This is a genomic window from Arthrobacter sp. D3-18 (genome assembly GCF_054408525.1).
Genome location: NZ_CP096440.1, coordinates 4,515,297 through 4,627,323 on the forward strand (window position 1 = coordinate 4,515,297; position 112,027 = coordinate 4,627,323).

A 112,027-nucleotide genomic window follows, 5' to 3' on the forward strand; every position below is an offset into this window, starting at 1 on the left:
CGTCCAAAGGCTCGTCCAAGCGGGCCTTCTTGGCCTCTTCCTGGGCTTCGCGTTCCGCTTTTTCGGCGCGGGATTCCACCGGCGGGATGGACTGGACCGGACGGGATTCCTTGGACAGCCAGATCTCGCGGAAATCGCGCTTCCGGATGTCGTGGAAGATTTCGGCAATCTCCGTCTGGTTCAGTGTTTCCCGCTCCAGAAGTTCCAGCGCCAAGCGGTCCAAAACGTCCCGGTTTTCCGTGAGGATGGCGTAGGCCTCATCGTGAGCCTGGTCGATCAGACGGCGTACTTCCTCATCCACAACGTAGGCGATCTGGTCGGAGAAGTTGCGCTCCTGAGCCGCGTCGCGGCCGAGGAACGGCTCGCCACCGCCCTGGCCCAGCTTCACGGCACCAACACGTTCACTCATGCCGTACTGAGTGACCATCTTCCGGGCCGTAGAGGTGGCCTTTTCGATGTCGTTGGAAGCACCCGTGGAGGGATCGTGGAACACGATTTCCTCGGCAACACGCCCGCCCATGGCGTAGGCCATCTGGTCGAGCAGTTCGTTGCGGGTGACCGAGTACTTGTCGTCTTCCGGGATCACCATGGTGTAGCCGAGCGCACGGCCGCGGGGAAGGATGGTGATCTTGGTGACCGGGGCGGAGTTGCGAAGGGCAGCAGCAACCAGTGCGTGGCCACCTTCGTGGTACGCGGTGATCTTGCGTTCGAGTTCCTTCATGACGCGGCTGCGCTTCTGGGGACCTGCCATGACGCGGTCGATTGCTTCGTCCAATGCGCGGTCATCGATCAGATTGGCATTTGAACGCGCAGTCAGCAGGGCAGCTTCGTTCAAGACGTTGGCCAGGTCCGCACCCGTGTAGCCGGGAGTCTTCTTGGCAACACCCCTGAGGTCGATGCCCGGGGCCATCGGCTTGCCCTTGGCATGGACGTTCAGGATCTGTTCACGGCCGATCATATCCGGGGCTTCAACGGTGATCTGGCGGTCGAAACGGCCCGGGCGCAGCAGAGCGGGGTCCAGGACGTCGGGACGGTTGGTGGCCGCGATGAGGATGACGTTGGTCTTGACGTCGAAACCGTCCATCTCAACGAGGAGCTGGTTCAACGTCTGCTCGCGCTCGTCGTTACCGCCACCGATACCGGCACCACGGTGACGACCAACGGCGTCGATTTCATCCACGAAGATGATGGCCGGGGAGCTTGCTTTGGCCTGTTCGAAAAGGTCGCGAACACGGGAAGCGCCAACGCCGACGAACATTTCAACGAAGTCCGAGCCGGAGATGGAGAAGAAGGGAACACCGGCTTCACCGGCGACAGCGCGGGCGAGCAGCGTCTTGCCAGTACCTGGAGGGCCGTAGAGCAGCACACCCTTGGGGATCTTGGCACCAACGGCCTGGAACTTGGCCGGCTCCTGGAGGAATTCCTTGATTTCCTGGAGCTCTTCCACGGCTTCGTCAGCACCGGCGACGTCGGAGAAAGTCACCTGCGGCATGTCCTTGTTGACCAGCTTGGCCTTGGACTTGCCGAACTGCATCACCTTGGAGCCGCCACCCTGCATACGGGAAAGCAGGAACCAGAACAGGACGCCGAGCAGCAGCACGGGGATGAGCAGGGAGAACAGCCCGGAGAACCAGTTGTTCTCGACCGGCTGGTCAGTGAAACCCTTGTCCGGGTTGGCGTTGGTGACAGCCTTCACCACATCCGGACCGCGATCCGTAACGTAGAAGAACTGAACGTTCTTGCCCTTGTCCTGGCCGTCCAGGTTCAGGTTGTCCTTAAGAACCAGATCAACGCGGTTCTCGGCGTCGAAAATCTTGGCCTGCTCAACCTTCCCGCTTTGGGAAAGGAGTTCGAGGCCGTCCTGGGTGTCAATGCGCGTGGAACCGCCCGGAGCCAGTGTTGCGAATGCCACCAGGAGCAAGCCAACGACGACAACAATCCAGATGCCCGGGCCCTTGAAGAAACTCTTAGCTTTCATCTGATCGGGGTTTTGCCCCGTCCCTCCTGGTAGTGCTGCAAGGCGCAACTTCTGCGCGCGAGTGGTGCTGCTTCAGTTTCAAGCTATACACCGTTCCCAGTAACTCACGCATCGGAAAGTGCAAAAGTTCCCTCTGGGCGTACACAGGATACTCGCGTTGTACGTCTTGGAACAGGTTTTTTCCCGCTTTCCGGGCTTGGCTGCCTTGTCCACTGGCTGGGCGGCGCACCCCTTCACGCCAATCGCCCCCGTAACCACTGGTGCGAACGACGGCAAAGGGTGCGGGTGTGGCCACTACCGGGCGCGAACGGCGGCAAAGAGTGCGGGCGTGCATCTTTTGGTCTAAGCTCCCACTCCCCCGGCTAACCACCATCAACCATCCACGGCGCACCCCTTCACGCCAATCGCCCCCGTAACCACTGGTGCGAACGGCGGCAAAGGGTGCGGGCGTGGCCACTACCGGGCGCGAACGGCGGCAAAGGGAGCGGGCATGCATCTGAGCATGGGCCCCAACTGCGCTGATTGGAATTCTGCGCTGATCGGAATTGGCACTTTGGCTTGTTCTCCTGGTGCCGATGCTGTTTTCCACATAGCTCAGGCTGGAGCTTTCGGCTTCTCCCGGGACCGGGGAGTGTAGAACTCATGGCCTTTCAAGAACTGATACTCGCCTCTGACGCGACACGGATTGGACAGGATGCGCGCCAGCTCGCTAAGCAGGCCAAACGGGGCGAATTGGTCCGAGTCCGACGGGGCACTTACGCCCGCCCTGCTTATTGGGCGGAATTGAACGAGCGCCAACGGCACGGACTCCAAGCAGCTGCCTTGGTCAATACCACCAGGACCCCTCCCGTCTTTAATTTGCAGACGGCGGCACTCCTCTGGGGGCTCGGCGTCGTGGGCGTGCCGAAGCATCTGTGCACTGTGACTGCGGACCCAACCGGTGGTCGATCGAAACATGGGATCCGGAGAAGTTTCGGTGCCTGTGACAGCGGGGTAGCCCAACTCGGTGAATTCCGAGTCACGGACAAGGTTCGCACGACAATAGAGCTGGCCGCTTCCCTGAACTTTGCTGAGGCCTTGGCGGTTCTTGACTCCGGCCGTCGCGACCAAGGGTGGGGGGACGCTCTTGAAGCTGACAATTGGAACAAGGACAAGCCATGGGGTCCTCCGTTGGGCGTGGACGACCTGGCTGGAGGTGTCGCCGATCTCATCAGCCAATCAAGAAGACGACGTGCTGGCGCGATTCTCGAATTGTCGACGGACAAGTCCGAGTCGGTGGGGGAATCCATGAGTCGCGCGCAAATGATTCTGCTCAACTTCCCCGTTCCCAGCCTTCAAGGTTCTTTTACCTTGAAGACCGGACGTACCGCTCGAACAGATTTTTGGTGGCCCGAACTCGATCTGGTGGGGGAATTTGATGGTTATGGGAAGTATCTGAGAAAAGAACTGCTGGGAAACCAGACCATCCAGCAGGCAGTCATGGCCGAGAAAGCCCGGGAAAACGGATTGCGGGCACTGGGCCTCACCGTTGTTCGCTGGGACTGGTCCGACATGATGAATCCAAGGGCGTTCGCACGGATTCTGAGCGATGGAGGGCTGCGCTCCCTGCGTGGGGGCTGACGGGCTTGGGCAGTTCAGGCCCCGGCGACTGCTTGGGCAGTTCAGGCCCCGGCGACTGGGAGGACCAGCAGGTAACCCGTGGGCAGGTCAGTGCTCCAGCGCCGCGGTTCCCTGACCACGAACTGTGTGGCCAGCTGCTCCGGGGAGAGCAGACTGTTCGGCTCTGGGGATGGACCCCATTGTCCGCTGCCGTAGGGGTAGAGCGGATCCAGGACGTGCACTCCGGTGACTTGGAACTCCGGGAACTGCGCGGGATCACCTATCGACTCAAAACCGCTCATTACCCAGGCATGGCGACCACTCCACATGACCAACCCCACTGGTCGGCCAGTCTCGGCAATGGCGCGGGCCGCTGTCTGCAGCGTGTCCTCATAGGAGGCGATGCTAACCACTGTGTATGGCCCCATTCCAACTTCGGTCAGCACCTGTGCCCAACCCCGCGGGTTGGCACCGTTGAAGGAGTTGGATGACCGCGCGCGGGCCATCTCCCAGAGTTCGCTTTGCTGCGCGGAGGATGCCCACGAACCGCCCCCGGTATCGTCGATGAGGTTGTGCGCCATCTGAATGCTCGCAGCAACACACCAGTCAAAGGTGTACTGCGGAACGAAGTCTCCCTCTTGGTAGAGGTTAATGGCGAAAGCCTGGGGTACGGCAGGTGGTGCGGGCGGAGGCTGTGTTGCCGGCGGTGACGGAACCCCAGACTGCGTGGCAGTCGTTGACGGGATGGCGGCGACGTCACCCGGGGTTGGCGCGGCGGAAGAGGTCGCGATTGGTTGACCGGCATCGGTCTCGGTGAGATCGACCGCAGGGGTACAGGCTGTGAGGAGCGTCGCCATGACGGCGAGCCACGTCAAAAGACGGGCAGGAGCACCGGTCATGGTCCAGTTTAGCGCGAGGGCTTAGCGCATGGGCAGGTGCAGGCATTCAAGTTCCCGCTACTGCACCCACTCCCGCCGGGCGCACCCCTTCAGCACCAACGCCGCACCCACTCCCGCCAAACGCACCAGAGGTTACAGGTGCAAACGGCGGAAAAGGGCGCGGCGCAGGGAACGAGCACCGAAAACTACAGGCAGGTTCAGGCATTCAAGTTCCCGCTACCGCACCCACTCCCGCCAAATGCACCCCTTCCGCACCAACGCCGCACCCACTCCCGCAAAACGCACCAGAGGTTACGGGTGCAAACGGCGGAAAGGGGCGCGGCGCGGTAAACGTAAAGAGTGGGGGTTACTCGTAAACGTGCGGGGCCAAGGTGCCCACGAAGTCCAGGTTGCGGTACTTCTCGGCGTAGTCGAGACCGTAACCGACCACGAATTCGTTGGGGATGTCGTAGCCGACGTACTTGACGTCGATTTCCACCTTGGCGGCGGTCGGCTTGCGGAAAGCCGTGCAGATTTCGACGCTGGCCGTGCCGCGGGATTCAAGGTTGGACTTGAGCCAGGACAAGGTGAGGCCGGAGTCAATGATGTCCTCGACGATCAGGACGTCCTTGCCCATGAGGTCGGTATCGAGGTCCTTGAGGATCCGGACAACACCGGAGGACTGGGTGCCCGAGCCGTAGGACGAGACAGCCATCCAGTCCATGCTGACGTGGCTGTGCAGTGCACGGGCGAGGTCGGCCATGACCATGACCGCGCCCTTGAGAACACCGACGATGAGGATGTCGCGGCCTTCGTAATCCTTGTCGATCTGCGCCGCGAGTTCCGCGATACGCGTTTGGATCTGCTCTTTGGTGTAAAGAACGTGCTTGAGATCTGCCTGGACGTCGTTTGAATCCACCAATGGCTCCTGTTTTGATGCTCGGGTGCGGCTACTGTTGGGACGGTTTCTGATGCCGGAATACTAGCTTCCCACAGCGCGCGGCTTCGCGGGGACCGCCCTTGGCCGGATCACCAGTCGCATCTGCCGTTGAAACACCTGATGAAACAGACCATTCCTGCTCCAAATCGCTGAGGGACAAACGGTACACGCTTACGTGGCCGGGAAGCTCAACAGGTCCGGCCGATCCTTGCCGGCGAAGCAGTGCTTCCGCAGCTTGGAGGCGCCCGTAGCCGGGTTGTTGACCCCCGACGGCGGCCGCCGCCTTGGCGATGACACGGAACCTGAGCGCTGCGGGCAGTTCACGAACGGCGTCCTCGGGAAGCCATGCGTCGCCGCCCTCCCACTGGACTAGTGAGAGATAGGTCTCGTCGGCAAGATCTTCAAGGAAATCGGCATCTTGCTGCAGGATGGCGGCGGTCCGAGCCAGGGACTCGGCCACGCCCGGGCCCAGCTTCTCTTCCAACACGGGCATCACTTCAACACGCGTCCGGGATCTCGCAAACGCGGGATCGGAGTTGCTCGGATCATGCCAGGGAGACAACTCTTCTACCCGGCAGATTTCCAGCGTCTCCTCGCGGCGAAGGCCAAGGAACGGCCGGAGCAGGCGTCCGCGAATGGGCCGCATCCCAGCGAGGGACCGCGTACCTGAACCGCGGGCCAAGCCGAGGAGTACTTGTTCGGCTTGGTCGTCCAAGGTGTGGCCGAGCAGGATCGCGTCACAACCCAACTGGTCGGCGGCGGACTCCAAGGCAGCATGACGGGCATCCCGGGCCGCAGCCTCGGGCCCAAATCCAGTGGCGGAAACTTCTACAGTGCGCACTTCCACCGGTGATAATCCCAGTTCACGCAACACGGCAGCTGTCCGGGAAGCGACTTCCCCGGAACCAGGCTGCAGTTGATGATCCACCACTACGCCTGCGACAGACACTGGGTGTCCGTCCACATGGCCTCGTCTGGCGAAGTAGGCTGCGATGGCTGCCAAAGCCAAGGAATCCGGGCCTCCGCTGCAGGCTACAAGCACCTGTGATGGGTGACCCGCAGAAGCCAACGCGTTCTGTAACTGCTTGCGTGCCTTGCCGACGACCGGGGCCAAACGCCCGGGCCGCCGTCGACCTTTACCTGAAGAACCAACGGCGGAACCGGCAGGTACGCTCAAAGCCCCATCCGCTCAAGCCACAGCTTGGAGTTGTGGATCTCTTCCTCGGTGGGTAGGTAGTCGGCGGATTCCCACACCCGGTTGAAGCCTTCCATGCCGGCCACGGCAACAACTTCGCGGACGAACTTGGCGCCATCGGTGTACTGGCGCATCTTGGCGTCCAAGCCGAGAAGGTTGCGGATGAACTTCTCCACCACGCCGCGATCCTTGCCACGTTCGTTGAAGCGCTGGCGGATGGTCTTCACGGAGGGAACGATGCTCGAATCCACGGCATCCATCACCACGTTGGCGTGCCCCTCAAGGAGACTCATGACCGCCGTAATGTGGGACAGGGATGCCTTTTCCTCCGGGTTCTGGAGCAGGTCCAGGATGGCGCCACGGCCGGGCGTTTTCTCAGAGGGATTACGGTCGCGCAGGGACTTAGCTACGGCGCCGGCGCGTTCAACCAAAGTATCCATATTGCCCAAGAGATTGCCGCTGAGCTTCTCGATTTCATCCAGCATGTGGTGACGGAGCCACGGTGCTGCGGCGAACTGGACCCGATGGGTTTGTTCGTGCAGGCAAACCCAGAGACGGAAGTCGTCCGGGTGAACGTTGAGTTCGCGCTCCACGGAGATGATGTTGGGCGCCACCAGCAGGAGTCGGCCGCCCGGGGGAACGTTGGATTCCGGGGCCAGCGCAGCAAAGGGATCATACTGGCCGAGGACCTTGCTGGAAAGGAACGCGAGCACAGCGCCAAGCTGGGTGCCAGTGATGGCACCGCTGGTAGCGGCCGCCGCCGGGGTCATCGCCACTCCACTCCGGCTCTCCAGCATCTTCTTCAGAGCAGGTTGGAGCATCACCGAGAAGCTCTGGGTATTGGCCTTGGACCACGACGCCCGATCCACTACTAGAACGTGCGAATCCCGCAGGTCCCTCGCGGCATCCAAGCCGGTGATGTCGTGCACGTGCGGGACGGAGATATCCGCGTTGAAGCGCAGATTGTCCACGGCTTTGCCAATCTCACCGGCGCTAAGCTCCGGACCAGGCGGGGCAAGCCGGGCAGCCGTAGAGGCGGCCAGGTCCCAGTTGATCAGGGACGGGGCCCCTGCTGACGATTCTCGGGCAGATGACACCATACGGTCCATCACACCACACGAGGCTGACAGTGTGCCTTAAGTTCGCTCCGCGCGGAGGACTAGCCCCGGCACCCGCAGGAGGCCAACACTGACGCCGAACGGTCCATGGCCACCTTGTTGCCCGCGGCTCCCGGGTCCAAACCGTTGCCGATAAAGGAGAACACGAGCAGCCGGCCATCGGAGTCCACTACGTAGCCGCTCAATGCGATCACGGTATTCAACGTCCCGGTCTTGGCGCGCACCAGTCCGGCGCCCTCGGACGTACCAGCCTCGCCGTACCTGTCATTCAGGGTCCCGGTTAGCCCAGCCACGGGGAAACCATCGAGGGCGCTCCGCAAGGCAAGATCCGAACCGCTGGTGATGGCACGGACAACCTCGGCAAATTGCCGGGCTGTGACCTGGTTCTCCAAGGCAAGGCCCGAGACGTCGGCCAGCTGCATCGAATCCGTGGCGATCCCCAGCTCCCCCAGCCTTTGCCGCACGGCCGCAGTAGCGCCGTCGTACGTCCCCCCGAGACCAGACGCCAAGGCGGTCATCCGGCCCAGCGCTTCTGCGAGGAAGTTGTCCGAGGATTCGAGCATGAGGTCCACTTGCTCGCTCACGGTTGCGGACTCAGCAGCTGCCAACTCTTTGGCGGGAAGACCCTTACCACGTTCGACGCCGGGACTCACCGTTACGCCAGCCGCCCCCAACTGCTCGGCGAACGCCTGCGCGGTGGTGATGGCGGAATCCTGGGGTCTGGGACCGGTTAGAACGTCCGGGGCGTAACGGCCGGAGTTCAACGCCAAGGAGAACAACGGCGCGGTTTCCCCGGCGGCCACATCGTCCAAACTCCATGCGGGGTTAAGGGGCGCGCCACTGAAAAGTGAGTCGTCAACTTGCACGGTAATTGGCCCCTTCACCCCAGCCGACGCTAAAGCGGCAGCCGTGTCCGCAGCCAGGGAAGCTAGTCCGGCCCGGCCAAGTACAGCAGTGGGCTCGGAAGCGGAAGCGCCCAGCAGAACGTCCCCTCCCCCGGTCAGCACCACTGTGGAGGGATTGTCAGATGCGAGCACGCGGGTGGTGAACCTTGAGTCGGGACCGAGCGCTTTCAAGGCGGCCACAGCGGTCAACAGCTTCATGTTCGAGGCCGGGATGCGGTTGACGTTGGCCTCGCGGTCGAAAAGAACCTGGCCAGTGGACGCATCCATCACCACGCCGCTGATACTGCCCGCGCCGTCCGGCTTGAGGGTAGTGTCCAGGAGCTTCGTGACCTCGCTAGCAACCGGGATAGGCGCTGAGGCATCCAACGGCAGCACACTGTTGGCGCCCGAAAGGCGGTCCGGCACCTGCTGCCAGGAGGGAATGGAGGGCGGGGGCTTGGGGAAAGTGAGCAAGTTCGGAAACATCCCCACAGCCACCACGGCACCAAGGCACATCAAAACGGTGGTCAGTAGCACCGGCCAGGTAAAGCGCCCCCACGCCGCAGGCACCCGCTTGCGGGCACCCCCGTTTTTAACGCCCATCATGGAAGTTGCTTGGTCCTGTCAGTCCTGAAATGTCCCCGCCGGTTCAAGAAACCCGGGCCTCTCGCTATATCCTCAATAGTAGTCGGCGGCGCCGGCTGCGCTTTTGCCTGCCGCGCCCCACCCACACCCGTCAAGGAGCATTCCATGAAGCACGACGTGACCATCGAGATCCCCAAGGGATCGCGCGTCAAGTACGAAGTTGACCACGAAACCGGCCGTGTCCGCCTGGACCGCGTCCTGTTCACCTCCATGCAGTACCCCACGCACTACGGTTTCTTCGAGAACACCCTGGGCGAAGACGGCGACCCGCTGGACGCATTGGTGCTCCTGCAGGACTTCGATCTGCACCCGGGCGTCATCGTCGAATCCCGCCCCATCGGCGTCTTCAACATGACGGACGACGGCGGCGGAGACGCCAAGGTCCTCTGCGTCCCCGTTGACGCACGTTTCGACCACATCCAGGAAGTCAGCGACGTCAGCGAATTCCTGGTCAAGGAAATCGAGCACTTCTTCACGCGCTACAAGGACCTGGAGCCCGGCAAGTGGGTCAAGGCTGAGGGCTGGGGCGACCGCGCCGCTGCCGAAGCCGAGCTGGAAGCTTCCATCAAGCGCTTCTCGGCCGAAGGCCACTGATTTCAAGGCTCTAAACGCCTGACGCTCGACGGCGGCTGGTGCGGTTCCCCCGGGACCCACCTGCCGCCGTCGTTCTTTAACGGTTTATGCACATGGGCATGTCTCCCCATCGCGGCAGCTTGCGGGTCCGCCTACGCTGGGACCAGACTTTTCGATGCATTGTTCACAGGGGGTTCCATATGGCTGGGTTCTACGGCGCGGACATAGCGCAGCTTCGCAGTCTGGCGGGTGTGATGGGCAAAGCTGCCGACGCCATCAGCCTGCAAAGCACGCAGTTGTCCAACGCAATCAACTCCACCACTGCGTGGCAGGGCCGGGATGCCACGGTATTCAAGGGCGACTGGAACAGCCAGCACCGCCAGAGCCTTGTGAAGGCCGCCAACATGCTGCGCGAAAATGCGAGCCAGCTGAAGAAACACGCGAATCAGCAGGAGTTCGCCAGTCACAATGATGGTTCAGGCACCTCGGTTGGTGTCCTGAAGGACGTGTACGACACCGCCATGGGCGTCAAGGGTGTGGCTGCTCCGCTGTGGACGGCATACAAGTACCTCAAGCTCGGCAACGCAGAATGGGTGAAGACCCGCGAGGTCCTGACCAACTGGCGTGCAGGTGGCACTGTGGTCCGCGACGCCATGACCGCGCTGCGTAACGGTGAGAAGGTCACTGATGTCCTCAGCGACCTCAAGGCCAACATCCCCTACAGCCAGGCCTTCCAGGAGGCCAGCAAGTTCTCCAAGGGCCTCCGCATTGCCGGAGCCCTGGCGGCGCCACTCAACATCGTTGGTGGAATCAGCGACATGATCAACCCCGAGCACGACGGCTGGCGCGGTACTGGTGACCGGGTCGCAGGCGGCTTGTCCGTGGTTGGCGGCGTTGGCAGCATCATGCTTATGACAGCCGGCGGCGCAGCCCTGCTGGGGCCGATCGGTGCTCCCATCGTCATCGGCGCCGGCATTGTCGCGGGCGCGTGGGCGTTGGGTAACCTCGTAGCCGACAACTGGGACTCCATCAGCAACTTCGCCCGCAACCCTGGCAGCTACATCGCTGACGGGGCCAAGGAGGTGGCAGGCTTCGCCAAGGACGTAGGCAGTAAGGTGGCAGACGGGGTCAGTGACGCCGCCAAGTCAGTCGGAAACTTTGTCGGAGGGATATTCGGATGACCACCAGCACCATGAAATGGACCCAGCGGGACATTGAGGCCGCGGCCAAAGTTCTGGCCTCGGCCAGCGCGATCGGCGCGTCTTTGCCCACGCTGACCGATGAAGAAGTCGTGGCCCTGGACGGTGTTCAGCACGAACAGCTTGTTGCCCTGCCCTGGCTTTCTGCCCAGGACGCAAGCAAGGAACTAATGTGCGCCATCGCGTTGCGCGGCCTGCTCGCCAAGGAACTTGTTTACCCGGTGGTCTTCGAGGGTGAAACCGAGCCGTCGCGCTTGCACGCCACCGAAGAAATCACCGGCGCCCTGACCCTGCGCCGCAGCGGCAGCAGCGTAGTTTCAGTGGAACGCACCGTATCCACGGGCAAGCGCTGGCTCTACGGCTACCTTCACGATGAAGGCGTCCTGCTGGAAGAAGTGGACGAAAGTGGGCTACACGGCTTCACCGTTGTCACCCGCGATCAGCTGGTTCCACGTCTGGCCGAGTTCGTAGACCCCCAGCAGGCCGCAGCCCGCGACACGGAACCTACCCTCTACACGGAAGCCCAGTTCGAGGCGCACGCCGCCACGGCCTTGGCCGACACCCAGGCCGCGAGCAATGTGGTGGCCTTCAATTCCAATACCAACGAGTTCCCCACGGTCACCGTGTACACCGGCCCCTCCAGCGTTCACGTGCTGACCCCGCGCGTGGAGGGTTCCCCGGAATCCGGCCCGGAGCAGACTGAATCGGTGTCGTTCGAGCTGCAGGAAACGTCCGCACCATCGCTGGCCCGCGTCCTCGCTGGGCTTGCAGGACTGGCCTGACGCTAAGAACCCAAGCTGTACACCGCCGTCGAACTGAAAGCCCCTTATGAGCACTTCGAAGTCCACCACCCTCACCGGGCTGCTTGATGCTGTCAACGGCCGCCCCGTTCGCCGACACCCTGAGACCGGCGCATACTTCGTCAAGGCCTCAGCGGGCGCCCACTTCTGGGGCCGAGTGCTGGACGCCTTGGTGTTCCTGGTTGGCTACATCATTCTGGCCGTGATCCTTGCGGTAGTCAGGGAATCCATGATGAACAGCGGCTCGGCACTCGGGTACAACGACGGTTTGTGGCTGACGCTCTATGTTGTCCTGTGGTTCGTGGGTCTATTCGTCTACGGGATGATCTGGGGATCCGTGGGCAGTGTTGGCGACGCCGCGGCCGGCATGCGCTCAGTTCGGATCAAGAACGGCACGACGGCTGGAGCATGGTTGGGCGGTTGGCGCGCCATCTGCTGGTCTTTCTTCCCGTTCTTCGTGGTGATGCTCATTGCCTCCGCAATTAGCGGCGGCGGGGATGACACCTGGGACCCGAAGTTTGCCGCTATTGATCGGCGCTCGGGAATCGCCCAAGGTCAGCCCCCAGTCCCGGACCCCAAGGTAGTGGCTGCAGAACAGGCCTCCGAAGCGGAACGCCGGAACATGCCCAACCTCTACGGCCAGCGTCCGGATGCGCGGCCGTAACTGGCTGGTTCGCCGGGCGGAGCGCAGGCTCGGTCTGAGCTCGGGCGGCTTCGTTATGTAGCATCCTCACGCAGGATCTTCTGGAAGGCGCTGTTCCCCTGGAGCGACATCGCGCCCCGTACTGACCGGACGTACGGCGCTTGACTGAACAGCAGGCAAATTTTGCCCTTGCAGAGCTGCTACCAGCCGGTAGCATGTGATCAACTATGTTCACTCTCACCATCAACCAACGCGACAGCCGCCGTGACGGCGACCTTGTGCCGCAGCTGCTCAAGGACCTGCGGCACATTCCCGCGCGGCTCGACTTTGACCGCTCGGTTGAGGATGAGGTGCAGGGAATCGTCGAATGCAGCCACCAAGCCGTGGAGACGGCCCTGATCGCCCTCCGAACAGGCCAGTGGTACGTGGGAATCGGCGTGGGACCCATCAATGAGCCGTTGCCCAATCTGGTCAAGGACGCCTCGGGGCATGGTCTTGTTTACGCCCGACGGGCAGTCGATCGGCTGCGCAACGGCAAAGAACGTGTCCCCGTGGCAGTTGATGGCCCCGTGACAGCCCTGGCTTCGGAAGCTGAAGCTGTACTGAGGCTCCTCGGCCACATCGTGCTGCACAGGAGCCCGGCCGAATGGCGGGTGCTGGATCTGCTCACGCCTGGCGTCCGGGGCCAACAGAAAACCGTGGCCCAGGAGCTCGGCATCACTACCCAGGCCGTGAGCAAAGCGTTGGCACGCGCGCAGTGGGCAGAGGAGCACGCTGCCCGCCCAGCCGCCGCCCGCTTGCTGCAGCTCATCCTCGAAGTGCGGTAGGCACTCACCCCCCACGCGCAGCAAACCCAACTGAGTCGCAGTTAACGCCGTTTTGAGGGCTCAAAAGGGCATCTGCTGCGACTCAGTTGGGTCAGCGCGTCAACTTACTGGTTGCTGACGTTGTCCTTGGCCGTCTGTGCGCGGTCCTGAACGTCGGCGGCGGCTACCTGGCCTTCATCCTTGACGTTGGCTGCGGCTTCCGTGGCGCTGTCCTTGACGTTCTGCATTGCGTCCTGAGCGGGCTCGCGCAGGTGCTCGGCAACTTCCTGGGCAGCGTGGCTGAGCTCATCCGTGAGCGGCTGGGCCGCTTCCTTCAAAGCCTGGGCCGCCTCGCGTTCCTTGTCCGACGGCGGAATCAGCGCAGAGACCAGCAAACCTGCACCGAAGGCGATGAGGCCGGCGGCAATCGGGCTGCCCTGGGCCTTGCGGGTGATCACCTGAGGGGCGTCGCCGATGTCCGAAACCACGCCGGAAACGGCGTCTCCAGCTTGGTGAGCCGCGTTGCCGGCCCGGTACTGGACGTCATCCCGGGCACCGAAAACAGCCGTCTTGATCTTGTCCACCCGGCGGTTGACGATGTGCGAAGGCGTAACTTTGTCAGCCACGGCATCAACATTGGTGCTCAGCCGCCGGCGGGTTTCTTCGATATCGGCGCGCAGGGCGTCGGGGTTCTGCGTCATCGTGTCTCCTCAGTGTTTGGTTTCAAAGCGGGAGGTATTTCCTTGACCGTCTCAGCGGTCCGGGGCATGCCCTTGATCGCATTCAGCTCCTTGCGGCCCTTCGCGGCCAGGACAGCCGCGACAATTCCCCAGATGACCGCAACAATCAGTGCGGACCATCCCAGGCCAACGAGCTGACCCAACGCCCACCAGAGGGCGATGGACAGAAACAGCACAGTGATGTGGCCGGCGTAGGCAGCACCGCCCAACATTCCCGCGCCCTTGCCGGCCTTGGTGGCGGAATCCTTAATCTCCGCTTTCGCCAGCTCCACTTCCTGGCGCATCAACGTGGAGACGTCGCGCGTCAGGTCGCTCAGCAGCTCACCAAGGGGAAGGTTTTCCGCTTTCTCATGGGCTGTTGTGTGAGGCAGGTCGGCGGGACTGCTCATCGGGGACCTCCGTACTGGGGGTCATCCGGATCAAGCGGGCTCTCAGGATCAATTGCTCCAGCAAGCGGGTCCCCTTGTGCCTTGACTCCACCGGCGGTTGTCTCCGGGTAAGGGAGCGTCGATCCGTCGTAGCCGCCCGTGGTGCCAGCGTCGTATCCCGTTGCTGCACCACCGGTTGCTGCGCCCGTGGTGGTTGCTGAACCGTAACCGGCGGTGGTGGTCGTCGGGCCCGGAAGGTCCACAGCTGGAGGCGTTACCGCGCCACCCTGCGTCGGGTAGTAGACGGCACGAGGTGTCTGCTCGGTGGTGGTGCCAGTGGTTCCTCCGGATGCTCCGCCCATGGGCGAGTTGTCGGCCATGCCCCTGCCGAGGCGGCCTGCAAGGACACCGGCTCCGGCAGCGAGCAGGAGGAAGGCTCCTGGCTTGCGGCGTGCGAAACCCTTGACTTCATCCAGCAGTGAACCGGGATCCCGGCCCTCCAACCACTGGGCGATGGAGGAAGAACGCTGGGCTGCCTGCTGGACCAGGTCCGTGGCCACACCACCGTTCTGGCTTGAGTTGGCCATGGTGGACAGTTCGTCAGAAATGGACCGCAAGCCTTCGGCAACACGCTGCTGCTGGACCTGGGCCTGGTCTGTCAGTTCACCCTTGGTCTGCGTGAGCAGCTGACGCGCGTTCACCTTGACTTCGTGGGCTACGTTGCCGGCTTCGGACTTGGCAGTGTCAACTACACCACCGGCAGCATCCGATACGGCTCCAGCCACTCCCGCAGCTTCCTCCTTGGCGGTATCTACCTTGCCGGAACTGGCAGAACCGGTTCCCGAACCAGTGGGAGTTCCGCTGATTCCGGTGGTTCCGGCAGTTTGCGTTTCAACGTCCGGCGAGTCGAGGTAGCTTCCGGAAAATGGCTCGGTCCCTGCATGGGCTCCGGTCCGTGGCGCCGCGAAGCTTCCGTCCTGCGGCGATTGGCTCTCAGTCATTGTCGCTCTCTTTCCACAGTTGGCAGGCTGCGGACAGCAGCCGGGATAGTAAGTATCGTTACTATCAATGGGTGTGTACCCGCTTGCTACGGTTCTAATCACCCCAATTTCCAAAAGATGGCGTGCCCCACTTTCAGGGCTTCCCGCTCGACACGGGAGGACATACCTGCCAACGTGGGTTTAATGAGCCAACTGCCTGCGAGGCGACGGCTGATTCCCGCGCTTCGAAAAACCGTCACCCGCCACCGACTCCTGTTCGCTGCCAAAACGGCCGTTGCAGCAGGCCTCGCCTGGTACCTTGCACCCTTTATGCCCGGCCCTGCCGCCGCCTACCCGTACTATGCACCGCTGGGTGCCTTGGTGAGCATGCACCCCACAGTGGCCGACTCCGCCAAACACGGCCTCCAAAGCTTGGCAGGGCTGGTGCTGGGCATCGGCATGGCCTTCGCGATTACCACCGTGGCCGCGCCTACCGCACTGGCTGTTGCAGTGGTGGTGGGGCTCGGCGTGCTCATCGGAGGCCTTCCCCGGCTGGGCACTGCGTCTGAATGGATTCCCATGGCAGCGCTGTTCGTGCTGGTGCTGGGCGACTCGAACGCCGAAGGTTTCTCCTTCGCCTACGTCCTTCAAATGGGCTTGGGCGTCACCGTTGGATTTGCGGTGAACTGGCTGATCTTCCCGCCCCTGCACTTGGACGACATTGATCCCGCCATCGCCGGGCATCAGGGTGCCTTATCCCGCCAGCTCAAAGACATGGCCCGGGCCATGGAGGAGTCCTGGCCGCCTGACCATAAGGCTTGGGCAAGCCGCAGCGACGAACTCTCGCTCACCGCGGCAGCTGTGCGAACGGCGGTCCACCAAGCTGAGCTGAGCGCCAAAGCAAACCCCAGGTCCCGTCGTCGTGCGACCCGCCTGCCCAGCGACCTCGCCGGCCTACGAACCCTTGAACGGCTCACTTTCCACGTCCAGGACATCACCGATGTCCTGGCCAGCGCCATCTGGGAGGAGGGCGCGGGGACGATCATTCCGGATGCCGTGGTGGGTCCGCTTTCCGAAGCCTTGGAGTCTGTGGCCGGCGTGGTGGATCACTGGCGGGACGCGGAGTCCGGCGAACTCGCCAACCGTCTGGCAAGGGCGAAGGACAGCATCAGCGCCCTCAGCGATGCCGTGGCCGAGGCCGCGGCTGACCAAGCACCGGTGAACGCTCCGGCGTCAGTGGCCATGAGCCTGCGCCGGATTCTCACCGTTGTCCTGTCCTCCGAGTAGGCTAGCGCGGTCTCAGCGGCGGCGACCCCTTCCGGCCCCTACCTGCACCGATCCCGTCCAGCATTTCGGCCAGTGATTCCAGCGAGGAATGCTTGGGCGACCAGCCCAACAGTGCGTGCGCCCGGGCCGTGTCCATGATGGGCGCGTTGGCCGCCATGTCCACCCAGCCGCCGTCGGTCACCTGCAGGCGGAGTCGCCAACTAACCTCGACGACGGCGCGCAGCACCGGCAGCGGAAACGGCATCACCCGCCGGGCGTTGAAAATCCACGCCAAGGCGTTCGGGTCTATGACCGGCTCGGCGGCGATGTTGAAAGCACCTTCCGCCTTGCGCTCCAACACACGCCAGTAAGCATCAGCGACGTCGGCCGTGTGAGCGGCTTGGAACACCATCTCCTTGGGGATTGCAAGCAGCGGCAGCCAGGGCTTACGCGGAACCAGCCGAGGCAGGACCCGTCCCAGGAAGTAGCGGCCAACCTCGCTCCCACCACCTGCGCTGAACATCAGCGCAGGTCGGAGACGCGACACCACAATGTCCGGATTCTCCTTGGCGAAACCGTCCAGGAGCCTTTCCTGTGCCGCCTTGTCCACACTGTAGTGCGAGCTGCGGATGCCATCCGTCGGCCAGTCTTCCTTGGTCCGTTGGTCCTTGGGAGCCGGCGAGTACGCCCCCACGGATGACGCGCACACGACGTGCCCCACTCCGGCTTTGCGCGCGGCGGCCAACACGTGGGCTGTTCCTGCCACATTGGTCCGGCGCAGCATCTCCCGGTCATGGTTCGGTTGGATCAGCCACGCCAGATGAACCACGGCATCGGCTCCCGCCAAAGCTGCTTCCAGCGCGGGTTGATCCTCGGTGGCGCTGATGTCCAGGGTGTGCCATTCCACGCCGTGATACGGGGCGGCGTCCGGATCCGGTTGCCGGCGGACGACGCCCACCAGTTCCAGATCCGCGCCTTCTTCAGAGCGTGCTTTCTGGAGCCGTTTCAGCAGTTCCGTGCCGCCGTGTCCTGTTGCACCGATGATCGCAATACGCATGGCCGCTTCCTCAGGTCTGCGGGGCTTCGCCCGTGGAACGGATGCGTTCCAGGACCGCTGTGGTGGAGTGCTCGGGCACGTAATCCAGGATGGTCACTGTGCCGCCGTAACGTTCCACCGCTTCGGTTTCCTGGAGCATCTCCGGCGTGTAATCGCCGCCTTTTGCGTAGACGTCGGGCCGGAGCAGCTCGATGAGCGGGATGGGGGTTGGAGTATCAAACACGGTTACATGGTCCACGCAGCTCAATGCGGCGATGACTGCCGCACGATCGGCCTCATGGTTGACCGGCCGGTCCGGACCTTTGAGCTTCCGCACGGAAGAATCACTGTTCAGCGCCACGACTAATACGTCGCCCAATTGCTTGGCCTGGTTGAGGTAGCGGGTGTGACCGCGGTGGAGGACATCGAAGCACCCGTTGGTCAGCACAATCCGCTTGCCCTCACTTCGGTGCTCTTCCACGTGCCGGGCCAACTCAGAATCCGTCAGTGCTGTATCGGCGAAACCTCGGAGGTGCTTTGCCAGTTCGTCAGTGGTGCAGACGGAGGTACCCGGCCGATGCACAACAACATCCGCGGCCGCTTGAGCCAGGTCCACGCTGGTGGTCAGTGGCAGTCCGGCCGCACGGGCAATGGTCAAGGCCGCAACGAAAGTATCGCCGGCGCCTGAGGCCTGCTTTTCCGCTTGGGGCCGCGCCCAGGTCCGGTGGGTTGCCGGCTTTTGGGAGTCGCCGTTGGGCCGGATCGTCAGGGTTCCTTCCCGGTCCAAAGTCACGACGACGGCGGCAGCACCTGAGGTGCGGAGGAGCTGGTCCGCGTGGGCTTCCACGAAGGGACACCTGGCAGCACCCCCGGGGAACTCGATCCCAAGCAACCTGGCCGCTTCCTGCGCATTCGGGGTAGCGAGGTCAGGCTTGAGTTGGGCCCAACGTCCTGGATAGTGGGCGTCCACTACTACCAGCGTGTCCTGCCGGGCATTGGCGGAGCCGGCTTCCGAGCCCTCACCTTGCGGTCCTAGATTTTCGAATATTGCGTCCCGCACAGCACCTTCCAAGGCGCCGGCCCCGTAGTCACAAAGGACCACGGCTGACGAGCCGGGGAGTGCTTGCGGGATAGCGGCGGCCATCTCGCGTAGGCCATCTTCGGGGACCTCTTCGGCGGCATCGTCCAAGCGAAGCATCACCTGCCCGCCGCTGCTCACGCGGAATTTTGTGGTGGTGGTCATTCCAACATGGGACACGACATACGACACGTCCACTCCTGCCGATCTGAGCTGCTCAAGGAGCGTGTGGCCGCCGGGGTCCTCTCCCACCAGTGAAATGAAACGAACGTCCGCCCCCATCGCGGCGAGGTTCATCGCCGTGTTGGCGGCACCGCCCGGGGCAAAGTCCCGGCGCTGGACCTGGACCACGGGGGCTGGGGCTTCGCGGCAGAACCGCTCAATGGTTCCGTCCCACCAGCCGTCGAGGATGGAATCGCCGATGACCGTCACAACAGGGCGTTCCTCGGCCAAGCGGCCGGGCAACCAGTCAGCCAGACCTTCTTGATTGGATAGGCGTGCCATGGGGTACCTTCCGGTTGGGCAACAGTTTCCTGTTCCCCTCAGGTACCCCGCGGCACGCGCTTCACACGCCGTGCCCGGGAGTTTCACGGGGAAGGGTTGCAGGCCCTGAACAGCGCGCAGCAGCGTAAGCATCGAAAGGAAGCATCCCATGGAGAATCCGCTGATGAACGTGAACCTCGGAGTTGGACCAGTACTGGAAAAGTTCAGCGACGTGAAGCGGATAGCGGTCCTCCGGGGTGGCGGATTGGGTGACCTGATCTACACCTATCCCGCCCTAAGCGCGTTGAAAAATGCTTACCCTGATGCCACAGTCACATTGCTGGGCACCCCGATCCACGCCGCAGTGGTGGCTGCTACGGAAGGTCCCGTGGACGACGTCGAACTGCTCCCCGTTGCGCGCGGCGTTCACGACGGACCCCGCAACGGCGAGCGCTTTGAGGATGATGCTGAGGACGTGGCGGCACAGGAGGCCTTCTTCGGGAGCATGCGGGCCAGGGAGTTCGATATTGCGTGCCAGATGCACGGTGGCGGCCGGTTTTCCAACCCTTTCCTGCTCCAACTGGGTGCGCGGCACACTGTGGGTACCCGCACCAAGGATGCGGAGCCGCTGGAACGCAACCTGGACTACGTCTACTACCAGAACGAGCCGGACCGTTGGCTGGAGGTGGCGGGCCTTGCGGGAGCTCCCACCATCATTTCCCCTCCCCTGCTGCCCAGGCCCGAGCATCGGCAGAACGTCGTTGGGCTAAGGGATCCACAGCGGGCATCGCTGGTGGTGGTCCACCCGGGTGCCACCGATCCGAGGAGGCGGTGGCCGGCGTCGAACTTTGCTCAAGCCGCCGCGGGCGTTGCAGCGGAAGGTGCCCAAGTATTGATCGTGGGTGACCGTTCGGAGAAGGCACTGGCCCAGGAGGTGGCGGAACTCGCGGTCCGGCACCTCCCGGAGGCGGACCGCCATGCTGTTCGTTCCGTGGCGGGCGAGTTGGAGGTTGGAGACCTGGCCGCGCTCCTGGCGGATGCAACAGTAATGCTGGCCAGTGACAGCGGTCCACGGCACCTGGCCCAGGCATTGGGGACTCCCACAGTGGGTATTTTCTGGGTGGGGAACGTCTTCAATGCAGGACCGCGCGGCCGGAGCATGCACCGCATCCATATGTCGTGGGCGACGCAGTGCCCGCGATGCGGAGTGGATATCACGCAGGTGGGATGGACTGCACCGCACTGCGGCCACGACGATACCGTGGTGAGCGGCATCGCCGTGGCCGACGTTGTTCAGGACGTGCTGGACCTTACGGCCACGAGCCTTCTTCTGCGGGGCAGATAAGGAGTTCCCGGACCTCGCTGCCGAATGGCTGGGACAGGGCGAACACCACAGCCTGTGCCACGTTGGCGGGATCGTTGAGCTTGGAATCGTCCTGCGGCTTGTATTGCTCGTCCCGGTCGTCGAAGAAGTGGGTCTTCATGCCGCCCGGGATGATGGTGGTCACGCCGATGACGCCGCCGGTTTCTGCGGCCAGCGCACGGCTGAAGCCGATCACTCCGAACTTCGAGGCGCAGTACGCCGTTGCGTCCGGCAGCGCCCTGAGGCCCAGCGTGGAGGCGATGGTGATGGCCCGGCCGCGGGATCCCTTCAGGTACGGCAGCGCGGCACGGACTACGGATACGGTGCCCAGGAGGTTCACTCCGATCACCTTTTCCCATTCCTCTGCCGGGACGTCGCCCAACTTGCCGCAGCGGTCGATGCCTGCCGCCGTCACCACACCGTCCAGTCCGCCAAGAGTTTCGGCTGCCTCTTTGACGGCAGCTTCCACGGCTTCACGGTTGGAGACGTCCACTTCCAAGGCTTTGGCCCCGGACACGTTGCTGACGTCGCGGTCGAAGACGAAGGGTGTGCCGCCGGCGTCGCGGATGGCTTCCACGATCGCAGCGCCAAGGCCGGAGCCGCCTCCAGTGACGATGACGCGGCCGGGTGTTTGCGTGTTCATGCGGTTCCTCTCGGTTGATCGGTCTTGTTGTCAGCTGACCTTGGCCAGTGCTGCAGCCAGGCCGCTGGTGGAGCGTGCCGGGTGGAAGGGCACAGTGACGCACCGCCCTCCCCAACCCGCAACCAGGCGGGCTTCCGGCAATTCTTCGGGGGTGTAGTCGCCACCCTTGACCCAGATATCGGGCTGTATTCGGGTAAGGCAAGCTTCGGGAGTGTCCTCGCCGAAGATCACTACCGCGTCAACGCATTCGAGTGCCAGCAGCAACTCCGCACGGTCCTCTACGCTGACGATTGGCCGATGTGCACCCTTGAGCCGCCTCACCGATTCGTCGGAATTCAGGCACACGATGAGGCAGTCGCCCATGCTGCGGGCGGCAGCCAAGGTCCGGGCGTGGCCCGCGTGGAGGAGGTCGAAGCATCCGCCTGTGGCCACCACCGTGCCTCCCTTGGTCCGCACGGCATGAGCTAACTGGATGCCGTCCGGGTGCAGGTCTCCGGCGTCAACCAGTTCCAAGCCCTTAAGTTCGACGACGGGGCTTGCGTCAGGCGCGGGCCTGGCCTCCGGCGCTTCGGTCACCGCCGCGAGCGCCGCCGCTCCCCCCGCAGCGAGGAAAGCGGATGCGTCTTCCACTGCCCGGGTGGCTGCCTGTGCCAGGTCCAGTCCGAGCCCCAGGTGCACGGCAAGGCTTCCGGCCAGTCGGTCGCCGGCTCCGCAAGGATCGCTGACATTGGTCTTGGGCGCGGGAATGCCCTGTGCCGCATCATCGGCTGACATCAGGAGCGCTCCGTCTTCGCCCCTGGTCACCAGAACTGCGGCACTTCCCCATTTTTCGAGCAGGTACCGGCCGGCTTCCTCGGCACCTGTGCGGGACGGTTCCAGCCCACCCGCCTTCGCGGAAGCCAGCGCCTCTGCGAGATTGGGCGTCACGACGGCGACCCCTTCCACCGGTTCGGCACCGGCAGGATGCGGATCCCACACCACCGGGACGCGTTGGGCGGCTTCGCTTAGCGCGGCCCGGATGTCAGTGTTTGCGGTGATTCCGCGGCCGTAGTCGGCCACCACAATGGCGTCCGCCGTAGCAATGGCACTGAGCATTTCCTGCGTACTGGACGGCACAGGGGCCGGCGCGCATCCTTCATCGAACCTGACCATCGGATGCGTGCCGATCCGCACGCGGGTCTTGGTAGGCGTCGGGGCGAGTGGGACTCCGGCGAGCACAGACACACCGGCCAGTGCGCGCCTGATGTGGCTGGCGCCGTCGTCGTCCGACACCGCGGTGACCAGTGCGACGTCGTGACCGTCCTGCGCGAGCACGGTAGCCACCAGCCCAGCGCCACCTGCACGACGCCGGACATCGGCGACGTCGACTACCGGCACAGGCGCATCGGGGCTGAGCCGGGTGGCGGCCCCGTTGATGTCGACGTCAAGGAGAACGTCACCCACCACCGTAATCCTCATGGTTGACCCCCTCCGGAGGTAGCTGCGCCGTACGATCCCGCCCGCCTGGCGACCTCGGCATCAAAGGCCCGGCACACGGCATGGATGGCGATGAGGTGACCTTCCTGGGCGTTTGCCGAGATGGCGTCAACGGTGATGGCCTGATCGCAGGCATCAGCCAACGGGTTGGGGCCAGCGCCGGTGAGCGCCCAGGTGGTGATGCCGCGTTCCCTTGCTGCGCGAACGGCTTTGAGCAGGTTTGGGCTGCGGCCACTGGTGGACAGAAGAATGAGCACGTCACCCGCTCGACCGTGGGCCCGCACTTGGCGGGCAAAGACTTCGTCGTATCCGTAGTCGTTGGAAAGGGCGGTAACGGCGGAGGATTCTGCGTGCAGTGAGATCGCGGAGAACGGTGCGCGTTCCTCGTCGAACCTTCCCACCAGCTCCGCAGTCAGGTGCTGCGCCTCAGCCGCCGAACCGCCGTTGCCGGCTGCCAGCAGGCGTTGTCCGGACAGCAGGCGCTTGGCCAGTTCAGTTCCCCACTCGGACAAGCGGACAGCCTGCGAGCGCAGGGACTCCAGTGCGGGAAGGACGTTGTCCAGATGCTTGTTGACCTCGGCGGTGTGGTTTGAGTCGCTAACGTCGGGAGCCCACCGCCTCGGCAGGGTATCCGGCACAGCAGTGGATTCGGTTGCCGCAAGGCCTTTAGCAGTTACCGGGCCTTTGATGGTCATGGGGCCGTTGATAGTCACAGTGCCGTTCCTTCCAATGGTTCCAAGCGTTCTTGCTGCCGGGACAGGCCGGCCGCCAGAACTGACCGGTAGGCCTTCTCGGTGTCCGCAGCGATGCGTTCCCACGAGTAGCGGGAGCGTGCCCGGCGTGCTCCGGCACGGCCCATATCGGTGCGGAGTTCCGCATCTCCGAGCAGCTTTCCGAGCGCCTCAGCGAGCGCTTCAGGATCACGGGGAGGGACGTGCAGCCCCGTTTTCTGGTCCACCACTGTCTCCCGGAGCCCGCCCACAGCCGCCGCCACCACAGGCACTCCGCAAGCCATGGCCTCAAGGGGCACGATTCCAAAGGGCTCATACCAAGGCGTGCAAACCACGGCGTCAGCGCTCCGGAAGATGCCGGGCATGGCATCCCGCGGGACTTGCCCGCGCATGGTCACTTTGTCCTCGACGCCGAGCTCCTTCGCCATGGCCCGGAGCCGCTGCGCCTCAGGATCTTCTTCGAGGTTGAGGGCGTCGCCGGAACCGCCAACAATCAGGAGTTCGACGTCATTGAAGCCCGCCTCCGCCAGGAGGGGCAGAGCCTGGATGATCAGGTCCACACCCTTGCGTTGCACGAGGCGTCCCACGCTCAGAATCCGATGCGTGCGGGACTTGGGTTCGGCGTCGGACGTTCCAGGGAACAAGGTGAGGTCCACGCCGCAGGGTGCGATGGAAATCTTTGACCGGCTAATGCCCAAGGCTTTGAGTTCAAAGACCTCGTCCGGGCAGGTGGCAATGACCCAGTCGGCGGTGCGACCTACCCACGGTTCCAACCATTCCCTAGCTGGCGGGCTGGTATCGGCAGCGCCCTGGTGCCTGCGTTTTACGGAGCCGAGGGCGTGGAAAGTCTGCACCACAGGAACAGGATCGGCAGCTCCTGCCCGCCGGGATGCTTGGATTGCAGCGAGGCCGGACATCCAGAAATGCGCATGCACCACGTCCGGGAAGTCGCCCGCCCAGTCGGCGCAGATGCCGTCGGCCAGATCTCCCATGAACGGCAGGAGATCGTCCTTGGGGATGCGTCGGGCCGGCCCGGCATCCAGATGAACCACCGTAAGCCCCGCCCCCACACTCACCCGCCCTGGTAGCTCGGGGTCATCCCGCCGCGTGTACACCGTGACGTGATGGCCGCGATCTGCCAGAGCTGATGAAAGCGCCGCCACGTGGACGTTCTGTCCGCCGGCGTCAACGCCTCCCAAGGCGGCCAGCGGACTGGCGTGTTCGGAGACCATGGAGATTTTCATGGGTGCGTCCTCTCTGTGTCATGGCTGGCGGCGGGGTCATGGCTGGCGGAAGCTGTACCGGGTTGCGGTCGGCTGCCCCGGCGCGTGCCCTTGGGGAGTTCGGCCAGGAGTTCGTCCCAGGCCTTGAGAAACTTGTCCAGTCCGTAGCGTTGCAGCGCAGCCTCGCGCGCAACGATGCCCATGGCGTAGGCGTCGTCGGGGTCGTCCAGCAGTCGCCGGGCGAACTTCTGGAGATCGTCGACGTCGTTGGAGACCAGGCCTGCGCCGTGCGGAATGGCCCGGCTCGCCTCCGTGGTGGCCAGCGCGAGTACGGGCATGCCAAGGTGCATGGCTTCCAGCAGGGCCAGCCCCAGTGAGGTCCAGCGGAGTGGGTGGAGGTACAGGCGGCAACGGGCCAGTTCCTGGTGGAGTTTGGCGGCGGATACATCGCCGGCGATGCGGAGCCGTTCCTCGCTGAGGCCAAAGCCTTTCAGGTTCAGTGCCTCCGGCAGGGCCTCGGTACCCATGCCGAACACCCGCAGCGGTCCTACACCCGCAAACCCCGGGAGCAGGTCCGTCCCCGTGACCCGGCCGCGACGGACAGGCTCGTTGACCACCACCCCCATCTCTTCCCGCTCACCGGTGTACAGGTGCCCCGGGTCCGGAATGCCGTGCTCGATCACCGCGGTGGTCGCCGTGCCCGTGTCCCAGAACAGCTGGTTGAAGTGAGTCACGTGCACCACCGGAATGGTGCTCTGATCCGCTAACGGGTGGAGCGTGAACGGGACGTCGCCCTTGGGGGTGTTGTGCTCGAGGTACACGGCGGGAAGGTCCACGCCCGGGCGGCGGCCGAGTGTTCGGGCCACCGCTGCGATTTCCTCCGGCCGCTGCAGGACCACGGCGTCCACACTGTCCGGATCGAGGCTTTCCAGGTTCACTTCCTGGGCGGCGGCAGGCCACTCACGGCCGCCTCGCCCCAAACCCCACGCGCCGCCGTCGGACGATTTCGGAAGCAGGTACTCATGCTGGCCGCGGACAAATGCCTCCATCCATCCGCCGTGGACGTGCCACACCAGGATCCTCATGGTTTCCAAACCTTTCGTCGAGTGGACAGGGAGGACACGCCTCCCAGGAGCCTTTCAACAGCTTCGACAACCTGCTCCGGGGTTACCGAGCTCAGGCAGGGATGCCCGGGGACCGGACAAACGCGGGCGCGGCTGTTCTTGCAGGCCGCTTCCTGGTCACCCAGCAGTTCCAGGGGGACGCCGTAGGGTGCCCATCGGATGGCCGGAACCACCGGGGCGAACAGGCACACCACTGGCGTGCCCACCGCTGCCGCCAGGTGGGCGGGACCGGTATTTCCGGTAACCACGACGGCGGCTCCCGCCAGCACTGCTGCGAGCGTCCTGAGGTTGGTTCCTCCGCCGAGGTTCCTGGCGGAAGGGCCAGCCACTGTTGCCGTGAGTGACGTTTCGCCCGGGCCGCCTGTGACCACCACCCGGTGCCCGTACGCTTCAAGAAGTTCCACCGTGGCAGCATGGTGCAGTGCGGGCCACGCCCTGGCTGGGGCAGCGGCTCCCGGGTGAACCACAATGTAGGGGCCTTCGTCAGCCAACTCGTCGGCTACCCCCTCAGGATCGGTGCCTGAGGTGATGCGCAGCTTCCCATCGTCGCCGTTCGGCAGAACGTAGCCGCCGGCCTCTGCGATGGTGAGCGCGCGGACCGCTTCCGGCTGGTCCTCCGGAAAGTCTTCGCCCGGTTTGAGCCGGACGTCCAGGAGTGAGCCTGCGTAGTCCGTTGATGCTCCCGTGATCTTTTTGACGCCGGCCAGGCGCAAGAGCATCGCCAGTGGAAGCGGGGACTGGTGGAAGGACGTGAGAATCACGGCCTCCTGAATTCGTGAACTGCGCACAAACTCGATCAGGCCGCTGGTCATCTCATCGGTGACCGGAGGCGCCGGGTTCACGATCCACGGACATGCCCACGTGTGCACTTGGGTCACTCCCGGCAGCATTTCCGCAGCGCTGGCTCCTTCAGGGCCGCAGAGCAGGACAACATCGTTGGGTCGGCTGCCATCGGCCCGGCTTCCGTTTGCGACGGCGCGCAGGGCCGGTCCTGACAGGAGGACGTCTCCCATGCTGTCCAAGCGGGCTACCAGGATGCGGCTCATACACGGGCATCCTGTTCTTCCAGTGCCCCGGAGAGCAGGAGCTCCACAGCCTGTCCCAAGTCCTCCGCAACAAATCCGGCGGCCTCGATTTCCTGCTGCCGGGTTACTTTAGTGGGCACCAGGACAGCTCTCGCACCCGCCGCGGCGGCCGCCTCCATGTCAGCCCCGATATCGCCGACGAAAGCGACCTCCGCTGGCGTGACACCCAAGGTGCTGCACGCTCCCAGAATCATGCCGGGAGCCGGCTTGCGGCAGTTGCAGCCATCCCCCGGTCCGTGGGGACAAATTTCCCATACATCGAACGGACCCAACATCTGCTCCACCCGCTGATTAACGGAGTGCATTTGCTCCAACGTCAACAGCCCACGCGCCACGCCCGACTGGTTGGTCACCACTCCAGTGGCCAGTCCCGCCCGGCGTACTCTCTGAAGCGCTTCAAGGGCACCATCCATGGGCCGCACCAGCTGCGGATCGCCGTTGTATGGCACGTCAACAACGAGTGTTCCATCGCGGTCAAACAGGACCGCCTTCAACGTTCCGGTTCCTCCCATACTCGCAACGTTCCCCAGTTCTCCGGACGCTAAACAGTGCGGCCGTGAGAAGTTTCCTGCAGCTAGACTCCTAGCGGGAGGCCACAATGGACACAGCTTTGGACAGTCACGAGAGCAACGATCAACCCCTGCTGCTTGCCCTGCGCGCTTTGAAACTCGGCGACCTCCTGGTCGCGGTTCCGGCGCTCCGTGGGTTGCGGCGGGCGTTCCCCGAACACCGTATTTTGTATGCTGCGCCGGCTTGGATCGCCGAGGCTTTAGAACTTGTGGGCGGCATTCATCATTTGCCGACACCTGGGCTCGATGACCCCCTGACAATCCCCCGGGGCGCCGTGGATATCGCCGTGAACCTCCATGGCAATGGCGCTGAAAGCCGTTTGCGGATTGAAGAACTGCAGGCCAACCGGGTGGTGGCGCACGCTTCCACCGGCACCGACGGACCTGAGTGGACCACCGGCATCCCGGAGCGCGAGCGCTGGACCAGGCTGCTCAACTGGCACGGTATTGATGCCGATCCCCTGGACTATCGGCTGAATCGCCCCGCCGTTCCTTCGCCGCGTCCGGGGGCAACCGTGATACATGTGGGCGCGGCGTATGGCAGCCGGTTATGGCCGGTGGAACGGTTCGCGGATGTCGCCGTGGAACTCGCTGCCGCGGGGCACGAGGTAGTTCTCACCGGTGGCTCGTCCGAGCGTGCCCGGGCAGAGGAGACGGCTGCCTTGGCAAAGCTCAAGGGAGCAGATCTCGACGGCGGGCTGCTGGCCGGGCGTCAAGGTCTCGCCGAGTTTGCGGCCACCATCGCCGAAGCGCGGTTGGTGATCTCAGCCGATACCGGCGCCGCACATCTGGCGTCCGCGTATGAACGCCCCTCCGTTGTCCTGTTCGGGCCGGCGCCCGCGGAAGAGTGGGGACCTCCGCCTGGACCGCACGTGGTGCTCACCGCCGTCGAACTCCGCCGTGGTGATGTGTTCTCCGCAGACCCTGATCCGGCACTGTTGGCCGTCAGCGTTCGCGACGTTCTGGAAGCAGTGGAGCGGCTGCGCGCCTAAGGCACTATTGCGGCGGCGCCTTGTTACGGGGCCGTCCCGTCTTGGAGTTGGGCTTCTTCGTCCAGCAGCTGCGTTTGGAGTGACACGAGGATTTTCGAAAGCTTGCGCGACACCTGCATCTGCGACATCCCCAGAGCTTCGGCAATGGTGGACTGTGTTTCCTCGCGGTAGTAGCGGCGGTAGAGCAGGTGGCGGTCCTCGGCGGTCAGGCCCCGGATGGCGTTGCGTAGGGCCAGCACATCTTCGAGCCGGTCTGTGGGGCAACCGAAAGCCGACAGCGAGCCCTGCAGCCCGTCGCGTCCCTCGGAGGCGGGAGCATCCAGGGAATCGGGACGCTTGCTGGTGCCGGCCATCAGCGCTTCGCGCACCTGGCATGGCTCCAGGTTCAGATCTTCGGCCACCTCCTCCGGAGAAGGCGTGCGTTGCAGCGTTTGGGTCATCTCCTCGGTCCGGGCCAGCACTTGGCGGCGAACATCCTGGATGGTGCGGGGCGGACGAACAACCCAGCAATGGTCGCGGAGATACCGCTTGACCTCTCCGGCAATAGTGGGGGCGGCGTAGGCGGGGAAACTGACGCCCTTTGACTCGTCATAGCCGCGCGAGGCCTTGATGAGGCCCATGAAAGCGACCTGCCGGACGTCGTCGAGATCGTGGGTATGGGCAGAGTATCTGGCGGCAATGGACTTGGCCAGGTTGAGGTGGTCCAGGACCAGGCTGTCCTGGAAGCTCTGCCGGATGCTGCCTTCCGGTTTGCAGGCAGGGGGCCTGGTCTGAGCGGTGAAAGGTCGGGTTTGACGCATGGGGCTTCAATCCTTAACCAGCTAAGTGGGGGTGAGCCCACGGCAAGACTCCTTAAAAAGAGAAGCACACTTACTATTAGCTTTCAACGGGTCCACGGGGTTAGTCTCGAAAGGTAGCCACAATCAGGGATCGGAGTTCCTCATGGAAGACCCCCAGCTCGCCGAGCCGACTACAGTGGTGGCCGATATCCAAGACCTGCTGCTCGACACCCCGGATGTTGAAGCGTTCCTTGAAGAGTTGGCCCGGCATTCGGCAGGAATGTTCAGCACGCCCGGAAACGAGATTTACTGCGGCATCACGCTGATGCGTCATCGCTCGGCAGGAACGGTAGCAAGCAGCGGAGAGCGCGCCCAAATGCTCGATGAATTGCAGTACAACTTCTCCGACGGGCCGTGCCTCCACGCCTGCCGCGAAGTCACGCAAGTGCACATTCCCGATTTCGCCAAAGACAACACTTGGCCGGAGTACAACAAGCTCGTCACCGAACACGGCATCCGCTCCGTCCTGGCCGTGCCGTTCCCCCTTAGCGACGACGCTGCCCGGGCGGGACTCAACCTCTATTCCGAACACGCCAACGCCTTCGATCAAGCCGTTGTGCAACGCGCCAACGACTACGTACAGCAGGCATCCAAAGGCCTGCGCCTGGCGGTTCTGATCGCGGAGCACAGTCAGACCGCAAACAACCTCCGGGCAGCCATGGAATCCCGCACCGTGATAGACGTGGCAACTGGAATCATCATCGCCCAGAACCGTTGCACCCAGCAGGAGGCAATGGACCTCATCAAGAAGGCGTCCAGCAACCGGAACGTAAAGCTCCGGGTGGTGGCGCAGGCCATTGTTGAATCCGCAGGCGGCGGGCCTGTTCAGACGTACTTCAAGTGAGGTTTTAGCATTGTGGCGGGCGGCTTACCGACTGTCAGCCCTGCATGGCGGGCGGCTTACCGACTGTCAGCCCTGCATGGCGCCGATGATGGCGCCCATGGCCGTGAAGGTGACTACGTTGTAGCTGGCGTTGATGGCGAACAGTTTCAGGCTACGGCGTTCGAAAAGGTAGTTCACGCCCAGCGCTGTTGCGACCCATCCAAGTCCCGCGGCCAACCCGGCAAGGGTTCCGAATGCGAAACCTCCGCGACCAATGAATGCTGCCAGGAAGACAGCCATTATCAACGCAAGGATGAACGAGCCCACAAAGACCCGAGCCGTTCCAGACTTCAGTCGCTCATCGCTGACACCTGCGGCCTTTTGCCATGGCTTGGCGAACAGCAGCGAGTACCACAGCCCACCCACCACGAACGTGGCGAGTGCGGCCAGAAGCACGGCGAGCCAATTGATCTGAATGTCCATCGGTGTCCTCTCAAGGGCGGGCAGTTCCTGAATGGACAGTACGTCTGTGAGCCTCCGCGGTCTTGTAAAAACCCCGCACGCTACCCGATTACGTCCTCAAGCGGGACAAAAGTGGCGTACTCCGCCCCATAGTTCTGCACCACCTGCAGGTACTCCGACGGCGTGAATCCGCTGAACCGCCTGAAGGTCCGGATGAGGTGTGGCTGATCGTAGTAATCGGCCAGATGGAGGAGCTCACGGCCTGGGACTGACCCTTTCGGGAGGGCTGCCGCCTGCTTCACGATCCTGTTGAAGCGGCACACGTCCGAGTACGCCTTGGCCGTGGTTCCACAATCCCGCATCATGATGCGTTCCAGCGTGGACGTGCTGATCCCCAGATCCCTGGCAAGCACGCTGATTTCCACATCCTGTTGCGCGAGGATCTGCGTCGCCTTTTCTGTCCGGGAATCTGCTTGGTATCCCGGCCTGAGATGGTGTTTGAGGAAGGCTCCCAAGGCCGCGAACGCCTGCCCCGGTTCCGCGTTGGCGAGGGTCTCACGCAAGTTCGAAAAGCCCGGCAAGACACTTTCGGCGTCCACAACCCGGTTCTGAAAACCCGACGGCGGCAAGCTGGTGAACGCCGCCAGACCGTAAGGAGTGAGGCGGGCGCCGACGTTGAAAAGCTGGTCCGGGTTTTCGCTGATCAGATAGCTGCGCTGCAGGCCGGCATAGAAACCGGTGGAAACTTCCGTCCCCCTTCTGGTTTCCTCCCCCGAACCGTTCAGGTCGCCGGAACCGTCGGGCGGGCTGATGAGGCGGTACGGGTCAGACAGGTTCAGAATCAGGTGGGCTTCGGGCCCGGGAAGAATCTTCTCGTACCTTGCCTGCGGCTCAGCACGGACCAGCCAGAATTGGCTGACGAACGGCTGCAGCACTGACGGTGGCGGGCACTCTTGATAGAACACAGGCTCAGTCTAGGCAGCCCACCCCGCCACCACAGATCCCGCCCTTGTTCGGAACCCCCGGCGCTTAGCGGCGAGGATAACGAACAAGAGCCGGTCCGACCGCAGCGATGCGCCCGGCTAAGACGAGTAGCAGTTACAGCAGGCTACGCAAGACCTGTGCCGCGCCGTCGTCGAGCACTGAAGCGGTGACTTCATCCGCAACGGCGATTACCTCGTCGGGAGCCTGACCCATGGCAACGCCGCGGCCAGCCCAGGTGAGCATCTCGATGTCGTTGCGGCCATCGCCAACGGCAACTGTGTTGGCCAGGTCCGTACCGAGCTTATGGCGCAAGGCCTCCAAGGCACTTGCCTTGGTGACCCCCTCGGCCGCGATGTCCAGCCAGGCAGTCCACCCCACCGAGTACGTCACGCCGGAAAGTCCGATGTGCCTGATGGCCTCGTTGAACTCGTCTGAAGTGTTCTCACTGCTGAAGACCACTACGCGGACCGCCGTGGAATCCAACATGGTCTGGAAGTCGACGCCGATGGACTCCACGCCGAAGCTGGCGTCCTGGAAGCGCTCCGTGGAGAGGAAGTTTCCATCCTCATCTTCCAGCGCATACTTGGCGTTCGGCAGCCGTTCCCGCAAGGCCTTCAAAGCCGGAGCGGGATCGAAAGTTGCCTTGTGGATGATCTCGTAGCCCTTCTCCAACGACGGATCCAGGCGGAGGGTCACGCCGCCGTTGCAGCACACGGCGTAGCCTCGCTCGAGGCCGATCTGCTGGATGATGGGAAGCGTCGCATTGAGTGACCGGCCGGTGGCGATCATGACGTCGTGGCCGCGTGCCACCACCGCCTGCGCGGCGGAGCGAACAGCCGACGACATGTGGCCGTCGTGGTCCACGAGTGTACCGTCGACGTCCAATGCGATCATGAGCTTGTTGTTGTTATTTGGCTGGTCATCGATGCCAGCAACTGGAGTGTCAGTCAAAATAGTCATGCCTACAGTAGAGCAGAAACCTCCGACACTGAACTAGGACCGGCGCCACAGCTGTGGATTAACGGACGGTGAATAGTGACCCCACCCTTGGACTTTTCACCGTGCACTGGACTTTTCACCCCCGCATGCGCTGGTGATTTGTCCACATATGGGTGCATGACCCGGGCGCTATGCACATAGCACGTTTGGCTCGCGCCACGTGGTCCCCATCTGGCCCACAGTGGTTCATGGACTATCGAAACGAATTCATCTTGGCTGCCCGGTATGGGCTGGAATCAGGAACTGCGCGGCAGCTTAGCCGCCGGTACAAGAAGGGCGAACTCATCAGGGTACGCAAGGGGATTTACATCAACAAGGAGACTTGGCTCGCACTCAAGCCTTGGCAACGATACGCGGCAACCGCCCAGGCCGTTGCCGCGGAGAACCCGGCCGCGGAGTTCTGCTTTGAAACGGCGGCATTGTTCTGGGGCCTCCAAGTCGTGGGCGTCCCATCGCACATCCACCTTGCCACCACTTCACGCGGCCATGCCGGATCCCGAAGCCCGAGCACCAGCGCAGCCCTTATCGGACCCTCCGGCACCACCGGACTTGAGCGGGTTCGGGGGTATGGCATTTACCGGCATTCCTATTCCACTGCTACCGTCTCCCACCTCGGGCTGCAGCTCACGGATCTGCTGCCGACGGTGGTGGATGTCTTGGCCAGAGGGTGCTTCACCAAGGGAATCGTCTTGGCCGATCACGCAATCAGTAAATCCAGGTTTCCTAAGCTTTTCACCAGCAAAGCGGCACTCGGGGAAGCGGCCCAGGGACTGGCTTCAGAGGCCAAGAGACAGCGGGTGAACTATCTTCTTCGGTTCGCTGACAAGAATTCCGGATCTGCGGGTGAGTCACTTAGTCGTGCGCAGATGCACCTGTTGGGCTTCCCCGCTCCGGAGTTGCAGTGCGAATTCCATGACGACATGGGCTTCGTGGCCCGCACGGACTTCTTCTGGCGGGACCAGGGACTCATCGGGGAGTTCGACGGCGACGCTAAATACCTGCAAGACGAGTACCTGGCTGGCCGAAGTGCACGGGAAGTGGTGCTGGCCGAGAAAAGACGCGAGGACAGGTTGCGTGCAATGGGGTTCACAGTCGTGCGCTGGGACTGGGCCACTGCCAACGATCCCGCAAAGCTCGCTGCAAAACTCCTCGCGGCCGGACTAGCGCCTCGAAAGAACCCCGTCAAGCGGACAATGCACCAGCGCATGCGCGGGTGAATGGTCCGCTGGACGGTGATTCGCTAAAACTAGAGAACCGGCAGAACCTCGAGCCCGCCAAGGTACTTCTGCAGTGCCTTGGGAACGTTGACGGAACCGTCCGGGTTCTGGTGGTGCTCAAGGATGGCAACGATCCAGCGTGTAGTTGCCAGCGTGCCGTTCAGTGTGGCTACGGCACGGGTGCCCTTGGCAACACCTTCGTCATTGACCACGCGCTCACGGATGTTGAGGCGGCGCGCCTGGAACGTGGTGCAGTTGGACGTCGAGGTGAGCTCGCGGTAAGCGTTTTGGGTGGGAACCCAGGCTTCACAGTCGAACTTGCGGGCCGCGGACATGCCAAGATCGCCGGCGGCAGTGTCGATGACGCGATAGGGAAGCTCGCACTTGGCCAACATTTCCTCTTCCCAGGCGAGCAGGCGCTCGTGCTCGGCAGCTGCTTCCTCAACCGTGGTGTAGATGAACATCTCCACCTTGTTGAACTGGTGCACGCGGATGATGCCGCGGGTGTCCTTGCCGTGGGAACCGGCCTCACGGCGGTAGCAGGAGCTCTGGCCCGCGTAGCGGATGGGGCCCGCGGAAAGGTCCAGGATCTCGTCTGCATGGTAGCCGGCGAGGGCCACCTCCGAGGTGCCCACCAGGTAAAGGTCGTCTTCAGCGAGACGGTAGATCTCGGCGTCGTGCTTTACATCAAAACCGGTGCCCTGCATGGTCTCGGGACGCACCAAAGTGGGAGTGATCATGGGGACGAAGCCGGCGTCGATGGCCTGCTCCATGGCCATCTGCAGGAGTGCCATTTCCAGCCGGGCACCGACGCCGCGGAGGAAGTAGAAGCGTGAGCCGGAAACCTTGGCTCCACGTTCCATGTCGATCGCGCCGATCAGTTCACCGATTTCCAGGTGGTCCTTCGGTTCGAAGTCCGTGAATTCGCGCGGAGTACCAACGGTTTTGACCACAACGAAGTCATCCTCGCCGCCCTCGGGCACGCCGTCCACAATGAGGTTGGGGATGACGCGGAGCAACTCTTCCTGCTTGGCCTGGGCGGCAGAGGCCTCTGTGGAAGCGGCCTTCACGGAGTTGGCCAGTTCCTTGACCTCGGCCAGCAATGCCTGCTTTTCCTCGCCCTTGGCCTGCGCTACCTTCTTGCCGAAAGCGTTCTGCTCGGCGCGGAGGGTTTCGTGGCGGATCAGGGCAGCGCGGCGATCGGAGTCAGCAGAGATGATCGCGTCCACAACGGACTCGTCGGCGCCGCGGGCGCGCTGGCTGGCACGGAACTTGTCCGGATTTTCGCTGAGGTCTTTTACGTCGATCACCAGACAAGAGTATCGAATCCACCGCGGATTTCCGGCCCGCAGCGGGCAAAGGTCACCCGTCCCGGATGCGCGGCCAAGAGGGCACTGCCCAGGAGGATAGTGTTGGAGCACCATGAGCGACTGGATCCTGTACCTGATTCTCGCTGGGGGCGTGGCGTTTGCCGTCTCCAGTTGGTGGGGTGTGCGCCGATTGAAAGCCCGGCACATCAGGAGTGCGGTCCGGGAGGACTCCCACAAGCCCGGCCCCGGGGACCAGCGCGTCGCGGTCATCCTCAATCCCGTGAAAAACAACGCGGAAGACGCCCGGCAGGCCATCATTGACGCTTGTGATCTGGCCGGATGGGACGCACCGAAGTTTTTTGAAACCACCGTGGACGACCCCGGCTACGGTCAGTCGCGCCAGGCGCTGGCCTACGGAGCCGACGTCGTTCTTGCGTGCGGCGGCGACGGTACCGTGCGCGTGGTGGCCGAGTCGCTGGCGCACACGAATGTGGCCATGGGCCTCATTCCGCTAGGCACCGGTAACCTTTTGGCGCGCAACGTGGACCTGGACGTCACTGACATTGCCGACTGCATACAGATTGCGTTGTTCGGCCATCAGCGCTTCATCGATACCGCCACCATGGGCATAGACAATGACATCACCGGCGAGTCCGCCCAGCACACCTTCCTGGTCATCGCCGGCATGGGCTTGGATGCCGAGGTAGTTGGCGACACCAAGGAAGATCTCAAGAAGAGCGTTGGCTGGCTCGCCTACACGGAAGCCGGTGTCCGCCATCTTCCTGGCCGCCGTAAACGCGTGACCATCACCATGGATGATCAGCCCGAACAGGCACGGAAAATCCGCAGCGTGCTGTTCGCCAACTGCGGCTTGATACCCGGCGGGATCGACTTCATTCCCCAGGCCATGATCGACGACGGAATGCTGGACATCGTGGTGATGAGCCCGCGCAGCGCCTTCGGCTGGATCGCCATGTACACAAAAGTACTGTTCAAGCACAAGGCCAACTTGCCGATGATGAGCTTCTACCGCTCCGGGAAAGTCATCATCCGCAGCCAGGAACCCATGGCTACCCAGCTCGACGGCGACCCCTCGGGTGAGGCGACAACGGTCACCGTGCAAGTGGAGCCAGGGTCCCTGCTGATTCGCGTACCGAAGGCCAAGATCGCCTAAATTGCGCCGACGTCCGGCTGGGCGGCGTTCTTGTCGGCTTCCTCGGTTGCAGCCTTGGCAGCGGCGCGGGCCTCGGCCTGCTCCTTGATCATGGCTTGTTCTTCTTCAAAGCGGAGCCGGTCTGCACGATCGGCTTCATCGCCATTCCAGTCGTCCTGGTTCTCGCCGGTGGGCTTCGGATTGACGATCATGCCCTGGCCGTCTTTGTCATCCCGGTGGACAGACATGACCGCTCCTTTCGTTGGTACATTCATCCATCGTTTATGGATCAGGCAAGCATACGCACAGAAGCATCCTTACGAAAGGGGCTGCCGTCCCGGCTGTGGACAGCGGCTAGGAGCCCTTCAGGATCGATTCAACCCAGGCATGCGCCGAGGCAAAGGCAGCGTCGGAAGTGTGCGGGGCAACCACAGCGGGCTGCTTGTCCGCACGTGCGTAGGAGCCCAGGAACCGGGTTGCGGGGCTGATTCGGTGGAGGCCCGCAAGAGCGTCGGCCACCCGCGAATCGGTGGCGTGGCCGTCGGCGTCGATGCTGAAGAAGTAGTGACCTAAGTACTGTCCGGTGGGTCGCGATTCGATGCGGCTCAGGTTCACTCCGCGGGAGGCGAACTGGTCCAAAATCTCCATAAGCGCTCCGGGGTGATCCTCAGGCAAAGGCACCACAACGGTGGTTTTGTCCGCGCCTGTGCGGTCGGGAAGAAGACCTGGTTTGCTCACCAAAATGAACCTGGTTACCGCCTCGGGGTTGTCGCCGATGTCCTCGGCCAGAACATTCAGGCCGGGTTGTCCTGCAGCAACCAACGGGCCACAAATGGCGGCTTCATAGGGGGCGTCGTCCTCCAGCAATCCCATGGCGGCGGCCGCCGTGGATGATCCCGGAACGTAGTCGGCGTTCGGGAGGTGCTCATCCACCCACAAGCGGCACTGCGCCCAGGCGTGGCCGTGCGTGGAGATCCGTTTGATGTCGGAAAGCCCGACGCCGGGCCTCGCCACCAGGACAAAGGTGATAGGAACAAGGGCCTCACGGATGATTCGGAGTTCTTGGCCTGTGGCAATCGCGTCCAAGGTGGCCGTGACTCCGCCCTCCACCGAGTTCTCGATGGGGACCATAGCCGCGTCGGCCTCCCCCGCACGAACACGATCCAGCGCCATGTTGACGTTGGTGCAGGGAATTCGCGTGGCGTCAGCAGCACCAGGTACCTGCAGAAGAGCAGCCTCGGTGAAGGTGCCCTCAGGGCCCAGGAATGTGTAGCTAACTGCCGACATCAAATATTCCTTGCTGGTTATATAACTGGGTTAGAGAACAACCGGCTTCAGCCCGTTATCCGAAACCATGGGCTTTCCGGCCTCAAACCACATGTCCATGCCGCCAGCCACGTTCACCGCGGAGTAGCCCTGCCCCACGAGCCACTGAACGGCGCGGAAGGAGCGGCCCCCGGTGCGGCAGATAACGAACAGGTCGTCGTCCGGATCGAGTTCGTCCAGGCGTGCCGGCAGTTGATCCATGGGGATGTGGCGTGCACCTTCGGCATGCCCGGCCATCCACTCATAGTCTTCGCGGACGTCCAGGATGCTGGCGTCGGCCGGAATGTCGCCCACAGGCACGGTATCGAAGTCGCTCATGGCGTTCCCTTCCCATCGATTAAGTCCAGCATCCAGCCTAGTCCCCGAGTCGTGACACCGTAACTTGAGGAGCGGACCGCCCTTGCTTCCCGGACACGGGACGTTAAGACTGGGACAGAAGCGCGCCCCAAATCATCGGACCGTTAGGAGTACCCCATGCCGGCTGGGCATCCAACCATTCTGGCGACATCCGGCGGCTACAAGCCCGGCGATCGCACCAGGATCGAGTTCAACCACTTGATGCATTACGCCGTGGAACTGTCCGGCATAACCGGCCGCGCGCCGCGTGTGACCCATATCGGCACGGCATCCGGTGATCAGCGTTGGTGGGCCGCCGAGATGGACCAGGCAGCACGCATGGCAGGGTTCGACTTCAGCCACCTCAACCTCTTCACCATGCCCAACATCGAGGACCCGGAAGCGCACCTCCTGGAGCAGGATGTGGTGTGGGTGAACGGCGGTTCGGTGGTGAACCTGCTGGCCGTCTGGCGTGCCCACGGACTGGACGGAATCCTACGGAAGGCTTGGGAAAGCGGGGTGGTGCTGGCCGGCGTCTCGGCCGGCTCCATCTGTTGGTATCAGGGTGGTGCGACCGATTCCTTTGGCCCTGAGCTGCAGCCTGTCACCAACGCGCTGGGCTTCCTCCCCTACGGTAACGGCGTCCACTACGACTCTGAATTGCGGCGTGCACCGGCCATCCACAAGCTGGTGGCAAACGGCACGCTCGGAGAGACGCACTGCACGGACGACGGCGTCGGGCTCGTTTACCGGGGAACGGAACTTGTGGAGGTGGTGTCCGAGGTCAAGAACAAGGCGGCCTTCCGTGTGACCGCCGGTGCTGGCGAGAGCGTTGACGCTGTTGCTGTGGAGGAACGGTTGGAGTCGCGCTTCCTTGGTTGATCCTGACGTACATGACCTTTCGCAAACGTCGGCTGTTGAGCTCCGCGATGCCTTAGCTTCCGGCGAACTCTCTGCCCGTGAGGCCGCTGGCTTTTTCCTGTCCGGGATCGAATCCCGGAACAAGCAACTGGGAGCATTCGTTACCGTCACGGCCGAACAGGCCTTGAAGGACGCGGCGGCCGCGGATCGCCTCCATGCTCGGCTATTCCGCGAACACCGACAAGACGAGCTCAGCCTCCTTCACGGCATGCCCACGGCATTCAAGGACCTCACCGATGTTGCCGGCGTTCCCACAACGCACGGCAGCGCAGCCCTCGAGCACAAGCCGGCACCCGAGGACGGGGCTCTCGCGGCAACCCTGAAGGCCCAAGGTGTCATCTCGCTGGGCAAGACGCAGGTTCCAGAGTTCGGACTCACGGCCTACAGCGAAAACCGCGTGGCACCGCCGTCGCGTAATCCGCACGCCTTGGGACGCAGCTCGGGTGGGTCATCGGGCGGCAGCGCCGCCGCTGTAGCTGCAGGGCTTGTTCCCTTCGCTCCAGGGACCGACGGCGGCGGCTCCATCCGGATCCCGGCCGGTGCCTGCGGACTGGTGGGGCTGAAGCCGGGACGCGGCGTGGTGCCGTCGGGTGCCAGCGCGGGCGACGCCGCCAAGCTCGTTGTGGCCGGACCACTCGCCCGGACCGCGCAGGACGCGGCACTGCTAATGGACGCGCTCGTCCCCCGTGATCAAGCGCCCGACGGCGGCTACCTCGCCAAGGTGGGGCTGATGCCGGAACCCCTGAGAATCGGCGTGAGCTTGGACAGCCCGTGGGCGGGCGTGTATCCATTCGAGGTGGAACCGGAAGCGATGGACGCCCTGGAGCTGGGGATCAAACTGCTGGAGAACGCCGGCCATAACATCACTGAAGCCGAAATCCGCTACGACAACCGCTATCCCGAAGCGTTCACAACAGCCTGGACTGCCGGCGTCGGGAGTGCTCGAATAGCACCCAGCGCGAGGCGTTGCTGACCCCGCTGACCCGGACGTTCCGGCGTCGGGCGCAACAGCGGAGCGCTTTAAAGGTCAATGAAGCCCTGAGCTTCCTGCGGCAATTCGAGCACGACACCGTCACGCAGTACTCCAGGTGGGACGTGATGCTCATGCCGACCCTGGCGCAGACACCGCGGCCGGTCGGCTGGTTCACGGGCGGCGGACACAGCGGTGAGCAGTGGCCGAGCGAGTGGGCCGGCGATGCTGATGAGGACTACAAAAGGCAGTGCCAGTACGCGCCATGGTCCTCCATGGTGAACGTGTGCGGACTCCCGGCAATCAGCATTCCGGTGCACACTACGCCGGGTGGCCTGCCGATGGGGATTCAGCTGATTGGGCGGTCCGGGTCTGAACTATTGCTCCTGCAGCTAGCGACCGCCCTCGAGACCCGCTGAGGCTCACCGAGGTTCGAGCTGACGCTCATCGCAGACGCGCGTCTAGCATATGGAAAGTGGTTGCCCCGAGCATTCATCGATGTGACAATGCCCGCAGTCAGTGCCAGCATTGAGAAAATGAGCACACCTCAAACCACGGCTGAGTCCGCAAAGCCAGCGGGCGATACGTCATTCTTCGGCCACCCAAAGATGTTGGCCAGCCTCTTCTCCGTGGAAATGTGGGAGCGATTCTCCTTCTACGGCATGCAGGGAATCCTGCTTTACTACATGTACTTCACCGCCGAGCAGGGCGGTCTTTCCATTGACCAGGGGCTCGCCGCTGGCCTGGTGGGCGCGTACGGTGGTGGCGTTTACCTGTCGACGATCCTCGGCGCATGGCTCGCCGACCGTCTCTTCGGCTCCGAAAAGGTCCTCTTCGGCTCGGCAATCATGATCATGGCCGGCCACGTCGCACTGGCACTCCTGCCGGGCATTCCGGGCCTGATCGCAGGTTTGGTTTTGGTTGGCATCGGCTCGGGCGGCTTGAAAGCCAACGCGACAGCCTTGGTCGGCAGCCTCTACGGCGAGAAGGACGAGCGCCGCGATGCCGGATTCTCCATCTTCTACATGGGCATCAACATCGGCGGCCTCATTGGCCCGCTGGTCACCGGGTGGCTGCAGACAAGCTACGGCTTCCACGTTGGCTTTGGTGCCGCAGCCGTGGGTATGGCGATCGGCCTCATCATCTACTCGCTGGGCCGCAAACGCCTTCCAGAGGAAGCACACCGGGTTCCCAACCCCCTCCCGGTCAAGGACCGCACCAAGTACGGCCTGATCTTCCTGGCCATCCTGATCGTCATTGGCGTCCTGCTCGGCACAGGGATTGTCAACGCCAACAACCTTGCCCGGAGCATGGCCTACGCCGCAATCGGCGCCGCGGTGATCTACCTGTTCCTGATCTTCCGCAGCCCGCTGGTCACCGGCGTGGAGCGCAAGCGCGTGATCGCGTTCATCCCTCTGTTCATCGCCTCTGCAGGGTTCTGGGCACTGTTCCAGCAGCAGTTCACGTTCATTGCTGTGTACTCGCAGGAGAAACTGGACCGCAACTTGTTCGGCTGGGAAATGCCTGCCGCCTGGGTGCAGTCCATTAACCCGGTATTCATCATCATCTTTGCCGGCGTCATGGCTGCCCTCTGGACCAAGTTGGGCTCCAAGCAGCCGAGTTCACCGCTGAAGTTCTCCGCCGGCCTGTTCATCATGGGCCTGGCATTCCTTGCGTTCATCCCGCTGGCCGGCGAGGGCAAGACTCCCCTGCTGGCTCTTGTGGGCATTCTGTTCATGTTCACCCTGGCGGAACTGTTCCTCTCCCCCATCGGCCTGTCCGTGAGCACCAAACTCGCCCCGCAGGCATTCCACACCCAGATGGTGGCGCTGTTCTTCCTGTCCGTCTCGCTCGGCACCACGCTGGCCGGCATCCTCGCGGGCCTCTACAACCCCGAGGACGAGCTCCCGTACTTCCTTGGCATCGGAAGCGTGGCAGTGGTCCTGGCCATTGGCCTGGCGGCAGCATCGCCCGCGATAAAGAAGCTGATGGGCGGCGTGCGGTAGCAGCCGACCCTCCCGACATAACGGCGGCGACCCTTGCGTCAGGTGGTATTCCCACCTGACGCAAGGGTCGCCGTCGTACGCGGTTTAGAAGCTGTTGTTATAACTGCTGCTTGAAGCGCCGATGGCGATGAAGAAGATGATGCCAAAGATCAGCGTCAACGCCACGCCGATGTAGCCCATCACGAGGCCGGCGATTGCCATACCCTTGCCCGCAGGCTCGCGCTTCAAGGCGAGGTGGCCCAGGATCACCGCTGCGATCTGCGGCAGGATGAAGAACCCGAAGCCTACGTAGATGGCGATGCCGCAGCACATGCTGGCGATGCTCAAGCCCTTGGGCTCAGCCTGCATGGCGTAATACGCGGGCTGGCCGTACGGTGACTGCGGCTGGCCGTAGGGCTGCTGGCCATAGGGCTGCTGATTGAACGCCTGCTGCTGGTACGGGCTCGGTGGCTGACCGTAGGGCGACGGGGGCTGCTGGCTGTAGTCCCCCGGCGTGTATGCGCTGGCGGGTGGCTGCGGCTGCGTGTAGAAGTCGTTCTGACCCTGGGCATCCTGCGTGTATGGGTTCTGCCCGTGCGCGCTCTGCTCGTAGGGCGGGAGCGGCTGGGTGGCATTGTGCTCAGACGCACTCGCGGCGGACGCGCCATGACCCGGCGTGCTTTCTGCTTGCGTGCTCGACTCGGGCGCGCTGAACTGTGCGGGCGGGACGTACTGCGGCGGTTCGTAGCCCGCGGGCTTGTCCTCGTTGCCTTTGGATGGCTGGTCTGACATAGGAATCCCCCTGGATTTGGTCTTTGATCCCAACACTACCGCCGCCGGGGGCACCACATAAGGCAACGCGGGTTCCCTGTATGTGGCCATGACAAATGCGAGGAATGTCATATTGATGCATACGCATGGAATATTTCCTAGTCAGACTCGGTTTTGATGAGTAGCGCTCAAGCAGCGCCCACCATCGAAACTGCGGGAGCTGTCCCGCGAAGGAGGAATCATGGGTAACTTCGAAGGCAAAACCGCGCTCGTCACCGGCGGAGGCTCCGGTCTCGGGGAAGCGATCAGCAAGGACCTCGCGAAGAACGGCGTCAACGTTGTAGTAGTGGACGTTAACCTCGAAGCTGCCACGCGCGTGGCCGAACAAATTACAGCCGACGGCGGCAAGGCAGTCCCGTTCCAAGGCAACACTGCTGTGGCCGAGGACAGCAAGAAAGCAGTCGACTTCGCCGTGGAGAGCTACGGTGCGCTTAATTACGCCGTCAATAATGCCGGTATCGGCGGGGCCAGCGCTCCTGTAGGAGAAATCGACGTCGAGGACTGGGACCGGGTCATCGCCATCAACTTGAGCGGAGTCCTCTATGGCATGCGCTACCAAATCCCGGCCATCCTTGCCGCAGGCGCGTCCGAGGGCGCCATCGTGAACATGGCCTCAATCCATGGTGCTGTCGCAGCTCCCGGCAACGCCGCGTACACCGCGGCCAAGCACGGCGTGGTGGGCATGACCAAGAATGCTGCGGCGGAATACGGCGGCCAAGGACTTCGCGTCAATGCAATCGGCCCCGGCTACATCGATACTCCCTTACTGGCCGCCGCACCGAAGGAAGTAGTCAGCGGGCTCGAAGCGAAGCACCCGCTGGGCCGTTTGGGGCAGGCTGAGGAGATCGCAAACGTCACCACGTTCCTCCTTTCGGACAAGGCCAGCTTCATGACCGGTTCGTACGTACTCGTCGATGGCGGCTACACCGCCGTCTAGCGTCATCCATTGTCGCTTCGCCCGGTTTCGTGGGTCCTCTTCGGGTCCCTCGGCCGGGGCGGGGCGATTTTTGGCTAGCAGCCGCTCGTGAACGTGAAGTGAATCTTTGCCGCTTCGCCCTCGGCACGGGTGCAGTAGCGGCGCCATTCGGCGTCACAGGGGCCGGATCCCGGACATTTCGTGTCAGCGGGCCCCATGGTCTGGCATGCTGGACCCCATGGCTAGCCGAGCGGGCACAGTTGCCCTTCCCCAGGACCTTGTTGACATCACAGCCCTGCTGGACGCGTATTTCGACGTAACTCCGGATTTGGGCGACCCTGCGCAGCGCGTGGCGTTTGGAACGTCCGGGCACCGCGGATCCAGTTTGAAGGCGTCTTTCAACGAGCCGCACATCCTCGCGATCACCCAGGCAATCGTTGAATATCGCGGCCGTCAGGGCATCACCGGACCGCTATTCATCGGCCGCGACACCCATGCCCTCAGCGAGCCTGCACAGAACTCCGCGCTGGAAGTGCTGGCTGCCAACGGCGTGACCGTCCTGGTGGACGCCCGCCACGGTTACACCCCGACGCCGGCACTGAGCCACGCGATCCTCAAATACAACCGCGAAGCCGCGCCGGGAACACCCCAAGCTGACGGCATCGTGGTCACCCCCAGCCACAACCCGCCCGGCGACGGCGGCTTCAAGTACAACCCGCCCCACGGCGGCCCGGCCGACACCGACGCCACCGGATGGATCGCCGACCGCGCCAACCAACTCCTCGAGAACGGCCTCCGCGGCGTCAAGCGCATGCCGCTCAACGATGCTCTGGCCGCCGACACCACCGGCAAGTTCGACTTCCTCTCCAGCTACGTGGACGATCTCCCGTCCGTGCTGAACCTTGAGGCGATCCGCAACGCCGGCGTGCGCATCGGTGCTGATCCCATGGGCGGCGCCTCCGTTGACTACTGGGGCGAGATCGGCGAGCGCCACCAGCTCAACCTCACGGTTGTGAACCCCACCGTAGATCCGCAGTGGGCCTTCATGACCCTCGACTGGGACGAGAAGATCCGCATGGACTGCTCATCGCCGTCGGCCATGGCGTCCCTCATTAAGCGGATGGCCCCTGGCGCCGATGGCACTGCCGCCTATGACGTCGCCACGGGTAACGACGCCGACGCTGACCGCCACGGCATCGTCACACCTCTTGTTGATGGGGTGGGTGGGCTGATGAACCCGAACCACTACCTCGCCGTCGCCATCGACTACCTGTACCGGAACCGCAGCGGCTGGAACCCGGAGTCCGTGGTGGGCAAGACCCTGGTGTCGTCGTCGATTATTGACCGTGTTGCGGGCGGGCTCGGCCGCAAGCTGGTTGAGGTTCCCGTTGGCTTCAAGTGGTTTGTTCCGGGTCTGCTGTCCGGTGAAGGCGCCTTCGGTGGCGAAGAGTCAGCCGGCGCGTCCTTCAACAAGCTCGACGGCAGCGTGTGGACCACGGACAAGGACGGCATTCTGCTGGCACTGCTGGCGTCCGAGATCACGGCTGTTACGGGCCAGTCTCCATCGCAGCTGTACAAGGGCCTGACTGACCAGTTCGGTGCTCCCGTTTACGCCCGCATCGACGCCGCGGCCTCCCGCGAGCAGAAATCCAAGCTGAGCAAGCTCTCCGCCGCTGATGTCACCGCTACATCCCTTGCCGGCGAAGAGATCACGGCCAAGCTCACCGAGGCTCCCGGCAACGGCGCCTCGATCGGCGGTCTCAAGGTGGTCACCGAGAATGCCTGGTTCGCGGCCCGCCCCTCCGGCACCGAAGACGTGTACAAGATCTACGCCGAGTCCTTCAAGGGCGCGGACCACCTCGCGCAGGTTCAGCAAGAGGCCAAGGCGCTGGTGGACGGGGTTATCGCGTAGCTTCCTCAGTGGCTCTGGGCGTCCTGCGTCCAGAGCCTGAGGATGCGCCTGATGGTGTGGTCGCCTTCCGGGGCCATGTCCACCAGCGCTACCTGATCAAGCACGACGACGTCTCCGGGCTTGGGACGCTTGCCGTCGTGATGCGAGATGTGCGGCCGATAGCGTTCCAAGACGTAGTTGGGAGTAGCAATGCGCCCGCCTACGGTGTTCGCTGCCTCGACGATCTCCTCATGAAGGCCCTGAAGCAGCGGGTTGTGCTCGATCAGGCTCACCGGGATGGACCCCATATGCCCGAAATCCGCCTCTTCGCCCACTCTCAGGTGGGTTCCCAGCGCACCCTTGACGGGCGCTTCGGCCAGGTCCGCAAGGACATTGGCGACGTCGGCGCTCACGTCGGAGCCGACGTCGAACCTTAGCAGCGTGATGTGAAGCGGCCAATCGCTGCGCGGAAAAACCAGCCCTGGCGAGACGGGCTCCGTGAACGCCACCCAGATGAGGTTCCGCATAGGCATAGTTTGCCACCCGTCCAGCGGGAAGTGGGAAGCACAAACCATCTCTCACATCCCTGCCCTAAATCCCCGATCCTCTCTCACATCCCGCGGGTTTCAGCGAGTCGCTCTATCACCTACATCTGAAGTCGAACAAGCAGGGAGTGCCGGATAAACGGGATCGGAGTAATGGAACCCGACAGGAGTGAAAGAGCGTCGGCCGTAAGCCCCAGAGATGTGAAAGAGCGTCGGGCTCAAGCCCTAGGGATGTGCGAGAGCGATGGGCTCAAACCCTAGGGATGTGCGAGAGCAATGGACTGGGGGGGTCAGGGAAGCAACAGGGAAGCAAAACGCCCGCACACAAGGACCGTGAGCGGGCGTTTCTGCTATCGAAAAAACTTAGACGGTGCGAACAACATCGTCGTAAGCGAACTTCGGCTTGGCTTCGCCCCAGGCGTCCGGGCCCGGCTGGCCGATGTTGACCACGAGGAAGCTCTTCTGGTCGCCAGCCGGGAAGAACTCGGCGTCGATGGCGGCGAAGTCGGCACCGGTCATCGGGCCGGCAGCGAAACCGAGCGAGCGCACGGCGAGGATGAAGTAGCCGGCCTGCAGGTGGGCGTTGTTGTTGCCCGTAGCAGCGGCGAAAGCGGGATCGGCGTCGTACATGGCCTTGGGCGCGCCGTAGGCGGGGAGGAACTTGTCCCACTGACCCTGCCAGTCGGTGTCGTAGGACAGGATGGCGACCAGCGGAGCTGAGGCGGTCTTGGCCTTGTTGCCGTTGGAGAGGGTGTCGACGAGCTTGGCCCGGGCCTCGTCCGAGCGGACGTAGGTCACGCGGAGCGGCTGGGAATTGAAGGCAGTGGGGCCGAACTTGGTGAGCTCGTAGATGGCGCGGGCTTGCTCGTCGGTGACCTCACCGGCGAAGCTGTTGGCGGTACGGGCTTCGGCAAAAATGGCGTCGACTGCTGCGGCGTCAATGACTGCTTCTTCGTGGGCGATCGTCATTTCTTGAACCTTTCGCTGGGCCTGACCCTGAGCAGGCCAGGCACTTCTGCTTTCCATGGTTGCAACTTCAACTTCCGTTGTCCTCTTCCCATGACGGCCCGTGACGTTGGGCACAGCGCGAAAGTCGGTAGCATCATGCATACGAGCTGCCGCCCGCTTGGGGGACGTTCAGCCGTGGGAATGACGACACCAGAAGGGGCCTGATGCCAACCTTTCCCCTAGCTGCCCGTCAGCGGGCGCTGGCTGTTCTTGCCATGCTTCTGGTGATGTTCCTGATGCCAACCGCGCAGGCTTGGGGCTCCGTTCAGAATTCCAACTCCGTTCAACAGCCCGGCGTCGAGGATCCCGGAACACGGTTCTTTGGTGCATTGCTCGACTGGGACAAGGATTCAGCGGCCGATTACGCGCAGAGACTTGGTGCGCCCGCGGCACTCTACGGTCAGAACGTGTCCATGCCCGTGGACGAAGGCGGCGGCGAATACCTGAAGGGCTATTTCTCCCAGATCGCCGACCAGGGCTCGCACGCGCTGCTCACGGTCCGCCCCGGGATCGACCTGAAGGACATCAACAACGACGTTGCGTCCATTTTTGCCAGTCACATCACGACGGCGGCAGCTGGCTTCCGGGGGAAAGTTTTCGTCCGCTTCGCACCGGAAATGAACGCACCGTGGGTCAGCTGGGGACAAGAGCCGGAAGCTTACCGGGCTGCTTTCGACAAGGTCGCTGCCGCGCTGAGGGCCACCCTGCCGGATCCCGTGATGGTGTGGTCTCCGACAGCGGAGAAGGACTATCCCTTCCAGGCCGCCACGTCCACCCCTCCCAAGGAGGTGCCCCTGGCATCCTTGGACACCAGCGGGAACGGTATCTGGGATCAGGACGATTCCGCATTTGAGCCGTACTATCCGGGTGATGACGTGGTGGACTGGGTTGGCTTGTCCGTTTATCACGACACAACCGGCGCCGGCGTGGCCAGCAATACCCTGCCCGCGGCGGGCGAGTTCAATGACGCTCTCCATGCTTCCAGCGGCGGAACCTCCAGCGGCGAGGGCGGAACCGACAACTTTTACAGCACCTTCGTCCAAGCCCGCACCAAGCCCCTGGTGGTTGAAACCGGAGCTTTCTACTCGCCCGGGGCCGGTGGCGCCGCTGAGCTCGATGTTAAGGAAACGTGGTGGCACCAGGTTTTCGCCTCTGTTGCGGAGCCGGGGAATGGGTCCGTCCGGGCTGTGGTCTGGAACGAAACCACGGATGTGCGCGAACCGGGTGGGGTGCCCATCGATTGGAGGGCCACGGCCGAGACCTCACTTGCCGACCCCTTCCGAACCTCGTTGGACACCTCAGGCCTCACCATTGGACCTGTCACTGAGCGGGGCTTGGAGAACGTGCCTGGTGTCGAGGCACCGCAGCCGAAGACAGGCACGGTCATCCAGGGCTGGGCTGCGTGGGCTTCGGCCGGATCAGTCCTGGTAGCGGTCGCGGCGTTATGGCTGCTGTCCTCCCGGGCTTTCGCCAACAAGTGGTCCTACACCGGCACGGGTAAGCGTGATGCACGGATTGACATGCTCCGCGGACTGGCGATCGTGTTTGTGGTGGTAAACCATGTAGGCATCAACTCCGTCTTCCAACTGCTGAGCCAGGAAACCCTCGGAGTAGTTTCCGGAGCGGAGCTGTTCGTCATGCTCTCCGGAGTGGTTTTAGGCATGGTCTACGGGCCCCGGATTGCTACAGAACTCGGGGACGTGGTGGATGGAACCACAAAGCGCGCCTGGAAGTTGTATTTCACAGCCCTTGCCGTGGTCCTGATGGTGTACGGATTGAGCCTGCTGCCCTTCATCAACGCCGCAGCGGTGACCACTTTCACCGACCAAGGAACCGGCGGGGCAGGACGCGCGGCTGCGGGCACTACGTACGACCTCTACGCCGGCATGGAGGGGTTGCTGCAGTTCCCCGTCCCGCAAGGGCTCATCCCGGCGCTCCTAATGCTGCAGGTTGGGCCGTGGCAGTTCAACATCATGGGCCTCTACGTCGTTCTGTTGCTCATCAGCCCCCTAATCCTCGTGGCGCTATCCCGCGGGTTTACCTGGCTTGTCCTCACGCTCAGCGTCGGCCTCTACATCGCGGGGTCGATCTTTCGCTTCCGCCTGCTGCCTTCGCAGTTCGAGGATTCATTCCCGCTTCTCGTGTGGCAGCTCCTGTTCGTTGTGGGAATGACCGCCGGGTTCTATCGACATCAAATCATCCAGTGGTTTGCCGAACCGCGACGGCGCCTACTGCTTGGCATGTGCATTTTCCTGGCGGCTGCCTGTGCCGTCTTCTCCTGGAGCGGTCCCTATATGACCAACCAGCTGGACTTCCGGCTCGCGCTTATCCCAGAAACGACGTTCAGGTACGTCTACGACACCTTCTTCAGCCGGACTTATCTTGGGCCGGGACGGGTGCTCAACGTCTTCCTTATAACCATCGCCTTGTATGCATTGCTCAGTGTCTTTTGGAAGCCGCTGGCACGCGCCGTTGGCTGGTTCTTCATACCTCTGGGCCAAGCCACCCTGTACGTGTTCATCATGCACGTGTTCTTCATTGTGGCCATCGCCAACATCCCTGTGCTGCGGGACGGTAACCTCTGGCTGAACACCGCCGTGTATATCGCCTTGCTCGCCATACTTTGGGTGATGGTGAAAACCAGGTTCCTGTTCAGGCTGGTTCCTCGCTAAAGCGCCTCATGTGGGTGCGCATTTGGCGGTAATGTTGCACCGAATCCCAATACTCTTCTGAGGAAGGCCCCGCCATGAGCATGCTCGGCATCAAATGGAAGCTCCACGGCAACGGCAAGTCCATTCGCCCCGGCCACGTGGTGGCTCCCGACGAGCGGCTTGCGTGGCCCTTGACCATCGGCATCGGAATGCAGCACGTAGCAGCCATGTTCGGCGCCACGTTCCTGGTCCCCATCATCACGGGCATGCCGCCGGCAACCACACTGCTTTTCTCCGGTATCGGTACCCTGCTCTTCCTGGTGATCACCAAGGGCCGCGTGCCCAGCTACCTGGGTTCAAGCTTCGCGTTCATCGCCCCGATCATGGCGTCACAGCAGCAGTACGGCGTCAGTGGCGCCTTGGGCGGCGTGGTGCTTGCCGGCGTCGTACTGGCGCTTATTGGTGCGATCGTGCAGAAGTTTGGCGCCGAATGGATCAATCGGCTCATGCCGCCGATTGTCACCGGCGCGATTGTGGCGCTGATCGGCCTGAACCTCGCGCCAGCCGCGAAGAACAACTTCGACGCCGCTCCCGTCACGGCGCTGATCACACTGGTGACGATCATCCTGGTCAGTGTGCTCTTCCGCGGAATTCTGGGGCGCCTGAGCATTCTGGTGGGCGTCGTGGTTGGCTATGTCGTTGCCATGATGCGCGGCGAGGTCAGCTACGAAAAGATGGACGCCGCTGCTTGGATTGGCCTCCCACTATTCCAGACCCCGGAATTCCACCTTGGCGTGGTGGGGCTGTTCGTGCCGGTTGTGCTGGTGCTCGTGGCTGAAAACGTGGGACACGTGAAGTCGGTGGCCGCGATGACCGGCCAAAACCTCGACGGCGTCTCCGGCCGCGCGCTGATGGCCGACGGCGCCGCTACCGTACTTGCCGGCTTTGGCGGCGGTTCCGGTACCACGACTTACGCGGAGAACATCGGCGTCATGGCCGCCACCAAGGTCTACTCGACGGCGGCCTATTGGGTAGCCGGTATCTTCGCCATCCTGCTGAGCTTCTCCCCGAAATTCGGCGAACTAATCGCTACCGTTCCGGCCGGCGTTCTGGGCGGTGCCGCAACCATGCTGTACGGCATGATTGGCGTGCTCGGCGTAAAGATCTGGGTGCAGAACAAGGTCAACTTCTCCAACCCGATCAACCTGACCACGGCTGCTGTGGCCCTGATCATCGGCATCGCGGACTACACGTGGACCATCGGCGAACTGAAGTTCACCGGCATTGCCCTAGGATCAGCCGCTGCACTGGTGATTTATCACGGCATGAAGGGGCTGGCTCGGTGGCGCGGGACCGTCGCTGAGCCTGAGACCGAGACGGCAGGGCTGCCGCCTGCGGTGAAGTCGGCGATAAATGCTGCTTCTAAGCGGGGTGCGAAGAAGGGGAAGTAGGGCTTCCTTCCGGCAAATTGCGGATGAGGCACCAAGGCGGGAGCCGCCCTTACTGGTCCCCGAATTTGTCGTCGAAACGGCTCATGAACGCGGCCATGGCGTCGCGGGCCACCGGTTCAAAGGGCCTGTAGGTCTTGGTCCCATTGGTTTCGGTCCATCCGGAACTGATGCCGCTGCTGGCGAGCCACGTGATCTGCTTGTAGAACGGGTTGTTGGTAGCAACATCGGCAAACGGCGACTCTGCGGGGGCGGTGAACTCCGGCGAACCGGCCAGCCTGTACATGAATGCGGCCATGGCGTCGCGGGCTACCGGTTCAAGCGGGCGATACGTCTTGGTCCCATCCGCCTCGATCCATCCGGTACTGATGCCCTTGCTGGCAAGCCAGGTGATCTGCTTGTAGAACGGGTTGGTAGTGGCTACGTCGGTAAAAGGCGACTTGGTGGGGGCGTTGAACTCCGGGCTACCTTCCAGTCGATACAGGAAAGCAGCCATAGCGTCACGGGCTACGGGGGCCAAGGGTCGGTAGGTCCTGGCTCCGTTGGCCTCGGTCCATCCTGTTGAAATGCCGCGGGATCCGAGCCAATTGACTTCGGTGGTGAACTGCCCGCCGGATATGTCGGAGAAAATGGGGCCTGGGTTGCTGGCGAAGGCCGTCAACTGCCCGACGGTACCGTTGAAGACATTCTGATCACCCGGGAACACGCCGGAATCGGCGTGCTGCCACAAGGTGTAGGCATTCCAACCAGCTGGCAGCGCCCCGGGTGTCGATGCCCAGCTGGCGATGTGCAGAGGGTGGTTCCCGAAGCCATTGGCCCTACCCGTGCAGGTATTCCACCAGTCGGTGGTGGTGTAGATGGCAGGAAGGCGGCCGGTTCGCGACAGGATGGTGGTGGCGAAATCGGAAACCCACGACACCATCTCGCCAGGGCTCATTCCATAACATGCGCTGCCGTAGGGGTTGTATTCGAGGTCCAGCAGCGCAGGCAGTGTTTCTCCATCCGGAGTCCAGGCTGCACCGCTCTGGAGGAAATAGCTGGCTTGAGCGGCGCCCGAAGACGCGTTGGGAAGCGCGAAATGGTAAGCGCCGCGCAGCATCCCGGCGGAAGCAGCTCCGGCGTACTGGTCGGCGAAGTACGGATTGCTGTATTCGGTCCCCTCGCTGGCTTTGACGTACGCAAACTTGGCCCCGTTTGCTGCAGCCTTGGTCCAGTCCACCACCCCTTGGTGGCTACTGACATCCATACCGGGCACACCCGGCACTGCTGAAGCGGACTCTGTGGCCTGAATGGAGAACAATTGGCCTGCACTTTCATGACCACGAATGGTCGATCCCATGGCGTGGTCGTTTTGGGCGGCTGGCGCTTCTTCGGAGGCGGTGGCCACCGTTGCACCAGACGCGGCGACAAGCATGGTGGCGAGCAGGACAGCGGCCGCTTTAGCGCCGGTAAACCCCCGTGTCGGCGGTTTGGCTGAACTCTTCGGGAGACCTGAGTGGCTGGACATGGAGAACTTCATTCGACGATTCCTTCGGCATGCGGGAGGAACCGGCGCCCCCACGTGGTTCAGCCCAGCCTACTATCCAAACTCACACTCCCACTTCCGCCAACAACGCCGCGCACCGCTCCAGTGAGCGCGGCATCCACAACTTGCATGCTGTTCATTGCCGGGAGAATTTTGATTCAGCAGCAATAACCAACCTTGAAGCCCACTCAATGCACTTGCTGGACTTGGCCCGGGTGAGACTCGAAACGTTGTATCCGGCTTTTGTCTTTTCACCCAACAGGCGGGCAAGAATCGCATTCTCACCCCCGGCTTCTTTTAGCACTTTTATCGCATCTGCATGATTGTCGGACTTGGAGTGACGGCCCAGCTCCAGCAAACAAAAAGCATCCGCCGCTGCTATGCCTGCGTGGACCGCCAAGGTAGCAATGACGTCTGCATAAGCTTCTCCGGAATTCAGGGTGTTGATTGTATCGGCTGCTTCAAGGAAAGCCCTTGAATCCTCAAGCCGCGCACTGGCGTCCGACCGCGCCGCCACTAGGCAGCCACCGAATCACGGAGTCGGCGCGACAACCAATTGCGGTCACCGCAAACGTGAATGCCCTCCCTCATAATCGACTCGAATATCGGTGCCTGTCGAATTTCGGACGCTTCGTAGGTCATAGGGCGAACGTCGTTACCGGTGAGATGGTAGACATCAACGGCCAAATTACCAATCTGCTCGTGAAGCCCGTCGCTGGCGCCGTCGTGAATGATGAACAGCAAGTCGATATCGGAGTCATTACGCATGTCCCCGCGTGCCGCTGAACCAAAAAGGGTGACCTGCAGGGGGCGGTCCGGCCATCGGTTTATTGCTTGAGAAACAAAACGCGTCAAGCGATCCCTGCCTCGGGACGCTTCAGCAATGACACTGGCGAGCATATGGGACGAATTCAGAACATACTCGGTTCGGTTTCCGACCTGAGATCCCACCACAATGCCGCTTTCTTGAAGACGCTCCAAGCATCGCCGGGTGCCGGACACGGAGGCCTGGATGCCTCGCTCCCGAATCAGATGCCCAGGCGTGCTTGGACGACCGTCCGCCAATGCCATGAGGACATCAGCTTCGAGCGTGGGACAAATCGCCCTCAATGGGTTCTGCAGCTGCATAGGACCTCCCAATCGCTTCTTATAGTACGCAATTCAGCATTAGTTGCACCACCTCCGCCCGAGCGGCTGCCATGGACTTCCGGAGACGCAGAGCAATCTTGAGAGAGCGCTCTCTTGACGTACGTGACTTGCAGCACATACATTGGTCCCACATCCCAGAGAGCGCTCTCTCGCCCTAGGCGTACGGCCGCTCGAACACACAAAGGAGTGATCGTGGAGTTTTCGCGACTAAGGAAATTCACTGCCCTGGCCGGCGTAGCCTCTCTGGCCCTCGTGGCGGCAGGCTGCAGCGGCGGAGGCGATAAGGCGGCGAGCGCCGACAACCCCGTCACATTGACCGTGACCACCTTCGGCACTTTCGGATACGACGACCTGTACGCCGAATACGAGAAGCAGAACCCCGGCGTTACCATCGAGGCCACCAACATTGACCGTGGTTCCAACGCCCGGACCGATGCATTCACCAAGCTCGCCGCGGGCTCCGGACTTAGCGATGTGACGGCAATCGAGGAAGGCTGGCTGGGCTCCATCATGGAGGTTTCGGACCAGTTCGTGGACCTCAAGGAGCACGGTGCTGAGGACATCAAGGGCAACTGGGTGGACTGGAAGTACAAGCAAGGCACTGACCCCAACGGCCGCGTGATCGGCTATGGCACGGACATCGGACCGCAGGCCTTGTGCTTCAACGGCAAGCTTTTCGAAGCTGCCGGCCTGCCGAGCGATCGCGAAAAGGTGGCCGAACTCTTCGGCGGCAAGGACGCAACCTGGGATACGTACTTCAAGCTCGGCCGCCAGTACAAAGAGGCCACCGGCAAGGCCTGGTATGACCAGTCCGGATTCGTCTGGAACTCCATGGTCAACCAGATGGACGAGGGCTACTACACCAAAGACGGCAAGCTGAACGTTGAGGGCAACAAGGAGATGCGGGCAAAGTTCGACATGCTCGCTGCTGGCACCGCGGATGGCCTGTCCTCCAACCAGACCCAATTCGACTGGGGTAACGGCAAGGCTTTCGTGGACGGTTCCTTCGCCACGCACGTTTGCCCGGCGTGGATGCTCGGAACCATCAAGGGTCAGCTCGAGTCGGCAGGTGGCGGGGCGGCCAGCGGCTGGGATGTAGCCGATGTCTTCCCCGGCGGCGCTTCCAACTGGGGCGGTGCTTTCCTCTCGGTTCCCAAGAGCTCCAAGCACCCCGCCGAAGCAGCCAAACTGGCAGCATGGCTGACCGCACCTGAGCAGCAAATCAAGCAGTCCGCTGCAGCGAACAACTTCCCCAGCACCCTCGAAGCCCAGGCAAAGATCGTCGAGGCAGCAAAGCCGAACGAACTGTTCAACAATGCCCCGTATGGCGCAATCTTTGAGTCCCGCGCCGAGGGTGTCATCGCCCAGTTCAAGGGTCCGGATGACTCTGTGATCCAGGAGAACGTCTTCGGTCCTGCCCTCAAGATGCTCGATTCGGGCAAGGGTACGGCCGATGAGGCCTGGAATGAAGCCGTCAAGCTCCTCAACGACCTCGTGGTCAACAACTAGCAGAACCCGGCCGTGGGGCCTCCGGGATAACCGGAGGCCCCCTCACAGAGTCTGAGACCCGTCCATGACCACCACATTGAACCGCCCGGCAGCCAGCAGATCGGCCGCCAACAAACCGAAACCGACGTTCCGCCAACGCCTGAACGTCTTCGACATGAAGGCGTCACCCTACTTCTACATCGCCCCGTTCTTCATCCTGTTTGCCTTGGTGGGCCTCTTTCCCCTGGGCTACACGTTCTTCGTCTCGCTCTTCGACTGGCATCTGCTCAAAGGCCAGGGAGAGTTTGTGGGATTCCAAAACTTCGCTGAGGTGCTGCAGGATAGGTTCTTCTGGAACTCCCTCTTTAACACCGTCAGCATCTTCCTGATTTCCACCATCCCCCAGCTGATCATGGCCACCATCATTGCCGCGGTCCTGGACCAGAACCTGCGAGCCAAGACCTTCTGGCGCATGAGCATCCTGCTCCCCTACGTCGTCACTCCCGTGGCCGTCGCCATGATCTTCACCAACATGTTCGGGGAGCAGTACGGGCTCATCAACAACATCCTGTCGAGCTTCGGCATCGATCCCATCATGTGGAAGAACGACACCCTTCCCAGCCACATCGCCATCGCCACCATGGTGAACTGGCGTTGGACGGGCTACAACGCGCTGATCCTCCTGGCCGCCATGCAGTCAGTACCGCGCGATATCTACGAGTCTGCAGCCATCGACGGCGCCGGCTCCGTCCGCCGCTTCTTCAGCATCACCCTGCCCAGCATTCGACCCACCATGGTGTTCGTCATTGTCACGGCCACCATCGGCGGGCTGCAGATCTTCACAGAGCCCCGACTGTTCGATCCCGTGGCTGCCGGCGGAACGGCACGGCAGTTCCAGACCACCGTTCTGTACCTGTGGGAGATGGCCTTCCAGCGTCAGAACTTCGGCAAGGCCTCCACCATCGCGTGGCTCCTGTTCCTGATCATCCTGCTCTTCGGCATTGTGAACTGGTTGATCTCACGCCGTATCGCCACAAATGGCGACGATCGCGGTGCTGCCAGCCGCCGCCGTCGTAAGCGTTCTTCCGCCGCGAACGTAAAAGCGGACGACGTCGGCCTCCCGGCCCAGGCGGCAGCGGCAGAACCGGCCACCGGACCAGAACCAACCCCGAGGAGCGGGCAATGACCCTCACGCAAAACCGGCCACAAGCACCGGCCCTTCAGCGAACCTCCCGTTCCCTGGCCACACGGAAGGCACTCTTTGGCAACGGCCGACGGCCCGGCTTCCTCACTTATGGGTTGCTGCTCGCATTCTTCCTGGCATCGGCCTACCCGCTCTGGTGGTCCGTGATCATCGGCAGCCGCTCCAACGAAGCCCTCGGGGAAACCTGGCCGCCGCTGCTCCCGGGCGGCAACTTCTGGACCAACGTTGGCGAAGTCTTCGACACCATCCCGTTCTGGCTCGCGCTCGGCAACAGCGTCCTGATCTCGGGCATCATCACCGTCTCGGTGGTGGGATTCTCCACCCTGGCCGGGTACGCGTTCGCCAAACTGCGCTTCCGCGGCCGCAACTGGCTGATGGTGGCAGTGATCGCCACTATGGCCATTCCGACGCAGCTCGGCATCATCCCGTTGTTCATGCTGATGCGCACGCTGGGCTGGACCGGTGAGATCGGCGCCGTCGTCATCCCTACCCTTGTCACGGCGTTCGGTGTCTTCTTCATGCGGCAGTATCTGGTGGACGTCATTCCGGATGAGCTCATCGAGTCGGCACGCATGGACGGCGCATCCATGATCTCCACCTTCTGGCACGTGGCGCTCCCGGCCGCACGCCCGGCCATGGCAATCCTCGGCCTGTTTACGTTCATGACGGCATGGACTGATTTCCTGTGGCCCCTGCTGGTGCTCGACGCCGGCAACCCCACCTTGCAGACGGCACTCAGCCAACTGCAGTCGGCGCGGTACGTGGACTACTCGATCGTCCTGGCCGGCGCCGTCATGGCAACTCTTCCGCTGCTGGCACTCTTCGTCATAGCGGGACGTCAACTTATATCCGGAATCATGCAAGGAGCAGTGAAGGGCTAATGCCATTCGAAGCAACAAACCACCCAGCGACCACTCCTTTTAACAGGGTGTGGCCCAAGGGCTTCATCTGGGGCTCGGCTACCGCCGCAGCCCAGGTGGAAGGCGCCAGCCACGAGGGCGGCAAGGAAGATTCCGTGTGGGATGCTTTCGCCCGCGTTCCGGGTGCCATTGCCAACGGCGAGACGCTGAAGGACGCGGTGCAGCACTACCACCGAATGCCCCAGGACGTCAGGATCATGAAAGAGCTGGGCCTGGATTCCTACCGGTTCTCCACCAGCTGGTCCCGCGTCCGGCCAGGTGGCCGTACAGTGAACGCCGAAGGCTTGGACTTCTACTCCCGCCTTGTGGATGAACTGCTCGACGCCGGTATCCTCCCTTGGTTGACGCTTTACCACTGGGACCTGCCGCAGGCGCTGGAGGAAAAGGGCGGCTGGGCCAACCGCGATACCGCCTACCGTTTCGTCGACTACGCAAACGCTGTCTACTCGGCGTTGGGGGATCGCGTCCAGCACTGGACGACATTCAACGAACCGTTCTGCTCGTCACTCCTTGGTTATGCGGCGGGCGTGCACGCTCCGGGTCGTCAGGAACCGGACGCGGCCGTAGCGGCGATCCACCACCAGCATCTGGCCCACGGCCTGGTGGTCAACGAACTGCGGAGTCGCGGCGCGCAGCAATTGGGGATCACACTGAATCTCAGCAACTCCATTCCGCGCGATCCTTCCGATCCCGTGGACCTCGATGCGGCGCGCCGGTTCGACTCGCTGCAGAACCGGATCTTCCTCGATCCAATCCTCCGTGGCGCTTACCCGGAGGACACCCTCAACGACCTTAAGCAGTTCGGCATTCGGGACGTCATCAAGCCCGGCGACCTGGAAATTATCGGTGCACCCATCGATTTCCTGGGCGTCAACCACTACCACGATGACCTCATCAGCGGACACCCCACTGCTGAACACGGAGACGGCCACTCGGGCGGCGCAACGCGCTCGACGTCGTCGTGCTGGATCGGTTCGGAAGATATCGCCTTCCCGAGCCGCGGCCTGCCACGCACGGCCATGAATTGGGAGGTCAACCCTGATGGACTGCGGAAGCTCCTGGTGCGCCTTGGCGAGGAGTACTCGACGCTGCCGCCGCTGTACATCACGGAAAACGGCGCCGCGTACGACGACATCGTCAGTCCTGACGGAGCAGTCCACGACGCCGAGCGGACCCAGTTCGTCCTCGACCACATCACAGCTGTTGGTGAGGCACTCGACCAAGGCGCCGACGTGCGCGGCTACTTCGTTTGGTCGCTCCTGGACAACTTCGAGTGGTCCTGGGGTTACGGCAAGCGCTTCGGGGTTGTTCGTGTGGACTACGACACCTTTGAACGGACGGTGAAGGACAGCGGACTCGCTTACTCCCGCGTTATCGAGGCAGCCAAGGCATCTGCGACCGCTACCGTGAACGCCTAAAGTAGCCTTCAGAGGCTTACTTTTCGACGTTCCGGAGATGACGATGACGCAGGACACCAGCGGCCCCCGGCCGGTACCCACCCTTGAGATGGTGGCTGCCTTGGCCGGGGTGTCGAGGGCCACCGTGTCCCGCGTCGTCAATGACAGCCCTAGTGTTGACCCCGAACTGGCACAGTCCGTGAGAAAAGCGATCCTTGCACTCGACTACACGCCAAACCGTGCCGCACGTTCCCTCGCCAAACGCCGGGCGAATGCGGTCACCCTGATCGTCCCGGAGTCGACATCCAAGGTCTTTGCGGACCCCTTCTTCGCATCGGTGGTCCAAGGCATTGCTCTGTTCCTGACCGATACCGAGTACACGCTGAACATGGTGATCTCTTCTGAGTCGAAGCCGGAAAAAACCCGCAGCTTCCTGCTCGGAGGCAACGTGGACGGTGTCCTGGTGGTGTCGCACCACAGTGGTGACAACTCCTGGACGCACCTTTCGGGATCACTTCCCATGGTGTTCGCCGGGCGCCCCTTAGTAGGCGGCAAGGAGAGCTACTACGTGGATGTGGCCAACGAGCAAGCTGCCTACGAGGTCACCCGGCTTCTGACCGAGAGCGGCCGAAAGAGCGTTGCCACGATTGCGGGTCCCCAAGACATGCCCCCGGGCATTGACCGTCTCGCCGGGTGGAGGACTGCCGTGCGGGAGGCAGGTCTTGGGGAGGGCTTGATGGAGGAAGGCGACTTCACTTTGGCATCCGGCGCCAGAGCAATGCATCGTTTGCTGGATCGGGGCGTGCCGATTGACGCTGTTTTCGCGGCGAACGACCAAATGGCCGCCGGCGCCTACACCGCCATCCAGGGGCGGGGCCTGCGCATCCCGGAGGACATCGCCGTCGTCGGTTTTGACGACGATTCCTTCGCTACCTCAGTGACCCCCGCCCTCACCACCGTGCATCACCCGATTGTTGAACTCGGCAAGAAGATGGCCGAGACCCTGGTGAACCTGATCGAGGGCAAACCAGCGGAACGCGTCACCAGAATGCCAACGTCGATCGTCATCCGCGATTCCGTTTAGCGCCATGCCTTGAAAGGCTTCCATGCTTCCTGCTCCCGTCAGCACCACCGCCCCTTCCCTCGCGACAGGCCGCCCCATCCGTTGGGGAGTAGTGGCCACGGGATCCATAGCCCTGCGCGTGGTGCAGGATCTTGCGCTCCTTGAGGACGCCGTCCTGCAAGCTGTCAGTTCCCGCTCGGAGGCTTCGGCCCGGAGCTTTGCTGAAAAGTTCGGGTTTGCCACGGCCTACTCGGACGCAGGAGAGACGCCGGGCTACGAGCGGCTGCTGGCTGACCCCGCCGTCGACGTCGTGTATATCGCCACGCCGCACGCTCAGCATCACGCCGTCGCGTTGGCTGCGCTTAATGCGGGAAAGCACGTCCTGTGCGAAAAGCCCATCGCCATGGATGCCGTGCAGGCAGGCGAGCTGTCTGATCTCGCCCGGGCTCGTGGGCTTTTCCTCATGGAGGCGGTGTGGACCCGGTTCCTGCCGAGCTTCTGCCGCGCCGTCGAAATTTTGCGGTCAGGGGAGATCGGGGAGCCGCGCTGGCTCCAAGCTGACCTCGGCTTCGTGCCTGCTTACGACCCCGCGTCCCGGATCTGGGATCCGGCCGCCGGCGGTGGAGCATTGCTGGACCTCGCCGTCTATCCACTGACATGGGCGCTCGAAGTTTTTGGTGAGCCCCGCAGCATGCTTGCCAGCGGGGTCCTGACTCCTGAGGGTGTGGACCTGCAGAATTCCCTTGCCCTGGATTATGAGAGCGGAGCCCATGCGCAGCTCATCACGTCGATCGGCGCGGAATGCCCCAGCGTGGTGACTGTCGGAGGGACGGAAGGTTGGTTGCGATCCTCCGCTCCCCTGTTCAACCCGGCCGAGCTCATCATCCAGCCACGCAGCGGCACGCCGCGGACGGAAAGGTTCGAGGTGACCGGGCACGGATTCAGCTATGAACTGCGCGAGGTGACGCGGTGCCTTCAGGCTGGGCTGACCGAGAGCCCGTTCATGACTCCTGGGGAGTCGGTTGCGATGATGGAACTGCTGGACGAGGCTCGCCGGCAGATGGGTCTGCGCTATCCCAGCGATCCTCAGTTTCCCACCGCAGCAGATCCCCTGGTTGGCAGTCCAGTACCTCGCACAGCGCTTCGAGCGTTGTAAACCTCACGGCCTTCGCCCTCCCATTCTTGAGTACAGCCAAGTTGGCTGGCGTGATCCCAACTTTCTCGGCCAGCACTCCAACGGGCATTTTGCGCTTGGCCAGCATGACGTCGATATCCACGATGATCGGCATCAGATCACCTCGTCGAGCTCGGAACGGAGCTGTGCGGCTTCGACGTCCCGCGCTACGGCTTGGATCAGCAGGGTTCGCATCACCAACACAACCAGTGCCACGCCCCCGATCATCAACGCCGCCCCGCAGATCAGCAACACAATGCCAGGGGCCGTCTCGCCGGGCGCCAGAATCACCGCGATGCCAAACACCAGCACCGCTGCGAAAGCGATGGCTCCAAAGATGATGTCCACGAAGCGGAAAGCCCGGTGGGAGAACACCGTTCCGCGGCGCACCATGGTCAGCAATCGCCACACGCAGACCGCAACCACCTGGACGCACAGAATCCCCAGGACCACGATGGCCAGCAGCGCGATGCGGGGACCATCGGGGGCTCCGGCCTCAATCAGGTCGGTAGAGAGCAGCGGCACCATCCGTACCTGGACAAACAACGAACCCGCCAGCACCATCGCAATTACTATCCGTAATGCGAGGATCGTCAGCTTTCCCATGGAAACTCCTTTATCGAACAACAGTCTGATTCTATCGATATTCGATAGTTAAGCAACGGGTCTCCGCACTTTGCAGTTAGTCAGCTTGCTTACTAAAGCGACCTTCCCTAGGCTTGAACAGGTCAGACAAACAACTCTCACAGCGGCGGCCCACGCTCAAAAAGCACTCCGCCGCGCAACGGAGGAGGAACAATGTCAGAACACAACATCACAGGCAAGAAGGTCGCATTCCTGCTGACGGACGGTGTGGAGCAGGTGGAACTCACCAGCCCATGGCAGGCGGTCAAGGATGCGGGCGGCGAGCCCACTCTCGTGGCTCCCTCCAAGGGAAAGCTCCAAGGTTTCAACGGCGTGGAGAAGGGTGACACCTTCGACGTCGACCTCGCGGTAGCCGAGGCCAACGCCTCCGATTTCGACGCGCTGGTTCTCCCCGGCGGCGTCGTGAACGCTGATCATCTCCGCGTAGATAAGGACGCGCAGAACTTCACGCGCGCCTTCTTTGAGCAGCACAAGCCCGTTGCCTCGATCTGCCACGGACCGTGGATTCTCATCGAGGCCGGCGTGATCAAGGGCCGCAACGTCACCTCGTATCACACCCTCCAGACGGACCTGAAGAACGCGGGCGCCAACTGGACCGACGAGGAAGTGGTGGTGGACCAGGGCCTGGTCACCAGCCGCAACCCTGACGACCTCCCCGCCTTCAACAGCAAGGTGGTTGAGGAGATCTCCGAGGGCCAACACGCTGGCCAGACCGCCTAGCGGCCATTAACCCACAGACGGCAAGTGCCGCCGTCGTACTTTCACAAGAAGTACGACGACGGCACTTGGCGTTTCGCTGTCTGCAGGCTTTGCGAGGAGCAACGGAAGGTTCTTGGGAGCGCTAAATGAGCGAAGTGAAGATATCCCAGCCGTTGCCTATTTGTTGGGTGCCGAATCGTCCGCCGTATTTGAGGAGATCGCCGTCCTGGTTGATGGCGATGACATTGTTGCCCGGTTGGGGGTGCCCTCCGTTTACCGCGACGTCCAGGTTGTGCTCGTAGCTGCCTGCCCCGCTGATTTCGGACGTCACTGCCCACCCGGGTCCCCACACTGAGGGTTGCTTCCAGTTCCCTTGACCGTCCGTGGGGTATTCGTGGAGGTAGCCGCTGCGATCACGGCCGTAGATGTCCACGCCGCCGTCGCCGGCTACGTCCCCTGGGGCAACGATTTTGTCGAAGATCTGCCATCCCGAGCCAACTTGGGCGGGAGCGAGCCAGCCGCCTTCGCCGTTACCGGGATACAGGTGCAGGTTTCCCTGACGATCCCGGGCGAGGACATCATTTATGCCGTCCCCGTCAAAATCCCCTGGGCCAACGATTGAGTCGAAGATGTTCCAGCCCGTGCCGACGACCGATCTCTCCAGCCATCCGCCCTCTCCGTCCCCTGGGTAGAGGTAGAGGTCGCCCACCGAATCCCGGGCAAGGATGTCGTTGTTGCCGTCCCCGTCGAAATCCCCTGGCGAGAACACAACGTTAAAGACGTACCAGCCTGTCCCTACAACTCGCGGTTCATCCCAGCTTGAAGGTTCGAAGCCTGGGCAGTTTCCTTCAAAGCACCAACCGTTCTTCCTGAAGGGGTAGGTCCTCGGGTAAAGGACCAGTTCCCCATCGTCCGTGCGGCCAAGCAATTCGAAATTTCCGCGGCCGGTCCAACCCATGGCCCGGTTGGACGCAGAAACGGGAGAAGTTTCAGCGCTGTGCAGCTGAATCCCCTGAGATTCGTCCTCAGGTGTTTTGGGGCACCCACTGTTACGTCAACATCCGTTGGATGCAACTCGAATCCGGTCGTGCGCGCAAGGCATACGCAACAATTCTCAGAGCATACGCGCTCGGCACTGGTACGAGGGGCATAACCGACGCGCAGAACCCGGCGAAGGTGCTCTGAACGCTACACACGTTTCATGTCCCACTTCCTTGCGAGTGGACGTTGGCAGTTTCGGTGTCTCCGAGTGCTGCCCCGTGGGCTCGCCGCATCCGATTACCGCGCAAACGACCGTTGAGAAGTAGCGGCTGCGGCAGCTCCGCCGTCGTAATGTTGCGCAGGTCACACTCGACGCATACGCTGGGGGACGCTGCAGCGTGGCAGCAAGGATGAAAGGCAGTACATTGGCCAGCGACAAGCTCTCCGTAGTTGTTCGCGTCGACGTTGACGGCGAACAGATCCAGATCGCAGCGACCGGTCGAGTGACCACCTCAAGCCTCCAAGGGCTCTACCCGGTAGTCCAACGCACCAAGAGCCTTGGCGGCGGACTCGGCGTCGAGATGGATCTTTCCCAAGCCACCATTGATCAGGACGCGCTGTATCAACTGCAGGGCTACGCCGCACTCCATGCCGTTCCCGTTCGCCTTGCCCCGGACTTCGGCAACGTGACGGCTCTTTCGCCGTGCGCTACCCGGACCACTAGCCGCGCCGCCTAACACCGCCGCTCAACATCAATCGTCCACACACCGCCGTCCATCAGGAGAAACAATTGCGCAAAGTCACCGCTGGGCTGTTCCACTCCGTAGACGGCGTAGTCCAGGATCCCTTCAAGTTCCAGTTCGATAGCTTCGACGACGAACTCGGCACTGGCCTCTCCACGATGATTGACAGCGTGGACGCCGTGGTTCTGGGTCGAGTCGGTTACCAGGAGTGGGCGGGATATTGGCCGACGGCGCCGCGGGACGAAGATTTTGCCGCCTTCATCAACCCTGTGGAGAAGTTTGTTGCCTCCCGCACCTTGTCCGCACCCCTTGAATGGGAAAATTCCCACCTGATTGAGGGCGACGTTGAGCAGTTCGTCAAGGAGCTGAAATCGCGGGACGGCGGCGAAATCGCAGTTTGCGGCAGCATCTCCCTGGTCCGCCAGCTGTTCTTCGCGGGCATCCTCGATGAACTCACCCTCATGACGCACCCAGTAGTGGCCGGCAGCGGGCGACGACTCTTCGAAGACGGCGATCCGCTGCACCGGCTCGTGTTGGAGAACCAGTTCGCCACCAGCAAGGGCAACGTGGTCAGCACGTACAGCCTGCGCAAGGACTAAGCGAACGACGGCGGCAGTCACGCGCCGCCGTCGGCCTGCCTGAGCGGTCACCCCAGTAGCAGCGCCGCGCCCAGTTCGCTCCTGAAGTAGAGCACGCTGCGGCCGTATCGTGTTGATGTCACGAGTCCCGCATCATGGAGGGCCCTGAGATGCTGGTTTACAGCGGACGTTGTGACCCCGAAGCGAAGGCCCAGCTCGGTGGACGAGGCCGGGGCAGCCAGCGCTGTGAGCAGGCTGGTCCGAACCTCTCCCAACACAGCCACAATCGCAGCCGGATTCGTAACGCGCTCCGCTTCCCACATGGCACCCTGGCCCCGGACTGGATACATCAGTAGCGGCGGGTAGCCGTGGTTCACGGGCGCAGAGGCCCTACGGGTAAACATGGTGGGAACAAGAGTCAGCCCCAGCCCGTCAGTCTTCTCGGTCCGCGACGCCGGGTTCTTCAACTTCACGGAGATCACGCGCCCGTCGAACTCGACAGCACCGGACAGGTCGTTGAGCATCGTGAACAGCCCGCCTTGCGCAATCTGCCGGCCGCGGTAGACGATATCCGCTTCCAGGATGGTGCGCATACGCAACCAGTGCGGCGCGAAGCAACTGTCCCAGAAGTCTTCGAGGTACCCGACCATTCGCCGGATCGCCGGACGGGCGGGTCCGGAATAGACAGCAGGCACCGAACCGTGAACGCTCATCAAATCTGAATGGAACTGCTCTGCAGAGACCCCGGATAGTGCAGCGAATTCGTCGTCGATGCGGGTCAGAGGCGACTTCGGGCGGGGATTCAGAAAGTCCGGGGTCCAGTGCCGTTCATTCACCAGGGCCAGCAGGCCCTCAAGGTTCAGGCGGGAGCGGGCCTCCTCAGTCCGACGTAACCACGGCAATTGGAGCGGGTAGCGGCTGGGATCACGAATAGCCCTCAGGGAAAGTCCGAGTTCGCACAAGGGCGAGATGCCGAAACGCACACCCCCTAGGTCTGCATCGGACAACTCGTACTTCAACATGAAGCATAACGCTACATCAATTCCAACCGTTCCTAGGGGATGACAGAACTAGGGATGTGATTAGATTCCCCGCGAATACCGCTCCGGTTGCGCAGCACGGTCTCCGTGCCGCACTCTCTGACCCCACCCTCAAAATCCTCGCTTCTGCCATCCTCGTTGCCACAGTGGGCCGCGGCATCTTCCTCACGTTGACAGTCCTGTACTTCAGTCGCTTCGTTGGACTGAGTGCCGTGGAAATTGCCGTGATCCTTTCAGTTTCCAGCGGGGTGGGCGTCGCGACGTCCTATATTGGGGGCCGACTCGCCGACCGCTTTTCCGCACGTCGACTCCTTGTGGGCATGGTCGCCATCGAAGGTCTGGCGATCGGAACCTATACGTTCGCCGGGAACTTCAGCACCGCCGTCGTCATTGCCTGTATCGCAGTGGGCATGAACCGTGGCGCGAATGCCACGCGCTCCGCGATCATCGCCCGGGCCTTCGTCGGTCCCAACCGCGTGAATGCGCGTGCGGTCCTCCGCACCATCACAAACCTCGGCATCGCTATAGGAGGCATGATTGCCGGACTCGCGCTGCTGGCCGGCACCGCCGACGCATTCCGGGGAATGATGATGGGTGCTGGCATGGTCTACATCCTGAGCGCGCTGCACCTCCGCCGCTTACCCACCCGTGTAGACGCACCGCGTCAAGATCCCGCCCGCCCTGCCCCGAAGCGCGGTATCTCCCCATTTAGGGACCGCCGCTATGTACTGCTGACAGTGCTGTCCGGCATTTTCGGCATGCAGTTCGGGCTGGCCGAGATGGGCGTCCCGTTGTGGATTTCGCAGGACACCAGTGCACCGGACGTCCTGATCTCCGTCATCCTGGTCATCAACACTTTGTGTGTGGTTCTGCTGCAGGTGCCGCTCTCCCGTGGCACCGACAACCCTCGACGCGCAGGAAGAATCGTGATGGCGGGTGGCGTCCTCATGGCCGTAGCCTGCGCAGTTTACGCAACTGCGGGCGGGGTGCCGGTGATCGCAGCCATCACCCTCCTGTGCGGCGCGGCTCTCCTTCACTCGTTCGCGGAAATCCTCTCGCAAGCCGGCGCCTGGGGACTCAGCTTCGAACTCGCCAACCCCCTCCAAGCAGGCGCCTACCAGGGGATGTTCGGCATGGGATCTGCCTTGGGGGCCATGCTGGCGCCGCTTGTGGTGACCGCCACCGTCGTCGAACATGGCGCGCTGGGCTGGGTCATCCTAGGCGTCGTCTTCCTCGCGTCGGCGACGGGAATCGCCCTGATAGCTCGGAAGGCGTCGACGACGGCGGCACTCGCCCCAGCGGCCCGCCTACCTGCGTAGGCTTGTGGCGTCCGGAGATAATTCATTACGCGGAAACGCGCCCTACGTTTGGGAGCGAGCCTTCCGGTGCAGGCGCACCAGTCATTCATGACTCCCTAGTTCGAGCAGATCCACATCCACGTAACCGGTGCCCGGTTTGGGAGAACCGCGTTCCTTGCGAAGCCGTGCGGCCTTGTACTCGTCCCTGGCCAGCTTGAACCCGTACCAGGCAATAAATCCTGCGAGCCCCATAACCCACAGAGCACCCCAAGAGAGTCCCTCCCCAATCCAAAGTGGGGACAGGAACATGGCTACAGCGGCGATGAATCCAGCGCATCCGAGGGCCGACAGAATGGCCATCCCCCACCAAGTGCTGACCTGGGCTTGGCCCCGACCCGGCGAAAACCCAATCTCATCGCCCGGATAACTGTGGAGTTCACCGGTGGCGGTCCTGCGGAGCACTCGCTTCTCGCCATTGGCGATTGCCGTCTTGTGTTCGGCGTACACGGCATCCTCATGCCGATAACGCTCCCGGTCATAAACCACGGCCACCCCCTAAAGATTCAAAACTCCAGCCTAGTGGCCGTTGCACGACGGCGGGGTCGGCTCAGAATCACTCAAACTGCGCCAGGTGTGGCCGGCCCGGGTGGTCAAAGTCCTGGCCGGCCACACTGTCCGCCTGGGCGAGCGGACAAGTGCGCGGCCGGCCAGCCGACGGTGGGGGCCTTGCTCGCGCACGGTGACCAGCCGACAAGAGGGTCTCTTCGCCTCATCGACTGTGGCTGTTGTTCTGCATCCGAAATGCGCTCCACAGCCCGTCACTACTTGGTAGTGGGATCAACCGGATGAATATGACGTGATTCAGGTCACCTTTAATTCCGAGGCTCTTGAGAATCCAGCACCGACACCCTTGTTCGAAAATACTAAGCATGCTTATGGTAGTGATTGCACCGGCCCATCTGACCGAACCAGAAAGCGGAGCAACCATGGCAATGACCGAGGTGGCAGACGGTGTCCATCGCTTCTCGGACGCCTACGTGAATTTCTACGTGGTGGAAGGCCGCGACGGTCTCACCCTGATCGATTCCGGGCTTCCGGCTATGTGGACACCGCTGGACCAGTCACTCAGGATCCTCGGTCATTCCCTCCAGGACATTCGCGCTTTGGTCCTGACGCATGCTCACTTCGATCACTTGGGACTGGCCAAACGGCTCCACCAGGAGTTGGGTATTCCCGTGTGGGTGCACACCGAAGACTCCTACATCGCCAAACACCCCTACCGCTACCGGCACGAACGCTCGCGGTTCATCTTTGCCCTCACCCACCCGCAAGGACTTCCGGTAATGGCGAGCATGACCAAGGCCGGAGCTCTCAACGTGAAAGGAGTCGAGGACGTCAGGCACTTTCCCGGCACCGGGGCTCTTCCCGTCCCTGGCAGCCCGGAAATCATCTTCTCCCCTGGGCACACCAGCGGCCACTGCGGACTGTTTCTCCGCGAGCGCGGAATCCTTTTCAGCGGGGACGCCCTCGTCACCATGGATCCGTACACCCAAAGAACCGGGCCGCGAATCGTTGCCGGCGCAGCCACTGCCGATAGCGCCCTTAACCTTGCATCACTCAAGCAACTGGCACTGACCCGGGCAGGCCTTGTGCTCCCGGGACACGGTGAACCATGGACCAAGGGCATCGAGGAAGCCGTTGCCATCGCCAGGGCGAACGGTCCGGCCTAGATGCTATTTCTTGCCCGCCTTCAAATCCGCAACGACCTTAGCTATCCGCCGGGCGCGCGTCTCATCGGTCTTGGCATCACCGATCGGCTCGACATAGCGGCGTTGGCTGCTGTAGTTCAATGTGCCGTAGAACGCCTGCGCCTCCGGTTCCGCATCCAGGGCGGCGGCCAGATCCGCAGGCACCTCTACAACCCGGGGTTCGGTGTCTATTTCGAGATCAACGTCCACGGTGTCCCCCGCCGCAGTCCCGGTCAGTTCACGATTGGCCGAGCTGACACCCACCATGTAACTCCCGCCCATCACGGCAATGCTGCTGCGGTAACTCCGGCCGTTGATGGTCACCACCACCGGGGGCCGCTTTCCCGCGCCGAGCCCATCAACGATCTCGTCCGGAACCTCGATGCCCGCTTTGTTGCCATCGCCAACGATGGTCGTAGTGAATTTCATGACCCAAGTATGCCGTTGGCCACCAGTAGACGCACCCCATCAGCAGGACTACGTTCGAAGTAACCACGCAATCCCGCTACCCAAGGAGAAAGAACATGGACGAGCAGGACCTTCTGGAGCGCATCCAATCGTTGGTTGAAGAGGAGCACCGACTCCGCGACACCACATCTGGCGGCGGCGGAACCGAGGACAACGTCGACGGCGATGTCGGCCGGGCACGATTGGCTCAACTCGAAGCCCAGCTCGACCAGTGCTGGGACCTGCTGCGCCAACGCCGGGCCAAGAGAGACGCCGGGGAGAACCCTGACGAGGCCGAGCCGCGCCCCATCAGTGAAGTGGAGGGCTACCGACAGTAGCCACACATTCCGCTATGCCCCTTCAAGCACCTGACTCGTCGCCCAGGCCAGGTATTTAGCGGCGTTGGCAACAGCATCAGCGACGTCCGGGACGCCATCCTTGCGCTGCGCGACATCCAACAGCTGGGCGGCGGCAACGATGCCGTGCTTCGCCAGGTCTTCAGGCGTGACGGTGATGCGCCCGGCCACGGCGATCACGGGAATTCCGTGCACGCTTGCGGCGTCAGCCAACGCGATGGGCGCCTTGCCGGTGAGCGATTGCTCATCCATGGAACCCTCGCCGGTGATGACGAGGTCTGCCTCACCGAGGTGCTTGGCGAGGCCTGTCAGCCCGGCGACCAGCGCGAAGCCGCCTTCCAGCGTGGCATCGGTGAATGCGAGGAACGACGCCGGGAACCCGCCTGCCGCTCCAGCTCCAGGAACGTTTACATCGCGACCCGTGGCCTCCCGAAGGAGCGACGCCCAGTTGCGGAGACCGGCGTCGAGCTTTTCAACAGCGTCCTCATCGGCACCCTTCTGGGGACCAAAAACGTGCGCAGCGCCTTCCGGCCCGTACAGCGGGTTTTGGACGTCGACGGCGATGCGGAACTTCACGGCGGACAGCCGCGGATCCAGTCCGGAGACATCCAAAGCAACGACGTCGGCAAGGGAACCTCCTCCGAGTGGCACCACATTGCCGACCGCATCAAGGGGTTTGAGCCCCAACGCACGCAAGGCGCCGCTGCCGCCGTCGGACATGGCAGAGCCTCCCAAGCCGAGCACGATCTCTGTGGCACCGGCGTCGAGGGCCGCTGCCACTAACTGGCCGCAACCGTAGCTGTGGGCACGCAGGGAATTCTCCGGCGTCGGTTCCATATGAGCCAGGCCGGAAGCCATCGCGGTCTCGATAACGGCGCTGGCCCCGCCGAAGGAGTCCTTGCGGATGGCCCATGAGGCTCCAACAGGCTTGAGGATCGGGCCAACAACGGCGTTGTTCCGTTCCTCGTAACCAGCAGCAATAGCGGCGTCAAGAGTACCTTCGCCCCCGTCGGCGACGGGAAACTGGGTGGTCACGGCGTCCGGATAAACGCGCAGGGCACCTTCGGCCATGGCTGACGCGGCTTCGGCGGCGGTCAGGGATCCCTTGAACTTGTCAGGGGCTATGAGGATACGCATGGGTCCATCTTGCCAGCTTCGCTCGGAAAGCGCTTGCCCAGTGCGTAACTTAAGTGTTTGCTTCCGGGGATCGCACCCGCTGCCGCCAACCGCCCCCGTAACCTCTGGTGCGATACGCGTTAGCGGGTGCGACAACTACGGCCAGTAGGTGCGAGCGGCGCTAACGGGTTCAAGCGGCGCCGCGGCAAGAGCCGGGAATTACCCGCTAATAACCCTCACAGGAGCCCCATCAAGCCACGCCTTCACATCCTCAAACGCGCCGCCATAGAACTGCCGGTAGCTCTCGTGCGTCACGTAGCCGATATGCGGCGAGAGAACGGTCCTCGGAGAATGCAACAGCGCATGCCCCGCCGGAAGGGGTTCCTCATCGAAGACATCCAGGGCAGCGCCACGGATCCAACCCTCCTCCAAGGCTCGGATCAGCGCCGCCTCATCCACCAAGGGGCCACGCGCAGTGTTGACCAACACGCCGTCGGGGCCGAGAAGCCGCAGTTCGTCCGGGCCAACGATGCCCTCTGTCCTCTCTGATAACCGCAGGTGCAGCGTCACGACGTCGGACTCCCGGAACAACTCCTCCTTGCTGACCTTGCGGGCACCGGCGGCTTCAGCAGTTTCCGCCGTGAGGTTCTGACTCCAAGCGAGGACGTCCATCCCGAATGCCTTGGCATACCCCGCCATCCGCTTGCCGATCTTGCCCAAGCCAACAATTCCAAGGGTTTTGCCCTCGAGTTCAAACCCGACGCCGGTCTGCCAGTCGCCAGCACGCAGTGAGTTCTCCTCCACAGTCAGGTTCCGGGCAAAAGCCAGCAGCAAAGCCCACGTCAGTTCAGGGGCCGCGGCCGGTGAGCCACCCGTTCCGCAGACCACAATGCCGCGTTCCACCGCCGCTTCAAGGTCGATCGCCGCATTCGCCATGCCAGTGGTTACCAGCAGCTTCAGGTTCGGCAGCGAATCAAGGACGTCCTGTGGAAAACGGGTTCGCTCGCGCATCGCCACAATGATGTCGAACGGCGCCAACGCGGCCACGGCCTGCTCTTCCGAAAGGAAAGGCGCGCTGAAGACGCTGACCTTCACGTCGTCGTCGAGCAGTGAATCCCACGGCGCGTAATCGCCGGAGACCTGCTGGTAATCATCAAGGATTGCTAAACGGAATCGGGTCACGGTATTCATCCTTGCGCGACGGCTGGTGGTACTCAACCCCATGGCACGTTAGGTTTTTGATTGTGAGCCAAAATGTGACCCCCGCCATGCCCAAGCCCGAGCACCCCTGCCCGCAATTAGTCCGCGACAAGTGGCTGAATCTCAACGGCACTTGGGAATTTGAGATCGACGCCGGTGACTCCGGTTTGGAGCGCGGACTCACCACGCGCAAACTCAACAGCGAGATTTTGGTTCCTTTCGCACCGGAATCCGCGCTTTCGGGGATCGAGCACGTCGATTTCATGGAAGCCGTCTGGTACCGGCGAACGGTGACCATCCCTCAGGAATGGGCGGGCCAGAACGTTCTGCTGCACTTTGGCGCCGTGGACCACGACGCCACCGTATGGGTGAATGGGGTTGAAGTTGCCAGACACCGGGGCGGCTTCACGCCTTTCACAGCGGACCTCGGAGGAGTCGCCGACCCCGGAACGGATGCAGTGATTGTGGTGCGGGCCAGGGATTCACGGCATGAGATGCAGGCCCGCGGCAAGCAGGCAACTTGGTACAACAACACCCACTGCCAGTACACCCGGACCACCGGAATTTGGCAGACGGTGTGGATGGAAGCGGTCCCGGCGGTTCATATCAAACGCCTCCGCATGACTCCCAACCTTGCGGACTCCAGCATCACACTTGAGGTGCCCGTCAGCCAGAACCGGAGCGGGCATACGGTCACCGCCATCCTCAGCGACAATGACGTGCGTGTTGAGGCAACAGCCAAAGCAGACCTGGACCTGACGCCATCACTCCGCCTCACCATCCCCGCCGAATCCCTGCGCCCATGGTCCATCGAAGATCCCTTCCTCTATGACCTCGATGTCAGCATTCACGATGACTCGGGCAATGTTGTTGACCAGGTCAGCAGCTACGCGGCAGTGCGGTCAGTTGCCTTGGACGGCAAGGTGGTTCGCATCAACGGCAAGGCTGTCTTCCAGCGACTGATCCTGGATCAGGGCTACTGGCCCGACTCCCTGATGACCTCGCCGGATGACGCTGCCTTGATCAAGGACATCGAATTGTCCATGGCTGCAGGTTTCAACGGCGCCCGTCTACACCAGAAGGTCTTCGAAGAACGCTTCCTCTATCACGCTGACCGCCTCGGTTACCTCGTGTGGGGCGAATTCGGCGATTGGGGTGTCTCCGGCGGAGGAACTGTGGGGCACAACCAAAAGCCCACGACCAGCTTCGTGGCCCAATGGCTGGAAGTGCTGAAGCGCGATTTCAACCACCCCTCCATCATCGGCTGGTGCCCCCTCAACGAGACGCACCAAGTTCTCCATGACCGCCTGACAGTGCTGGACGACGTCACCGAGGCCATGTTCCTGGCCACCAAGCTCGCCGACCCTACCCGGCCGGTGATCGACGCTTCCGGCTACGCTCACCGGATCCGCGACACAGACATTTACGATTCCCACTCCTATGAGCAGGACCCGGACCGATTCCGCATCGAGCAGCAGGGGTTGGCGGAGGGAAAGCCATACATCAACCGCAAAGCCGACGGCGAGGAGTACTCCGTGCCATACGCGGGGCAGCCCTACTTTGTCTCGGAGTTCGGCGGGATCTGGTGGAACGAAATGGAGGCCCGTCAGGCTGTGGACGGAAGCGACGTCGCCACCTCATGGGGCTACGGCCAGCGCGTCAGCAGCGAGGAAGAGTTCTACACCCGCTTTGATGGCCTCTGCTCAGTACTGCTGGATAACCCGGACATGTTTGGTTACTGCTACACCCAGCTAACGGACGTTTTCCAGGAGAAGAACGGCATCTTCAACTTCGACCGCAGCAACAAGTTCGATCTGGAGAGAATCCGCGCCAGCCAAGTTCGGCCTGCCGAGATCGAAACCCGGAACAGCTAGCACTGCGCTTCACATGAAAGGGCCGAGGCATCCGCCCCGGCCCTTTCGCTCGCACTTATAAAGGCAGGCGCCCTCTCAAGCAGATGCCTATGTAGCCCCGGGTACTTCCGGCCCCGTCGGCCAGCGAAGCAGGGCTGCAATCTCGACGCCGTCGGGCAGTGCTGCTGAAGGGACCAGTTCCACCCTCGCATCGGTCAGAGCAGCGGCCCTGAGCAGCGCGGCGGCAGCAGGAACCTTGCCCAGCACTTCCGCGCCAAGCGATTCCTCCTCCGAGGTGGCCAGCCATGGTTCGGCATTCAGGGCCAACACCCTACGCTCGGTGAGCGACCCGTCGTCGAACATCAACACCTCAACCTGGGCCTGCTGGAGGGCGTGGACCACGGCACCAAAGCCGGTGGCCGACTCCGGATTGGCCTGCCCTTCCTGTTCGGCGAGACGGTCAACGAGCTGCCCCTGCTCGGTGGCCCATTGTTGCGCGACCAAGGAGTTGACCTCGTCCTCGAACTTTTCGCGGTCTGAGCCTGCGGCAAGGGTATGGGAATCCACGGTGGAGAGAATGGCTTTACTGGCTTCCGACAGTTGATCGGCTACGAGCTGCCGCGCCCGAATGTCTCCTGCGAGGACCAGCAGACGAGCGTTATTCTCACGAACCACCCTGTCGATCTGCTCCACCACCTGGTCAGCGTTGCGGCGCCAGATTTCCTCTGTATGCCGTTGATACCGGCCTTGTGACCAGCCGCCCACCGGAACCTTCTTCAGATTCTCGTCCGAGCCTCGGATGTGCTGGCTTTCCTCCGCCGCCTGCCGGCCGGCACGGTGCAGCCGAATTTCACCTTCCTCCCGGCTGACCTCGGCCACCACATAGGCGAAGCCGTCCGGATGATGCTTGAGCAACGGAAGCAGATCCGGCACAACATCCGTGGAGATCTGCTCCGGCCCGAGCAGCGCACCGGGAAGCAACTCGTTGATCACCACCTCGCCCTGTCGCACCAGCACGTAGCGACTGATAGGTGAGGGCTCACCCGTCGCGGGCTGGATGGCTCCGGCAACGGCTTCCAAATCGTCCTCGGAAGCACCAAGTCCAGCGAGTGCATTCCTCACGTTGTCGGGTTGGACATCAGCGGCTTCCAGACCATCCACGGTGCCGGCGCTGGCATCTACATAGGCCATGCACCAAGGACCTGGTTTACGGAAGATCTCGGAATACTTGGCGAGCCGATCACTCATCTGATGCCCCTCCTCCACCTGCTTCTCCCTTACCGGTGTTGGGGTTCAGCGCTTCCCTGACTTCCGCCGGATCGGTTTCATCAGGAAAGGGTTCAGTCTCGCGAGCTTCTTCAACATGGGCGGGTTTGGTTCCCCTGACCATGCCTTCGGCTTCGTGTTGCATCTGTTCATCCAGATGCGCACCGTGCTTGGTATTTCCTCGTTCAGCCACGGTAACCTCCCTTTCGAACTAGTTGATTCACACGTACTTGTGCTGAGGTATCAGCGACTGACCAGCTTGAAGAACGTGCTGTCCTCACCGCTGGCCTTCTTCGCCTGATAGAGGAAAGCGAGCTTGCTCTCCTCGAACTTTTCGAACCATTCATCCCAGCTGATGTGGTCCAGTGAGTCCTCCCCGGCACCTCCCGGGAAGTCGATACGCAGGATACCCACGTCATTCTTGTCGCCGGTCTTCTTGACGCTGGCCGGCTTACCGTCATTGCTTTCCACCCATTTGCGGATTTCGTCGTGATCCGTGGTGGTGTGAGATTCCGAAGCCATCTTCAGGTTCCTTTCTTCCTGTGCCGGCGCAGAGAGCGTCATGCTGCCGACGAAGAGTACGGACACTTCGACACTAGCGCCGATCCGCCTTAAATAGAAAGGGTACTGAGTAATTCCTTCCGCCGAGTTGGCACTTAACACCCATGTTGGAGCGTGGGATGGGTGTTAAGTGCCAACTCGGCGAGGGGATTAAACCCACTCGCCCCTGCGCACCAGGACTTCCTTGAGGAGGTCCAGCCTGTCGGACACGATGCCGTCCACACCAAGGTCCAGCAGTCGTTCCATTTCCACAGGATCGTTGACCGTCCACACATGAACCTGCCTGTCGCACCGGTGCGCTCGTCGGATAAAGCCGGGCGTCACCACGGGTAACCGCCCGTAGCGGACAGGAACTTGGAAAACGTCGACGCCGGCGAGCAGCTTGCGTGCCAACGGAACTGGAATCACGGGGCCGAGAAGAACGAACAGCGCGGTCAGGGAACTGCCTGCAGAGGATGCAACTCGACGCGAGAGCTTGGAAAGGACTGCCCGACGGCGCCTGTCCGAGAAGCTGGTTACCAGAACCCGGTCATGGACGCCATGCTTCTCAATGGCCGCTGCCATGGAGCCAACAGAATTCCAATCCTTGACGTCCAGGTTCAGCCGAGCGTGGGGCAGGGCTGTAACCAGCTCATCGAAGGTGGGAACCGGCTCCACTCCGCCAATCCGGGCAGCAGCAACCTGGGCTGCCGTGAGCTCAGAAACTTTGCCCGTGGAATCGGTCACACGGTCCAAAGAAGAATCATGGAATACCAGCAGTACGCCGTCGGACGTCGTGTGGACGTCCGTTTCAAGGTGCACCGTACCAAGATCAACTGCCGCCAAGAATGCGGCCATGGAATTTTCCAGGCCATCCAACGAGAATCCTCGATGGGCGAAGGCCAAAGGGCCCACCGAACCGTCCTTGCGAAGGAAATAGGGCAGCGTCACTCCCGTAGCGTAGCCCATCGCAAAGGTGCGGCTAGCTCTCCTGCCGGACCGCCGCCGTCGTCGATTGCGGAACAATCGTCACGCCGTCGCTGACGTGCACCAATGTCCGGCCGCGACCGCCGTCGAGCTCCACCCAAACCGCGGTGGCATCGCCGGTAACGGCGTCCACCACGCCGGCCGACTCGAAACCCGGCGTCAGCATGACGTTGACCCGGTCGCCCTGGCGAAGCGAACGCCAGTGATGATCCGGTTCGATGCGCCGCAATGGCGCGGTATTGACGTTGTTGATCCGACGCTTAGCCATGGTTCCCCCTACAAATTCAATGAGACAGATAAACCGTGCGAACGGGTCTTGGCTGGAAGCCTACGGCCGCAAGTTGAACGCCGGTTGTATGGAAGCTGGGAACCAGGTGACACAGCGGGACTGACAAACTAGGGGCATGACTGTGTTGATTGCCGGCTGCGGCGACCTCGGAACGGAAGTTGGGCTGCGCTTTGCAGCTGCGGGCCATGAAGTGGTTGGCCTGCGTCGGTCCCCTGAAAAGCTACCCGGGGAGATCCGCGGCGTGTTCGCGGACCTCTCCCAGGCAGTGCCGGAACTGCCCGAGGACGTGGACATTGTTGTAGTGGCTATCGCCGCTGACACGTCCACAGAGGAGGCTTACCGTGCGGCGTACTTGAACGGCGTGAAGAACGTGCTGGACGGACTGGAAAGGCAGTCCATCGAGCCGCGGCGGATCCTGTTCGTCTCCTCAACGGCCGTCTACAAGGATTCCGGCGGAGCTGTTGTGGATGAGTCCACACCCACGGAGCCCACACGGTTCAGCGGCAGGGTACTCGTGGAAGCCGAAGAGCTGTTGTTCAGCCGGACGCGCGGGACCCAGACCCAGTCCATCTCCCTGCGGCTTGGGGGCATTTACGGGCCGGGGCGCACGCGGCTGATTGACCAGGTCCGCAGCGGAAAGGCCGTCATCCCGGCTCAACCCCGGCACACCAACCGCGTCCACCGGGACGATGCGGCAGCCATGATCGTGCACCTCACCACCATGGAAGCGGCTCCGGATTCCGTCTACGTAGGCGTCGATGATCTCGCAGCGGAAATGGGAGACGTCATGAGGTTCCTCGCCTCTGAAATGGGATGCCCGGAACCCCCGACGGCGGCACCTGGCAACGCGTCCGACGCCGGCCCAGGCGACAAGCGCTGTTCCAACAAACGCCTGCGGGCGACCGGTTTCCAGCTCACCTTCCCCACCTACAAGGAGGGCTACCGCGCTTTGCTGGCCGGTGAGGGCGTGCGGCACCCGTGACGCTTGACGCGCCGCCGGCTGCGCGGGTGCAAAGGTGGGGGCGGGCCTATTTCGCCGTGCAAGCTGCAGCTGGGCTCGTGTGGTGGATTGCCGTTTTCCTGTCACCAGCCATCCGGACAGCCACCTTGGGCAGCCTCAACCCCGTCGTTGTGGCCGCACTTGATGTTCCGCTGTTCGTCATCGGCTCGGCCCTCGCGGCGCTCGGCATCAAGGCTGCGGCCGTGGTTAGCGTCGGTTGGACGGGACTGGTTGCCGTTGGCTTGGCGGGGTATGCCACCATCACAACCGAAGCTGGCTGGGGGGTGGTGGTCATGGTCGCTGCGACGGCTTGTTCGGTGGTTGCGCTGTTCTTTGTTGTGCAGGGTCGCGTCCCAACGGAGTTGATCGTGCGGGGACCGTTCGCATTCCGACCGGCGTCCATCCGTCGCGGCACTGCAGCGCACGTGACGGCAACCTTTACCCAACTGATCCTCTTCTGGGGGTTCTTCCTCGTGGTAGTTCCCTCAGCGCTGACCTTCCTCGAGCAGCGCTGGATGGTATCCATGGTATTTCCTTCTATGGTGGAACCTGCCGGGCTCGTGCTTCTGGTCCTCGCCAGCTGCCTCGGTATTGCTTCCGCGGTGACCATGTCCTCCACAGGAAAGGGCACCCCACTGCCGTCTGCCATGCCTAATCGCCTGGTCATCGCCGGGCCGTACCGGTGGGTTCGGAACCCGATGGCTGTGGCGGGCATCGCCCAAGGTGTAGCCGTGGGAATGATTCTTGGTTCGTGGCTGGTGGTCGCCTACGCGGTTCTAGGTTCGCTGCTGTGGAACTATGCTGTGAGGCCGCTTGAGGAAGCCGACCTGGCGAAGCGGTTCGGCGCCGAGTTCCTGATGTATCGCGAAAGAGTCCGCTGCTGGGTTCCTCGGATCGGGCGGGACTAGACCCGCTGCTCCGTGAGCTTCGCCTCGAGAATCTGGGCCACGCCGTCGTCGTCGAAGTGCGGTGCCTGCTGCCCGGCAGCGAGGATGGCCTCCGGGTGTCCGCTGGCCATCGCGTAACCGTGACCGGCCCAGCGGAGCATTTCGATGTCGTTGGGCATGTCCCCGAACGCCACGACGTCAGAAGCTTCAATACCCAGCGACTCGGCGTACTTGGCCAGCGTGACAGCCTTATTGATGCCAGGAACGGACATCTCCAGCATCGCCGTCCGTGGCGCCGAATGCGTGGTGCTCACCAGGTGCGCGACGGCGGGCTGGACTTCAGCCAGGAACTCGTCCGGCGTACCTTTGCGGGTGATCGCCAGGAACTTGACGACGGCGTCATCCGCCGTGAGCGTCTCGGCCAGAGGCGCGGGGGTAAACTCGGCGAGCAGCTCGCTTGTTTCGTTCTCGATGAAGCCCGGCTCAAGCTGGAACCCCGTGAGAGTCTCCACAGCGAACAGAGCGTCAGGCCGGATGGACTTGATGATGCGGCGGGCTTCAAACACGGATTCGGCATCCAGAACGCACGAGGACAGGGCCTTCTCGGTTTCCAGATCCCATACCACTGCACCGTTGGAACAGATCACGATTCCGCTGTGACCCAGTTGCTCCTGGAGCGGGTACAACCAGCGCGGCGGACGACCCGTTACGAAGACGAGTTCAACCCCTGCGTCGCGGCACGCCTGGAATGCCTTGATGGTCCGGTCACTGATTTTGCCGTCGTGACCGAGGATGGTGCCGTCAATATCGCTTGCTACGAGCCGCATCATGCCAGTCTACGTGGGCGCAAAGCCCTCAAGGTCGCGCGTCCTTGGGAGCGCGGCATAGTGTGAAGCCATGAGTGAGAAGACCAGCGAAGTCGAAGAACACAGCACCCGCGGGGCGTACGTCACTGGCGGCGAGTTTACCCGGGACACCAACTACATCGAGGACCGCATCACCCGTGACGGTGCCGCCGGACCGAATGGTGAGCCCGGCTGGCCCGTGGAGCCGGGGCGCTACCGCTTGATTGCAGCCAGGGCTTGCCCTTGGGCCAACCGCGCCGTGATCGTGCGCCGGCTTCTTGGCCTGGAGGACGTCATCAGCCTCGGCCAGCCTGGCCCCACCCACGACGCCAGGTCCTGGACGTTCGACCTGGATCCGGATGGCAAGGATCCCGTGCTGGGCATCGAGCGCCTGCAGGAAGCATTCTTCCGCCGCTTCCCGGATTATCCTCGCGGCATCACCGTTCCGGCCCTGGTGGACATCCCCAGCGGCGCAGTGGTGACCAACAACTTCCCCCAAATAACGCTCGACTTCTCCACGGAATGGACAGAGTTCCACCGCCCGGACGCACCGCAGCTGTACCCGGAGCACCTGCGCGAAGAAATCGATCAGGTCAACAAGCGCGTCTTCACCGAGGTCAACAACGGCGTTTACAGGTGCGGCTTCGCCGGATCCCAAGAAGCATACGAGGCCGCCTACACACGGCTTTGGAATGCCTTGGACTGGCTGGAGGAGCGCCTAGCGAGCCAGCGGTACCTCGTGGGTGATTCGATCACCGAGGCAGACGTCCGGTTCTTCACCACCTTGGCGCGCTTCGATGCCGTCTATCACGGCCACTTCAAGTGCAACCGCAACAAGCTGAGCGAAATGCCGGCGCTGTGGGCGTACGCCCGGGACCTGTTCCAGACACCGGGGTTCGGCGACACCATCGATTTCGTGCAGATCAAGCAGCACTACTACATGGTGCACGAGGATATTAACCCCACCAGGATTGTCCCCGTGGGCCCGGACCTATCCGGATGGCTTACTGCCCACGGACGGGAATCCCTCGGCGGAAACCCCTTTGGCGACGGCACTCCGCCGGGCCCGGTGAAGGCCGGTGAAGAAGTGGCCGCGGGGCACGGGGCCGGCTAATCAGCTGTACTCAGGCTGCTCCGTGGTTGAGTTCGGCCCGGGTGGGCGGGTTCGCGCCAGCCCGTGACACCGTCACAGCAGCCGCACGTGTTGCGTGATCCATGATGGCTGCCAGGGTTTCTGCAGGCATCGCCCTCAAAGCGCCACGGTTCTGGGCGCCATCCAAGCCGTGATCCACAATGGCGGACAGGAGCCCCGCCATGAACGAATCACCCGCGCCCACTGTGTCCACAACGTTCACGGATGGTGCGGGAACCTGAGTTTCACCGGCCCTCGTTACGCCCCACGGGCCACGTGAACCTCGCGTCACAACTACCAGGGCCGGACCCTCGGTGCCGCCCAAAGTCAGCCAGCGACGCGCGGATTCCACTGGATCAATACCGGGATAGAGCCATTCAAGGTCTTCATCCGAGGCCTTCACGACGTCGGAAAGCACCACAAAGCGCTCGGCTTGGGTTCGCGCATAGTCGACGTCCGTGATGATGCTGGGCCGGCAATTGGGGTCGAAGCTGATAGTGCTGCTCGGGTGGGCATGCTCGACGGCGGCAAGCACGTCCGCGGCGCCCGGTTCCAGGAAGGTGGCGATGGACCCCGTGTGCAGCAGGGTGGAGCCTTGCAGCATGAGCGGCAAGCGTCCGGCGAGCCCTGGCAAGTCCCAGGCGAGGTCGAAAACGTAGGTGGCGGCGCCGTCGTCGTCAATCTGAGCGGTGGCTACGCTGGTTGGTTTCTCATCCGGTGGAAGCGGGACCATCACGGAGCTCGAGCGCAAGTGCGCGGCAATTGAATCGCCGTACGCGTCCCGGCCGTAGCGACCGATGAACTGCACGGGATGATCCAAGCGGGCCAAGCCCACAGCAACATTGAGCGGGCTGCCTCCGACGTGCGCCTCGATCCCGGAGGAGCGTTGAACGACGTCGACCAGGGCCTCACCAATGACTGTCAGCATGGGACCACTCTGCCAGAGGACGGCGGCCCGGGACCAACAATTACGAGAGCAGTCGTTGCACCAATTCGCGACACTTCTTGTAGGCCACGGCCTTGGGGTCGATCAGGTCGAAGTGGTCGCCGGGGACGCGCAGCAACTGGGCCGCACTGCCTGCCGCCGTTGCCGCCGCGACGTATGCTTCGGACTGGCTCGCAGGAACGTCCTCGTCATCTGTGGCATGCACGGCGTAGACGGGGACGTTGATGGGCAGCGAACTCATGGGATCGGCGTATTTATGCCGTTTGGGGTATCTAGCGGAATCCCCGCCCATGAGGTTGCAGACAGCGCCGTTACTGAGGTTCAACTTTTCCGCTGCCGCAAGGTTGAGGAGGCCCGATTGGCTGACGACGCCTGTCAGGTGAACAGCGTTGTCCTCCGGTCCGCGCTGAAGTTGGCGATCGGCGTCGGGCGTTCCAATGGCGGAAAGCCGCTGCCGGCCGGCCGCCCACACGGCGAGGTGGCCGCCGGCTGAATGACCGAGTGCCACTACTTTGCCGAGTTTCAGGTCGTGATCACCGGCGATATGGGACAAATGGTCGATGCCGGCCAGGATGTCCTCAAAAGTATGGGGCCAACCACCGCCATTGCCGGCGCGCCGGTACTCAAGATTCCAGGCGGTTATGCCGTGCGCTGCGAGGTCGCGCGCCAGGGGCTCGCCGAGCTCAGCGCCGTACTGTGAGCGCCAGTATCCGCCATGGATCACAACGGCGATTCCACCGGCGACGCTGGATGCGCCGCGATGGTTTCCGTTGGACGGTTCAGGTATGAAGAGTTCGCCCCACTGACTGGGGTGTTCGCCGTAGCTGTACTTGTGCCGCAACATTGCGCCCTCCTTTGTACTGAGCCTATCGTGACGGTTCGGAAGTTTGGCTAGAGGCACCCCGACGGCGGGTGGCTCAGTTGAGTGTCGGACCCGCCCCGTAAGCTGGGGGCATGGCAAGCAATTGGGACAGCCTGGACCAGGACCAGCGTGACGCAGTGGATGCGAATGTGGCGCTCTATGAGCGCGTTCGCCCTGCCCTGAAGCGGGTCACACGCGATGTTCTGCTCACGCTGCGTGACATGCTGAACGACGCTGAGGTCACTCCTTTGTTTGTCACGGGACGGACCAAAACGGTTGAGTCGTTTCGCGAAAAGATTTCCCGCACGGATGATCCTTTGGAGCCCGGCGGGCCGCGTGTGCTCAAGTTCCCGGATCCGTTCCGCACCTTGAACGACATGGTGGGCATCCGCGTCATCACCAAGCTGCCCGCGGAAAACGCGGCCGTGGCCAACATCATCAAGCGCCAGCGGCAACTTTTCGATTGCCGTGGCGACCGCGAGAAGGACATCGGTTCCATTGAATCCGGAACCTACGGCTATTCCAGCCGCCACCTCATTCTGCGCACCATCCAGAACGAGGCCGTGAAGGAGTACCAGCACGTCTTCAACCCGGACATGCCCGCAAATGGAAGCTACTTCTTCGAGTGCCAGATCCGAACCGTGTTTGCCCACGCCTGGAGCGAGATCGAGCATGACATCCGGTTCAAGGCCGAGGACCCACGCGCTTGGACGCCACATTTCGACCGCCAGTTCACGGCCACCGCCGCCATGTTGGAAACGGTGGAGAGCGCCTTCGCTGATCTTCACGAGCGCTACGAGGAAGTCCGCGGCTATTGGGATCTCGAGGGCGACGGCGGCATGCCCCTGACCCCCAACAGGGTCCGGGACGTATGGCGAACGCTTTTGCCGCACGTTGACCGTAAAGTTGATGACGACTGGGGATGGGCTGCCGAACTACTCGCCGCCCACGGACTCACCAAGACCGTGGAGCTTGCGGGTCTGCTCAGCGCCAACCGGATCACAGAGGTCCGCAAGGCCTTGGACCACCGCTACTCCCCCGGTCCGGACCGCCTGCTGGATGACCTCCTGCTGTGGCAGTACGGAACTGAACACATTGATCTCACCGCTGAGGCGCCCGACGTCGTCCCGCACCCGCGGCGCGACAGCCTCCAGCGGCGCCTTAAGCAGATTGAGCGCTACCGCCAGACTGCGCTCTAGGACAACTGCACTCTAAGGACCCATGACTCCCGAGCAACTCATGTCACTGCGGGCGACCTTCCGATCGCCCCGCCGCCTGCTGACGGAATCCCTTGCGGGGCTCGTAGTGGCGTTGGCTTTGATCCCTGAGGCCATCGCGTTCTCGGTGATCGCCGGGGTGGATCCGCGCATTGGTCTCTTCGCGTCCTTCACCATGGGCGTGGTCACTGCCATTGTGGGCGGGCGGCCCGCCATGATCTCCGCTGCCACAGGTGCCGTGGCCTTGGTAATCGCACCGGTGATGAAAGAACACGGGCTGGATTATCTGATTGCCACGATCATCCTGGCGGGTGTTTTCCAGATCATCCTGGCAGTCCTGGGCGTCACCAAGCTGATGCGTTTCATCCCAAGGTCCGTCATGATCGGTTTCGTAAACGCCCTGGCCATCCTGGTGTTCATGTCCCAGATGCCAGAGCTCTTCAACGTGCCGTGGATGGTTTATCCGATTGTCGTTGTGGGCTTGGTGATTGTGTTCGGACTGCCACGCATCACCACAGCCATTCCTGCGCCGTTGGTCGCGATCGTGGCCATCACCCTGGTTACCGCGCTTGGCAATATCGATGTTCCAACCGTCAGCGACAAGGGAGAACTCCCCGACAGCCTGCCCGGATTCTTCCTGCCGAACGTGCCCCTGAACCTGGAGACGTTCCAGATCATTGCTCCGTTCGCTCTCTCCATGGCGCTGGTGGGCCTGCTCGAATCGCTGATGACAGCCAAGCTGGTGGACGACATTACAGACACGCGTTCCAACAAGACGCGCGTTTCCTGGGGCCAAGGTGCGGCGAACATCGTCACGGGCTTCCTTGGTGGTCTGGGTGGATGCGCAGTAATCGGCCAAACCATGATCAACGTCAAAGGCTCGGGGGCTCGAAGCCGGCTCTCCACCTTCCTGGCCGGCGTGTTTCTGCTGGTGCTGGTGGTTGTCCTGGGCGACGTTGTAGGCCAGATCCCCATGGCCGCTCTGGTGGCCGTGATGATCTTCGTTTCGCTGATCACCTTCGACTGGCACTCCGTCCGTATCTCAACACTCAAGCGTCTACCAAAGTCCGAGACCGCGGTCATGCTCATCACAGTTGCCGCCGTTGTGGCTACGCACAACCTCGCGGTGGGTGTCGGCGTCGGCGTCTTGACCGCCATGGTGCTGTTCGCGCGTCGGGTGGCCCACTTCGCAACAGTTGAGCGGACGGAACTCGAGCTGAACGGTGAAGTTGTTGCGACCTACACCGTGGACGGTGAGTTGTTCTTTGCTTCGTCGAATGACCTGTACACGCAGTTCGATTATGCGAAAGATTCCTCAGACGTCATAGATCGAGTGATCATCGATCTGCATGGCTCGCATATTTGGGACGCCTCCACGGTGGCAGTGCTTGATTCGGTGACCGAGAAGTACCGGAATCACGGCCGTGAAGTGGAGTTCATCGGGCTCAACGAGGCCAGCGTCCGTATGCGCGAGCGGCTGGCAGGAAAGCTTAACTCCTAACCCAAGTAGGTCGCAGTTAAGGCCGTTTTGAGCGGGTGGTTTCTAGCGGTTATCGCAACAGGAAGGTTCTGATCATCTCATTGGGGGTGCAGAAGTCGAATCGTTGGCGGGGTCTGTCGTTGAGTTCGTGGGCGACGTAGTCGAGGTCGGTTTGGCTGTAGATGCTTAGGTCTGCGCCTTTGGGGAAGTACTGGCGCAGGAGCCCGTTGGTGTTCTCGTTCGAGCCGCGTTGCCAAGGTGAGTGGGGATCGCAGAAGTAGATGTCGATGTCGGCTGCGATCTTCACTTCCTTGTGCCTGCGCATTTCGGTGCCTTGGTCCCAGGTCAGTGAGAGCCTCAGTTCGTCGGGAAGGGCGCCCATTTTGCGGATCAGCCCATCCCGAACAGACTCGGCACGGTTTTGACCGGTCGGGACATGGAGGAGCATCACGAACCCGGTTGTGCGCTCCACGATGGTGCCGATGGCGGTTTTTCCGTCCTTGCCTACGATCAGGTCCCCTTCCCAATGCCCTGGCACGGCACGGTCTTCGACCTCGGCGGGACGGTCGGCGATCATGACCTTGTCCTGGATTCTGCCGCGGCGTTCGTCGGGGCGGCGTTGGGGTTTGCGCAGGGTCCGGCCGGTGCGCAGGTTCTTGACCAGTTCCCGCTTTAGCCCGCCCCGGGACTCGAGATAGAGGGACTGGTAGATGGTCTCGTGTGACACCCACATCTCCGGGTTGTTCGGGAAGTCCTTGCGGAGTCTGCCAGCGATCTGGACCGGTGAGTCTTTCTTTTCGAGCCGCTTTTCGACTTCCAGGCGCAAGGGCTTGTTGCTGTTGAGCTTAGCGGTCTTGGGCCTGGCTGCCCGGGCGTGGGCGCGGGCATGGGCGGTGGTAGCCCGGTAGAAAAAGACCTTGTCAGCGTTCCGCCGGAGCTCCCGGGAGATCGTTGACGGGGAACGACCCAAACGTCTGGCGATCTCACGGACCGATTCCTTGCCCCGCCATAACGAGATCAACTCCCGCTCCTGGAACGATAGGGAACGGCCGGTCAGGGTCCGGCCCCGACGGGGCCGGACCCCTCCTGAGGACCTCAGCTCACGGCGGACCGTCGTTACGGACCACCCGACGAACGCACCAGCATCTTCAAAACGGGCACCGTCCGCAACCTGCTGCCAGAACGACTGGACAACCTCAGCAACCAAACGATTCGTGAACTTCACCATGGCAATCGACACCCTTCAATAATCAGGTGTTGCGATCACCGCATGATTCAGCGGGCTCATAACGGCCTTAACTGCGACCTACTTGGGTACAAGCAGCAGTCATCTGACATATACGCCCACGCGGATGTAACGAAGTCGTTCGGTTCGGGGGCTAAGTGTGAGCATGGATGAATGCTTGAGGCAACCAATTCACCATCGAAAACCCAAGACCCCACCGCGCCCGTCAACGCTGCGCTTGCCGCTGAAGCCAAAATTGCGCGCATAGCCGTCACGGTGTTCCCGCTGCTGGTGGTGGTTGCCGGCATCCTGGGATTCCTGATTCCGGACCTCTTCAAGCCCATGGGCGTCGCGGTTCCCTACCTTCTGGGCGTCATCATGTTCTGCATGGGGCTCACGCTGACCCCGCCGGATTTCGCCTCCGTGGCCCGGCGTCCGTGGGCGGTAGCACTGGGCATCGTGGCGCACTATGTGATCATGCCCGGTGCGGGGTGGCTCATTGCCGTGCTCCTGCAGTTGCCGCCTGAGCTGGCCGTGGGTCTGATCCTGGTCGGCTGCGCCCCTTCCGGCACCGCCTCCAACGTTATGGCCTTCCTGGCCAAGGGCGACGTTGCTCTCTCTGTAGCTGTTGCCTCGGTCTCCACCTTGATCGCGCCAATCGTGACCCCCGCGCTGACTCTTTTCCTGGCCGGGTCCTTCCTTCACATTGATGCCGGCGCCATGGTGATGGACATCGTCAAGACCGTCCTGCTACCCGTGATCGCAGGCCTGTTGGCTCGACTCTTCTTGTCGAAGCTCGTCGCAAAGGTTCTTCCGGCACTTCCATGGGCGTCCGCCGTCGTGATTTCACTGATCGTGGCGATCGTCGTGGCCGGTAGCGCCAGCAAGATCGTTGCCGCAGGCGCGATCGTGTTCCTGGCGGTAGTCCTCCACAACGGTTTCGGGCTGAGCCTCGGATACTTGGCAGGCAAGCTCGGCCGTCTGGACGACAAAGCACGCCGTGCATTGGCGTTCGAGGTGGGAATGCAAAACTCTGGCCTGGCAGCGACGTTGGCCACCGCACACTTCAGCCCCCTGGCAGCGCTGCCGTCGGCGGTGTTCTCGCTGTGGCACAACATCTCGGGGGCGATCGTGGCCGCTTGGCTGGCACGGCGTCCCCTGAAGGACTAGCTAGCCCTCCGTCGTGCCGCGGCGGTGCAACTTCCACGGAGACGCAACCCGGATGCCCTCGGCCGGCGTAGTTCCCGCCAACCGGTCCAGCAACATCCGGACAACCTGCTCGAAGATCGGGTCCGGCCCCACGGTAGTCAGCGGCGGATCGTACTCCTGGCCTTCCGTGGAATTGCCGACGCCGACGATCTGGACGTCCTCGGGGACGCGGAGGCCAAGGCGGTAGGCGGCACGGATCGTCTGCAGCGCTTCCATGTCGTCTGTGCAGAGGATGGCCGTTGGTCGGTCCGAAAGCTGGAGCAGCTCGAGGGCGGACTGATACGCAGCGGCCGGGCGGTGATGTGAGGTCCTGACCAAAGATTCGTCCAGGGGAATGCCCCCTTTTTCCAGCCCGGCTGCATAGGCGGCAAAGCGGCTCTTGGGTCGGCCCGACGGATCAGCCCTCCGGATGCATGCGATTCTGCGGTGCGACGCAGTGAGGAAGTCCATGCACTCTGCGAGTCCGGCCTCGGTCTCCGGAGCAAGTACGTCAAACCCTGCCGGTTTCATGGTTCCCGAGATAACCACTTGGGCAACGCCGCGGCGAGCGAGCTCTGTGACGGTTTCATCCTCGGACTTTGCTTCGGGGAAGTAGCCAATGATGACGCCGTCGGCGCCCCCGGACATGGTGAACTTCCGCCAGTCGTCGCCCAGCAGGATCACCGGTTGATAGCCGTGCTGCGGCAGAATATTTGCAGCGGCCGTGGCAAGTGCGCGATCCCAAGGCCATTCAAGGTTTCCGATTGCCACGGCAACCACGTCGGTTTTGCCGCGACGCATTCCCCGCGCGGCCTGATTGGGCACATAACCCAGTTCTTTGACCGCTGCCAGAACCCGATCCTGCGTGGGCTGGCTGATCCGCGTTGTGCCACCATGACGACCGGAGAGCACATAGGAGACGGTGGTCAGCGATACGTCCGCTGCTAGTGCCACATCCCGGATGGTGGGCTTGGATCCCTTGCTCACGTTGCAACTCCTGGTAGACAGCGGATTTCTTGAACTCTATCCGCAACCGCGGTGGACTCCCCTTGACGCAATTAGTTGTGAACGTTAACAATTGCGGGAGTCTACAAATACAAGCGGGAGATATTCGATGAAGAACTGGGCAGGAAATCTTGAGTACTCGTCAGCGGACGTCCAGCGGCCCACCACTGTGGAGCAGCTGCGCGAGCTAGTAGCTCAGGCGACGCGGATCAAAGCCCTGGGTTCCCGGCACTCCTTCAACACCGTTGCCGACACCGACGGCACCCACCTCCTGCTCGACGCCCTTCCCCAGGAAGTTGTGCTGGACGCCGCGCGGGGCACCGTTAAAGTCAGCGGTGGCATCAGCTACGGGGCCCTGGGCCGCGCGCTTGAGGAACAGGGCTATGCCATCCACAACCTCGCTTCCCTTCCGCACATCTCCGTTGCGGGTGCCATCCAAACCGGCACGCACGGCAGCGGCGTCAACAACCCCTCCCTGGCTTCCGCCGTCGTTAGTGTTGACCTGGTGCGCGCCTCCGGCGAGCTGGTGACCCTCACGGCGGACGACGACGAATTCCTCGCCAGCGTGGTGGGAATGGGCGCGCTTGGCATTGTCACAGGGCTGGAGCTCGCGGTCCGGCCAAGCTACGAGGTACGGCAGCGAGTACTCATCAACTTGTCCTGGGAGCGCGCATTGGCGAATTTCCAGGACATCGCTTCGAGTGCTTACAGCGTCAGCTTCTTCACCGATTACACCGGCGACACCATTCCCCAGGTCTGGCTGAAGGCACTGGACACTGAAGCTCCATTGCCTGACTTGTTTGGGGCAACCGCTGCGGCGGCCGCCATGCATCCCCTGCCGGACATGTCTGCGGAGAACTGCACCGAGCAACTGGATGTGGCTGGCAAGTGGCTTGACCGTTTGCCGCACTTCCGCCATGAATTTACGCCAAGCAACGGCGAGGAGCTGCAAAGCGAGTTCCTCCTGCCCCTGGGGCAGGCGCCGGCCGCGCTGCAGGCTGTCCGGGGACTGGCCGACAAGCTCGCACCGCTCCTGTTCGTCTCCGAAATCCGCACCGTGGCCGCTGATGAGTTCTGGCTTAGCCCGTTCTACCAGCAGCAAAGCGTGGCACTCCACTTCACGTGGAAGCCGCTGCAGGCCGAGGTAGAAGCTGTGCTCCCGGAGCTCGAGGACGCCCTACGGCTCTTCGGCGCGCGCCCACACTGGGGCAAACTGTTCACGCTCGGCCATTACGACTTCGCGGCACTCTACCCGCGGTTCGAGGACTTCCGAGCCTTGGTTCAAGCCAATGATCCAACAGGCAAGTTCCGTAATGAGCTGCTGGACAGCGTGCTGGGCATCTCTGCGGCAACGCACGCCTAGCTCCACTCCTCCGTTGCTGCCCCGCTATCCCGTTGCTGCCCAGCGACGGAATAGCGGGTTGGCCACGGGCTACTGCTGCTACTCGATATGAGCCAGCACAGCGCCGGCAGTGACCACACCGCCGGGCTCTGACAACACCTCGGAGAGAGTGCCTGTACGGTGTGCCGAGACCTGGGTTTCCATCTTCATGGCCTCCAGGACCACCAAAGGATCCCCGGCTGCTACGTCAGCGCCGGGTTCCACCAGCCACTTCACTACGGTCCCGGCCATGCTGGAGACGAGGGCGGATTCTGCGGGAGAGTCGCCGGAGTCGATGAGAGAACCCGTCGTTTCGGTCGGCGTAGTAAAAGCAGGAATGCCCTGCCCCGAACGAGCCCAACCGTCTAGAAGGGCCGCGGGAAGTCCTACTGCGAGCCGCTTGCCGTCGACGTCAATGGTGATGGTTCGTCGCTCCCCTTCCGGGGCAACCACGTTGTATTCGGGATCCACGGGGATCTGGTCTGCGAAGTCGGTCTCGATCCACCGGGTGTGAACCCGCATTCCGGCAACGGACGTGAAATCCTCGGACTCGAGGACCGCGCGGTGGAACGGCAGGACTGTCGCGAGGCCGGTGATATTGATTTCAGCCAGCGCACGCCGCGCGCGACGAAGAGCCTGCTGCCGGTCAGCTCCTGTGACGATCAACTTGGCCAGCAGGGAGTCGAACTGCGGCGCCACAAACGAGCCGGACCGGACTCCGGTATCCACGCGGATTCCCGGACCCGTAGGTGCCTCGAACAAGGCCACGGTCCCCGGCGAGGGCAGGAAGCCGCGGCCCACGTCCTCGGCATTGATGCGGAACTCGAAGGAGTGTCCACGAGCCAAGGGATCTTCAGTGATGCTCAGCGGAAGGCCGGCAGCAATTCGGAACTGCTCTTGGACGAGGTCGATCCCGGAAGTCTCCTCAGTGATGGGGTGCTCAACCTGCAGGCGGGTGTTGACCTCAAGGAACGCCACGGCTCCGTCGGCGGAGACCAGAAACTCCACGGTTCCGGCACCGTAGTAGCCGGCTTCACGCACAATGGACTTGGCGCCGTCGTAAATTTGCTGGCATTGCGTGTCACTGAGGAAGGGTGCGGGAGCCTCTTCCACGAGCTTCTGGTGGCGGCGTTGGAGAGAGCAGTCGCGGGTGCCCACCACAACGACGTTGCCGAGCTTGTCCGCGATGATCTGAGCCTCCACATGCCGAGGCCGGTCAAGGTACTGCTCCACGAAGCACTCGCCACGACCAAAGGCAGCCACAGCTTCCCGGACTGCAGAATCGAAGGCCTCTTCCACCTCTGCGAGCTCGCGTACTACCTTCAGGCCGCGGCCACCTCCACCAAACGCAGCCTTGATGGCCAGCGGAAGTCCATGTTCCTCAGCGAAGGCCCGAGCTTCCACAGCAGAAGAGACAGGACCGTCGCTGCCGGCAACCAACGGTGCTCCGGCGCGGACGGCGATTTCGCGGGCGGTGATCTTGTTGCCCAACTGACGTATCGACTCCGGTGATGGACCGATCCACTCAAGTCCGGCGTCGAGCACTGCTTGCGCAAAGTCCGCGTTCTCGGAAAGGAATCCATACCCGGGGTGGACAGCGTCTGCCCCGGACTCCATGGCAACGGCAAGCAGCTTCCCGATGTTTAAGTAGGTGTCAGCCGGCGAATTTCCGCCCAGGCTGAAGGCTTCATCAGCAGCACCAACGTGCATTGCGTCGGCATCGATGTCTGCGTAAACGGCGACAGACAGGATTCCGGCGTCGTCGCAGGCTCGGGCGACGCGGACAGCAATTTCGCCACGGTTCGCTATCAGGACCTTGCGCATCAAATACTCACTTCTCTGGGGTCTTCGTATAAGTCGTGGTGAAGTCTGAGGAATCCGGCACGAGCCGGAAGCGGATCTTTCCGCCGATGGGGACCTGCGCGGCGAGATCAAGGTGTTCGTCGCGCACTACGCCGATCACCGGATAACCACCTGTGATGGGGTGATCCGCCAGGAAGAGGACGGGCAGTCCCGCAGGTGGAATCTGGAGCGCTCCGGCCATGGTGCCCTCGCTGGGAAGTTCGCCTTCCCGCGTGCGCTTCAGCGGGGTGCCGTCCAGCCGCATGCCTACACGGTTGGATTGGGGAGTGACCAGCCATTCCTGGCCGCAGAGGGAATCGAGCGCTTTCTGATCAAACCAGTCAGCACGGGGTCCGGGGATGACATCCAGCACCGCGACTCCCCCACCCGGGAAGTCAGGTTGCAATTCGGGGCTACCAACCGCTGTGGACTCTGTAGCGCCACCCACTGGGAGGACCTGCCTGATTACCAAGGGGGCCGGCCCGATTCCGGACATCGTGTCCGCCGAGCGACTACCCAGCACCTCCGGGACATCCACTCCGCCACGGATTGCCACATAGTTCCGGAACCCCGACTCCGGAGCACCCAAGGTGAGTACTTCGCCGTCGAGCAATGCGAAAGGTGCGGCCATCGGGGCGGTTCGCGTAGCGCCCGGCTGGATGTCGCCATCGTCGGACTCGCCGTCGGAATCAAACCACGACGGCGACTCGATGGTCAGCGTCGTCGGCGCCCCTGTCACAGCAACTACCTGGTCGCCCAAGGCTTCCACCGTGAGCCCGCCATTGACGGATTCGATCGCCGCAGCCGAAGACGCGTTTCCGACCAGCCGATTGGCCCGCCGCAGCGATGCCCTGTCCAGCGCACCGGCAGCAGAGACTCCCAGTGGCCCGTAGCCTCGGCGGCCGAGATCCTGGATCAGGCTCTGCGCGCCCGGGTTGAGAATCCGAAAACCGGACTCAACGTGATGCTCCTTTTCCGGTTCACGCGCCGGGGCGTCACCGCTCGATGGTGATTGAGCCGTCACAACCTCGCGGACTGCGCGGTACTGCACCCGGTCCCCTGGACGAACCAAGGAAGGCTGGGGCCGGTCCAAGTCCCACATTCGGGCCCCGGTCCGGCCGATCAGCTGCCAACCGCCCGGGGAGCGCCGAGGGTAGACGGCGGAGTATTGTCCACCGAGAGCTACGGATCCCGCGGGAACAGCTGTACGTGGGGAGGAGCGTCGTGGAACCGTAAGGGCCTCATTCTCGCCCACCATGTAGCCAAAGCCGGGTGCGAAGCCGGCAAAGGCCACTGTCCAAACCTGTCCGGTGTGGGCCGCTACGACGCCGTCCACGCTCAGTCCGGTCAGCTCAGCAACATCGGCGAGGTCGTCACCGTCGTACACCGTATCGATGACCACAAGACCGGAGTCGCTGGCGATCAGTGGAGCAAGCTCCAACTCCAGGAGCCGTGCGCCAATGGCACGGGTTGCAGCCGCCGACTCGCCGACCACCATGACAGTTTCCGCGGCGGCCAGAACGTCCACCTGGCCGGGGAGCGGGGCTTTGTTGAGCATGTCCTGCAGGGCGAGGACATCCTGCAGGCTGTCCAGTTCGGCCAGGACTGCACGGGTGCCAACGGGCCTGACCGAGCGAACCCTTTTCGCGGTGGTGGTTTGCATCACGGTTTCCATCTTTCGCTACGCCGCCGGCTGAGCGTGCGTCCCCTGCATCAAACGGACGTCTTCTTCCGGCTTGGGGTCGCGACCGAGGAGCATGCCCACGATCGTGACAACAGCTGCTATGAGGATGTAAACGGCGATCAGGGACCAGCCGCCGCCAGCGGCACCGTAGAGCGCTGTGAAGATGATGGGAGCAACGGCTCCACCGATAACACCGGCCAGGGTATATGCCAAGGAGCTGCCGGCGTAGCGAAGGCGGGCCGGGAACTGCTCGGTGATAAAGGCGGCCTGCGGGCCATACATGAAGGCGTGGAGTGCCAAGCCAATGACGGTACCGATGGTCAGCATGGCGACGGACTTGCCCTGAATCATCAGGAAGAACAGGGGGATATAGGCGGCGGTAGCTGCTGCCGCGATGCCGTAGACCCAGCGACGGTTGAAGCGGTCCGTCAGTGCACCTGCCGCCGGGATCAGGAACAGCTGGAAAGCCGAGCCGATCAGGATGGCGGACAGGACGTTGCCGGTGGTCATGCCCAGTTCCTTGGTGGCATAAACAGCGACGAACACTGTGAACAGGGCGTAGAGGATATCCGGGCAAACACGTGACAGCGCTGCTGCCACCAAGGCCTTGGGCTGGGTGGTGAAGACTTCTTTGATGGGAGCTTTGGGACGATCTCCGTGGGCCTGAATGGCCTTGAATACAGGAGTTTCTTCGAGCTTGAGCCGGATGATCAGGCCGAAGACCACCAAAAGTGCGGAGGCCAGGAAGGCTACGCGCCAGCCCCATGAGAGGAAGGCCTCTTCGCTGAGGGAAGCGGCAAGAATGGCAAGAACACCGTTGGCCATGAGGTTGCCGGCGGGCGGGCCGATCTGGGCTGCAGAGGACCAGAAGCCGCGCTTGTTCGGGTCACCGAATTCGCTGGAAAGCAGCACCGCGCCACCCCATTCGCCGCCCACGCCGATGCCCTGTGCCAATCGCAGCAGCACAAGAATGGTGGGGGCCGCGACGCCGATCACTGAGTAGTCAGGCAGCGCCCCAATGAGGACCGTCGCGACGCCGATCAGCACGAGGGTGAAGACCAGCACGTACTTACGGCCGATCTTGTCGCCCAGGCGGCCGAAGATGACGCCACCAATCGGTCGGGCCAGGTAACCAACCGCAAAGGCTGAGAAGGAGAGCAGCAACGCGACGAATTCGTCATTGCCCGGGAAGAAGATTTTGGGGAACACGAGGGCCGAGGCCACCGAATATATGGCGAAGTCGTAGTACTCAAGCGACGTGCCGGTGAGGCTGGCGACGTACGCCTTGATGGCACCGGGCGGCGGCTTCCTTGTCGCTGCCTTGGGTGCATTGTTGGTGCTGGTCATGATGTCCTCCGGGGGGATGAGGGATGGTGCGGGGAGCCCAGGCGGGCTAGAGGAACGAGCCGACTCCAACGCCGGCGTCGCTCAGAGCAGACTTCACAGCGGTGGCCATCGCGACGGCCCCGGGTGAGTCACCATGCACGCAGATACTCTCTGCGCGGATTTTTAGGACGGAACCGTCAATGGTTCTGACGGCTTGTTCGGTGGCCATTCGCAGGACGTGCTCTGCTACTTCGGCTGGATCGTGCAATACGGCGCCCGCTTTGGAGCGCGGGACGAGCGTTCCATCCGGGTTGTAAGCGCGATCCGCGAATGCTTCGGAAACGCCCCGAAGGCCGGCTTCCTCCGCGAGGCGCAGGACTTCGGAGCCGGGAAGGCCAAGAATCGGAAGGTTGGGGTCAACCGATTTCACAGCATCAACCACAGCACGAGCCTGGGCTGTGTGCTTGACGATCGCGTTGTAGAGGCCGCCGTGGGGTTTTACGTACTGGACGCTGCCACCCGTAATGCCCGCCAACGCCTGCAGCGCGCCGATCTGATAAACCACGTCATCAGCCAGTTCGAGGGGGTCAATGTCCATGAAGCGGCGGCCGAATCCAGCGAGGTCGCGGTAACCAACATGGGCGCCTATAACGACGCCGGCCTTGGCCGCCTTTTCGCAGGTGCTGCGGATGACGCTGGGGTCGCCAGCATGGAATCCGCAAGCAACGTTTGCACTGGAGACGGACTCGAACATGGCAGTGTCATCGCCGAGCGTCCAGCGCCCGAAGGACTCGCCGACGTCGCTGTTCAAATCGATGATTGCCATGATGTGATCCCTACCTCGTGATGCGCGTTACATCCAGCATGCACCCTTTCGCTGGATTGTTCAACGATCCAGCGATCCTAGTTTTCGGCAATCGTGTATTTTTGGTGTCATGGCCAGTGCAGATCAAGGAAAAGACGAACATGCAGGCCTTAATAGCGCACGGGCCCGGGTACGGATGAAAGTTCCCTCCGTTGCCGAGAGGGTGGCCGAAGAGCTGCGTTACCAACTTGCCGAAGGTTTCCTGGTCCCGGGCGCCAAACTGACCGAAGCCACCATTGCTGAGGACCTGGGCGTCTCCCGGAACACGGTCCGCGAAGCATTCGCCGAGCTGGCCGGGGAGCGGCTGCTTCTCCGCCAGCCCAATAAGGGCGTTTTTGTAGCCACCCTCGAAGCAGGCGACATTCACGACGTTTATACGGTTCGTCGGGCCATCGAGGTCAGCTCTATCCGGGCGGGCGGTTCTTCGGAGCGTATCGCCGCCGTCAGGGCCGCCGTCGAAGAAGGTAAGCGGGCAGCTGCGGCCAACGACAATGAAGGCCTGGGCAGCGCTAACCAACATTTCCACGGTGCCATCGTCGCCCTCGCCGAGAGCAACCGGTTGAACACGATCATGGCGCAGATCCTGGCCGAGATGCGGCTCTACTTCCACAAAGCCACCATGAACGCCCACTTCTACAGCGACTGGCTGAAGGAGAATGAGCAGATCTGCTCGGCTTTGGAAGTCGGCGAGCTGGAGAGGGCCGGCGACTTGCTCCTTGCCTACCTCAACCGGTCAGAGCAGCAGCAAACCGCTATCCACGGCGAGTAATCAGCGTTTGCCCTTCTTGCGAGAACCCTTGCCCCGGCCCTTGTCTGGATTCGGGGCGTAGCGCTGCGCAACTGCGGGCTTCTTTGGGCCACCGCCACGACGATCAGGCTTCGGTGCCTTCTTGGGCTTTTCCTGCTGGGCTGAAGGCTGGCGGGAGCTCTGAGCTGTCCGCCCACGCACGATCCCAATGAATTCTTCGATCACCGGGCTGTCGGTTCCAACCAGCCAAGCCAGGCCGATCTGCGTCCCCGGAGCCCCTGTCAGACGACGCATGACCGTGTCGTTCACGTTCAGGTGCCGCGCAACGGACATCGGCAGGATCGCCAACCCGGCGCCGGATGCGACCACCTGGAGGGCCATGTCCGGCCCGCCCATTTCGTCAATATCTAGGAAGTTCTCCTCGGCGAGGTCGTCCAGTGCAACTTCCTCAAACACCGAAATCTCGTGTCCTTTGGGAGCGACCACCACGGGTTGCTCTTCATACAAAGGGATAACGTTCAGGCCTTCGCGGTCCACGGGCAACCGAACGAAGCTGAGGTCAGCGGAACCGTCACGCAACACCGAAACCTGAGCGGCGTCGTCGGACATGAATGAGTGCAACGGGAAGTTGGGCATCCGTTCTTCCCACCGCCGGATCCATTTCCCAGGAGTCACACCGGCAACATAGGCGAAGCGGAGGCCTGCAAGGGGTTCGGTTGTTTCGGCGGAATCTTCAGCGTCTGGCACACACTCACAGTACCGGCCAGATACCCTTGAAGCATGACGTCCTCGAACTCCCAGTCCATGAAGCCGGCAACAGTTGCCAAGAAACTCGGCATCTACCTGCCCGCAACACCCCAGGAGTTCCAGGATTCGTCCATCTCCCGCGAGGAATTCGCCGAACTTCAGGCCAACCCGCCGGAGTGGCTCGCCGAACTGCGCCGCAACGGCCCCCACCCGCGCCCGGTAGTCGCGCACAAGCTCAACATCTCCATCAGCGGCCTCGCCCGCGGCGGCGTAGAGGATGCGCTCACGACGGCGGAAATCACCGAGCTGCTGCAGGCACCGCCGCAGTGGCTGGTCACCGAACGCGCCACACACGCTGCTGTCCGCTCCGAAGCGCAGCGCGTCAAGGACGAAGCTGCCAAGAAGGCCGCCACGAAGGAAGCCCGGGACAACGCCGCTGCGAAGCGTGATGCTCCGAAGACCTCCAAGCGCGATCACGCGTAGGTTTCACTAACTGTGGCCGGGACCAGTGTCCCGGCCACAGCTGTTTAAGCGCGGCTAATCCTGGTGAATCTGAATGAAGTTGCCGCAACCGTCGTCAAAAACTGCGCTGACGCCTGAAGGATCCTCGGAGGGTTCACCTTGGAACGTCACACCCGCGGCAAGCAAACGCTCGTACTCGGCCTGGACATCGGGCACGCCGAAGGTGATGGCTGCCAGGCCGGACTCATGCAGGGCGTTCATGTAGTTCGAGGCGATGGGGTTGTCGCTGGGCTCTAGCAGCAGCCCAGGCGAATTGCTGTTGTCCGCGCCGGGATCCTTGATGATGAACAGGTTGTACTCCGGCATGGCCATCAAGGTCTCGAAGCCCAGTGTCTCCGTGTAGAAGACATGGGCTGCTGCGGGGTCCTTGACGTGGATGCTGCACATTTTCAGTCTCATGCTGCCAAGGCTACGCCCCGGCTCCGACAGTGTCCCGGGCAGAGGACACCCGCATCCGGACAATTCACCTGCGCGCGCGGTGATGAATTGTCCCGTGGAAGGTGTCGCCCAAGCAGACACTGCCGCATACTGAATTCAAAGCAGCGAATTCGCCTGGAGGTGGTCCGATGCCCGCCATGATGCTCCTGTGGGGCGTAGCTCTGGTTCTCGCAACCGCAGCAACCACATATGTCCTACACAGGAAACTGACGCACGGCCGCGGCCCGGAGCCGGACGGGCTCTTTTGGGACTTGTTCGGGGGCCTCGTTGTCATAGCGCCCGCCATTCTCGTCCCTGCAGTGCAATGGGCCCCGGCCGGGCTCATCATGGTTTTCGTCGGCATCGCCACAGCGGCAGGAACACTGGCAAGCATCCGCAAAGTGGAGCGGATCCACGCAGCTGAGCCGCGCCGTCGTGCTGGTTTCCCGGACGACGCAGCCCGCCACAGAAACATTCTGGAACAGTGGAGCCAATACGAGCTCGATCCTGCGCGGGCCATCGATTTTCCGGCGATGACGGACGTCAGGACTGCCGAAACAGCAGCACTCACGCGGGCCATGCGCGAGGCCGAGTACTGCAAGGTGACAGCAGGAACTGACTACCGTGCCGCCGTCGAGCGACTCGCGGAAGCTTTGGCAGCCGCCGAACGGGCAGCAGGCGTCCCAACGGCCGCCCTGCCCTCGCCCAGATGACGCTTAACGCCAATCTCACTCAACAACATGGGCATTAAATGCCACCTCGGCAGGGAGGAAACTACAAAACCTTGCCCTTGAAGAACTCGGGACGCAACCGGTACATGACCAACATGACCACCACGCCGAGCAGGATCACGCCCATTCCCAGCACGAACACCAAGCCCACGCCGCCAACGGACGAGCCCGAGCCATACTCCGGGTCCATCGAATCCATGGCCGTCTTGACGAACATGACCAGCAGGATCACGCCTCCCAATAAAGGTGCCAGGAACTTGAAGAAGAACGGACGGACGCCACTAAACGCCGATGCCCGGAAGAACCAGACGCAGGCCAGAGCGGTGATGCCGTAGTAGAAGCAGATCATCATGCCCAAGGCGGTGATGGTGTCCCACAGCGCGTTCTCGGACACAGTCCGGGTGATCACGTAGAAACCAGCGGCAGCGATCGCAGCCGCGATCGTCGCGAAGCTGGGGGACTTGTAGGTGGGGCTGATACGGCCAAAGCGCGGCGAGATGGCGCGGTAGTGACCCATGGCCAGCATGGTGCGCGCCGGTGATACGAACGTCGACTGCAAGGACGCCGCCGAGCTGCTCAGGATGGCCAGCGACATGAGGATTGCGAACGGACCCATCACAGGACCGGCCAGCACGGCGAAGATACTGGACTGGTTCTCGGGGTTGCCGGCGCCCAAACCGGTCTCGCCCACGCCCGCGAAGGACAGCGTAGCCAAGGCAACGGTCATGTAGATGATCACGATGACCAGCACAGTGATGGTCGCTGCACGGCCCGGGGTCTTCTCGGGGTTCTTCGTCTCCTCGTTCATGGTGAGGGTGACGTCCCACCCCCAGTAAATGAAGATCGAGAGCGACACACCCGCGGCGAACGAGGAGAAGGAGTCCACGGCAAACGGGTTGAACCAGTCGGGCGAAATGGCGGTGGCGTCGAAAGCAGTGCCGTTTGATACGTGGACGAACGCTGATACTGCGAACCAGCCCAGCACCAGCAGCTGGAAGGCCACCAGCACGTACTGGACGCCCTTGGTGGTCTCCATGCCGCGGTACGAAATCCAGCAAGCCAAGGCAATGAACACCAGGGTTGTGGCAATGTTCAGGGGCAGGATTTTGCTGAGCTCCCCCAACTCCGGGTTGCTGAAAATCTGCGCGAGCATCAGGTAGAAGAAGTCCACAGCGACGGCGGCAAGGTTGGACAACACGATGATCGTTGCCGCGATCAGCCCCCAGCCACCCATCCAACCGATCCACGGACCGAAGGCGCGCGTGGCCCACGTGAAGGAGGTACCGGCGTCGGGCATTGCGTTGTTCAGTTCGCGGTAGCCGAGCGCCACCAGCAGCATGGGGATGAAGCCCACCAGGAAGATAGCGGGAAGGTGCACGCCAACCTCGGACACGGTGGGGCCAAGGGCCGCTGTCAGCGTATACGCGGGCGCGATGCAGGAAACACCAATCACGACGGCGCCGATCAGGCCCACCGATCCGGCTTTCAGCCCCTTTTCACTCAGGGACGATGTTTCTTTCGACTGGACCGTCTTTGGTGCAGTTGACATGGGTTTTGCCTCTCAGGCGATTGCTAGGAGCTTTGTCGCGTGTAGTCGCGGGGGACCACGATCATGGGAACGGGGAGGGCACGCAGGATCCGGTTGGCGGTGCTCCCCAGGAAGGTGACCCGGTGCTGGGCCAGGCGGCTGGAGCCGATCAGCAGGATTTCGCCATCTTCCCAGTCGAGTCGGTCAACGGCTTCTTCAATGGTGCGGCCCTGAGCGACCACGATCTCAGGTTCCGGCGTCTCCGCAGCAGAACCTCCGACGGCGGCAAGCCGGTCGGCGGCAAGCCGGTCGGCGGCAAGGTGGTCGGCGGCATGCACCCAGGCAGCGTCGGCCAACCCAGGTGAGTAACCGCCGTCGAGCGCCAAGAGGGAGACGAGCCGCAACGGAAGGCCACGGTCGCGCGCGGACTCGACGGCGACGTCGAGCAGTTCATCAGCGCCCGGGCGCGTCCCGAAACCGCAGCTCAAACGCGTGATCGGCTCCATGCGCTGGTAACCGTGGGGGGCCAGAGCTACCGGAACCGGCGACGAGTGGAGCAGTGAACTGGCCACAGAGCCGATTGTGAACCGCTTGAACAGGCCACCGTTGGTGGCACCAATCACCAAGGCCGCCGCATCCATCTCCACGGCAACATCGATCAGTGTCTGAGCTTCGGAGTCACCGCGTCGGATGTGGGCGCGGGCGGTGACGTCCGCCGGCACCAGTGCGAGGCCTTCATCCAGCCATCGCTGCGCCTGCTCATTGAGGATGTCGTTGTAGCCGGCCTCAGGAGGGTAGACGGCGTTGAACGGCGAATCTTCCGGGATCACCAGGACCAGGTCCAGGCTGACATCGTGGTTCCTGGCCAGCGCGACCGCAAGGTGGACGGCGTCGTGCCCCCTCGCGTTGGCGGTGTAGCCCACTACGTAACGCATGGTGGTCCCTTTCTTGTCTTAAACAGTGGAGCCGGCAGGCCGGGGAATGGTGCTCCCCCAGCCTGCCGGTGCGGTGCTGAATGCCTTAAGCGACCGGTACCGGAGCCAGCTTGTTGGCCTCGACGATTCGGGCGGCAGTTGCCTGGCCCATGCGGACGGCACCATCAACGTGCTGGTAGCCCTCGGCCGCGAGGTCGGACGAGGACCAGTAGATCGGTCCCACGTTCGCGTGCTGGTCCTTGCCGTAGCGGTGCAGGCCGCCGAGGTCGTAGCTGGATGCGTAGGCGCCGCGGGTCCATTCTTCGGAGCCCCAGTCGGACTCGTAATAGACCTCCGGGGTGAGTGCCTTGTCGCCAAGGAATCCGGCAATGGACTCGAGGATGGCTTTCTTGCGGTCTTCAGCGCTGAGCTCGAATACGGCGTCGGCCTTTTCGTCGGATACGAAGCCCACCAGGGTGCCTCGAGTGTCGCCGTGGTTGGTGTTGTCGTAGACCTCCTGGACCAGCGCGCCTGCGCTGAAGCCCGTCCCGGAGAGTCCTTCTTCGCGCCAGAACGGCGTGTCGTAAACGGCATGGACCTTGATGACGAGGCCCAGCGACTGGTGCTGGTGCATCTGGTGCTGGCGGCGCGGCAGCGGGGGTTCGAACGAGACGCGGGAGTAGAGGTTCGGCGGTACTGCCATGATCACGTAGCGCGCATTGACGGTTGCCTTCTCCGACACGACAGTTACGTTGTTGTCGTCCCACTTGATGGTGCGAACCGGGCTGTTGAGTACGACGTCGTCACCCAGCTCCGCTGCCTGCAGCAGCGAAACCTGCTGCATACCGCCGATGACGCGCTTGTCCAGGATGAAGTCTTCGTCCGTCAGGTGGGTGAAGGATCCGGCCGATGCGGCCATGAGCACTGCCTGCAGTGCTGAGAAGGCGTGTGCGGGCTTGGTCAGCATGCCACCGGCGATGAAGAGGCCGATGTTGTTGCAGGCTTCCTCATCGTTGGAGTTCTGGCGGAGCCAGTGGTGGAAGGAGATGGTGTCCAGCTCGCGTGCCTTGGGGTGCGCCCAGGGCTCGGTGGGGCCGATCTCGGCGGCGAGACCGTCCAAGATGGCAACAAGCTTATCCATCTCGGCCTTCGTTGTTTCGTTCACCGGGAACGTGTCACCGGTGTACTGGGTGCGTTTGCCGTCGGCGCCGATGTAGACGGACTCGCCTTCCCGGTAGCGCGAGTACATTTTCAGTCCGAGTTCGTCCAGCAACTCCATGAGCACTGTCTGGTCCGGGGATACCCACTGGCCGCCGATCTCCAGCATGGCGCCGTCGATGGTGTCGGTCCAGGTGCGGCCGCCCACTCGGTCGCGTGCTTCGAGCACTGCAACGCTGAGTCCGGCCTTCTTCAGTTCGCGTGCCGCCGTCAGCCCTGACGGTCCGGCACCGACGATCACAACGTCGCGATCAAGATTTTGCATGATGTCCTCTCCGTGGCCGTCCGTGGTGGCTGACCAATAAATGAATGCCATTCATTTATCTCCATAGTAGCGTTGGAGACGCCCACTGTGAAGGCCCGATGGAATAATGCTGGGGACACAGGCAGCAGAAAGGCCTCCGATGCCCGCACCAACGCCCGCCCCTTCCGCCCTCCCGGCCGGCTCCGTACGCCGTCGCGCCGGTCGACCGACGGCGGCGATCCTGGACCAGGACGGGATTACGACGGCGGCGCTCGAGTTGATCAGCAACAAGGGTTACAACGGACTCACCATGGCTGCCCTGGCTCGCTCCCTTGGCGTCGCGCCGTCTGCGCTGTACAACCACGTGGCCTCCAAGGACGACGTATTACTGCTGGTGGAAGACCACTTGGCGGCGATGGTGGATGTCTCCGCTTTCGGCTCGGACCCATGGGATGTTGCAGTGCGTCGTTGGGCGTGGTCCTACCGAGACGTATTCTCGGAGCATACGCCGCTGATACCCGTGATTGCAGTGCTTCCCGTGGCAAATGCCCCCAAAACCTTGGCGATGTACGAGGCCGTGACTGCGGGCTTCCGCGATGCCGGGTTCCCTGAAGAAAAGATCATCTCGGCGATTGTGGCTTTGGAGGCGTTCGTTTTCGGTGCCGCTTATGACGTCACCGCGCCGGAGGACATCTTCGACGCCGGCAGCCTCGCCGAGCAGGTCCCCAACTTCACCGCCGCCGTGGACCGGCTGGCCGCCGAGGAGCACGCTCGGCCGACTGATGTCGCGTTCAACTTGGGACTGGAGGCCCTGATTGCAGGGTTCGGGGCGCTACGACAAGGCGTTTCTGACTAACGCGTACTCAGCCTTCCAGGGGGCCGACGCGGATGCTTATGACGGATGGGTCCGGAAAGTCGTAGACAATGTCGTAGGTGACCGCCAATCCAGTAGACGTGCCTGGACCCAACCTGTGCTTGAACAGATCGACTGGACTGCTGGTCTTCTTGACGTTTTGGAGCCAATATTCTGCGTCATCGGCGTCCAACCCGTAACGGGAAACCCCGTCACGGACGTCCTTTTCCAGGTCCTCCCAGGTGTCGAACCGGTGGTAGAAAGTGACCTCCTTAAAGTCTGAACGCGCGGGGTCCGTTACAAATTTGAGGGTGTCAGAGTTTCCAGACACGGTTCCTTTGGGACCGGCGATGCTGATCTGAATCTCGCGGCCGTCCTGAGCAAAGATCAGGGGGCCTTTCGCAGCGTCCGCAGGTAGACCCACGGCCTCCTTTTCGAGTTTCCCCTTTGTCATATCCAGCTTCGCGGTCCCCTGTGACGTTATACGTTCGGCCCCATCGGACGTCAGGGTGTCGAACTCGCCGGCATCCGGTGCGGTCGCTTGATTGCCCGACACCACCCCCGAGCAGCCGGCCAGGGCAAGGGCTAGCGTGAGGGCGCCAAGGGCTGCTTTCAGGCTCTTCCGGGCTTTACCCGGGATGGCGTTCCCGCCCAAGGGACGCCTGCCCCGCAAATCCTTGTGATAGCCGGCCACTCTTTGTCCTATTTTTCGTTCTGACACATGGGAAGTCTACGAGGACAGGCGGAGTTCGCGCCCAACGTGAGCCGCGCGCTCCAAGTCTTCTAGCGGGAAACACTCTTGTAGTACAAGTTCTAAACTTGTATCCTAAGTGGCAGGCAAGGATGCCGTACCCACTAGGAGAACCATGAGCACCGTAGATCTCATCCGTCATGTCAAGCTATCCACGGCAAGGTTGCCCCTCACTGTGCCCATCAGCGACGCCAAAGTCTTCACCGGCCGGCAAAAGCCCATGACCGAAGTGCTGTTCCTGTTCGCTGAGATCACTACAGAACAGGGCCACAGCGGCATCGGCTTCAGTTACTCAAAGCGTGCCGGCGGACCCGCTCAATATGCCCATGCCAAGGAGGTCGCAGAAGGCATCATCGGCGAGGACCCCAACGACATCGGCAAGATTTACACCAAGCTTCTCTGGGCCGGCGCCTCCGTGGGGCGCTCCGGTGTAGCAACGCAAGCCCTGGCCGCACTAGACATTGCCCTCTACGACCTCAAGGCCAAGCGCGCCGGGCTCCCCCTTGCCAAGCTCCTGGGCTCTTACCGCGACTCGGTCCAGACCTACAACACGTCCGGTGGCTTCCTCAACGCAAGTTTGGATGAGGTCAAGGAACGCGCCACGCGGTCCATCGACGAGGGGATTGGCGGAATCAAAATCAAGGTCGGCCTGCCCGACTCCAAGGAAGATCTCCGCCGCGTCACCGGAGTTCGAGAGCACATCGGCTGGGACGTCCCCCTCATGGTGGACGCGAATCAGCAATGGGACCGCGCCACTGCCTTGCGCATGGGCCGCCAGCTTGAAGAATTCAACCTCATCTGGATCGAAGAACCACTGGACGCGTATGACTTCGAAGGCCATGCGCACCTTGCCCAGGTCCTGGACACGCCCATCGCCACCGGTGAAATGCTGGCGTCCGTCGCGGAGCACAAGGGCCTCATCGATGCCAACAGCTGCGACATCATCCAACCCGATGCTCCCCGCGTTGGCGGCATCACCCAGTTCCTGCGCCTCGCGGCGTTGGCAGATGAGAGAGGGCTGGGCCTCGCCCCGCACTTTGCCATGGAAATCCACCTGCACCTCGCCGCGGCCTATCCGCGCGAGCCTTGGGTGGAGCACTTCGACTGGCTGGACCTGCTGTTCGAGGAGCGCCTGGAAACCAAGAATGGCCGCATGATCGTTCCGGACCGCCCTGGATTGGGTGTCACTTTGAGCGATCAGGCCAGGGAGTGGACCACCGAATCCGTGGAATTCGGCGCGTAATCTTGAACCCATGAGCCGAAACCTGACCGCGGATCTCGCCGCCGACCTTCGCAACCGCATCGTCGACGGCGTCATCCAGCCAGGTGAGAAGCTCCCCAGCGAAAACACCCTCATCAGCGAGTTCGGGGTGAGCCGGACCGTTGTCCGTTCCGCCCTCACCCGTTTGCAGGCCGAGGGACTTGTGGAAACCGAACGCGGACGGGGCAGCTTCGCACTGACCCCGCCCGCGGACGGACCTACGCCTGCACCAGGAACGCGGGCCGTTGGCAGCGTGGAAGAGCGGCTGCAGATGCTCGACTTCCGGATCGGCGTCGAGACCGAAGCCGCAGCACTTGCCGCACGAAACCATACAGAACACCAACTGAAGGCCGTGCACGGCGCCTTGGAGCAGTTCGTTGCGAGCTCAGGCCACCCGGCCCATTCAATGAAGGCCGATTTCGAGTTCCACCGGGCTGTCGCGGCGGCCACCGGCAACCCCTTCTATACGGACTGCATCTCAGCCCTGGGCCAAACCATGATCACCATGCCCCGCCCACGCCTCGTTTCGGGCGATGAGCAGGATTCCCGAGGACGCTTCGAGCAAGTGGTCCACGAACACTCCTCTATATACGCAGCAATCGCGGAGGGCGACCCAGTGGCTGCCGCGGCCGCCATGCGCCTGCACCTGAGCAATTCACGACGCCGGTTCACGGGTTCCGCAGGCAACTGACCTCCCGCCCGCCCGGCCCAAGTAGGTCGCAGTTGAGGTCGTTCTCAGCGCTGGGAACGACCTCAACTGCTACCTACTTGGGTGCGGACAAAACAAAAGAGCCCCGATCCTAAGACCGGGGCTCTTTCAATTGCGTGCGCGAGGGGGGATTTGAACCCCCACACCCTTTCGGATACTGGCACCTGAAGCCAGCGCGTCTGCCGTTCCGCCACTCGCGCGCAACTTCTTTTTCCGGACTTCGGCTGGTCTCCCAGCTTCGTTTCCTTCAAAAGCAGCGAGATCAAGCATAACGGACATCCAGAGCAAAACACCAATCGGCCGGTAGGACGAGGCCCCGCACAGCCCGACAGCACCCCAACAACACCGGAACCAGACGAAAATTTCAGCCCCCGCCTCCCGCGCCAACAAGGGCCGGGAACGAACTTTTCCGGGTCGCAAGGCGTTGTGGATTAAGGCCATTCCCAGTCAGTCCCAGTAGTATCGGGAAGTGGAAGGGCCGTCAGGCGCGTACTTCGCCGTGTGCGCAGACGGAGCAATGCACGGACTATCGGACCAGGCACAATGGGTGCCGCGGCAAGGAAAGGAGAAGGACCATGGGTTTGCTGGACAAAGTCGAGCGCGGCATTGAAAAGGCCGTCCGCAACGTCTTCTCCACGGGGTCGCGGGCACGTGTTGAGCCAGTGGAGATCGCAAGCAAGCTGAGGCGCGAGTTGGACAACAAGTCCATCACTATCGCAGCCGGGCGGACACTCGCTCCCAATGTTTTTGATGTCCTCCTCAGCGATGAAGACTTCGCCCGGGCCCAGGAATGGGGAACACCGCTCGCCGAGGAACTGTGCGACGTCGTAATCCAGCACGTCCGCAGCCAGGGTTACACGCTCCAAGGCGCTGTCCGCATTTCGTTCCGGCGCAATGACGAAGAACGCGCAGGACATTTCGAAATCAACTCCCGGACCGAAAAATCGTCCGATGACGCGGCCCCTGCTCCACAAGCTCCACGTGCCCATGTTCCTGCTGCCCCGGCACGGCAACCTACCCGCCTCCAGCCCGTGCTGGACATTGGTGGCCAGCGGTATTCCCTCAACGCCCACTCAGTGGTGCTGGGCCGCTCATCGGAAGCCGACATCCTTGTAGACGACACAGGCGTTTCACGGAAACACCTTGAGGTCCGCACGGAGAACGGCGGTACCTGGGCTGTTGATCTCGGCTCCACTAATGGCAGTTACGTCAACGGGCATAAAGTGAACGGCAGCGTGGAGCTGACAGACGGCTCAACCATCACGATGGGACGTACCAAGATCATTTTCCGCCTACTCCCCCAAACCCCGGGTGGCCACGCGTGAACGACATCAGCGAACTGACCATCACAGCGCTTCGCTTCGGGTTCCTCCTACTGTTGTGGGTCCTGATCTTCAGCATTGTGACCACCATGCGCCGCGACTTCCAGATTGGCCGCAAGGCCGTAACTGGCGTTCCCACCGCACGCGAAGTGCGCAAGCACCCTGAGCTCGCAGCTTCTCCGCCGCCTGCAATCCAGCATGCGCGCACACTGGTAGTCACGGAGGGCCCTCTCAAGGGCACCACGGTTCCCCTGGCTGCCAGCCCCATCCTGCTCGGCCGCGCACAGGAAGCCACGCTTGTCCTGGAAGATGATTACGCTTCCGGGCGGCATGCGCGTCTATTCCCGCAGGGCAGCCGCTGGTTTATCGAAGACCTCGGCTCCACTAACGGCACCTACCTGGCCGATCAACAGCTCACCCGCGCTTTGCCGGTTGAGCTTGGCGTCCCCGTGAGAATCGGCAAGACGGTCATTGAATTGAGGCCGTAGTCCATGGCTTCTTCCGAGACCCCCAAAGGCCAGGAAAAGCCTGCGGAGCGCCCGCTCATCATGCGCTACGCCGCGCGTTCCGACGTCGGACGGATCCGCTCCAAGAATGACGACTCCGCTTATGTGGGCCGCCATCTTGCAGTGGTGGCCGATGGCATGGGCGGTCACGCCGGCGGTGATGTCGCTTCCGCGTCAACGGTCCTGGACATGATCCACCTTGATCATGACGATTACCCTGAGGGCGCGGACACCGTCCTGGCCGACGAGATCCAGACCGCAAATTCGCTGCTCTCCGAGCTTGTCCACCAGAATCCCAAGCTTTCGGGCATGGGCACCACGGTCACGGCGCTGCTCCTGGAGGGCCGCAAGCTTCATTTCGCCCACATTGGCGATTCCCGTGCCTACCGGTTGCGCAACAAGAAGTTCGAGCAGGTCAGCATTGACCACACATTCGTGCAGCGCCTTATTGACGAAGGCCGCCTCCGCCCGGAGGAAGCGGAAACGCATCCGCACAAGAACGTCCTCATGCGGGTCCTCGGCGACGTCGACGCCAGCCCCGAGCTGGACTTGGATGTCCTGGACGTCGAACCGGGCGAACGCTGGCTGCTGTGCTCCGACGGGCTCAACTATGTAGCCGGCCACGTGGTGGAGCGCATGGTCCGCGAGACGAAGGACCTGCGCGAATGTGCTGAGATCCTGGTGGATCTGACGCTGGAAGCCGGCGCCCCGGACAACGTCACCGTGGTGATGTTGGAGATCTCGGAGGAGACCGACGACGACGTCAACACCGCCGCCGTCGACGTCGTTCCGGCAGCAGCGCTTGCCGCTGTTGACGAGCCGGAGGCAGTCACAGCCACCAAGTCCGCCGACGACCTGGCTGCGGACAAAGCGGCAGAGGGCGCCAAAGCCGAGTCCCACGCCAAAGCCGCGCGGGATGCCGATGCTGGATCATCGTTTAGTGCGGGAGATCCGGACGACAAAGAGGACGAGGCTGCATCGTCAGACGAGTCCACAGAGCCCCCCACCACTACCGACCCCCATTTGGGTGAGCACCTCTCGGCTGAAGTGCTGCGCGAGGAGTTGGCCAGCCGCCCCCACGAACTAGTTGGCGCTGCAGCCACGGCAGCTGAAACGGGCTCCATTCCCACCGTGGCGGGCCGTACTGTCGCACGCAGGGCAGCAACGGTCCTCACGCATAAAGCTGAGCAAGACCGCATTGAGATCGAAGAGCCAGCACGTCGCCGCGTGCGTTGGCTGATGCCTGCCGTTGCGGCCGTGGTTGTCCTGGGCGTGGTGGTTGGCCTGTGGCTTGGCTATGCCTGGACGCAGACGCGCTATTACATAGGTGAGTACGATCAGCGGGTCGCCATCTTCAACGGGATCTCTCAGAGGCTCGGACCCATTCAGCTCTCGCGGCTCGAAGCCGTTACCGATATCAGGGTGGATTCATTGCCGGAATACGGCCAGCAGAGCGTACGCCAAACAGTTCCGGCGGGTGACCTCGACAGTGCACAGGGCATTGTGGAGAACCTGAGGAACACGGGCAGCGCTTCAGCCAACTGCCCGAGCACCCCACCGGCCACAGCTTCGGGATCGGCTACCCCGACGCCCACGCCGTCAGCCACTGTGCCCATACCCAGCACGGCTGCCGTTGCCAGCCCCACACCTTCACCCGTCCCGACTCCCTGTGAGGCGGCCAAATGATGCAGACTGAGATAGCACCCAAACCACGCCGGAATGTCGAGCTGGTTCTCATCGTCCTGGCCCTTGCCGTAGGCATCGGCGCAAGTGCGTTGGTGAGCATCAACTCGGAAGTCGGGCTGGATAGCGACTTCTGGTTCCAGTCGAGCCTCCTGGCGGTTGCTGCTTTCGCGTTCCATGTGGTGCTCAGGCTCCGGGCTAAATATGCCGATCCAGTAATACTTCCGATCGTGGTAGCTCTCAACGGCCTCGGGCTTGCCCTGATTCACCGTATGGACGGCCCCGCGGACGATACTGGAAACAACCAACTGCGGTGGACACTCATCGCCATGGCGGTCTCCATCGCAGTGATTTGGTTCCTCAAGGACCACCGCATTCTTCGCCGTTTTACATACATCTCCTTGGCGGTCAGTGCCTTCCTCCTGGTCCTTCCCTTGATTCCAGGCATCTCCGCTGGCGAAATCCTGGGTGCGCGCGTCTGGATCCGAGTAGGTCCCATGACGTTCCAGCCCGGTGAAATCGCCAAAATCACTCTCGCCATATTCTTTGCCGGGTATCTATCCTCCAACCGGGACCTGATTCTGTTGGCTGGCCGAAAGATCGGCCCCATGCAGTTCCCACGGTTCAAGGACCTTGGCCCCATGATCACGGCCTGGCTCGTGAGCATTGGTGTTCTCGTCTTCCAGCGTGACCTTGGATCTTCCATCCTCTTCTTCGGCCTGTTCATCGTGATGATCTACGTGGCCACCAGCCGGATCTCGTGGGTGGTCATCGGACTGCTCCTCATTCTGGGCGGCGGCTTCATTGCCTCCCAGATCTTTTCCCACGTGGCGTTCCGCATAGACAGCTGGATCAATGCGTTTACACCGGAGGTCTTCGGCAGATCTCCCGGAGGTAGCGGGCAGATCGTAGAGGGCTTGTTCGGAATGGCCGACGGCGGACTGGTTGGCACCGGCCTTGGCCAGGGCCGGCCGGATCTGGTGCCCTTCGCCAATAGCGACATGATCGTTGCCCTCATCGGCGAGGAGCTGGGCCTCATCGGCCTCTTCGCCGTGGTGATGCTTTATCTGCTGCTCTTCACTCGAGGCTTCCGTGCAGCCTTGGGCACCCGCGATGCCTTCGGAAAGCTCCTGGCATGTGGTTTGTCCTTTGCGATTGCCTTGCAGTGCTTTGTGGTCATCGGAGGCGTTACCCGGCTCATCCCTTTGACCGGCCTCACTACTCCGTTCCTTGCCGCTGGTGGTTCCTCGCTTCTGGCCAACTGGATAATCGTTGGCCTGCTGCTCATGATTTCCAACACGGCACGCGGCCCAGTGGACACCACTCCCATGGTCAACAAGCCTCCGGCAAGCAGTAGCACTCCGGGAACACGTAAACCGGCCACAGGCCAGACACCCAGCGCACCAACGGAGGCGGTGAAGCACCAATGAACCAGGCTATTCGCAGCAGCTGGATGGCTGCCGTCGCCATGTTTGCGTTGATTTTCGGCGCCATCAGCTATGTTCAGGTGATTGGTGCTGATGACCTTAATGCCAACCCTTGGAACCAACGCGCCGTTCTGGCGTCATTCTGTAATGAACGTGGCTCCATTATTGTGGCTGGCAAGCCGGTAGTTGAGTCGGTCCCAGGTACTGAGTCCTGCGCCTTCCAGCGCAAGTACAACCAGCCTGAGTTGTATGCCGGAATCACCGGATACTTCTCCAAGTTCTTCGGTTCAAGCGGCCTGGAACAGTCCATGGGAGAAACCCTGGCAGGAAACTCTGATCAGCTGTTCCTGGATCGTATGAGTCAGATGTTCCTCGGCAAAGAGCCTAAGGGCGCATCCGTTGAATTGACCTTGGATCCATCCCTCCAGCAGTTGGCCATGGATCTGATTCCTGAGGGCCAGCGCGGCTCCATTGTGGTCACCAACCCCAAGACCGGCGCCATCCTGGCTATGGCTTCCAAGCCAACGTACGATCCCAACTTGATTGCCACCCATGACAAAACAACCGCTGATGCTAATTACGCGCAGCTGCTCGAGATTCCCGGCATCAACCTGAACCAAAGCGTCAGCGGCCCTACGGGTAACCTGCTCTCGCCAGGATCGGTCTTCAAACTCATTGATACCGCGGCTGCGCTGAACTCGGGCAAGTACAACAAGGACAGCGAGCTGCCGAATCCCAGCAGCCTGCCATTGCCCGGAAGCAGTGCCAGCCTGCCCAACTATGCCGGCGGTAACTGCAACGTCCGCGAAACAGCGTCCTTCGCGT

108 protein-coding genes, 1 tRNA gene and 2 pseudogenes (2 of these 111 only partly in view) are annotated in these 112,027 nt (G+C 62.5%); 50 read left to right on the top strand and 61 right to left on the bottom strand.

Going from position 1 to position 112,027, the window contains the following annotated elements:
* Positions 1-1,978 carry the 5' portion of an ATP-dependent zinc metalloprotease FtsH gene (gene ftsH / locus M1D89_RS23230; protein WP_498647378.1) on the bottom strand. The gene continues 92 nt to the left of window position 1, outside the view, so only the first 1,978 of its 2,070 coding nucleotides appear in the window; its start codon is at positions 1,976-1,978; its stop codon lies beyond the left edge, outside the window.
* 642 nt (positions 1,979-2,620) lie between these two features.
* Between ftsH and M1D89_RS23235 the strand changes: the two genes are divergently transcribed.
* Entirely contained in the window at positions 2,621-3,598 is a 978-nt protein-coding gene (locus M1D89_RS23235; RefSeq protein WP_498647379.1) for a hypothetical protein, read from the top strand.
* Positions 3,599-3,639: 41 nt separating this feature from the next.
* On the opposite strand, the gene M1D89_RS23240 is transcribed toward M1D89_RS23235, so the two are convergent.
* The 5 genes from M1D89_RS23240 to dacB form a co-directional block, all read right to left on the bottom strand.
* Positions 3,640-4,476, bottom strand: a complete 837-nt coding sequence (locus M1D89_RS23240) for a hypothetical protein (RefSeq protein WP_498647382.1) — start codon at positions 4,474-4,476, stop codon at positions 3,640-3,642.
* Positions 4,477-4,822: 346 nt separating this feature from the next.
* Positions 4,823-5,374: a hypoxanthine phosphoribosyltransferase gene (gene hpt / locus M1D89_RS23245; RefSeq protein ID WP_011772910.1), complete on the bottom strand. Its 552-nt coding sequence runs from the start codon at positions 5,372-5,374 to the stop codon at positions 4,823-4,825.
* 31 nt (positions 5,375-5,405) lie between these two features.
* A complete protein-coding gene (tilS, locus tag M1D89_RS23250; RefSeq protein ID WP_498651019.1) occupies positions 5,406-6,509 on the bottom strand; it encodes a tRNA lysidine(34) synthetase TilS in 1,104 nt (367 codons plus the stop codon).
* 59 nt (positions 6,510-6,568) lie between these two features.
* Positions 6,569-7,690 (bottom strand): zinc-dependent metalloprotease, encoded by a 1,122-nt coding sequence (locus M1D89_RS23255; RefSeq protein WP_498647384.1) that lies wholly within the window; start codon positions 7,688-7,690, stop codon positions 6,569-6,571.
* 59 nt (positions 7,691-7,749) lie between these two features.
* Positions 7,750-9,195: a D-alanyl-D-alanine carboxypeptidase/D-alanyl-D-alanine endopeptidase gene (gene dacB / locus M1D89_RS23260; protein WP_498651020.1), complete on the bottom strand. Its 1,446-nt coding sequence runs from the start codon at positions 9,193-9,195 to the stop codon at positions 7,750-7,752.
* A 147-nt stretch (positions 9,196-9,342) separates the two neighbouring features.
* Between dacB and M1D89_RS23265 the strand changes: the two genes are divergently transcribed.
* From M1D89_RS23265 to M1D89_RS23285, 5 genes are all read left to right on the top strand, one after another.
* Positions 9,343-9,831 (top strand): inorganic diphosphatase, encoded by a 489-nt coding sequence (locus M1D89_RS23265; RefSeq protein ID WP_014920365.1) that lies wholly within the window; start codon positions 9,343-9,345, stop codon positions 9,829-9,831.
* A gap of 179 nt (positions 9,832-10,010) precedes the next feature.
* Positions 10,011-10,991 carry a hypothetical protein gene (locus M1D89_RS23270; RefSeq protein ID WP_498647386.1) on the top strand — a complete coding sequence of 327 codons (981 nt, stop codon included), beginning with the start codon at positions 10,011-10,013 and terminating at the stop codon, positions 10,989-10,991.
* Positions 10,988-11,791 carry a hypothetical protein gene (locus M1D89_RS23275; protein WP_498647388.1) on the top strand — a complete coding sequence of 268 codons (804 nt, stop codon included), beginning with the start codon at positions 10,988-10,990 and terminating at the stop codon, positions 11,789-11,791. The genes M1D89_RS23270 and M1D89_RS23275 overlap by 4 nt, the downstream gene beginning before the upstream one ends.
* Before the next feature lie 46 nt (positions 11,792-11,837).
* Positions 11,838-12,473 (top strand): hypothetical protein, encoded by a 636-nt coding sequence (locus M1D89_RS23280; protein WP_498647390.1) that lies wholly within the window; start codon positions 11,838-11,840, stop codon positions 12,471-12,473.
* Between the two features lie 206 nt (positions 12,474-12,679).
* A complete protein-coding gene (locus M1D89_RS23285) occupies positions 12,680-13,279 on the top strand; it encodes a hypothetical protein (protein ID WP_498647392.1) in 600 nt (199 codons plus the stop codon).
* A 104-nt stretch (positions 13,280-13,383) separates the two neighbouring features.
* Here M1D89_RS23285 and M1D89_RS23290 read toward each other — a convergent pair whose 3' ends face one another.
* The 3 genes from M1D89_RS23290 to M1D89_RS23300 are packed head-to-tail and all read right to left on the bottom strand — an operon-like array spanning position 13,384 to position 15,367.
* Positions 13,384-13,959 carry a DUF3618 domain-containing protein gene (locus M1D89_RS23290; RefSeq protein WP_498647394.1) on the bottom strand — a complete coding sequence of 192 codons (576 nt, stop codon included), beginning with the start codon at positions 13,957-13,959 and terminating at the stop codon, positions 13,384-13,386.
* A complete protein-coding gene (locus M1D89_RS23295; protein ID WP_402938534.1) occupies positions 13,956-14,387 on the bottom strand; it encodes a phage holin family protein in 432 nt (143 codons plus the stop codon). The genes M1D89_RS23290 and M1D89_RS23295 overlap by 4 nt, the downstream gene beginning before the upstream one ends.
* A complete protein-coding gene (locus M1D89_RS23300; RefSeq protein WP_498647396.1) occupies positions 14,384-15,367 on the bottom strand; it encodes a hypothetical protein in 984 nt (327 codons plus the stop codon). The genes M1D89_RS23295 and M1D89_RS23300 overlap by 4 nt, the downstream gene beginning before the upstream one ends.
* A 183-nt stretch (positions 15,368-15,550) precedes the next feature.
* Between M1D89_RS23300 and M1D89_RS23305 the strand changes: the two genes are divergently transcribed.
* Complete coding sequence (locus tag M1D89_RS23305; RefSeq protein ID WP_498647399.1) at positions 15,551-16,633, top strand: FUSC family protein; 1,083 nt, start codon at positions 15,551-15,553, stop codon at positions 16,631-16,633.
* A gap of 1 nt (position 16,634) precedes the next feature.
* Here M1D89_RS23305 and M1D89_RS23310 read toward each other — a convergent pair whose 3' ends face one another.
* Positions 16,635-17,669 (bottom strand): NAD-dependent epimerase/dehydratase family protein, encoded by a 1,035-nt coding sequence (locus M1D89_RS23310; RefSeq protein ID WP_498647401.1) that lies wholly within the window; start codon positions 17,667-17,669, stop codon positions 16,635-16,637.
* A 10-nt stretch (positions 17,670-17,679) separates the two neighbouring features.
* The gene (gene rfaE2, locus M1D89_RS23315; protein ID WP_498647402.1) at positions 17,680-19,230 is read right to left on the bottom strand and encodes a D-glycero-beta-D-manno-heptose 1-phosphate adenylyltransferase; all 1,551 of its coding nucleotides are present in this window, start codon (positions 19,228-19,230) and stop codon (positions 17,680-17,682) included.
* Between the two features lie 148 nt (positions 19,231-19,378).
* On the opposite strand from rfaE2, the gene M1D89_RS23320 reads away from it, so the two are divergent.
* Entirely contained in the window at positions 19,379-20,554 is a 1,176-nt protein-coding gene (locus tag M1D89_RS23320) for a glycosyltransferase family 9 protein (protein ID WP_498647404.1), read from the top strand.
* Here the strand turns inward: M1D89_RS23320 and M1D89_RS23325 are convergent.
* From M1D89_RS23325 to M1D89_RS23355, 7 genes are read right to left on the bottom strand one after another with little or no spacing between them, the layout of a single operon-like run.
* Positions 20,520-21,215, bottom strand: a complete 696-nt coding sequence (locus tag M1D89_RS23325) for an SDR family oxidoreductase (RefSeq protein ID WP_091464488.1) — start codon at positions 21,213-21,215, stop codon at positions 20,520-20,522. The genes M1D89_RS23320 and M1D89_RS23325 overlap by 35 nt on opposite strands.
* Positions 21,216-21,245: 30 nt before the next feature.
* On the bottom strand, positions 21,246-22,673 hold the full coding sequence (locus M1D89_RS23330; RefSeq protein WP_498647407.1) for a PfkB family carbohydrate kinase: 1,428 nt from the start codon (positions 22,671-22,673) through the stop codon (positions 21,246-21,248).
* Complete coding sequence (locus M1D89_RS23335) at positions 22,670-23,386, bottom strand: D-sedoheptulose-7-phosphate isomerase (RefSeq protein ID WP_498651021.1); 717 nt, start codon at positions 23,384-23,386, stop codon at positions 22,670-22,672. The genes M1D89_RS23330 and M1D89_RS23335 overlap by 4 nt, the downstream gene beginning before the upstream one ends.
* A gap of 14 nt (positions 23,387-23,400) precedes the next feature.
* Positions 23,401-24,666: a glycosyltransferase gene (locus tag M1D89_RS23340; RefSeq protein ID WP_498647409.1), complete on the bottom strand. Its 1,266-nt coding sequence runs from the start codon at positions 24,664-24,666 to the stop codon at positions 23,401-23,403.
* Positions 24,663-25,730: a glycosyltransferase gene (locus M1D89_RS23345; RefSeq protein ID WP_498647410.1), complete on the bottom strand. Its 1,068-nt coding sequence runs from the start codon at positions 25,728-25,730 to the stop codon at positions 24,663-24,665. The genes M1D89_RS23340 and M1D89_RS23345 overlap by 4 nt, the downstream gene beginning before the upstream one ends.
* Complete coding sequence (locus M1D89_RS23350) at positions 25,727-26,815, bottom strand: glycosyltransferase family 9 protein (protein ID WP_498647412.1); 1,089 nt, start codon at positions 26,813-26,815, stop codon at positions 25,727-25,729. The genes M1D89_RS23345 and M1D89_RS23350 overlap by 4 nt, the downstream gene beginning before the upstream one ends.
* A complete protein-coding gene (locus M1D89_RS23355) occupies positions 26,812-27,366 on the bottom strand; it encodes a D-glycero-alpha-D-manno-heptose-1,7-bisphosphate 7-phosphatase (protein WP_498647414.1) in 555 nt (184 codons plus the stop codon). The genes M1D89_RS23350 and M1D89_RS23355 overlap by 4 nt, the downstream gene beginning before the upstream one ends.
* Positions 27,367-27,452: 86 nt before the next feature.
* Between M1D89_RS23355 and M1D89_RS23360 the strand changes: the two genes are divergently transcribed.
* Complete coding sequence (locus M1D89_RS23360) at positions 27,453-28,415, top strand: glycosyltransferase family 9 protein (RefSeq protein WP_498647416.1); 963 nt, start codon at positions 27,453-27,455, stop codon at positions 28,413-28,415.
* Between the two features lie 23 nt (positions 28,416-28,438).
* Here M1D89_RS23360 and M1D89_RS23365 read toward each other — a convergent pair whose 3' ends face one another.
* The gene (locus tag M1D89_RS23365; RefSeq protein ID WP_498647418.1) at positions 28,439-29,215 is read right to left on the bottom strand and encodes a sigma-70 family RNA polymerase sigma factor; all 777 of its coding nucleotides are present in this window, start codon (positions 29,213-29,215) and stop codon (positions 28,439-28,441) included.
* Positions 29,216-29,357: 142 nt separating this feature from the next.
* Here M1D89_RS23365 and M1D89_RS23370 point away from each other — a divergent pair, with 142 nt between their 5' ends.
* Positions 29,358-30,098: a GAF and ANTAR domain-containing protein gene (locus M1D89_RS23370; protein WP_498647420.1), complete on the top strand. Its 741-nt coding sequence runs from the start codon at positions 29,358-29,360 to the stop codon at positions 30,096-30,098.
* 66 nt (positions 30,099-30,164) lie between these two features.
* Here the strand turns inward: M1D89_RS23370 and M1D89_RS23375 are convergent, their stop codons facing one another.
* The 3 genes from M1D89_RS23375 to M1D89_RS23385 all read right to left on the bottom strand — a co-directional run bounded on the left by M1D89_RS23375 (position 30,165) and on the right by M1D89_RS23385 (position 32,483).
* A complete protein-coding gene (locus M1D89_RS23375; RefSeq protein ID WP_498647422.1) occupies positions 30,165-30,560 on the bottom strand; it encodes a DUF1761 domain-containing protein in 396 nt (131 codons plus the stop codon).
* 80 nt (positions 30,561-30,640) lie between these two features.
* A complete protein-coding gene (locus M1D89_RS23380) occupies positions 30,641-31,504 on the bottom strand; it encodes a helix-turn-helix domain-containing protein (protein ID WP_498647424.1) in 864 nt (287 codons plus the stop codon).
* 133 nt (positions 31,505-31,637) lie between these two features.
* The gene (locus M1D89_RS23385) at positions 31,638-32,483 is read right to left on the bottom strand and encodes an HAD family hydrolase (protein ID WP_498647426.1); all 846 of its coding nucleotides are present in this window, start codon (positions 32,481-32,483) and stop codon (positions 31,638-31,640) included.
* 227 nt (positions 32,484-32,710) lie between these two features.
* On the opposite strand from M1D89_RS23385, the gene M1D89_RS23390 reads away from it, so the two are divergent.
* Positions 32,711-33,739 carry a hypothetical protein gene (locus tag M1D89_RS23390; RefSeq protein ID WP_498647428.1) on the top strand — a complete coding sequence of 343 codons (1,029 nt, stop codon included), beginning with the start codon at positions 32,711-32,713 and terminating at the stop codon, positions 33,737-33,739.
* Between the two features lie 29 nt (positions 33,740-33,768).
* Here M1D89_RS23390 and serS read toward each other — a convergent pair whose 3' ends face one another.
* The gene (serS, locus tag M1D89_RS23395; RefSeq protein WP_498647431.1) at positions 33,769-35,049 is read right to left on the bottom strand and encodes a serine--tRNA ligase; all 1,281 of its coding nucleotides are present in this window, start codon (positions 35,047-35,049) and stop codon (positions 33,769-33,771) included.
* A 112-nt stretch (positions 35,050-35,161) separates the two neighbouring features.
* Here serS and M1D89_RS23400 point away from each other — a divergent pair, with 112 nt between their 5' ends.
* Complete coding sequence (locus tag M1D89_RS23400) at positions 35,162-36,223, top strand: diacylglycerol/lipid kinase family protein (RefSeq protein ID WP_498647435.1); 1,062 nt, start codon at positions 35,162-35,164, stop codon at positions 36,221-36,223.
* Here M1D89_RS23400 and M1D89_RS23405 read toward each other — a convergent pair.
* The 3 genes from M1D89_RS23405 to M1D89_RS23415 all read right to left on the bottom strand — a co-directional run bounded on the left by M1D89_RS23405 (position 36,220) and on the right by M1D89_RS23415 (position 37,846).
* Positions 36,220-36,450 carry a hypothetical protein gene (locus tag M1D89_RS23405; protein ID WP_498647437.1) on the bottom strand — a complete coding sequence of 77 codons (231 nt, stop codon included), beginning with the start codon at positions 36,448-36,450 and terminating at the stop codon, positions 36,220-36,222. The two genes, M1D89_RS23400 and M1D89_RS23405, sit on opposite strands and share 4 nt — an antisense overlap.
* Before the next feature lie 106 nt (positions 36,451-36,556).
* On the bottom strand, positions 36,557-37,489 hold the full coding sequence (gene pheA / locus M1D89_RS23410) for a prephenate dehydratase (RefSeq protein WP_498647438.1): 933 nt from the start codon (positions 37,487-37,489) through the stop codon (positions 36,557-36,559).
* Between the two features lie 30 nt (positions 37,490-37,519).
* Positions 37,520-37,846: a rhodanese-like domain-containing protein gene (locus M1D89_RS23415; protein ID WP_498647440.1), complete on the bottom strand. Its 327-nt coding sequence runs from the start codon at positions 37,844-37,846 to the stop codon at positions 37,520-37,522.
* A gap of 156 nt (positions 37,847-38,002) precedes the next feature.
* Between M1D89_RS23415 and M1D89_RS23420 the strand changes: the two genes are divergently transcribed.
* From M1D89_RS23420 to M1D89_RS23430, 3 genes and pseudogenes are all read left to right on the top strand, one after another.
* Positions 38,003-38,746, top strand: coding sequence for a Type 1 glutamine amidotransferase-like domain-containing protein (locus tag M1D89_RS23420; RefSeq protein ID WP_498647444.1), 744 nt, complete (start codon positions 38,003-38,005; stop codon positions 38,744-38,746).
* Positions 38,682-40,174, top strand: a pseudogene (locus M1D89_RS23425) (amidase). Before M1D89_RS23420 ends, M1D89_RS23425 begins: the two are co-directional and overlap by 65 nt.
* An 87-nt stretch (positions 40,175-40,261) precedes the next feature.
* Positions 40,262-41,761, top strand: coding sequence for a peptide MFS transporter (locus M1D89_RS23430; RefSeq protein WP_498651022.1), 1,500 nt, complete (start codon positions 40,262-40,264; stop codon positions 41,759-41,761).
* 84 nt (positions 41,762-41,845) lie between these two features.
* Here the strand turns inward: M1D89_RS23430 and M1D89_RS23435 are convergent, their stop codons facing one another.
* A complete protein-coding gene (locus M1D89_RS23435; RefSeq protein ID WP_498647446.1) occupies positions 41,846-42,532 on the bottom strand; it encodes a DUF4190 domain-containing protein in 687 nt (228 codons plus the stop codon).
* 220 nt (positions 42,533-42,752) lie between these two features.
* Here M1D89_RS23435 and M1D89_RS23440 point away from each other — a divergent pair, with 220 nt between their 5' ends.
* Positions 42,753-43,508 (top strand): SDR family NAD(P)-dependent oxidoreductase, encoded by a 756-nt coding sequence (locus tag M1D89_RS23440; protein ID WP_498647447.1) that lies wholly within the window; start codon positions 42,753-42,755, stop codon positions 43,506-43,508.
* A 217-nt stretch (positions 43,509-43,725) separates the two neighbouring features.
* On the top strand, positions 43,726-45,399 hold the full coding sequence (gene pgm, locus M1D89_RS23445) for a phosphoglucomutase (alpha-D-glucose-1,6-bisphosphate-dependent) (RefSeq protein WP_498647450.1): 1,674 nt from the start codon (positions 43,726-43,728) through the stop codon (positions 45,397-45,399).
* Positions 45,400-45,404: 5 nt separating this feature from the next.
* Here the strand turns inward: pgm and M1D89_RS23450 are convergent, their stop codons facing one another.
* Both M1D89_RS23450 and M1D89_RS23455 read right to left on the bottom strand, forming a co-directional pair.
* Complete coding sequence (locus tag M1D89_RS23450) at positions 45,405-45,905, bottom strand: 2'-5' RNA ligase family protein (protein ID WP_498647452.1); 501 nt, start codon at positions 45,903-45,905, stop codon at positions 45,405-45,407.
* A 381-nt stretch (positions 45,906-46,286) separates the two neighbouring features.
* Complete coding sequence (locus M1D89_RS23455) at positions 46,287-46,892, bottom strand: malonic semialdehyde reductase (protein WP_498647454.1); 606 nt, start codon at positions 46,890-46,892, stop codon at positions 46,287-46,289.
* A 203-nt stretch (positions 46,893-47,095) separates the two neighbouring features.
* On the opposite strand from M1D89_RS23455, the gene opgC reads away from it, so the two are divergent.
* A complete protein-coding gene (gene opgC, locus M1D89_RS23460) occupies positions 47,096-49,603 on the top strand; it encodes an OpgC domain-containing protein (RefSeq protein WP_498647456.1) in 2,508 nt (835 codons plus the stop codon).
* A gap of 74 nt (positions 49,604-49,677) precedes the next feature.
* Positions 49,678-51,033, top strand: a complete 1,356-nt coding sequence (locus M1D89_RS23465) for a uracil-xanthine permease family protein (protein WP_498647457.1) — start codon at positions 49,678-49,680, stop codon at positions 51,031-51,033.
* A gap of 49 nt (positions 51,034-51,082) precedes the next feature.
* Here the strand turns inward: M1D89_RS23465 and M1D89_RS23470 are convergent, their stop codons facing one another.
* From M1D89_RS23470 to M1D89_RS23480, 3 genes are all read right to left on the bottom strand, one after another.
* Complete coding sequence (locus M1D89_RS23470; RefSeq protein ID WP_498647459.1) at positions 51,083-52,549, bottom strand: GH25 family lysozyme; 1,467 nt, start codon at positions 52,547-52,549, stop codon at positions 51,083-51,085.
* 142 nt (positions 52,550-52,691) lie between these two features.
* Positions 52,692-53,072 carry a HEPN domain-containing protein gene (locus M1D89_RS23475; RefSeq protein WP_498647460.1) on the bottom strand — a complete coding sequence of 127 codons (381 nt, stop codon included), beginning with the start codon at positions 53,070-53,072 and terminating at the stop codon, positions 52,692-52,694.
* Positions 53,072-53,683: a nucleotidyltransferase domain-containing protein gene (locus M1D89_RS23480; RefSeq protein ID WP_498647461.1), complete on the bottom strand. Its 612-nt coding sequence runs from the start codon at positions 53,681-53,683 to the stop codon at positions 53,072-53,074. The genes M1D89_RS23475 and M1D89_RS23480 overlap by 1 nt, the downstream gene beginning before the upstream one ends.
* Before the next feature lie 213 nt (positions 53,684-53,896).
* On the opposite strand from M1D89_RS23480, the gene M1D89_RS23485 reads away from it, so the two are divergent.
* The 6 genes and pseudogenes from M1D89_RS23485 to M1D89_RS23510 all read left to right on the top strand — a co-directional run.
* Positions 53,897-55,213, top strand: a complete 1,317-nt coding sequence (locus M1D89_RS23485; protein ID WP_498647462.1) for an ABC transporter substrate-binding protein — start codon at positions 53,897-53,899, stop codon at positions 55,211-55,213.
* 64 nt (positions 55,214-55,277) lie between these two features.
* The gene (locus tag M1D89_RS23490) at positions 55,278-56,378 is read left to right on the top strand and encodes a carbohydrate ABC transporter permease (RefSeq protein ID WP_498647463.1); all 1,101 of its coding nucleotides are present in this window, start codon (positions 55,278-55,280) and stop codon (positions 56,376-56,378) included.
* On the top strand, positions 56,375-57,277 hold the full coding sequence (locus M1D89_RS23495; protein WP_091464426.1) for a carbohydrate ABC transporter permease: 903 nt from the start codon (positions 56,375-56,377) through the stop codon (positions 57,275-57,277). The genes M1D89_RS23490 and M1D89_RS23495 overlap by 4 nt, the downstream gene beginning before the upstream one ends.
* Positions 57,277-58,734, top strand: a complete 1,458-nt coding sequence (locus M1D89_RS23500; RefSeq protein WP_498647465.1) for a GH1 family beta-glucosidase — start codon at positions 57,277-57,279, stop codon at positions 58,732-58,734. The genes M1D89_RS23495 and M1D89_RS23500 overlap by 1 nt, the downstream gene beginning before the upstream one ends.
* Positions 58,735-58,777: 43 nt before the next feature.
* Entirely contained in the window at positions 58,778-59,797 is a 1,020-nt protein-coding gene (locus M1D89_RS23505) for a LacI family DNA-binding transcriptional regulator (protein ID WP_498651023.1), read from the top strand.
* A gap of 22 nt (positions 59,798-59,819) precedes the next feature.
* Positions 59,820-60,563, top strand: a pseudogene (locus tag M1D89_RS23510) (Gfo/Idh/MocA family protein); the annotation flags it as partial.
* A 214-nt stretch (positions 60,564-60,777) separates the two neighbouring features.
* Here the strand turns inward: M1D89_RS23510 and M1D89_RS23515 are convergent.
* Together M1D89_RS23515 and M1D89_RS23520 are read right to left on the bottom strand one after the other, a co-directional pair.
* On the bottom strand, positions 60,778-61,065 hold the full coding sequence (locus tag M1D89_RS23515; RefSeq protein WP_498647466.1) for a helix-turn-helix domain-containing protein: 288 nt from the start codon (positions 61,063-61,065) through the stop codon (positions 60,778-60,780).
* Positions 61,065-61,556 (bottom strand): DUF2975 domain-containing protein, encoded by a 492-nt coding sequence (locus M1D89_RS23520; RefSeq protein WP_498647467.1) that lies wholly within the window; start codon positions 61,554-61,556, stop codon positions 61,065-61,067. The genes M1D89_RS23515 and M1D89_RS23520 overlap by 1 nt, the downstream gene beginning before the upstream one ends.
* 192 nt (positions 61,557-61,748) lie before the next feature.
* Between M1D89_RS23520 and M1D89_RS23525 the strand changes: the two genes are divergently transcribed.
* Entirely contained in the window at positions 61,749-62,315 is a 567-nt protein-coding gene (locus M1D89_RS23525; protein ID WP_498647469.1) for a type 1 glutamine amidotransferase domain-containing protein, read from the top strand.
* 121 nt (positions 62,316-62,436) lie between these two features.
* Here the strand turns inward: M1D89_RS23525 and M1D89_RS23530 are convergent, their stop codons facing one another.
* Positions 62,437-63,252, bottom strand: a complete 816-nt coding sequence (locus M1D89_RS23530) for an FG-GAP-like repeat-containing protein (protein ID WP_498647470.1) — start codon at positions 63,250-63,252, stop codon at positions 62,437-62,439.
* A gap of 433 nt (positions 63,253-63,685) precedes the next feature.
* Here M1D89_RS23530 and M1D89_RS23535 point away from each other — a divergent pair, with 433 nt between their 5' ends.
* Both M1D89_RS23535 and M1D89_RS23540 read left to right on the top strand, forming a co-directional pair.
* Entirely contained in the window at positions 63,686-64,012 is a 327-nt protein-coding gene (locus M1D89_RS23535; RefSeq protein ID WP_498647472.1) for a hypothetical protein, read from the top strand.
* Positions 64,013-64,065: 53 nt separating this feature from the next.
* Positions 64,066-64,617: a dihydrofolate reductase family protein gene (locus M1D89_RS23540; RefSeq protein WP_498647473.1), complete on the top strand. Its 552-nt coding sequence runs from the start codon at positions 64,066-64,068 to the stop codon at positions 64,615-64,617.
* 47 nt (positions 64,618-64,664) lie between these two features.
* Here the strand turns inward: M1D89_RS23540 and M1D89_RS23545 are convergent, their stop codons facing one another.
* On the bottom strand, positions 64,665-65,618 hold the full coding sequence (locus M1D89_RS23545; RefSeq protein ID WP_498647475.1) for an ArsR/SmtB family transcription factor: 954 nt from the start codon (positions 65,616-65,618) through the stop codon (positions 64,665-64,667).
* Positions 65,619-65,674: 56 nt separating this feature from the next.
* Here M1D89_RS23545 and M1D89_RS23550 point away from each other — a divergent pair, with 56 nt between their 5' ends.
* Entirely contained in the window at positions 65,675-66,955 is a 1,281-nt protein-coding gene (locus tag M1D89_RS23550) for an MFS transporter (RefSeq protein WP_498647477.1), read from the top strand.
* Positions 66,956-67,036: 81 nt separating this feature from the next.
* Here the strand turns inward: M1D89_RS23550 and M1D89_RS23555 are convergent, their stop codons facing one another.
* Positions 67,037-67,480, bottom strand: coding sequence for a hypothetical protein (locus M1D89_RS23555; protein ID WP_498647479.1), 444 nt, complete (start codon positions 67,478-67,480; stop codon positions 67,037-67,039).
* 383 nt (positions 67,481-67,863) lie between these two features.
* On the opposite strand from M1D89_RS23555, the gene M1D89_RS23560 reads away from it, so the two are divergent.
* On the top strand, positions 67,864-68,664 hold the full coding sequence (locus M1D89_RS23560; RefSeq protein WP_498647481.1) for an MBL fold metallo-hydrolase: 801 nt from the start codon (positions 67,864-67,866) through the stop codon (positions 68,662-68,664).
* 3 nt (positions 68,665-68,667) lie between these two features.
* Here M1D89_RS23560 and M1D89_RS23565 read toward each other — a convergent pair whose 3' ends face one another.
* Positions 68,668-69,111: a YdeI/OmpD-associated family protein gene (locus M1D89_RS23565; protein ID WP_498647482.1), complete on the bottom strand. Its 444-nt coding sequence runs from the start codon at positions 69,109-69,111 to the stop codon at positions 68,668-68,670.
* A 95-nt stretch (positions 69,112-69,206) separates the two neighbouring features.
* On the opposite strand from M1D89_RS23565, the gene M1D89_RS23570 reads away from it, so the two are divergent.
* Complete coding sequence (locus tag M1D89_RS23570; protein WP_498647484.1) at positions 69,207-69,467, top strand: DUF2630 family protein; 261 nt, start codon at positions 69,207-69,209, stop codon at positions 69,465-69,467.
* A gap of 12 nt (positions 69,468-69,479) precedes the next feature.
* Here M1D89_RS23570 and M1D89_RS23575 read toward each other — a convergent pair whose 3' ends face one another.
* Complete coding sequence (locus M1D89_RS23575) at positions 69,480-70,622, bottom strand: glycerate kinase (protein ID WP_498647486.1); 1,143 nt, start codon at positions 70,620-70,622, stop codon at positions 69,480-69,482.
* Positions 70,623-70,820: 198 nt separating this feature from the next.
* Positions 70,821-71,792, bottom strand: coding sequence for a D-2-hydroxyacid dehydrogenase family protein (locus tag M1D89_RS23580; RefSeq protein ID WP_498651024.1), 972 nt, complete (start codon positions 71,790-71,792; stop codon positions 70,821-70,823).
* Between the two features lie 65 nt (positions 71,793-71,857).
* Here M1D89_RS23580 and M1D89_RS23585 point away from each other — a divergent pair, with 65 nt between their 5' ends.
* A complete protein-coding gene (locus M1D89_RS23585; RefSeq protein ID WP_498651025.1) occupies positions 71,858-73,675 on the top strand; it encodes a glycoside hydrolase family 2 protein in 1,818 nt (605 codons plus the stop codon).
* Positions 73,676-73,762: 87 nt separating this feature from the next.
* Here M1D89_RS23585 and M1D89_RS23590 read toward each other — a convergent pair whose 3' ends face one another.
* The 5 genes from M1D89_RS23590 to M1D89_RS23610 form a co-directional block, all read right to left on the bottom strand.
* Entirely contained in the window at positions 73,763-74,902 is a 1,140-nt protein-coding gene (locus tag M1D89_RS23590) for a baeRF2 domain-containing protein (RefSeq protein ID WP_498647487.1), read from the bottom strand.
* Positions 74,895-75,113: a hypothetical protein gene (locus M1D89_RS23595; protein WP_498647489.1), complete on the bottom strand. Its 219-nt coding sequence runs from the start codon at positions 75,111-75,113 to the stop codon at positions 74,895-74,897. Before M1D89_RS23595 ends, M1D89_RS23590 begins: the two co-directional genes overlap by 8 nt.
* Positions 75,114-75,163: 50 nt before the next feature.
* On the bottom strand, positions 75,164-75,442 hold the full coding sequence (locus tag M1D89_RS23600) for a hypothetical protein (RefSeq protein ID WP_402938673.1): 279 nt from the start codon (positions 75,440-75,442) through the stop codon (positions 75,164-75,166).
* 189 nt (positions 75,443-75,631) lie between these two features.
* Positions 75,632-76,429 carry a glycerophosphodiester phosphodiesterase family protein gene (locus M1D89_RS23605; RefSeq protein ID WP_498647491.1) on the bottom strand — a complete coding sequence of 266 codons (798 nt, stop codon included), beginning with the start codon at positions 76,427-76,429 and terminating at the stop codon, positions 75,632-75,634.
* A 13-nt stretch (positions 76,430-76,442) separates the two neighbouring features.
* Entirely contained in the window at positions 76,443-76,715 is a 273-nt protein-coding gene (locus M1D89_RS23610; RefSeq protein WP_498647493.1) for a hypothetical protein, read from the bottom strand.
* Between the two features lie 136 nt (positions 76,716-76,851).
* On the opposite strand from M1D89_RS23610, the gene M1D89_RS23615 reads away from it, so the two are divergent.
* Both M1D89_RS23615 and M1D89_RS23620 read left to right on the top strand, forming a co-directional pair.
* On the top strand, positions 76,852-77,718 hold the full coding sequence (locus tag M1D89_RS23615; RefSeq protein ID WP_498647495.1) for an SDR family oxidoreductase: 867 nt from the start codon (positions 76,852-76,854) through the stop codon (positions 77,716-77,718).
* On the top strand, positions 77,715-78,644 hold the full coding sequence (locus M1D89_RS23620) for a methyltransferase family protein (protein WP_498647496.1): 930 nt from the start codon (positions 77,715-77,717) through the stop codon (positions 78,642-78,644). Before M1D89_RS23615 ends, M1D89_RS23620 begins: the two co-directional genes overlap by 4 nt.
* Here the strand turns inward: M1D89_RS23620 and M1D89_RS23625 are convergent.
* A complete protein-coding gene (locus M1D89_RS23625; RefSeq protein WP_498647498.1) occupies positions 78,641-79,450 on the bottom strand; it encodes an HAD family hydrolase in 810 nt (269 codons plus the stop codon). The genes M1D89_RS23620 and M1D89_RS23625 overlap by 4 nt on opposite strands.
* Positions 79,451-79,520: 70 nt before the next feature.
* On the opposite strand from M1D89_RS23625, the gene M1D89_RS23630 reads away from it, so the two are divergent.
* Positions 79,521-80,582, top strand: a complete 1,062-nt coding sequence (locus M1D89_RS23630; RefSeq protein ID WP_498647499.1) for a glutathione S-transferase family protein — start codon at positions 79,521-79,523, stop codon at positions 80,580-80,582.
* A 10-nt stretch (positions 80,583-80,592) separates the two neighbouring features.
* Here M1D89_RS23630 and M1D89_RS23635 read toward each other — a convergent pair whose 3' ends face one another.
* Entirely contained in the window at positions 80,593-81,528 is a 936-nt protein-coding gene (locus M1D89_RS23635) for a carbohydrate kinase family protein (protein WP_498647500.1), read from the bottom strand.
* 40 nt (positions 81,529-81,568) lie between these two features.
* On the bottom strand, positions 81,569-82,390 hold the full coding sequence (locus M1D89_RS23640) for an alpha/beta hydrolase fold domain-containing protein (protein ID WP_498647503.1): 822 nt from the start codon (positions 82,388-82,390) through the stop codon (positions 81,569-81,571).
* A gap of 110 nt (positions 82,391-82,500) precedes the next feature.
* On the opposite strand from M1D89_RS23640, the gene M1D89_RS23645 reads away from it, so the two are divergent.
* Both M1D89_RS23645 and M1D89_RS23650 read left to right on the top strand, forming a co-directional pair.
* Positions 82,501-83,607, top strand: coding sequence for a GTP pyrophosphokinase (locus tag M1D89_RS23645; RefSeq protein WP_498647505.1), 1,107 nt, complete (start codon positions 82,501-82,503; stop codon positions 83,605-83,607).
* Between the two features lie 22 nt (positions 83,608-83,629).
* Positions 83,630-85,126 carry a SulP family inorganic anion transporter gene (locus tag M1D89_RS23650; RefSeq protein WP_498647507.1) on the top strand — a complete coding sequence of 499 codons (1,497 nt, stop codon included), beginning with the start codon at positions 83,630-83,632 and terminating at the stop codon, positions 85,124-85,126.
* 49 nt (positions 85,127-85,175) lie between these two features.
* On the opposite strand, the gene M1D89_RS23655 is transcribed toward M1D89_RS23650, so the two are convergent.
* Positions 85,176-86,333 (bottom strand): IS30 family transposase, encoded by a 1,158-nt coding sequence (locus M1D89_RS23655; RefSeq protein WP_498645340.1) that lies wholly within the window; start codon positions 86,331-86,333, stop codon positions 85,176-85,178.
* Positions 86,334-86,504: 171 nt separating this feature from the next.
* Here M1D89_RS23655 and M1D89_RS23660 point away from each other — a divergent pair, with 171 nt between their 5' ends.
* Positions 86,505-87,500 (top strand): bile acid:sodium symporter family protein, encoded by a 996-nt coding sequence (locus tag M1D89_RS23660; RefSeq protein WP_498647509.1) that lies wholly within the window; start codon positions 86,505-86,507, stop codon positions 87,498-87,500.
* Here M1D89_RS23660 and M1D89_RS23665 read toward each other — a convergent pair whose 3' ends face one another.
* Positions 87,501-88,505: a LacI family DNA-binding transcriptional regulator gene (locus tag M1D89_RS23665; protein WP_498647511.1), complete on the bottom strand. Its 1,005-nt coding sequence runs from the start codon at positions 88,503-88,505 to the stop codon at positions 87,501-87,503.
* Between the two features lie 127 nt (positions 88,506-88,632).
* Between M1D89_RS23665 and M1D89_RS23670 the strand changes: the two genes are divergently transcribed.
* Positions 88,633-89,886, top strand: a complete 1,254-nt coding sequence (locus M1D89_RS23670; RefSeq protein WP_498647513.1) for a D-arabinono-1,4-lactone oxidase — start codon at positions 88,633-88,635, stop codon at positions 89,884-89,886.
* 78 nt (positions 89,887-89,964) lie between these two features.
* Here the strand turns inward: M1D89_RS23670 and M1D89_RS23675 are convergent, their stop codons facing one another.
* Genes M1D89_RS23675 through M1D89_RS23690 form a run of 4 tightly spaced genes read right to left on the bottom strand, consistent with a single transcriptional unit; the run spans position 89,965 to position 95,582 of the window.
* Positions 89,965-91,728 (bottom strand): acetyl/propionyl/methylcrotonyl-CoA carboxylase subunit alpha, encoded by a 1,764-nt coding sequence (locus M1D89_RS23675; RefSeq protein WP_498647515.1) that lies wholly within the window; start codon positions 91,726-91,728, stop codon positions 89,965-89,967.
* A gap of 7 nt (positions 91,729-91,735) precedes the next feature.
* Positions 91,736-93,421, bottom strand: a complete 1,686-nt coding sequence (locus tag M1D89_RS23680; protein ID WP_498647517.1) for a 5-oxoprolinase subunit B/C family protein — start codon at positions 93,419-93,421, stop codon at positions 91,736-91,738.
* Positions 93,422-93,427: 6 nt separating this feature from the next.
* On the bottom strand, positions 93,428-94,777 hold the full coding sequence (locus tag M1D89_RS23685; protein WP_498647519.1) for an MFS transporter: 1,350 nt from the start codon (positions 94,775-94,777) through the stop codon (positions 93,428-93,430).
* A gap of 46 nt (positions 94,778-94,823) precedes the next feature.
* Positions 94,824-95,582 (bottom strand): LamB/YcsF family protein, encoded by a 759-nt coding sequence (locus tag M1D89_RS23690; protein ID WP_498647520.1) that lies wholly within the window; start codon positions 95,580-95,582, stop codon positions 94,824-94,826.
* Positions 95,583-95,691: 109 nt separating this feature from the next.
* Here M1D89_RS23690 and M1D89_RS23695 point away from each other — a divergent pair, with 109 nt between their 5' ends.
* A complete protein-coding gene (locus tag M1D89_RS23695; protein ID WP_498647521.1) occupies positions 95,692-96,390 on the top strand; it encodes a GntR family transcriptional regulator in 699 nt (232 codons plus the stop codon).
* On the opposite strand, the gene M1D89_RS23700 is transcribed toward M1D89_RS23695, so the two are convergent.
* Positions 96,391-97,116, bottom strand: a complete 726-nt coding sequence (locus M1D89_RS23700) for a LysR family substrate-binding domain-containing protein (protein WP_498647523.1) — start codon at positions 97,114-97,116, stop codon at positions 96,391-96,393.
* 33 nt (positions 97,117-97,149) lie between these two features.
* Here M1D89_RS23700 and M1D89_RS23705 point away from each other — a divergent pair, with 33 nt between their 5' ends.
* Positions 97,150-97,599, top strand: a complete 450-nt coding sequence (locus M1D89_RS23705; protein WP_062072297.1) for a DUF5997 family protein — start codon at positions 97,150-97,152, stop codon at positions 97,597-97,599.
* A 54-nt stretch (positions 97,600-97,653) separates the two neighbouring features.
* Here the strand turns inward: M1D89_RS23705 and M1D89_RS23710 are convergent, their stop codons facing one another.
* On the bottom strand, positions 97,654-98,037 hold the full coding sequence (locus M1D89_RS23710) for a VOC family protein (RefSeq protein WP_498647526.1): 384 nt from the start codon (positions 98,035-98,037) through the stop codon (positions 97,654-97,656).
* 167 nt (positions 98,038-98,204) lie between these two features.
* On the opposite strand from M1D89_RS23710, the gene M1D89_RS23715 reads away from it, so the two are divergent.
* On the top strand, positions 98,205-98,768 hold the full coding sequence (locus M1D89_RS23715) for a hypothetical protein (protein ID WP_498647527.1): 564 nt from the start codon (positions 98,205-98,207) through the stop codon (positions 98,766-98,768).
* A gap of 61 nt (positions 98,769-98,829) precedes the next feature.
* On the opposite strand, the gene M1D89_RS23720 is transcribed toward M1D89_RS23715, so the two are convergent.
* The 3 genes from M1D89_RS23720 to M1D89_RS23730 form a co-directional block, all read right to left on the bottom strand.
* Positions 98,830-100,335, bottom strand: coding sequence for an APC family permease (locus tag M1D89_RS23720; RefSeq protein ID WP_498647528.1), 1,506 nt, complete (start codon positions 100,333-100,335; stop codon positions 98,830-98,832).
* A gap of 23 nt (positions 100,336-100,358) precedes the next feature.
* Positions 100,359-101,249 carry a universal stress protein gene (locus M1D89_RS23725; RefSeq protein WP_498647529.1) on the bottom strand — a complete coding sequence of 297 codons (891 nt, stop codon included), beginning with the start codon at positions 101,247-101,249 and terminating at the stop codon, positions 100,359-100,361.
* 85 nt (positions 101,250-101,334) lie between these two features.
* Positions 101,335-102,762: a flavin monoamine oxidase family protein gene (locus M1D89_RS23730; protein ID WP_498647531.1), complete on the bottom strand. Its 1,428-nt coding sequence runs from the start codon at positions 102,760-102,762 to the stop codon at positions 101,335-101,337.
* A gap of 55 nt (positions 102,763-102,817) precedes the next feature.
* Here M1D89_RS23730 and M1D89_RS23735 point away from each other — a divergent pair, with 55 nt between their 5' ends.
* Entirely contained in the window at positions 102,818-103,546 is a 729-nt protein-coding gene (locus tag M1D89_RS23735; protein WP_498647533.1) for a TetR/AcrR family transcriptional regulator, read from the top strand.
* Positions 103,547-103,553: 7 nt separating this feature from the next.
* On the opposite strand, the gene M1D89_RS23740 is transcribed toward M1D89_RS23735, so the two are convergent.
* Positions 103,554-104,264: a hypothetical protein gene (locus M1D89_RS23740; protein ID WP_498647535.1), complete on the bottom strand. Its 711-nt coding sequence runs from the start codon at positions 104,262-104,264 to the stop codon at positions 103,554-103,556.
* Between the two features lie 145 nt (positions 104,265-104,409).
* Between M1D89_RS23740 and M1D89_RS23745 the strand changes: the two genes are divergently transcribed.
* Positions 104,410-105,537: an L-talarate/galactarate dehydratase gene (locus tag M1D89_RS23745; RefSeq protein ID WP_498647537.1), complete on the top strand. Its 1,128-nt coding sequence runs from the start codon at positions 104,410-104,412 to the stop codon at positions 105,535-105,537.
* A gap of 10 nt (positions 105,538-105,547) precedes the next feature.
* The gene (locus tag M1D89_RS23750; RefSeq protein WP_498647540.1) at positions 105,548-106,246 is read left to right on the top strand and encodes a FadR/GntR family transcriptional regulator; all 699 of its coding nucleotides are present in this window, start codon (positions 105,548-105,550) and stop codon (positions 106,244-106,246) included.
* Between the two features lie 135 nt (positions 106,247-106,381).
* Here the strand turns inward: M1D89_RS23750 and M1D89_RS23755 are convergent.
* Positions 106,382-106,464, bottom strand: a tRNA-Leu gene (locus M1D89_RS23755).
* Positions 106,465-106,839: 375 nt separating this feature from the next.
* On the opposite strand from M1D89_RS23755, the gene M1D89_RS23760 reads away from it, so the two are divergent.
* The 5 genes in view from M1D89_RS23760 to M1D89_RS23780 are tightly spaced (at most 5 nt apart) and all read left to right on the top strand, a layout consistent with a single transcriptional unit that may run on beyond the window.
* Entirely contained in the window at positions 106,840-107,589 is a 750-nt protein-coding gene (locus M1D89_RS23760; RefSeq protein WP_091464318.1) for an FHA domain-containing protein, read from the top strand.
* A 5-nt stretch (positions 107,590-107,594) separates the two neighbouring features.
* Positions 107,595-108,074 (top strand): FHA domain-containing protein FhaB/FipA, encoded by a 480-nt coding sequence (locus M1D89_RS23765; RefSeq protein ID WP_024818875.1) that lies wholly within the window; start codon positions 107,595-107,597, stop codon positions 108,072-108,074.
* A gap of 3 nt (positions 108,075-108,077) precedes the next feature.
* Positions 108,078-109,778, top strand: a complete 1,701-nt coding sequence (locus M1D89_RS23770) for a PP2C family protein-serine/threonine phosphatase (RefSeq protein WP_498647543.1) — start codon at positions 108,078-108,080, stop codon at positions 109,776-109,778.
* Positions 109,775-111,205 carry an FtsW/RodA/SpoVE family cell cycle protein gene (locus M1D89_RS23775; RefSeq protein WP_498647545.1) on the top strand — a complete coding sequence of 477 codons (1,431 nt, stop codon included), beginning with the start codon at positions 109,775-109,777 and terminating at the stop codon, positions 111,203-111,205. Before M1D89_RS23770 ends, M1D89_RS23775 begins: the two co-directional genes overlap by 4 nt.
* A protein-coding gene (locus M1D89_RS23780) for a penicillin-binding transpeptidase domain-containing protein (protein WP_498647547.1) crosses the window boundary here: on the top strand, positions 111,202-112,027 show its 5' portion. Its footprint extends 632 nt past the window's final position; 826 of the gene's 1,458 nt are visible here — the first part of the coding sequence; its start codon is at positions 111,202-111,204; the stop codon falls past the right edge of the window. The genes M1D89_RS23775 and M1D89_RS23780 overlap by 4 nt, the downstream gene beginning before the upstream one ends.

What these genes read in the sequence shown, in the direction of transcription:
- M1D89_RS23610 (WP_498647493.1), bottom strand. Translation starts at nt 76,715, where the DNA reads ATGGCTAAGCGTCGGATCAACAACGTCAATACCGCGCCATTGCGGCGC.
- M1D89_RS23600 (WP_402938673.1), bottom strand. Translation starts at nt 75,442, where the DNA reads ATGGCTTCGGAATCTCACACCACCACGGATCACGACGAAATCCGCAAA.
- pgm (WP_498647450.1), top strand. Translation starts at nt 43,726, where the DNA reads ATGGCTAGCCGAGCGGGCACAGTTGCCCTTCCCCAGGACCTTGTTGAC.
- M1D89_RS23650 (WP_498647507.1), top strand. Translation starts at nt 83,630, where the DNA reads ATGACTCCCGAGCAACTCATGTCACTGCGGGCGACCTTCCGATCGCCC.
- M1D89_RS23300 (WP_498647396.1), bottom strand. Translation starts at nt 15,367, where the DNA reads ATGACTGAGAGCCAATCGCCGCAGGACGGAAGCTTCGCGGCGCCACGG.
- M1D89_RS23310 (WP_498647401.1), bottom strand. Translation starts at nt 17,669, where the DNA reads ATGCGTATTGCGATCATCGGTGCAACAGGACACGGCGGCACGGAACTG.
- M1D89_RS23615 (WP_498647495.1), top strand. Translation starts at nt 76,852, where the DNA reads ATGACTGTGTTGATTGCCGGCTGCGGCGACCTCGGAACGGAAGTTGGG.
- M1D89_RS23695 (WP_498647521.1), top strand. Translation starts at nt 95,692, where the DNA reads ATGGCCAGTGCAGATCAAGGAAAAGACGAACATGCAGGCCTTAATAGC.
- M1D89_RS23525 (WP_498647469.1), top strand. Translation starts at nt 61,749, where the DNA reads ATGTCAGAACACAACATCACAGGCAAGAAGGTCGCATTCCTGCTGACG.
- M1D89_RS23760 (WP_091464318.1), top strand. Translation starts at nt 106,840, where the DNA reads ATGGGTTTGCTGGACAAAGTCGAGCGCGGCATTGAAAAGGCCGTCCGC.
- M1D89_RS23685 (WP_498647519.1), bottom strand. Translation starts at nt 94,777, where the DNA reads ATGACCAGCACCAACAATGCACCCAAGGCAGCGACAAGGAAGCCGCCG.
- M1D89_RS23560 (WP_498647481.1), top strand. Translation starts at nt 67,864, where the DNA reads ATGCTTATGGTAGTGATTGCACCGGCCCATCTGACCGAACCAGAAAGC.
- M1D89_RS23520 (WP_498647467.1), bottom strand. Translation starts at nt 61,556, where the DNA reads ATGGGAAAGCTGACGATCCTCGCATTACGGATAGTAATTGCGATGGTG.
- M1D89_RS23280 (WP_498647390.1), top strand. Translation starts at nt 11,838, where the DNA reads ATGAGCACTTCGAAGTCCACCACCCTCACCGGGCTGCTTGATGCTGTC.
- M1D89_RS23340 (WP_498647409.1), bottom strand. Translation starts at nt 24,666, where the DNA reads ATGAAAATCTCCATGGTCTCCGAACACGCCAGTCCGCTGGCCGCCTTG.
- M1D89_RS23440 (WP_498647447.1), top strand. Translation starts at nt 42,753, where the DNA reads ATGGGTAACTTCGAAGGCAAAACCGCGCTCGTCACCGGCGGAGGCTCC.
- M1D89_RS23385 (WP_498647426.1), bottom strand. Translation starts at nt 32,483, where the DNA reads ATGACTATTTTGACTGACACTCCAGTTGCTGGCATCGATGACCAGCCA.
- M1D89_RS23375 (WP_498647422.1), bottom strand. Translation starts at nt 30,560, where the DNA reads ATGGACATTCAGATCAATTGGCTCGCCGTGCTTCTGGCCGCACTCGCC.
- M1D89_RS23480 (WP_498647461.1), bottom strand. Translation starts at nt 53,683, where the DNA reads ATGCAGCTGCAGAACCCATTGAGGGCGATTTGTCCCACGCTCGAAGCT.
- M1D89_RS23265 (WP_014920365.1), top strand. Translation starts at nt 9,343, where the DNA reads ATGAAGCACGACGTGACCATCGAGATCCCCAAGGGATCGCGCGTCAAG.
- M1D89_RS23345 (WP_498647410.1), bottom strand. Translation starts at nt 25,730, where the DNA reads ATGAGGATCCTGGTGTGGCACGTCCACGGCGGATGGATGGAGGCATTT.
- M1D89_RS23295 (WP_402938534.1), bottom strand. Translation starts at nt 14,387, where the DNA reads ATGAGCAGTCCCGCCGACCTGCCTCACACAACAGCCCATGAGAAAGCG.
- M1D89_RS23490 (WP_498647463.1), top strand. Translation starts at nt 55,278, where the DNA reads ATGACCACCACATTGAACCGCCCGGCAGCCAGCAGATCGGCCGCCAAC.
- M1D89_RS23720 (WP_498647528.1), bottom strand. Translation starts at nt 100,335, where the DNA reads ATGTCAACTGCACCAAAGACGGTCCAGTCGAAAGAAACATCGTCCCTG.
- M1D89_RS23500 (WP_498647465.1), top strand. Translation starts at nt 57,277, where the DNA reads ATGCCATTCGAAGCAACAAACCACCCAGCGACCACTCCTTTTAACAGG.
- M1D89_RS23235 (WP_498647379.1), top strand. Translation starts at nt 2,621, where the DNA reads ATGGCCTTTCAAGAACTGATACTCGCCTCTGACGCGACACGGATTGGA.
- M1D89_RS23415 (WP_498647440.1), bottom strand. Translation starts at nt 37,846, where the DNA reads ATGAGCGACTTCGATACCGTGCCTGTGGGCGACATTCCGGCCGACGCC.
- M1D89_RS23775 (WP_498647545.1), top strand. Translation starts at nt 109,775, where the DNA reads ATGATGCAGACTGAGATAGCACCCAAACCACGCCGGAATGTCGAGCTG.
- M1D89_RS23420 (WP_498647444.1), top strand. Translation starts at nt 38,003, where the DNA reads ATGCCGGCTGGGCATCCAACCATTCTGGCGACATCCGGCGGCTACAAG.
- dacB (WP_498651020.1), bottom strand. Translation starts at nt 9,195, where the DNA reads ATGGGCGTTAAAAACGGGGGTGCCCGCAAGCGGGTGCCTGCGGCGTGG.
- M1D89_RS23715 (WP_498647527.1), top strand. Translation starts at nt 98,205, where the DNA reads ATGCCCGCCATGATGCTCCTGTGGGGCGTAGCTCTGGTTCTCGCAACC.
- M1D89_RS23355 (WP_498647414.1), bottom strand. Translation starts at nt 27,366, where the DNA reads ATGGGAGGAACCGGAACGTTGAAGGCGGTCCTGTTTGACCGCGATGGA.
- M1D89_RS23750 (WP_498647540.1), top strand. Translation starts at nt 105,548, where the DNA reads ATGAGCCGAAACCTGACCGCGGATCTCGCCGCCGACCTTCGCAACCGC.
- M1D89_RS23505 (WP_498651023.1), top strand. Translation starts at nt 58,778, where the DNA reads ATGACGCAGGACACCAGCGGCCCCCGGCCGGTACCCACCCTTGAGATG.
- M1D89_RS23325 (WP_091464488.1), bottom strand. Translation starts at nt 21,215, where the DNA reads ATGAACACGCAAACACCCGGCCGCGTCATCGTCACTGGAGGCGGCTCC.
- M1D89_RS23565 (WP_498647482.1), bottom strand. Translation starts at nt 69,111, where the DNA reads ATGAAATTCACTACGACCATCGTTGGCGATGGCAACAAAGCGGGCATC.
- M1D89_RS23570 (WP_498647484.1), top strand. Translation starts at nt 69,207, where the DNA reads ATGGACGAGCAGGACCTTCTGGAGCGCATCCAATCGTTGGTTGAAGAG.
- M1D89_RS23625 (WP_498647498.1), bottom strand. Translation starts at nt 79,450, where the DNA reads ATGCGGCTCGTAGCAAGCGATATTGACGGCACCATCCTCGGTCACGAC.
- M1D89_RS23285 (WP_498647392.1), top strand. Translation starts at nt 12,680, where the DNA reads ATGTTCACTCTCACCATCAACCAACGCGACAGCCGCCGTGACGGCGAC.
- M1D89_RS23365 (WP_498647418.1), bottom strand. Translation starts at nt 29,215, where the DNA reads ATGCGTCAAACCCGACCTTTCACCGCTCAGACCAGGCCCCCTGCCTGC.
- M1D89_RS23640 (WP_498647503.1), bottom strand. Translation starts at nt 82,390, where the DNA reads ATGTTGCGGCACAAGTACAGCTACGGCGAACACCCCAGTCAGTGGGGC.
- M1D89_RS23630 (WP_498647499.1), top strand. Translation starts at nt 79,521, where the DNA reads ATGAGTGAGAAGACCAGCGAAGTCGAAGAACACAGCACCCGCGGGGCG.
- M1D89_RS23670 (WP_498647513.1), top strand. Translation starts at nt 88,633, where the DNA reads ATGAAGAACTGGGCAGGAAATCTTGAGTACTCGTCAGCGGACGTCCAG.
- M1D89_RS23770 (WP_498647543.1), top strand. Translation starts at nt 108,078, where the DNA reads ATGGCTTCTTCCGAGACCCCCAAAGGCCAGGAAAAGCCTGCGGAGCGC.
- M1D89_RS23270 (WP_498647386.1), top strand. Translation starts at nt 10,011, where the DNA reads ATGGCTGGGTTCTACGGCGCGGACATAGCGCAGCTTCGCAGTCTGGCG.
- M1D89_RS23705 (WP_062072297.1), top strand. Translation starts at nt 97,150, where the DNA reads ATGACGTCCTCGAACTCCCAGTCCATGAAGCCGGCAACAGTTGCCAAG.
- pheA (WP_498647438.1), bottom strand. Translation starts at nt 37,489, where the DNA reads ATGTCGGCAGTTAGCTACACATTCCTGGGCCCTGAGGGCACCTTCACC.
- M1D89_RS23690 (WP_498647520.1), bottom strand. Translation starts at nt 95,582, where the DNA reads ATGGCAATCATCGATTTGAACAGCGACGTCGGCGAGTCCTTCGGGCGC.
- M1D89_RS23360 (WP_498647416.1), top strand. Translation starts at nt 27,453, where the DNA reads ATGGACACAGCTTTGGACAGTCACGAGAGCAACGATCAACCCCTGCTG.
- M1D89_RS23725 (WP_498647529.1), bottom strand. Translation starts at nt 101,249, where the DNA reads ATGCGTTACGTAGTGGGCTACACCGCCAACGCGAGGGGGCACGACGCC.
- M1D89_RS23450 (WP_498647452.1), bottom strand. Translation starts at nt 45,905, where the DNA reads ATGCGGAACCTCATCTGGGTGGCGTTCACGGAGCCCGTCTCGCCAGGG.
- M1D89_RS23290 (WP_498647394.1), bottom strand. Translation starts at nt 13,959, where the DNA reads ATGACGCAGAACCCCGACGCCCTGCGCGCCGATATCGAAGAAACCCGC.
- M1D89_RS23330 (WP_498647407.1), bottom strand. Translation starts at nt 22,673, where the DNA reads ATGAGGATTACGGTGGTGGGTGACGTTCTCCTTGACGTCGACATCAAC.
- M1D89_RS23275 (WP_498647388.1), top strand. Translation starts at nt 10,988, where the DNA reads ATGACCACCAGCACCATGAAATGGACCCAGCGGGACATTGAGGCCGCG.
- M1D89_RS23535 (WP_498647472.1), top strand. Translation starts at nt 63,686, where the DNA reads ATGAAAGGCAGTACATTGGCCAGCGACAAGCTCTCCGTAGTTGTTCGC.
- M1D89_RS23545 (WP_498647475.1), bottom strand. Translation starts at nt 65,618, where the DNA reads ATGTTGAAGTACGAGTTGTCCGATGCAGACCTAGGGGGTGTGCGTTTC.
- M1D89_RS23320 (WP_498647404.1), top strand. Translation starts at nt 19,379, where the DNA reads ATGGAGAATCCGCTGATGAACGTGAACCTCGGAGTTGGACCAGTACTG.
- M1D89_RS23370 (WP_498647420.1), top strand. Translation starts at nt 29,358, where the DNA reads ATGGAAGACCCCCAGCTCGCCGAGCCGACTACAGTGGTGGCCGATATC.
- M1D89_RS23735 (WP_498647533.1), top strand. Translation starts at nt 102,818, where the DNA reads ATGCTGGGGACACAGGCAGCAGAAAGGCCTCCGATGCCCGCACCAACG.
- M1D89_RS23590 (WP_498647487.1), bottom strand. Translation starts at nt 74,902, where the DNA reads ATGAGTGATCGGCTCGCCAAGTATTCCGAGATCTTCCGTAAACCAGGT.
- rfaE2 (WP_498647402.1), bottom strand. Translation starts at nt 19,230, where the DNA reads ATGGCACGCCTATCCAATCAAGAAGGTCTGGCTGACTGGTTGCCCGGC.
- M1D89_RS23580 (WP_498651024.1), bottom strand. Translation starts at nt 71,792, where the DNA reads ATGAATACCGTGACCCGATTCCGTTTAGCAATCCTTGATGATTACCAG.
- M1D89_RS23400 (WP_498647435.1), top strand. Translation starts at nt 35,162, where the DNA reads ATGAGCGACTGGATCCTGTACCTGATTCTCGCTGGGGGCGTGGCGTTT.
- M1D89_RS23675 (WP_498647515.1), bottom strand. Translation starts at nt 91,728, where the DNA reads ATGCGCAAGGTCCTGATAGCGAACCGTGGCGAAATTGCTGTCCGCGTC.
- M1D89_RS23240 (WP_498647382.1), bottom strand. Translation starts at nt 4,476, where the DNA reads ATGACCGGTGCTCCTGCCCGTCTTTTGACGTGGCTCGCCGTCATGGCG.
- M1D89_RS23575 (WP_498647486.1), bottom strand. Translation starts at nt 70,622, where the DNA reads ATGCGTATCCTCATAGCCCCTGACAAGTTCAAGGGATCCCTGACCGCC.
- M1D89_RS23515 (WP_498647466.1), bottom strand. Translation starts at nt 61,065, where the DNA reads ATGCCGATCATCGTGGATATCGACGTCATGCTGGCCAAGCGCAAAATG.
- M1D89_RS23680 (WP_498647517.1), bottom strand. Translation starts at nt 93,421, where the DNA reads ATGGAAACCGTGATGCAAACCACCACCGCGAAAAGGGTTCGCTCGGTC.
- M1D89_RS23390 (WP_498647428.1), top strand. Translation starts at nt 32,711, where the DNA reads ATGGACTATCGAAACGAATTCATCTTGGCTGCCCGGTATGGGCTGGAA.
- M1D89_RS23745 (WP_498647537.1), top strand. Translation starts at nt 104,410, where the DNA reads ATGAGCACCGTAGATCTCATCCGTCATGTCAAGCTATCCACGGCAAGG.
- M1D89_RS23635 (WP_498647500.1), bottom strand. Translation starts at nt 81,528, where the DNA reads ATGCTGACAGTCATTGGTGAGGCCCTGGTCGACGTCGTTCAACGCTCC.
- M1D89_RS23530 (WP_498647470.1), bottom strand. Translation starts at nt 63,252, where the DNA reads ATGGGTTGGACCGGCCGCGGAAATTTCGAATTGCTTGGCCGCACGGAC.
- M1D89_RS23645 (WP_498647505.1), top strand. Translation starts at nt 82,501, where the DNA reads ATGGCAAGCAATTGGGACAGCCTGGACCAGGACCAGCGTGACGCAGTG.
- opgC (WP_498647456.1), top strand. Translation starts at nt 47,096, where the DNA reads ATGCCAACCTTTCCCCTAGCTGCCCGTCAGCGGGCGCTGGCTGTTCTT.
- M1D89_RS23435 (WP_498647446.1), bottom strand. Translation starts at nt 42,532, where the DNA reads ATGTCAGACCAGCCATCCAAAGGCAACGAGGACAAGCCCGCGGGCTAC.
- M1D89_RS23255 (WP_498647384.1), bottom strand. Translation starts at nt 7,690, where the DNA reads ATGGTGTCATCTGCCCGAGAATCGTCAGCAGGGGCCCCGTCCCTGATC.
- M1D89_RS23335 (WP_498651021.1), bottom strand. Translation starts at nt 23,386, where the DNA reads ATGACCATCAAAGGCCCGGTAACTGCTAAAGGCCTTGCGGCAACCGAA.
- M1D89_RS23350 (WP_498647412.1), bottom strand. Translation starts at nt 26,815, where the DNA reads ATGAGCCGCATCCTGGTAGCCCGCTTGGACAGCATGGGAGACGTCCTC.
- M1D89_RS23405 (WP_498647437.1), bottom strand. Translation starts at nt 36,450, where the DNA reads ATGTCTGTCCACCGGGATGACAAAGACGGCCAGGGCATGATCGTCAAT.
- M1D89_RS23655 (WP_498645340.1), bottom strand. Translation starts at nt 86,333, where the DNA reads ATGGTGAAGTTCACGAATCGTTTGGTTGCTGAGGTTGTCCAGTCGTTC.
- M1D89_RS23430 (WP_498651022.1), top strand. Translation starts at nt 40,262, where the DNA reads ATGCCCGCAGTCAGTGCCAGCATTGAGAAAATGAGCACACCTCAAACC.
- M1D89_RS23455 (WP_498647454.1), bottom strand. Translation starts at nt 46,892, where the DNA reads ATGACGATCGCCCACGAAGAAGCAGTCATTGACGCCGCAGCAGTCGAC.
- M1D89_RS23470 (WP_498647459.1), bottom strand. Translation starts at nt 52,549, where the DNA reads ATGAAGTTCTCCATGTCCAGCCACTCAGGTCTCCCGAAGAGTTCAGCC.
- M1D89_RS23605 (WP_498647491.1), bottom strand. Translation starts at nt 76,429, where the DNA reads ATGGGCTACGCTACGGGAGTGACGCTGCCCTATTTCCTTCGCAAGGAC.
- M1D89_RS23710 (WP_498647526.1), bottom strand. Translation starts at nt 98,037, where the DNA reads ATGAGACTGAAAATGTGCAGCATCCACGTCAAGGACCCCGCAGCAGCC.
- M1D89_RS23660 (WP_498647509.1), top strand. Translation starts at nt 86,505, where the DNA reads ATGCTTGAGGCAACCAATTCACCATCGAAAACCCAAGACCCCACCGCG.
- M1D89_RS23495 (WP_091464426.1), top strand. Translation starts at nt 56,375, where the DNA reads ATGACCCTCACGCAAAACCGGCCACAAGCACCGGCCCTTCAGCGAACC.
- M1D89_RS23465 (WP_498647457.1), top strand. Translation starts at nt 49,678, where the DNA reads ATGAGCATGCTCGGCATCAAATGGAAGCTCCACGGCAACGGCAAGTCC.
- M1D89_RS23305 (WP_498647399.1), top strand. Translation starts at nt 15,551, where the DNA reads ATGAGCCAACTGCCTGCGAGGCGACGGCTGATTCCCGCGCTTCGAAAA.
- M1D89_RS23730 (WP_498647531.1), bottom strand. Translation starts at nt 102,762, where the DNA reads ATGGCATTCATTTATTGGTCAGCCACCACGGACGGCCACGGAGAGGAC.